This is a genomic window from Aurantimonas sp. C2-5-R2 (assembly GCF_036549495.1).
GTDB lineage: Bacteria > Pseudomonadota > Alphaproteobacteria > Rhizobiales > Rhizobiaceae > Aurantimonas > Aurantimonas coralicida_A.
The window spans coordinates 1-115,343 of record NZ_JAZHLJ010000006.1 but is presented as its reverse complement, the minus strand read 5'-3'; the positions used below and the strand labels follow the sequence as shown (position 1 = coordinate 115,343).

The following is a 115,343-nucleotide window of genomic DNA, read 5'->3' as shown; positions in this document are numbered from 1 at the left end:
GACGCTATCGAACCAGCGCTTGAGGTTTGGATAGGCGACGAGTCCATTTTCGCCGAGCACGTTGGCGACCCGGTCGATCCAGCCCCAAGCGGCGATGTCGACGATGGTGTAGCTGTCACCGACAAAGAATTCCCGGCCGGCCAGGTGGTCGTCCAGCACCTTGTAATGGCGCTGCGCCTCGCGCGTGTAGCGGTTCTCCGCATAATCGGACTTGCCCTTGGCCGCCGTGCGGAAATGCACCGACTGACCCGAATACGGACCGAGGCCGGTGGCGACGAACATCAGCCAGGACAACAGCTCACCCCGGTCCTCCGGCTTGCCGCCGAATTGGCCATGCTTGTCGGCGAGATAGAGCAGGATGGCGTTGGAATCGAACACCCGCTTGCCGTTATCCTCGATCGCCGGCAGCTTGCCGTTGGGGTTGATCGCGCGGAAGGCCGGCTGGTGCTGTTCACCCTTCAGCGTGTCGACCGGCACCAGTTCGTAATCGAGGCCGGCCTCTTTCAGGAACAGCGCGATCTTCATCGAGTTCGGCGTCGGGTGGAAGTGGAATTTCAGCATTGGATCTCCTGTATCGCGATCTGAGCGAATATCGTGACGTGACGGCGTTTCGACACCATTCGGGGCGGTGAGGCAAGCGGATCGGCCGTGACCCCGGAGGCCGCTGAACGGTTTGACGACGGCGCGGCGCCATGTTCAGCCTTCGCCAGGCTGGGTTGGCGGAGCCCCACGACAAGGACGACGATCCGTTCACGATGATCGCGCCGCCGCGGCAGGGGTCGCTTTATCCGCGTCGCGTTCTCCTGTAACGGCTGAAACGTTGTCATTCGCAACGGCAGACCCTCTTGGAGGGCAGGGCAGCGTATCCGCCTCGACGCGGCGCGAATGAGAGGAGCCGAAGATGATTGCGACCGACATCGCGACGCGCGTCTGGAACCATACCTTCAAGCTCGACACGATCGTGCGCAGCCTGCTCGATACGGATTTCTACAAGCTGCTCATGCTGCAGATGATCCACGGGCTGCATCCGGATGTCGCGGCGACGTTCGCGCTGAACAACCGCAGCAAGCACGTGCGTCTCGCCGAGGTGATCGACGAGGGGGAACTGCGCGAGCATCTCGACCATACCCGCTCGCTCTCCTTCACCAAGCGCGAGATGATCTGGCTGGCCGGTAATACCTTCTACGGCACGCGACAGATCTTCCGCCCGAAATTTCTCGAGTGGCTGGAGGATTTCCGGCTGCCCGAATACGAACTGCGCCGGGTCGACGGCCAGTTCGAGCTGTATTTCCATGGGCCCTGGACCCACACGATGATGTGGGAGATTCCGGCGCTGGCGATCATCAACGAACTGCGCTCGCGCGCTGCGATGAAGGATTTCAAGCGCTTCGAGCTCGACGTCCTCTATGCCCGCGCCAAAGCCAAGATGTGGCAGAAGGTCGAGCAATTGCAGGCGCTCCCCGATCTGCGCATCTCCGATTTCGGTACCCGCCGCCGGCATTCCTTCCTGTGGCAGCGCTGGTGCGTGGAAGCGCTGAAGGAAGGTCTGGGCGACCGGCTGATCGGCTCCTCCAACGTGCTCTTGGCCATGGAAACCGATCTGGAAGCGATCGGCACCAACGCCCACGAGCTGCCGATGGTGCTGGCGGCGCTCGCCGACAGCGACGAGGAACTGCGCCGGGCGCCCTACGACGTCTTGAAAGAGTGGCAGAGCTATTACGGCGGCAATCTCCTGATCGTCCTGCCCGACACCTTCGGCACTCCGGCCTTTCTGAAGAACGCGCCGGCCTGGCTCGCGGAGTGGACCGGCTTGCGGCCCGACTCCGCCCCGCCGATCGAGGGCGGTGAGGAAATCATCGCCTGGTGGAAGCAAATGGGCGAGGACCCGCGCGAGAAGCTGCTGGTGTTTTCCGACGGTATGGATTCCGACACGATCGAGCGGACCTACCGGCATTTCGAGGGCCGGGTGCGCATGAGCTTCGGCTGGGGCACCAATCTGACCAACGATTTCCGCGGCACGGCGCCGGAGCCGATGAGCGGCCTCGACCCGATCTCGCTCGTCTGCAAGGTGGTCTCGGCGAATGGCCGGCCGGCGGTAAAGCTGTCGGACAACGCCGCCAAGGCCAGCGGCGAACCCTCCGCAATCGCCCGCTATCGCCGGGTGTTTGGCGAGGCCGCCTATGCGGAGCGCGCACTGGCGGTGTGAGGGCCTTGTTCGTCAATCGCCGATGGCGACACCCTCGCGGCGTGGGTCGGCGCCGCCCATCCGGCCGTCCGGGCCGATGACGATGCCGTGCAGGCCGGAGGTGAGTTCGCGCGCCTCGACCTCGAAGCCGAGATCGCGCAGCGGCTGGGCGAGGGCCTCGGCGGAAGTGCCTTCCTCCACATCGAACGTGCCGAAACGATTGACCAGATGCGGCATCGCGACCGCTTCCTGAACGTCCATGTCCCAGTCGATCAGTCCGATCAGTGCCTGGGCGACATAGCCGATGATGCGGCTGCCGCCCGGCGAGCCGATGGCGATGACCGGCTTGCCGTCCCGCATGACGATGATCGGCGCCATCGACGAGCGCGGCCGCTTGCCCGGCGCCACGGCATTGGCGATCGGCCGGCCATCCTCATCATGGGTCTCGAAGGAAAAGTCGGTGAGCTCGTTGTTGAGCAGAAACCCGCCGGTCATCAGCCGCGAGCCGAAGCCGTTCTCGATCGTCGTGGTCATCGAGACGACGTTGCCGGCGGCGTCGACGATCGAAAAGTGACTGGTCGAGGGCAGTTCGATCGCCGTGTCGTCGCCCATCAGCATCGCGTGGTCCCAGGGCGGCGAGCCGGGTTCGACTTCATCCTTCGACAACGCGCTTTCGCCCGACAGCCGCCTAGACCGGTCGTTCAGATACGCTTCGTCCAGAAGCCCCTTGAGCGGCATCGGCACGAAGTCGATGTCGGCCATGTAGCGGCCACGATCGGCGAAGGCGAGGCGCGAGGCATCGCCGATGAGGCGCCAGGCCTCGGGGCTCGTCGGGCCGAGCGCTGCGATGTCGAACGGTTCGATCAGGCCGAGGATCTGGCCGACGGTGAGTGCGCCGGAGGAGGGCGGACCCATGCCGCAGACATCGTATTGGCGATAGTCGACGCAGACTGGTGCGCGCTCGACCACCCGATAGGCGGCGAGGTCGGCCAGAGCGAGCTTGCCGGGATTGTCTGTCGCGTTCTGCACGGTCTCGACGATAGCTTGCGCGATCGGACCTTCGTAGAAGCCCTCCGCGCCCTTCTCGGCGATGGTCTCAAGAGTTTCCGCATAGGCCTCGTTTTTCAGCAGCGTGCCGACCGACAGCGGTTCGCCGTCGGTGCCGAAGAAGTAGTCGCGGGTCGCCGCAAAGCGGCCGAGGCGCTCCTTGTCCTCGGCGACGAGGTCGTTGAGGCGTTGCGAGACCTCAAAGCCGTTGCGTGCGAGGTCGATTGCCGGCTGGACGACATCCTTCCATGGCAGTTTGCCGTAGCGCTCGTGCGTGTCGAAGATCAGCTTCACCGTTCCCGGCGTGCCGACCGAGCGGCCGCCGACGACCGCGTCGTAGAATTTCAGCGGCTGGCCGGCATCGTCGAGAAACAGCTTCGGCGTCGCGGCGGCGGGCGCGGTCTCGCGGCCGTCGAAACTGGTGAGATTGCCTGCGCCGGCGTCAAAATAGACCAGGAAGGCGCCGCCGCCGAGACCCGACGATTGCGGCTCGACCAGACCGAGGACGAGCTGGACGGTGACCATCGCGTCGATGGCGCTGCCGCCCTGGCGCAGGATGTCCAGTCCGGCCTCGGCGGCGAGCGGATTGGCGGCGGCCACCATCTGCTTGTCGGCCCTGACCAGTGTCCTTGCGCCGGCCTCGGACGCGATTTCCGGCTGGATCGCGTCGGTGGCCTGCTCCTGGGCAAAGGCAAATGACGGGAAAAAGAGGCTGAGCCAGAGCAGGGCGGCAAGGGGTATCCTGGACATCGGCGCATCCTCTCCTGGCTGATCGGGGCCGAGCCTAGGCCAGTCGCGCGGCGGTGCAAAGCCCGGGCCGGACGCTTCGGTCGCGAGCCCCGCCGAACTTGCGATCATCTTCGTCGTCCGATGTTCGCACGGGGCAAGCAAACCCGGTCGGCTCGACCTGTTTCGTCTATGGTGGTATGCTGAAGGCCGTGTAGCCCCTGGCGTGGGCTATCTTGAGCTCCCATGAAGTCCCTTGATCTGGTGAATAAATGTCGCTACATAAAATGACGTGAGGATCACCTGCGATCCCGCGAAGCGCGAGACGACGTTGCGCGAACGCGGTCTCGATTTCATGCAGGCCGAGCGGGTGTTCGCGGGCCGGACGCTGACGCTCGAGGATGATCGGCGAGATTACGGCGAGACCCGGTTTCAGACCTACGGTGTTCTCGACGGCCGGGTCGTCATGGTCGTTTGGACACCGCGGGAAGACGTCCGCCACGTCATATCCATGAGGCACTGCCATGACCGTGAAGCCCAAAAAATCCGTCGCCGCCTGGGTTGATCAGGACGATGCACCGGCGTGGACGGACGCCATGTTCGACCGGGCCGAACTGGCCGAAGGCGGCAAGGTCATTCGGCCCGCAACCGGCACCGTTGCGCGGGGGCGTGGCCGGCCGCCTTCCGAAAACCCCAAGACACGGCTGACGCTCAGGCTCGACGCCGAGATCGTTCGGCATTTCCGCGCCACCGGTCCCGGCTGGCAGTCGCGGATCAACGATGCCTTGAAGGAACTGGTCCGGCGGGGATAGCGGGCGCCTCATCGGGCGCGCGACAGCCCCTACAGCGCCCGTAACCCGCCCTGTTCCGCCAACACCTCCAAATGATGATCCGCATCCCCAAAGGCGAGATCGATCATCGCCGTGCGCTTGAAGTGGTGGGCGACCTCGTATTCCATCGTCACGCCGACGCCGCCATGAAGCTGCACCGCGTTCCGGCCGATAAACGTCGCCGAGCGGCCGATCTGCACCTTCGCTGCTGAAATGGCCTCGCGCCGCGTTTCAGCGTCCGGCTCCGCGGCGTTCATGGTGGCGTAGAGCATCATCGAGCGGGCTTGTTCCAGCGCCATGTACATTTCGGCGCCGCGATGCTGGAGCACCTGGAAATCGCCGATCGCTACGCCGAACTGCTTGCGCTCCTTGAGATAGGCGATGGTCAGTTCGTGCATCCGCGCCATCGAGCCGACCGCTTCGGCCGAGAGCGCGGCGATGGTCTCGTCGACGACCCGCGCGATCGCCGGAAAGGCGCCCGCCGGATCGCCGAGGACATGAGACGCGGGAACCGACACGTTCTCGAAGCTCAGCTCCGCCGCGCGCATGCCGTCCTGGGTCGGATAGCCCCGGCGCGACAGGCCGCTCGCCCCGGCCGGAACATAGAACAGGCCGATGCCGGCCTCCTCGCCGGGCGCGCCGCTGGTGCGGGCGGTGACGATGAAGCCGTCGGCGCTGTTGCCGGAGAGCACCAGCGTCTTTTCGCCGGAGAGCTTGAAGCCGTCCCCGTCAGGCGTGGCCTTCAGCGCGATGAAGGCGGGATCATAGCGCGAATTCCGCTCGGCCCATGCGAAGGCGAGGCGGATCGAGCCGTCGGCAAGGCCCGGCACCCATTCGGCGCGCTGTTCGCTGCTGGCGGCATGGCGGATGGCGCCGCCGGCCATGACGATCGAGGCCAGATAGGGCTCGACGACGAGGCCGCGGCCGAAGGCCTCCATGACGATCATCGTCTCGACCGACCCGCCACCGAGGCCGCCGTCATCCTCGGCGAAGGGCACCGCCGTCAGGCCGAGTTCGGCGAAGGCCGCCCACATGTCGCGGCTGAAGCCGGGCTCCGCGGCTCGGTATTTGTTGCGCTGCTCGAAGCCGTAGCGATCCAGGATCAGGCGCTCGACCGAGTCCTTGATCATGGCCTGTTCGTCGGAGAGGTCGAAATCCATGCGTTTGTGTCCTGCGTGAAAGGCTGGGGCGCGGCCGGTCTTGCCGGAGCGAGTTCAGAGGCCGAGGATCGCCTTGGCGATGATGTTCTTCTGGATCTCGTTGGAGCCGCCGTAGATCGACACCTTGCGGTAGTTGAAATAGCCGGGCGCCAGCGGCGCGGCGTAGTCCGGCCCGACCGGCGGCTCGTTTCGCCCCTCGTCGCGCGACGGCTCGTAGGGCAGGGCGTAGGGGCCGATCGCCTCCATCAACAGCTCGGTGGTCGCCTGCTGCAGCTCCGAGCCCTTGATCTTGAGGATCGAGGAGGCCGGGTCCGGCTTGCCGTGGGCGCGCTTGGCCTCGGCCGACAGCACCCGCAGCTGGGTCATTTCCAGCGCCTTCAACTCGATTTCCACCGCCGCGACCTTCTCGCGGAAGCGGCGGTTCTCCCAGACCGGCACGGAGCCGGCGAACTCCAGCTTGGCGATCTCCTTGAGGCGGCGGATGCGCTCCTTGGAGGCGCCGACGCGGGCGATGCCGACGCGCTCGTGGCCGAGCAGGAATTTGGCGTAGTCCCAACCCTTGTTTTCCTCGCCGACCAGGTTTTCGACCGGCACGCGCACATCGTCGAAGAACACCTCGTTGACCTCGTGGCCGCCGTCGATGGTCTGGATCGGGCGGACGGTGACGCCCGGCGTCGTCATGTCGATCAACAGGAAGGAGATGCCCATCTGCTTCTTCGGCGCGGCCGGGTCGGTGCGCACCAGGCAGAAGATCCAGTCGGCGTATTGGCCGAGGGTCGTCCAGGTCTTCTGGCCGTTGACGACGTAGTGGTCGCCGTCCTTCTCGGCTTTTGTCGTCAGGCCGGCGAGATCGGAGCCGGCGCCCGGCTCGGAAAAGCCCTGGCACCACCAGTCGTCGAGATTGGCGATGCGCGGCAGGAATTTGGCCTTCTGCGCGTCGTTGCCGAAGGTGTAGATGACCGGGCCGACCATGTTGTGGCCGAAGGGCAGCATCTGCGGGGCCGGCGCCTGCTGGAGTTCGTCCTGGAAGATGTATTGCTGGACCGGCGACCAGCCGGTGCCGCCGAACGCTTCCGGCCAGTGCGGCACCGACCAGCCCTTGTCGTTGAGAATCCGCGTCCAGCGCACCATGCCGTCCTTGCCGACCGAGCGGCCGTCGCGCAGCGCGGCGGTGACTTCGTCGGGCACATGATCGCGGATGAAGGCGCGGACTTCGTCGCGGAAGGCCGTCTCTTCCTCGGTGAAGCGCAGGTCCATGGGCTTGATCCTTCGTTCCGGCCGCAAAGGCGTGCGGGCAGTGCGCGGATCGCGAAAACCACGGGCCGCCATTTGCCTCAGATGTGACGCCGCCCTAGCGTGGTGTCAACGCGACCGGGCCGCCCATGCGATCCGGATACCCGCCGGCCTTTTCTGCGCCGGGATCGCTTCAATTGCGAATGGACACGTCCACATGATCCTCATCAACCACGCGGCGACGCTGGACAATGACGGCGCCATCGCCCTTCTGATGCTGCACAACCCGCCGGTGAACGCGTTGTCGCAAGTGCTGCGCGAGGGCATCGCGGCGGGCATCGAAGCGGCCGCCGCTGACGATGCGGTCAAGGCCATCGTGCTGATCTGCGAGGGCCGGACCTTTATCGCCGGGGCCGACATCAAGGAGTTCGGCAAGCCGATGGAAGGCCCGTCGCTGCGCGAGCTGGAGGATATGGTCGAGAACTGCCCCAAGCCTGTGATCGCGGCGCTGCACGGCACGGCGCTGGGCGGCGGGTTGGAACTGGCGCTCGCCTGCCACTATCGCATCGCGGTGCCCTCGGCGAAGCTCGGCCTGCCGGAGATCAAGCTCGGCATCATTCCCGGCGCCGGCGGCACCCAACGGTTGCCACGGATGATCGGGTTGAAACGCGGGCTCGACATGATCCTCACCGGCACGCCGGTGGGCGCGGCGACGGCGCAAATGCTCGGTATCGTCGACGAACTGGCCGTCGGCGAATTGCGCGCCGAGGCAGTGCGGTTCGCAAACGACATCCTCCGGGAGGGACGGCCGCTGCGCAAGGTCAGCGAGGAAGACGACCGGCTGGCGCGTGAGGGCATCGACGCGGCCATCGCGGAAGCCCGCGCCGCCCATGGCCGCAAGATGAAGGGCTTCGACAGTTTCGACAAAGCGCTGGAAGCGGTCGCCAACGCGGCGCGGCTGCCCTTCGCGGAGGGCATGGCGCGCGAGAGCGACATCTTCGCCGAGCTGCTCGGCGGCATCCAATCGAAGGCGCAGCGCTATGTCTTCGGCGCAACACGGGCGGCCGCCAAGATCCCCGATATTGCTGCCGATACGCCGACCCGGCCGATCCGCACCGTCGGCATCATCGGCGCCGGCACGATGGGCGGCGGCATCGCCATGAATTTCCTCTCGGCCGGCATCCCGGTAACCATCGTCGAGGCCAAGCCGGAGGCGCTGGAGCGCGGCACCGGCATCATGCGGGCAAACTACGAGGCTTCCGCGAAAAGGGGCCGCATCCGCCCGGAAGACGTCGACAAGGCGATGGGCCTGCTCTCGCCGTCGCTGGACATGGCCGATCTCGCCGATTGCGACCTGATCATCGAGGCGGCGTTCGAGGAGATGGCGGTGAAGAAGGACATCTTCGCCAGGCTCGACGGCATCGCCAAGAAGGGCGCGATTCTCGCCTCCAACACCTCCTATCTCGATATCGACGCAATCGCCTCGAGCACCAAGCGGCCCGAGGACGTGATCGGTCTGCATTTTTTCTCGCCGGCCAATATCATGAAGCTGCTGGAGGTGGTGCGCGGCGAGAAGACCGCGACGGACGTGATCGCCGCGGCGATGAAGCTCGGCCGCGACATCGGCAAGACGGCGGTGCTGGTCGGCGTCTGCCACGGTTTCGTCGGCAACCGCATGCTCAACGCTCGCCAACGCGAGGCGAACAAGCTGATCCTGGAAGGCGCGATGCCCTGGGATGTCGACAGGGTGCTGACCGATTTCGGCCTGCCGATGGGGCCGTTCCAGATGGCCGACCTCGCCGGCCTCGACCTTGGATGGAACCGCGAGACCTCGAAGGGCGAGACCATTCGCGAGCAGCTGTGCGAGGCGGACCGACGCGGCCAGAAGACCGGCGCGGGCTTTTACGACTACGACGACAAGCGCAAAGGCTCGCCATCCAAGCTGGTGGAGAAAATTATCCGCGCCAAGTCGCGCGAGGAGGGCATCAAACGCCGGAATATCTCCGACGACGAAATCCTCCAACGGCTCGTCTACCCGATGATCAACGAGGGCGCGAAGATCCTCGACGAGGGCATCTCGTTCAGGGCATCGGACATCGATGTGGTGTGGATCAACGGCTATGGCTGGCCGGTCTATCGCGGCGGGCCGATGTTCTTCGCCGACACGATAGGGCCGGAGGTGGTTCTGGCGAAGATGCGCGAGTTGGAGGAGCGGAGGGGCGAGGATTTTACACCCGCGCCGCTGTTGGAGCGGATCGTCGAAGAGGGGCGGAGCTTTACCGGCGCGGCCTGAACGGCTCACGGTCTTTCGATCGCGGGACTTTTTCCCGTATCCGCTTGGCGGGGAGCCGAAAGTCCACGGACCCCTTCACCTGCGCCGGGTGCCGTCATACTCATGGGAAAATGGCGAGAACGGCAGGAGGGAGGACATGATGGCCAACAGCCGCTCACGCATCAGGTGGATCGCCGCGATGGTCGCGTCCGCCCTGCTTCTGCCCGCCGGATATGCCAGCGCTCAATCGGCGCTTCCGCCGGACAGGGTTGTCGGCCCCGCCGGCGCGTTCAAGATCCCGACGACCGGCAGCGTGCCGAATGCCGCCATCGCCGACTATCCGACCGACGTGACGGCCGACTACGTGTTCGGCTGCATGGCCAGCAACGGCAACACGCGCACCGCGCTGGAGCAATGCTCCTGCTCCTTCGACGTCGTCGCGTCGCTGCTTCGCTATGAGCGCTACGTCGAGGCCTCGACCTTCCTGTCGATGGGGCAGGTGACGGGGGAGAAGGGCGTTCTGTTCCGCACCAGCGCCGAGGCCAAGTCGGCCGTCGGCGACCTCAGGCGCGCCCAGGCCGAAGCGGAAATCCGCTGCTTCGATTGAGAGCGCCGCCGCCGAGTCCAGTCGCCGCTTTCAATCAAAAGCTTTAAAAGCCGTAGCTGCCCCGATCGTCAGGACTGTTCCGGGACAAAGGTCTTTTCGAAGACCTTGCCCTCGGTGTCCGTTGCCTTGGCGTGGAAGGGCACCGACGGATCGCCGGTATAGTTGAAGCGGAAGCTCGGATCCTCGGAGATCGAAATCCCGCCGGTCATCGAGAACAAGCGCTCGCCGCCGAGATCGACCGCGAGATCGGTGATGAAATGCGCCGGGATATAGAGAAGCGTCACCTGATCCTTCTGCAACCCGGAATTGTTCGGATGCCGGATCATCAGCTGCGCCTCATGCGTCGCCGTGCCGCCGATATCCGCCGCGGCGAAGGCGCGCAGTTTCATCTGGCCCATCTGCTTGGCGGCGACTTCCGCGTCCTTCGCCGCCGGGGCGGCGCAGCCGCCGGCCGCCTTGACGTATTGCTTGGTGACATAGAGCGTGCCGTCGGCCGCTTCGGCCACCGCGTGGATATCGGTGTAGGCGTTGACCCTGACGCGGGTCGACAATTCGGTGAGGCCGGAGCCTTCGGCGATCTCGAAGGTCGCGGCCACCGGCGCGGGGTTCTCGTCGATCACCAGCGTCACCTTACGAATGTTCATGGCGGAATCGAGCGTCAGCTTGATCGGCACGATCGCCGGGTCAGTGGCACGGCGTGGCGCTTCCAGCATGATCGCATCGGTGCCCTCGATCAGCGGCCGGTCGCCGAACAGGTCGTCCTTCAGGCCGGGCCAGGCGGATTCCATGGCGGCGGCCGCCGCTTCGGCGGGCGAGAGCGTCGATTGGGCAAACGCGGCAGGCGTGGAGAGCGTAAAAGCGGAAGCGGCGAGAACGGCGAGCGAAAGAACGCTGGCCAGCGAGGTCCGCCGACGGGACCCGTGCGTCGCCTGACGGTGCGGCCCGGCATGAGCGTCCAGCATGACAATCTCCCAATTTTCGTCGCGAGTGCCCGTTCGCTCGTCAGCTAATGTGACGACATTGCCAGGCGAGGACAAGGGAGGGCCGTCTCAACTCGCCTTGATCAATCCGGGAGAGCCGGACAGAAGCCGCGCCGTGCGCGGGGTCATTCCCATTCCAGCTCGGCGAAGGCGGCGGTGGCGTTGCGGGCGTTGAAGGCGTCGAAGACCCGCCATTTACCGGCCTCGCTCCGTCCGGCGGTCTTGACCGCGTCGGCTAAGGGCACGCCATCGGCGATCGCCTGGCGAAGGTCGGATGCGAGCCTTTCAAGATAGGCCGTCTGTGGCGGGATCGCCTGCGGCCATGGCGCGCTGGCCGGCCCGTGGCCGGGCACGACGCGGCTTGCCGGAAGCGCCGCGAGCTCCGGCGTCTGGTCGAGCCAGCCCTTGAGGCTGCCGTCGATCACCGGCACATGCTTCATGAAGACGAGATCGCCGGCAAACAGCGTTCCGGTCGCCGCGTCGAGGACAGTCAGGTCGTTGTCCGTATGGGCGGTGCCCCAGGCCTTCAGTGTCAGCTTGCGATTGCCGAGATCGATGATTCGCTCGTTCTCGACGGTTTCGTCCGGGAGTGTGACGGTGACTTCGTCGGCGAGCGCCGGGCCGAGCTGTTCGCGCATCGACTGCTTGTAGAAATCCGCCCGTGCGGCGAGCGCGGCGGGCAGCTTGCGATGCCCGATCAGCGTCGCGCCGGCCACCTTGAACACCTGGTTCCCGAAGATGTGATCGGGATGCATATGGGTGTTGACGAGGTAGCGGACCGGCTTGTCGGTGACCGCGCGGATCGCCTGCAAGGCCGAGCGGGCGACCGCGACGCTGCCGCCACTGTCGATCACCGCCACGGCGTCGTCGCCGATCACAACACCGATATTGGCGATGTCGCCCTGGTTTTGAGGGCTGGTCTCCTCGACCAGACCGGCGTGGACGTAGATTCCGGGGGCGATCTCCTCCAACGCCAGTGGCGCAGCGAAAGCAGCGGCGGCGCCAGCGAAGGCGGCGAGGGCAACCAGGGTCGCCGCTGCGCAGCGCCGGAGGAATGTAAGACGCGTCGACATGACTCCATCAGACATGCCCGCGCGCTGTGGGGCAAGACCACCGGCGGTTCCATGGCGCGTGACCGGTCCTGCGGCGATTCGACACCACTACGGTCGGTGCCGTCTCGCCGAAGACGCCGCAGACCGGCGACGGGAATGTGGCTTGGTGATGCGGTGCCATTGCTTGGAGAGGCGATGGACAGTTTTTCTGACGTCGGCTTGGTGGGCGCGCGCGCTGCCGCAACAGCCGCCGGGCAAGCAAACCTCCTCAACGCCGCGAAGTAACAGGAGGTTCTCGGCAAGTGTGGGGACCGGTCCTGCTCTATAGAGCGACGATATATTGCGATGCACACCAAAAATGCTGCGTCGCACATAGGAAAAGTGCCATTCGGAGCTTGCGCAGGAAAAATTCCCGAACTAGCATCGCGTCATGGTTTCCGGCTTCAAGGTCGCAGTGTTGGGAGCGCTGCGAGTCCTCGAAGGCCACGGTAGGTGTCGATCAACGGTGCCCACCAAGACCCCTATTGGCGGTCGTGACACGCTGCCGGAAACCTTCCCCCAGACTATCGTTGGCTCAACGTTCGTCGGCAATCCTGCCGTCACGCGTCACCGCTACAGTTCCTTGGGAGGACACCGATGTTCAAGACAATCACGAAGGCCGCGCTGGCATCCAGCCTGCTCATCTCGATCGGGGCGGGCGCCTCGGCGAACGAGAAACTGCAGGAGATGCAGGGCGACGCCGCGCAGTGGGTAATGCCCACGGGCAACTACGCCAATCAGCGCTACTCGACGCTGGACAAGATCAACAAGGACAACGTCGGCGACATGGTCCCGGCCTGGGGCTTTTCGACCGGCGTTCTGCGCGGCCACGAGGGCTCGCCGCTCGTCGTCGGTGACACGATGTACGTGCACACGCCGTTCCCCAACATCGTCTATGCGCTCGACGCCAAGAACGACGGCGAGATCAAGTGGAAATACGAGCCCAAGCAGGATCCGAACGTCATCCCGGTGATGTGCTGCGACACGGTCAATCGCGGCGTTGCCTACGCGCCGGCGCAAGGTGACGGCGGCAAGGACCTGGTGATCCTGCATCAGGCCGACACGACCGTCGTCGCGCTCGACGCCGCAACCGGCGAGCAGGTTTGGTCGGTGAAGAACGGTGATGCGTCGAAGGGCGAGACCGGTACCGCGGCGCCGATGGTGTTCAAGGACAAGGTGCTGATCGGTATTTCGGGCGGCGAGTTCGGCGTGCGCGGTTCCATCACCGCCTACAACGTTTCCGATGGTACGCAGGCCTGGCGGGCCTATTCTACCGGCCCGGACGACGAGATGCTGTTCGATCCCGAGAAGACCATGGAACTCGGCAAGCCGGTCGGCGCGGATTCCTCGCTCAACAGCTGGGAAGGTGACCAGTGGCAGATCGGCGGCGGCACGACCTGGGGTTGGTTTGCCTATGATCCCGAACTGAACCTGATCTATTACGGGACCGGCAACCCCTCGACCTGGAACCCGGCGCAGCGGCCCGGCGACAACAAATGGTCGATGGCGATCATGGCGCGCGATGCCGACACCGGCGTGGCGAAGTGGGTCTATCAGATGACCCCGCATGACGAGTGGGACTTCGACGGCGTCAACGAGATGATCCTCGCGGACATTGACGTCGACGGTACGCCAACCAAGGCGCTCGTCCACTTCGACCGCAACGGTTTCGCCTACACGATGAACCGTGAGACCGGCGAATTGCTGGTCGCCAAGAAGTACGATCCGGCCGTCAACTGGGCGACCGAAGTCGTCATGGACAAGGAATCCGACCAGTACGGCCGCCCGCAGGTGGTCGCGGAGTATTCGACCGAGCAGAACGGCGAGGACACCAACTCGACCGGTATCTGCCCGGCGGCGCTCGGCACCAAGGATCAGCAGCCGGCGGCCTATTCGCCGGAGACCAAGCTGTTCTACGTGCCGACCAACCACGTCTGCATGGACTACGAGCCGTTCCGCGTCGCCTATACGGCCGGACAGCCTTACGTCGGCGCGACCCTGTCGATGTACCCGGCGCCCGACAGCCATGGCGGCATGGGCAACTTCATCGCCTGGGACGCTGGCAAGGGCGAGATCGTCTGGTCGCTGCCCGAGCAGTTCTCGGTGTGGTCCGGTGCTTTGGCCACCAAGGGCGGCATCGTCTTCTACGGAACGCTCGAGGGCTATCTGAAGGCTGTCGACGCCAAGACGGGCGAGGAACTCTACAAGTACAAGACCCCGTCGGGCATCATCGGCAACGTGATGACCTACGAGAATGAAGGCAAGCAGTATGTCGGCGTTCTCTCCGGCATCGGCGGCTGGGCTGGTATCGGCCTCGCGGCGGGCCTCACCGATCCCAGTGCCGGTCTCGGCGCGGTCGGCGGCTATGCGGCGCTGTCGAAATACACCGCCCTCGGCGGCGCGCTGACGGTGTTCACGGTCCCGGACCAGACGGCCGCGAAATAAGCCACAAGACGGGGCCCCACTCTTTGCGGAGCGGGGCCCCGATGCGTGACGAGAGGGCCCGATGTCAGGCTTCGGCCTTGATGCCGGGCCATTGTTTTGGAGGGCCGTGGGCGCCCTGCCATCATCGCCGAGAAGCCGGGCCGAGGATTCGCCCGCGTGTCGATCCGTGAGGTTTGAATGAATTCCAAGTTGATTGCGTTTGCTGGCATCGTGCTTCTTTCGGCCAGTAGCCTGACCTTCGCGCAGAGCGACGGAACCACCATCGTGCCTGCGGGCCAACAGGCGCCCGACGCGGCCAAGCCGGCCGCTGATGCGCCGGTAACGGCCGATGACACGACAACGACCGCCAAGGAAGCCCCTGCCCAGGCCTCCACCGCAAGCGGCGAAAAGGCGATGGCGAGCGGCGAGACCATGAAGGTCGACGCGCATCCGTCGAAAGATACGGCGAGCGAAGGCAACCAGCCGAGCGAAGGCGAAGAGGGCAAATTCGTCGATCCTGCTGGAAACCCGACCTACAGCATGACCGAAGACGGCACCGCCGATTGGTACACCTGGCGTGGCTACAAGAAATACGGCGCCAACTGCCTGCAGTGCCACGGCCCGGATGGTCTGGGTTCGTCCTTCGCCCCGAACCTGACGGAATCGCTGCAGACTCTGAGCTATTTCGACTTCGTCGGCGTCGTCGTCAGTGGTCAGCAGAACCAGTGGAATTCGTCCGGAAATTCGATCATGCCGGCCTGGGGCGAAGACCCGAACGTGATGTGTTCGCTCGACGCGATCTATATCTATCTGCGCGCCCGCACCGACGGCGTGGTCGGCCGCGGCGAGCCAAAACGCCCGGCGAAGAACGAGGCGGGGCAGAAGGCCGAATACGACTGTCTGGGATTTTGATGCGATGATCCGCTTCGTCACAGCGGCTGTCGGCATCGCGAGCGCCCTTTCGTTGGCGATGCCGGCGGCGGCCCAGGACCGGGAGTTTGGCGGCGAGATCGAGCTCGTCGATCCGAACGTGCTGCGGGTGTGCGCGGACCCCAACAACTTGCCGTTTTCCAACGAGGCCGAAGCGGGCTTCGAGCAAGAGGTCGCCCGGTTCCTCGCCGACAAGCTGGGGCGGCAATCGGTGTCCTACACCTACTTTCCGCAGGCGACCGGCTTCGTGCGGATGACGCTCGGCTCCAATCTGTGCGACGTCATCATGAGCTATCCGCAGGGCGACGAGCTGGTTCAGAACACCAACGCCTATTACCGGACCGCCTATGCGCTGGTCTATCCGAAGGACGGCGATCTCGCCGGTGTCGAGACGATCGCGGACCCGAAGCTGAAGGACAAACGCATCGGCATCGTCGCCGGGACGCCGCCGGCCACGTATCTCGCCCGCGCCGGCCTGATCGGCAAGGCCAAACCCTACCAGTTGATGATCGACACGCGGTTCGACAATTCCGCCAAGGCGATGATCGACGATCTCGACAGTGGCGAGATCGACGCGGCGATCCTCTGGGGGCCGATGGCCGGCTATTACGCCAAGGAGTCGGGCGAGGACTACGCCGTCGTGCCGCTGACGCACGAGGGCAAAGGCCCGGCGACGACCTTTCGGATCACCATGGGCGTCCGCGCCTCCGACCAGCAATGGAAGCGCACGCTTAACCAAGCGATCCAGGATTATCAGGGCGAGATCGACGAAATCCTGTTGTCCTACGGCGTGCCGCTGCTCGACGAAGAGGATCGGCCGATCGTGTCGAAGAGCGGTGAGCCGGCGCCGGAATCGCGGGAGCCGAAGGGATGAGAGCGGCCCGCCCGCCGGCCGGCCTGTTTGGCTTGGTTCGCACGAGGGCTCTCATCTGGATACTCTTGGCGCTCGTCCTCGCGCCGTCGTCAGCGTCGGCAAAGGAAGATGCTGTGGTCCCGGCGCCCGAGATCGCCGTCGAAGAACCAACTACCGCAACCGTTCCCCAGCCCGAGCCCGAGGACTATCGGACCGAGGCCTATCGGGCGCCGGTCCCGGCCAGTCTTGCGGGCGGTACCGTCGTCGATACGGCAGCCGCCAAGACGCTGCATGACGAGGGTGCGGCCTTCGTTGACGTCCTGCCGCGCGCGCCACGGCCGAAGGGCCTGCCCGCCGATACCATCTGGCGGCCGAAGCCACGCAGCAATATTCCGGGCTCGATCTGGCTGGTCGACACCGGCTATGGCGAGCTAGCGCCGGCGATGGAGCGTTATCTCATCGACGGGCTCGTCGCGGTCACGCAAGGCGACAAGAGCCGACCCGTGGTCATCTACTGCCTGCGCGATTGCTGGATGAGTTACAACGCCGCCAAGCGCGCGATCCGCGCCGGCTTTGCGGCCGTCTACTGGTATCCGGACGGCACCGATGGCTGGGCCGAAGCCGGCTACGCGCTGGCGCCGTCCGAGCCGGAGCCGCGGCCGGACGAATAGACGCGCGTTTCGAGCCGTCCGATCACAGCGCGCTGGCAATCGCCCGGCCGAGGCCGAAGGCGCGCTGTTCGATCAGCACCGGCACTTCGCAGACATAGGTGAGGGATTGCCGGCGTTCGTCGAAGATGCGGGTGTCCCAGAGAAGCGCCTGTCGGGCCTCCTCGATCTTAGTCGGCGAGGCGTCCGACCGCTGCCGCAGATCGGCGAAGTCGGCGCTCTGCTCGCGCAGCCTCTTCGCCAGCGCCTTCTGCTTGGCGCCGTAGCGCTCGATACCTACCATCACCTCGCCGCGCTCCTTGTTCAGGCGGTCGAGGATGTCGGTAACGATCGCGGTCGCCGTCGCCCCGCGCCCGTTCTCGGGAAGCTCGGCGACGAAGTCCTTGACCATCATTGCGGCTTCATCGAGCGGCAGCCGGCGCGCGACAATTTGGTCGGCCAGCACTCGCATCGCGTCGGTCCGCTCGACATTCGCTGCATTGGCGACGTCCGGGCCATTCCAGATCTGCGCCGGGGAGATCGTCTCGACGCGGCGCTGGATGCAGGGCCAGTCGGTGGTGCCCTTTTCCGGTGTCCGGGCGAAGCTCATCGGGCTGACCGGAGTTTCGGCTGGCGACGGCGGCTTCGCCTCCTCGGCTTCCGGCGCGTTGACGGGCGGCGGACCGGGCAGCACGAAGCCTTCGGGGATGTCGCGCGGCGCCGCGCCGTCCTGGGCGGTCGCGGGAAGGACGGCCAAGTGCGATAGAAGCGCGAGCGAGCCCGCGACAAGCGCGATTCCACCCATCCGACGGTGTGCGTTCGTGGACATGAAAGCCTCTCTTCGATCGCGGCTCTGGTGGCGGGCTACTGGCGTTTGCGACTGATCAAGCCGCGCGCCGGATCGTAGGCGAGAATGGCGCCGCCGAGGAAAACGATGGTGCAACCGATGACAACGGCGAGCGCCTGCCAGTTGATCTCGCCGTAAAGCGCGAAGCGCACCAGTTCTACCGCGTGGGTGAACGGGTTGAACAGGGTGATCGTATAGAGAAGCGGGCTGGACTCCTGCACCCGCCAGAGCGGGTAGAGCGCGGAGGAGGCGAAATACATCGGGAAAATCACGAAGTTCATGACTCCGGCGAAATTCTCCAGCTGCTTGACCAGCGAGGACAGGAGCATGCCGAGCGAGCCGAGCATCAGCCCGGTGAGGATCAGCGCCGGCAGGACGGTGAGATAACCGGTCCAATGCGGCTGGACTTCCCAGAACCAGGCGATGGCGAAGAACACATAGACCTGGACGATGCCGACAGCGACACCGGCGGCGAGCTTGGAGACGAGCAGGAACCAGCGCGGCAGCGGCGAGACGAGCAGCGTCTTCATCGCGCCGGTCTCGCGGTCGTAGACCATCGACAGCGACGACTGCATGCCGTTGAATAACAGGATCATGCCGACGAGGCCGGGCGTGATGTAGACCTCGTAGAGGATGTAGGTCTGATAGGGTGGTGTGATCGAGACGCCGAGCACCTGACGAAAACCCGCCGCGAAGATGAACAGCCAGAGCAGCGGGCGTACCAGCGCCGAGACGAAGCGCTCGCGCTGATGCAGGAAGCGCAGCGCCTCGCGCCAGACGATGCCGCGAAAGCAGATGAGATAGGCAGATAGCGGAAAGCCGCTGGGGGTTGCGTCCGCCGGAACGCTTGCCGAGGTGCTCACGAGGCCATCTCCGGTTCGACGGTGCTCTTGGCCAATCCGGTGAGGCGGGTGAAGGCATCTCGGATCGAGCCGGCGCTTTCCGCCGCGACGATATCGGGGACGTTCCCCTCGGCCAGAACCTTGCCATTGTGGAGCACCACGACCCGGTCGGTCTCGTCGATCTCGTCGATGAGATGGGTGGCCCACAGAACGCTGACGCCTTCCTCCTTCACTAGCCGCCGCACTTCCGAGACGATTTCGGCGCGCGAGCGGATGTCGAGCCCAACCGTCGGCTCGTCGAGCAGGATGAGGCGCGGTCGGTGCATGAAGGCACGGACGATCTCGATGCGGCGGAGCTGGCCGCCGGAGAGATTGCGCGCCTTCTCGCCCATCCGGTCGATGAGTTCGGAGCCTTGGAGGATCTCCGCGATCCGCAGTTTGGCGTCCGCGCCGGTCATGCCGTGCAGGGCGGCGTGGTATTTGAGGTTCTGGCGGATCGACAGGTCGAGATCGAGCGTGCGGGCCTGGAAGACCACGCCGAGGCGGCGCAGCGCCTCGCCCGGCTCCTCGTTCAGGCGGCGGCCGAGAATACGGATTTCGCCATCACGGACATTGAACAGCCGGGTCACCAGCGAGAACAGCGTCGACTTGCCGGCACCGTTGGGGCCGAGGAGCGCGGTGAACGAGCCCTGCGGAACCGCGAACGAGACGTCGTCGAGGGCCTTTCGGTCGCCATAGGAATGGCTGACACGACGGACGTCGAGCGCGGGAGGGGCGTCCGGCGCCCCGGCGCTGAGGTCGGGTGTCATGGGCGCGGCATCCAAGGCCATCGTGCTCCGTTGCGGTCGGTGGGATCCGCCGGCAGCCTATCGCGGGCCCGGCCGGGAAGACAGTGGCGGCGGGCGGTCCGTGACGGCGCCAACTCCCGCGCTATGGCACGATGGTGATCGTGCCCTTCATGCCCTGTTCTTCACCGAGGCCCTCGACATACCAGTCGTAGCGGCCGGGCCGGGTGGTCTGAAACTGCACGGTGATCACGCCGGTCGCGTCGAATTCCAGCCAGGCCGGCGGGCCGGCCATATGCACCTCGAGGTCGGATATGACGATCTGGTTCATCCAGACATTGCGGAAGAAGCCGGGCGCGTGGAGCTTGTATTCGAGCCCGCCCTCGGACGCGATGTCCCAGCGATAGGCCTGGTTGGCCCTGAGATAGATGTCGGTGTGGCTGACGGTGAACGCGCTGTCGGGGCCGCCGAGGACCAGCGGTGTGACGATCTGGCTCGACAGCGAGACGGGCGGCAGGCCAATCTGGTCGCCGTTCAGGGCGCTCGCCGGCATCAGTTCGGAGCCCTTCGGGATGGTCAGCTCCTCAGCCGTTGGCACCATCGCGGCGCCGGTCGCGTCATCGTCATCGTCGTCGTCACTATCAGCGGCCGCCTCTCCGGCTGCTCCCGCGTCCTGCGCGGCAACGACCGTGATCGGCGCGAAGGCGAGGATTGCCGCCATCAGCAAGAGCCAGATTCGTTTCATCGCTCGGTTCTCTCCCAAAAAGTCCGCGTTATGCGCCTCGCTCCGTCCGCCGACTCATTCGCCAGGCGTGACGGCGACGCCCCAGGGCTGCTGCCCGACCTGGACAGACTTGATCACCTCGTCATCCGCGACGTCGATGATCGAGATGTCGTTGGAGACGCCGTTGGTGGTGAAGAGATGCGTTTCGCCCGGCGAGAAGGCGAGCTGCCAGACCCGCTGGCCGACGAGCAGATAATCGAGAACCTCATAGGTCTCGGCATCGATGACGGCGACGCGGTTGGCCGGCCCGAGCGCCACATAGGCCTTCTTGCCGTCGGCGGTGATCCGCACGCCGACCGGCTGGATCGCCTCGGAGCGGATGCCCTGGATCTGGAAGGTGATCTTCGCCTTGATCTCCTTCGTGGCCGCGTCGATCACGCTGACCGTGCCGCCGATCTCGGCCGATACCCAGACCTCCGAGCCGTCCCGCTTGTACTCGGCGAAACGGGGCCGGGAATCGACCAGGACGTTGGCGGTGATCTGGTGGCTGTCGCTGTCGATGAAATGGGCCATGTTCGTCGTTTCCGACGTGTTGGCGATGGTTGTCCCGTCGGGCGAGACCGCCATCCCCTCCGGCTCGACGCCGACCGGGATTTCCGCGAGGCGCGCCCCGGTTTGAAGATCGATGGCGGTGACGAGATTGTCGTCCTCATTGGCGACGTAGAGCCGCTTGCCGTCCGGCGACAGGATCAGCAGTTCGGGATCAGGGCCGGAGGGCAGGGTCTTGAGAAACTTGTAGGTCGCCGTGTCGTAGACCTGGATGGTGTCGTCGTCGCTGGCGCAGACGAAGATCTGGCTGCCGTCGGCGCTGACGGCGATGCCGCGCGGCCGCTGGCCCACCTTGAAGGTGTCGATGACCTCGAAATTCTCCGAGTCGAGGACGGTGATGTCGTTGCCCTTCTCGTTGGACACGAAAATCTTGTAGGCGAAAGCCGGAGTCGCGGAGAGCGCGAGCAGGCCAGCCAATGCCATCAAAGGCAGTCGTTTCATCACCCGCTGGTTCCTCCCCTGCGATGGGCCACAGATTGCGCTCTTCCGTCCGCGCGCCGACCGCTTGGGCGCTACGCTATCCCGCCGTTTCCAGGCGTTACAACGGGATAACTTCCCGTCTTCCCGAAAGTCGTGGGGGTCGGCGAAACTCATGGCCGCTCGCGATCGAGCATGCGGCCGCCTTTGCTCTCCAGCGCGAAGCGGACGAGGTCGGAGGTGCGGTCGACGCCGAGCTTCTCCTTCATGCGCGAGGAGGTGTTGGCGATGGTCTTGTAGGCGACGCCGAGCCCTTGCGCGATGTCGGTGAGGCTCTTGCCCTCGCCGAGCATGTGCAGGATCTGCAATTCGCGCCGCGACAGCTCCTTCGTTCCCCCCTCGGAGGTCTCGTGGCGGGCCATCAGCGCCGTCGTCTCGCTGTCGACATAGCTTTCGCCAACCAGCGCCTTTTCGATCGCCACCAGCAGCTCGTCGGTCGGAGCGCTCTTCGACACATAGCCGAGCGCGCCGTCGCGCCGGGCCGAGGCGGCATAGACGATGTCGGAATACATCGAGAACACGACGATCTTCGCCTTCGGGTCGTCGGCGCGCAGCCGCCGCAGGGCGTCGAGGCCGCTGCCGTTCTTCAGATTGATGTCGAGGATGGTCACGTCCGGCCGGAACTTGCGGAACTCCGCCAGCGCCTCGGACGGCGTCTCCGCCTCGGCGATCGCAGTGGCTGGCAGCGCCTCGACCAGCCGCCTGACGCCGTCGCGCACCACCGTGTGATCGTCGACGATCAGGATCTTCATGCCGCGTCTCCACCCATGCCGGAGACTACCGCGCCGGGGGGCGCGCTGTCACGGGGAAGCGGCACCCGGCCTTCCAGCCGCACGCCCGGCGGGAACGGCACCTGCGACACCGTCAGTTCGCCGCCGGCCGCCTCGACCCGCTCGCGCATGCCGAGAAGGCCGAAACCGCCGTCCGTGCCGGGCTCGGCGAGGCCGCCGCCATCGTTGACGACGCTGAAGGCGAGATGCGTCTCGCTGGACGCGACGCGGACGGTGACCCGCGTCGGCGCGCCGTGGCGCAGCGCGTTGTCAAGCCCTTCGCGCACCGCCCGGTGGACCAGCACCTCCAGCGGCCCGCCCCAGTCGCCTTCGGCCAGCTCGGCGGAAAACGCCACGTCGCCGTGGCGGCGGGACAGCTCCGCGATCAGTTCCTCGATCGCCGCCTTGAGGCCCAATCCCGGCGTCAGGCCTGGCCGAAGATCGGAGAGGATGCGCCGTACCTCCTGTCTGGCGCGATGGGCGGCGGTCTTGATCGCCTCGGCGCGGCCCGTCACCGGATCGCCGCCCTCGGCGCTCCTGGCGAGGCGGGCGATCGCCGAGGCGTCGACGTCGATGGCAAACAGCAGCGGCCCGATGTCGTCGTGGAGATCGCGGGCGAGATCGGCCCGCTCCTCGTCCTGCAGCCGCAACAGCTGTTCCGACAGGCGGCGGTTGCGGGCGGAGATTTCGACAAGCCGCGCCGCCATCTCGTTGCAGCGGGTGGCGAGCACCCGCATTTCCGGTGGGCCGGACGGCGCGATGCGGCTTGCGTAATCGCCCGTGCCGATGCGGGCGAAGGCCGCCTGGATCGCCTCGAGCGGCCGCAGCGCCCGGTCGGCGACCACCCAGATGGCCGCGAAGGCGAGCAGCACGAACAGGACGAGGCTGCCGAGGCCGAGGCCAAGATCGGTCCAGCTGGTGGCGATCTCGTTGCGCGGATCGATCGAGACGGCGACGGCGGTCATCGGCAAAGCGGCGCCCGACAGCGGCATCACCGTGGTCGAGGTATCCGGCGCGAGCAGGCGGACGAACCAGTCCGGCAGGGCGCCGTAATCCTTGGCCGGGGTGGAAAAATCGCGGACCGCGCCGGTGGAATCGATCAGCAGCACCTGCACATGCCGGTCGCCGTTGAAGGCGCGCACGAAGCTGGCAAGTTCCGCCGCCGTGTCGCGCGAGGCGGGCAGCTTGGCGACGAGCTGGGCGACCCGGTTGGCGGCGACGCTGCGCGCGGCGGAGAGCTCGGCGGCAACGTTCTTCGTCGCCTGATCGTAGGTCAACACCCCGCCGATGATCAGGATCGCGACGAACGCGGCGCTCAAGGTGGCGGCAAGGCGGGTTTTGAGGGACACGGGCGGGAGGCTGACCGGGGTTCGACGAGGTTTCACAGCCGCGCGCGAAGGCGAGGCGCTCGGCGGAGGCTATGCGGGAAGAAGGACGGGGGGAAGGGTTGGCGCGCACCGTTTTGGAGGAACAGTACTCGGGGCGGTCGCTAGCACTGATGTCTCAGGGGAATGTCGATCATGCAAGTCTTAATCAATGCATAAACTATGCTTCATATAGAATTTCTTAAGGCGTCCCTGTGATGGTGTGTCTCAAGGAGGATTGTCCCATGATACGCGCGGTGACACTAGCGCTGGCGCTCGCCTTCTCCGCGGCCTCTACGACTGCGTTTCCCGCCGAAGATTCGCCAAAGGGGTCTCCCAGCGAAGCTGTCGCGATGGTCAAGCGTGTGAAGGAGATGTTCGCGCGTCAAGGAAAGGAGGCCACGTTCGCCGCGGTCGACGATGCGACGACCCCTGCCTTTCATGACCGGGATCTCTATCCGTTCGTCTACGATCTGCAGGGCGTGAACGTCGCCCACGGGGCGCGGCCTGTTCTCGTGGGCAAGAATCTCAGTTCGTTGAAAGATCAGGACGGGAAGTATCTCATTCAAGAAATTATCCGGGTTGCGGTCGATCCTGGGTCGGGTTGGGTGGATTACAAGTGGCCGCATCCGATCACGAACAAGATCGAAGATAAATCCAGTTACGTAGAAATGATGGGCGCTTACGTGGTTGGCGTCGGGATCTATAAAGACTGATATTTGCGGCGCGGAGGACATAGCGAGATGCGAGCGCGCTGGCTCACGCGGTTGATCAACGACCTGCCGCTCAGCGTCAAGGCATTCGGCGGCTCCGCCGTTTTGCTGATTTCGCTTCTGTCGACGGGCGTGCTGGTGATCGTCGCGCTCACCGCCATCGCTGAGCGTGTCGACAAGGTTGCCACGTCAGTGGTCGGGAAGCAGACGATCGAGGAGCGCCTCGAGGAGGCCGTCTCCGAAACGCATCTCAATCTGTTTCGTTACACCGCATGGGCAAGCAATGGCGTGAATGAGGCGCGTCTCGCGCAGTTGCGTGAGGAAATCGCCCGTAACAGCGGGTCGGCTCAAAGCCAGGCATCCGATCTTTCCAAGCGTGCTGACCTGACCGTTTCCGAACGGGTCCAGCTAAAGAAATTTGTCGAAAGCTGGAGGCTATACATGGCCGCCGCCGCCGCCACCGTGGAGGTCGGCACCGTGGACCCGGCGATGGGCACCATGTTGCTGGGCGGGACCGACGACGATTTCCAGCGTGCCGCCTCGCATCTGCGAGAGTTAACCGGCGAAGCCCATCGGCTGACGCGCACGATGGTCGATGACCTCCATTCCAGCGCGGCCAGCAGCGTGCGTATCATCCGGATCGGCGGGCTTGCCGCCATTCTCGTCAGCCTGGGCATCGTTTTCTTCTTCGCGCGCTCGATCGTGCTGCCGGTCCGTGCCGTGACACGCGCCATGCGTGACATTTCCTTCGGGAATCTGAACTTCCGTCCCGATGCGACTATTAAAAATCGGGAAGACGAAATCGGGCAGATGGTGTCCGCGATCGCCGATTTCTGCGAGGGGATGCGCGGGGCGAGGGAGGTGATCGTGCGGAACGAGGCGGACCTTCGCCGTCAGAATCTGCTGTTCGACGCGGCCTTGGCCAACATGTCCCAGGGCTTGTGTATGTTCGACGGCCAGAAGAATCTGATCGTCTCGAACGCCCGCTATGCGGAGCTGTACGAACTTGATCCGGGGTCGATCAAGCCCGGCATCCACTTGCGCGACATATTGCTCCAACGGATTGCAGCGGGATGCGTCGTTGGCGAAGATCCGGAGGAGTACATCAAGGAGCGCCTGACCGGCGTCGAGGTGCGAGAGTCCTATGTCAAGATTCACCATCTCAATGACGGGCGCTCGCTCGCGATCTCCCACCGCCCTCTTGCCGATGGAGGTTGGCTCGCCACGCACGACGACATCACGAATATCCGTCGGATCGAGGCGCAAATCGCGCATATGGCCTTGCATGACGGGCTTACGGATTTGCCGAATCGTACTCTCTTCGGCCAAGAACTCGAGGCCGCTTTCAAGGCCCGGGCGGAGGGCCGACGTGTCGCCGTCGTCTGTCTGGACCTCGACAAGTTCAAAAGCGTCAATGACACGCTGGGCCATCTGGTGGGCGACCGCCTCTTGAAGGCTACGTCGACGCGACTGATCCAGGCCGTCGGCGGCAAAGGAATGGTGGCACGTCTCAGCGGCGACGAATTCGCCCTCATCATTTCTGACGTGGGCACGCAAACTGATATGGAACAAGTCGCCCAGCACATCATCGACGCGATGGCGGAGCCGTTCGATCTCGATGGTCATCATGTCGGCGTAGGCATAAGTATCGGCGTCGCGTTCAGCACCGAGGCGACTACGAATGTGGAAGAAATAGTTAGTAACGCCGACACGGCGCTTTATCGCGCAAAGGCGGAGGGGCGCGGGGTCTTCCGCTTCTTCGAGCAGGGCATGGACTCCGCTGTGAAACGCCGAAGCCAGCTTGAGATGGATTTGCGTCAGGCAATCCAGGACGAGCAGCTGACCCTGAATTTCCAGCCTATCATGGACGCCGTCTCCAGGCGTGTGGTCGCCTTCGAAGCCCTGTTGAGATGGACCCACTCGGAGCACGGCTCCATCCCGCCGAGCGAATTCATTCCGATCGCCGAGGATGTCGGCCTCATCGAGCGACTTGGAGAATGGGTGATCCGGCAAGCCTGTCTGACGGCGGTGGATTGGCCGCAGGATATCAGGGTCGCGGTCAATCTGTCGCCACTGCAATTCGGTGGGCGGGATCTCGTCGCCACGGTGGCTGGGGCTCTGACTCAGACGGGCCTCGACGCGGGCCGGCTGGAATTGGAGATCACCGAATCCGTTCTGCTGAACGACAGCGAGGCGAATTTGAAGATCCTGAGCGAGTTGCGTCACCTCGGCGCCCGCGTCGTTATGGATGATTTTGGCACCGGCTATTCCAGCTTGGGATATCTGCGCAGCTTTCCCTTCGACAAAATCAAGATCGACAAGAGCTTCATCGACGAAATTCCGACGAACCTCGGAAGTGGCGCGATCATCAGGGCGATCACCGAACTTGCGACAAATCTCGGCATGTCGACGACGGCGGAGGGCGTGGAGAGCCGTGAACAGTTCGACTATCTGAGGCTGCAGGGGTGCACGGAAGTTCAGGGCTACTATTTCAGCCCGGCCCGGCCTGCGGACGAAATTCCCGCCCTCCTTGCGAGATTGACGGCGGATGCCATGCGGCAGTCAGCCGACGGTGAAGCTTCGCCGGCCCGGCAGCGCCTGCCCCTGACCGCCTGAGACACGACCCGCCCGGCCGGGGGCGACGGTGAAACCCGGCCCCTTGGCGTCGATCGTCGCGGGGGCGACCGACCGCGTGCGCGAGGCGGCCCGGCGGCGGGAATCGCGTCAGAACCGGCTGGCGTCCTTGACGGCGACGATGAAGACCGCCGGGCCCTTTGCCGGCTGCCAATTGTGGGCGATCCTGAAGCCGTGACGCGTGAGGCTGGCTTCGAGGTCCGCCTTGCCGAAGATTTTGACGACCGGGAAGAACCCCAGACGCCGCCCAAGCGGCGCCACCAGCTTAAACCACTTCATCCCGTCCGCGAGGCACGCCGTGTTGGTGACGAAGACGCCGTCCGGCTTCAAGAGGGCCGCAATCTTGGCGATCGCGGCGTCCCTGTCCTCCAATAGATGCAGGAGATTGAGGCCGAGGACCGCGTCGAAGCTTTCGTCGGGGGCAGCGATGTCCTCCACCGCCACGCATTCGAACGCCACATTCGCGACCCCGCTCTCGGCGGCCTTGGCGCGGGCGATCTCGATCATCTTCGGCGAAATGTCGGTGGCCCGGATGTGCTTGACGTGAGGCGCGTGAGCGATCGCCGTCGAACCGGTGCCGCAACCGAGTTCCAGAATCTCCATGTCGGGCGTTAGATGGTCGCGCGTCACCCGCAGCTTCGTTTGGTAGGCGGCTTCGTCGGCGATCGGCCGCCGGGCGTAACGGACCGCGATCCTGTCCCAGAATCTGGCGGAGGGATGCGCGCTGCCGGTTGCGGAGGGGGCGGCGGTCTTTCGGGTCATCCCCCCATGTCGCATGCCGTTTCCGGCCTGTCGACGCCGAGGGTGTCGAGTTCGGAGACCCGGTGCAAAAAGCCCTCCTGCGGCGAGGCGGAGACAACCGAGGCCTCGGTGCCGAGCAGTACCGGCTGGCGCAGCTGCCAATCCCAGTCGCGAAACGTCAGCCGCTGGCCCTTGAAGGCGGCGACGGTGAAATCCGGCCCCTTGATGAAGGCGTCGATCGTCGCGGGGGCAACGGATTGCGTGCGCGAGGCGGCCTCGCCGATCACCCGGATCGCCGTCCAGACCTGCATGTCCTTTGATTCCATGCGGCGGCCGGCGACATCGACGAAGCGGTTCTGGATCTGCGCGCCGCCCCATTGCTCGCTCGCCGGATGCCAGGAGCCGGGTTTCAGCCCGGCGGTGCCGGCGACGGGGCGCGGCAGCCAGGTGCGCCAGGGCACATAGGTGCCGAACACCTCGCTCTCGTCGGCGACCAGCAGGACGTCGTGCTCGGGCAGATCCTGCAGGAACACCGGGATCTGGCGCTGCACCAGCGCCTGGCCGGAATCGGTGGCGCGGGCGCCGCCCTTGTCGGCGAAAATCTTCTCGGCGACGATCTTGCCGCCGAACTTTTTGGCGGAGCGCTTCAACGCCTCGGCGAAGAGCTGGTCGTTTTCGTGGTCGCCCTCGACCAGCGCCCAGTTCCGCCACTGCTTCCACATCAGGTATTGCGCGAGGCCGTCGGTCAGCATCGCCCGCGACGGGGCGGTGTGCAGCATGTTGGCGCGGCAACCTTCGCCGCGCAGCCGGTCGTCCGTCGCGCCGGCGTTGAGGACGAGGGCGTTCTGGGATTTGGCGAGATCGGCGACGGCGAGCGTGTCGTCGGGCGACAGATCGGTGACGATGTAGTGGATGCCGCTCGCGAGCATGTCTTGCGCCGGTGCGGCGACGTCGTCGCCGGGGGCGAGCGTCGTCACGTCGAGGGTAAAGTTCTGGCCCATGAACGAGCCGGTGGTGTTGTTGTCGGCGATCGCCACCGTCGCGCCCGCAAGGCCGATGTCGGCCGGCTGGATGTCGAGGGCGGAGAGCGCGAGGGTGCGCTCATAGGTTCTGAGGAAGCCGATCTTGACCGTCTGTGTCACGGGCTGGACTGAGGCCGGCGCGGGGGCGGTGTCCGTCTGTGCGGGGGCTCCGGTCGTCAGGAGGATGAGCACCGCGGTTCCGCAAAGCACCCGCCGCAAGCGGTCTCTGGCCGGTGTGGTCAATGCTGGTTCCTCCCATTCCGCTGCCGGCCCGGCCGGCGGTCTTTCGCAATTAGCGTCTTGCCGCGGGCCCTTCAAAGCTTATGACTCATTGCCGAGGCTGGGCGCCGGATCAGACAGACGAGAGCTTTCATGTGTTACGGACCCCGCATTCCGAGACAAGCGCGACTTTTTCCCGTTGTTCTGGCGCTGCTCCTGGCCGCTCCCGCCTTCGCGGCGGAAAAGACTGTTGCCGTGTTCGATTTCGAACTGATCGATTCCAGCCTCGAAGGCTCGATGATCGGCCAGAACCCGGACGAGCAGGCCCGGCTTGAAACCATGGCGCCGGCTCTGCGAGGGAACATCGACACGCTCGCCGGCTATGCCAGCGTCGACATCGCGCCGGTGCGCGACAAGGCGCTGGCGCAGAATCTGGAAAGCTGCGGCAACTGCGCGCTGAGCTTCGCCAAGACGCTCGGCGCCGACATCGCCGTCACCGGCACCGTCCAGAAGGTGTCGAACCTCATTCTCAACATCAACGCCTATGCCTTCGACGTGAAGACCGGCCAGCCGATCGCGCGCGGCAGCGCCGATATTCGCTCCAACACCGACGAAAGCTGGCGGCGGGGGGTCGCCTATCTGTGGAAGAACGTCCTGAAGAAGCAGTTCGAGGCCGCGCCTTGATCCGCCTGCTGGCGAGCGTCACCGGCCCCGAGGAGGCCGAGATCGTCATCGAAGGCGGCGCCGATCTCGTCGATCTGAAGGACCCGGCGCAAGGCGCGCTCGGCGCGGTGTCGCCAGCCGTCCTCGATGCGACGCTGCGGGCCGTCGCCGGCCGGCGGCCGGTCTCGGCGGTGGCCGGCGACCTGCCGATGCAGCCGGACGTCGTCCGGCGCGCGGTCGAAGCGCGGCAAACGGCCGACTATGTGAAGATCGGCCTGTTTCCGGCCAGTCGGGGGGAGCGGTTGACCGTCATCAAGGCACTGCGGGAGCCGGCCTCGCGCACCCGGCTGATAGCGGTGTTCTTCGCCGATGGCGACCCGGATTTTACGCTGCTGCCGGTGCTGGCCGAGGCGGGATTTGCCGGCGCTATGATCGACACGATCGGCAAGTCGAGCGGCGGACTGCTTCAGTATCTGTCGCTGGCCGAGCTGGGGGATTTCGTCGCCAAGGCGCGGGGGCTCGGTCTGCTGACCGGGCTCGCGGGCTCGCTGGAGCCGCCGGATGTGCCGCGGCTGGCGGTGCTGCAGCCCGATTATCTCGGCTTTCGCGGCGCCCTGACGGCTGGCCCGCGGGACGGGCCGGTTGATCTTCAGGCGGTCCGGGCGATCCGCGCGCTGATCCCGGCGGAGCAAGACGCCTCAAGGAGTGTCGCGTCGACCGCTGTCGCCGGCGACCTTATTTTCGTGCGCGACTTCACCCTGCCGATGGAAGTCGGCGCCTACGGCCATGAGCGCGGCCGCACGCAAAAGGTGCGCTTTTCCGTCGAGGCCGAGATCGAGCCGATCGTCGCAGGCGCCCGGAGCATGGCCGAGATCTATTCCTACGACGTGATCATCGACGCGATCCGCAGCCTCGCCGCGCGCGGGCATACGGACCTCGTCGAGACGCTGGCGTTGGAACTCGCCGATACCCTCTTGGGCGATGCTCGGGTGCGGGAAGTGACGGTGCGGGTCGAAAAGCTCGAACTCGGCCCCGGCGCCGTCGGGATCGCGGTGACGCGCCGCCGCGCCGGACCGACCGGGTAGGGCCATTCAAAATCAGGGCTTTACAGCGGCGGCGAAGCGTCGTTCTCTTGTCATCTTGCGGTTGAGCGCCTCGGCGTTCGCCAACGATCAGAGCGGCCAGTCAAGGCCGTCAAGGCACATGGGGTGGAATCCGATCGGCATTCCACCTGGGAGAGACGCATCCGAAGGGCAGGTGGCAAGGCATGAAGGACATTCTCGTCGTCAAGATCGGTGGTAGTTGCGCGGCGTCGCCTGATCTGGCGCGGTGGGTGGCGGCGATCGAGCAGGCGGGGTTGCCGATCGTCGTCGTGCCGGGCGGAGGGCCCTTCGCCAATGCCGTCAGGCGCTACCAGCCGCGCATGGGCTTCGGCGACGAGGCGGCGCACGAGATGGCGATCCTCGCGATGGAGCAGTTCGGCTGCGCGCTCGTCGGTCTCGGCAGGCGGATGGTGAAGGCGGCGGACGAGGCCGCGATCATGGCGGCGCTCGAACGCGGCGACATCCCGGTCTGGATGCCGCGCCAGCTGGTGCTTTCGGCGCCGGAGATCCCCAAAAACTGGAGCGTGACCTCGGATAGTCTTGCCGCCTGGCTGGCGGGACGGCTTCCCGGTGCACGGCTTTGCCTGTTCAAACAGATCGATTTGCCGGAAAACGCCACCATCGACGCTCTTGCCGGGGCACAGATCGTCGACGAGTGTTTCACCGAGTTGCTCGATCCGGCAACCGACGTCTATGTCGCCGGACCGGCGGATCTCAGTCTTGCCGGCGTACGCCTGGCCGAGGGAGAAATTCCCGGGCATCCTGTGATGCGGCGGCGCGTACTCGTGGCGGCAAACGCCGGGTGAGGCGAAGCCCCGACGATCCGGGCTTGGCGCTACGCCCGCCCGGCGGCTTTGCAACCGCGCCGGAATGGTCGACATAGCCGGGCATGGCGCGCGAAAAGCTGCTCTTTCTGACCGGACATCTGGCGCGGCCACGGCTCGAGCGCCTGCTGCGAGGGCTCGGTGCGACCGAATTCGACTGGGCGATCGCCGATATCGGGGTGAAGGTCGCGGCGCTCGCCACCGGCGAGATCATCGCGCGGCGACTGCAACAGCCGGTGGTGGCGGATCGCGTCATCCTTCCCGGCCGCTGCCGGGCGGATCTGGACCGCCTCTCCCAACACTTCAGGATCCCTTTCGTGCGCGGACCGGACGAACTCGCCGACCTGCCGGCCTTTCTCGGTCGCAAGGGCGCGCCGCCGGATCTGTCGCGGCACGACATGCGTATCTTCGCCGAAATCGTCGATGCCTCGGCGCTGTCCGTGGACGAGATCGTCCTGAGATCGGAGGCGATGCGGGCGGCCGGCGCCGACGTCATCGACCTCGGCTGCTTGCCCGATACGCCCTTCGCGCATCTCGAAGACGCGGTGCTGGCGCTGAAGGGCGAGGGCCACCGTGTCAGCGTCGATTCCGCCGATCCGGACGAGCTTGCGCGCGGCAACAGGGCGGGGGCGGACTTCCTCCTGTCCCTGACCGAGGAGACGCTGGCGATCGCCGGCGAAGGCGACGCCGTGCCGATCCTCGTGCCGGCCCGGCCCCATGACGTTGCCTCGCTGGAACGCGCGATCTCCGCGGCGCGGGACATGGGCATCGCTTTCATCGCCGACCCGATCCTCGATCCTATTCATTTCGGCTTTGCCGACTCGCTGGTCCGCTACCATCGTCTGCGTGAAGCCTATCCGGACGTCGACATCCTGATGGGCACCGGCAACCTTACCGAGCTCACCGACGCCGACACGTCGGGGATCACCGCGACGCTACTCGGCATCTGCTCGGAGCTTGAAATCCGCAACCTCCTCGTCGTCCATGTCAGTTCGCACACGCGCCAGACGATCGCAGAGCACGACGCGGCAAGGCGAATGCTCTTTGCCGCCCGCGCGGACGGGGCGTTGCCGCGCGGCTATTCCAAGGCGCTGTTGCAGGTGCATGACGTCAAGCCGTTCGCGTCGACGCCCGACGAGCTTGCCGAGCAGGCGGCGGCGATCAAGGATCGCAACTACCGGATCGAGACCGCCGAGGACGGTATCCATCTGTACAACCGCGATGGCCATTTCATCGCAACCGACGCGTTCGAGCTTTTCCCGAAGATCGCGGTCGAGGGCGACGTCGGCCACGCCTTCTATCTCGGCGCCGAGTTGCAGAAGGCGGAGATCGCCTGGCGGCTGGGCAAGCGCTACGCCCAGGACGGGCCGATCGATTTCGGCGTTGCCGCGCCGCGACCGGAGGCGGATCGGACTAAGCTCGAAGCGGCGGGGCATACGCTAAAGGCGAAAAAGACGCCATCATCGTAGCGGCCGACCGCGTCACGGTTTCCATGCAGAGAGTTCCGATGCCCTATATCCGCGAGACCATCCTGACCACCTGCTCCGCCTCGGGCGATGTCCACATCGCGCCGCTCGGGATTATCCAGGACGGCGAGGGCTGGGTGATCGCGCCGTTCCGCCCGTCGACGACGCTGGCCAATCTGGAGGCGACCGGCGTCGCCGTCGTCAACTACACCGACGAGGTGAAGATCTTCGCCGGATGCCTGACCGGTCGCAAGGACTGGCCGCTGGCGCCAATCGACGGCTGCAAGGTGCCGCGGCTCGAAGCCGCGCTCTCTCATGACGTTCTGGAAGTCGTCTCCGTCACACCGGACGAGCAGAGGCCGCGGTTTACCTGCGGGGTCGCGGCCTCCGGTCAGCACCGGCCGTTCCAGGGGATGAACCGGGCCAAGGCGGCGGTGCTGGAGGCGGCGATCCTGGTGAGCCGGCTGAAAATGCTGCCGGCCGAGAAGATCGAGGACGAGATCGCCTATCTGAAGATCGTCATCGACAAGACCGCCGGCCCCGATGAGGAACAGGCCTGGTACTGGCTGCTGGAGAAGGTGATCGATCATCTCGCTGAGGTCGAAGGTGAAAGATGATCGGCGGGCGCCCGTAGCCCCCGGGCCACGGAGATGACCGGCCGGCGGGCTCGCGAGCACGCCGGCCGAGACGTCGATCAGGTGACGAACGCTGGCCGGCTCAGCCGCGACTTTCGGCCAACAGCGCCAGTGCCGCCGCCGGAGCGGTGCGGCAGATGTCGTCGCGCATTTCGCCCGGGCAGTCGAAGAGATCGGAGAAGTCGACGACGCCGCGGTCGAGGCGGGCCGCGAGACGGCGCAACACCGGCCGCCCGGCGCCGGCGACGACCACTGGCGCGTCGTCGCTCAGGTCTTCGCGCGACAACACCTGCAACGCCGCGTCGTGGATGTGCCGCATCTGCGCCTCGGCGAAGGCGTGAGCGAGCCATTCCCAGGCGCCGTCGCCAGCATCCGCGGCATCCATGCCCACCATGCGGGCGAGGCGCCGGCGTGAGGCGTCGACCGTCTTTTCCTGATTGTCGGCGGCCGGATGCAGATCGTCCACCTCGTCGAGTATGCCGATGACGCGCTGGACGTCGGCCATCGTGGCGAAGGACTCGTTCATCACCGGGATCGACCGACCGGCGAAGGGGACACGCTTTTCCACCGCCATCAGGGGGGTGCGGGTATAGCCTTGGTAGACCAGCTCGCCGTGAACGAGGCGGTCACGGTCGGTGAAGCCGCGGGCGCGGACGTGGCCGTCGCTGACCGGCACGATGTCCGTCGTGGTCGAGCCCATGTCGAGAAACAGCGCTTCCTCGATCGAGGCGGCAGCGAGCGCCGCGCTGGCATGCCAGTTCGCCGAGGCGATCTCGGCGGCATGGGCGCCGGAATCGCCTGTCGAGATGAAGCCCGTCGCTCCGGCATAGAGCGAGATGTCGCCGGATAACCGCTCGGTGAAGACTCGGGTCAGCTGCTCGACGCCCTCCCGACGCGAGGCGAAGATATCGGACAGTTCCCCGGTCATGGTGATCGCGTGGCGCTCGACGCCGGAGACCTCGTCGAGAATGGTCGCGAGAGCCCGATCGAGATGCGCGAGGCCCTGCCAGATCGGGCTGGGCTCCTGCCAGATCTTGAGGACGCGGTCCCCCTCGGCCAGCGCCGCCTTCAGATGCGCGCCGCCAACGTCCCAACCCAGCGTTCTTGTCATGCTATTTCCGCCCGCCTCTGATACGCGCCATCCTATACCATCGAATGTTCGAACGATGCGACCCGAGGGCTTTCATGCGGATCATTCCGGTGCTCGACATCATGGGCGGTCTCGTCGTGCGCGGGGTCATGGGCGATCGCCAGGCCTACCGGCTGATCGAAACCCCGCTCAGCGACAGTGCCGATCCCGTCGCGGTGGCCAAGGGTTTGGCGGCACTGGGGAACTTTTCCGCCTTCTATGTCGCCGACCTCGACGCGATCGAGGGGCGGCCGCCGAACGCGACCGTGTTGTCCGCGCTGGGCGAGGCCTTTCCGGACACGGAATTCTGGGTCGACGCCGGCCTGCGGACCGCGGCCGGCGCCGAACGCCTGCAACGGGCGCCGCGCCAGCACGCGGTGATGGGCACCGAATCGATCGCGGACGCCGCGGCCCTTGCGGCACTCACCCGCCCGAAGCGGGTCATCCTGTCGCTGGATTTCAGGGGTGACGCGTTCCTGGGGCCGCCGGAGATTCTCCAAGATACGACGCTTTGGCCGGACCGGGTGATCGTCATGACGCTGGCGCGGGTCGGCAGCGGCGCGGGGCCGGACCTTGCTCGCCTCGGCCCGATCATCGCTCGCGCTGAGGGACGGGCAGTCTACGCGGCCGGCGGCATCAGGGGGCCGGAGGATATCGAAGCGCTGGAACAAGCCGGGATCGCCGGCGCGCTGGTGTCGACGGCGCTGCACGACGGACGGTTGTCGCCGGAGGCGCTGCGGCGCTTTTACCGCTGAGGGCAGCGAAAAGGGGCCGCATGGGCCCCTTTTCCTGTTGTTCGCTTCCTTGGAAGGTCGGTCTCTACTGGAAACCGAATTTGGCGGCCAATCGCCGGAGAAGGCCGGCGGGCATCGCCGGCTTGTCGTCTTTTCCGGGATGGTCTCTTGTCTAAGCCCCGGCGAACGGATGCGACGCCGTACCCTTCTTGGCAACGACTTCTTGGGCCGTCGGCGTGCCTTTGATGGCGCGCTCGATGGATTCCATCGTGGCCTGATAGTTATAATCGCGAATTTTCGCGTCGTCCTCGGCTTCCCAGTGGATGAAGACGCCGACGCAGATGAACAAATCGTCGGCCTCGGCCGCCGGGATGATGCCCTTTTCGACCGAGTCGGCTACGGCGCGCGCAACGGCGGTCTGGGCCGGGCCGAACATCTGGACGGCCTGCTTGGCGCCCTTGATGGTCACCTTGTTGAACATCACCGTGTTCGGCTTGCACGGAAGGTTCGGGGCCACGACCGCGAGCAGCGTGGTGAAGCCGTCCTTGTTGTTGGTCAGCGAGTTGCAGAACGCCGACTCCGCCGCGCTGCCGCGCGGTCCGATGATGAGGTCGATATGGGCGACTTCGTTGCCTTCGCCGACGAGCGATTCGCCGACCATGACCTTGTTGATGGTTGCCATGAGCTATTCCTCCACAAATAGGCTGCTAACTGGTCCGGCGTCGCCGCCGGCCCGGTTAAAGAACTTCCGATTCCCGAAAAGGCGAACTTATCCACGCGCCTGGATTAGGCCGCACGACCGTTCCTCCTCCCGGTCGCCGGACACGACAGGTCCGGCATACGGCTATCCTTGTTGGCGGCGTCCCGCACGGGACCGGTTAGCCAGATAGCAAAAGGGTCAAATGGCCCCCTATGAACGACAGTCAATCACCACCGCCCGGCTTCCGCAAGGCTCCTCGCGAAAAGGCTGGCGACGGTCAGGTCGGCCGAAGTGCCGGGGTTGATGCCTTCGCGCTTCAGTTCTGCGTCGAAGCCCAGAAGGAGGGCGGAGGCCGCATCCGGATTTGTCTCTTGGCTCAATCGCTTGGCGAATTCGTCCATTCGTATCCGTATGGATTCGGCCACGTCTGGCCCGAATTTGCGCAGGATATGGCTGTCGGGAAATCGGGTAGAGAAGGCAATAAAACAATCGAGGGCTGGGCTGCGTCCCGGAGATGTTTCTCCGGTTCGGCCGGAAGCGGCGATCGCGGCAACTCCGATGTCGAAAATCTCGCGAAATCGGTTGGCATATTGCCGGGCGACGAGATCGTCCGCCTCTGCGAGGCGCATGGCGTCTATCAAACCAATCGACGGTGGTGAGCGGACGTCGTGGGTACCCCGGTTGCCAAGGCCGCCGGGAGAGGCGCGCGCGATCGCCGTGAAGACGTCTCGCGCGTCCTGCGGCCCGAGATCAGCAAGGACGGCTTCCAGTGCTCGGCGAAGCGCGCCGAGGCTTGAACCAGACATTGCGGAGACATCGTCAGCGATCTCGGCTGCCGCGGCGAGCGGGGCGGCGAGGAGCAGAATGCCGAGATTGGTGTTCATGCCGGTCGCCGCCCAGCTTGCCTCGGTGGCACCGAGCGCGCGGGCGCCCACGCTGGCGCCGGCCATCGCGATGAAGGGGGCCGCCGCGAGGGCTGCGGCCTCGAAGGTGGTGGCGCTCATGCCATGGCCGGGGGCGAAGCGGTGGACGTTGCCCGGTTTCACTGCGTCCAGCTCGGCCCGGCATGCGGCAAGGAAGGCCGCCTCGATCATGACCGGTTTGATGCTCATTCTGCTGCCGACAGAGGCCTAAAGGCGCTCGCCGCACGCCGCGCTTCAACCTGCGCCAGCAGATCGCGCGCGCGGATCGCGGCGAGATCGCAGCCGGTGGCTTTTTTTAACCCAGTCCAGGCGGGCATCGAATTGACCTCGATGATCTGAGCGCGTCCAGCCGCGTCGCGCAGGAGATCGACGCCGCAGAAATCGCCGCCGACGGCCTCGGTGGCGGCGACCGCGAGGGCCTCGAGGTCACCGTCGGGCGGCATCGGCATCGGCTCGGCGCCCTGCTTGACGTTGGTGATCCAGCTGGCGGCCTGACGCCGCATCGATGCGGCGGCGCGGCCGGCCGAGACGAGGATGCGCACGTCGCTCCAGCGCCCGGCCGTTTCGACCCCGGCGAAGCGCTGCAGGTAGTAGACGCCGCCGGCAATTTCCTCGGCCCCCGGCAGATCGTCGGCGGTGTGGATCAGCTTCAGCCCATTGCCCTGCGCGCCGAACAGCGGCTTCAGCACCAGCGGGTCGGCCTCGGCCGCCATGATCCGCAAGGCTTCGGCGCGGGTCTCGACAGCGAAGCTGCGCGGGCTCGGCAATCCGGCGCGGGCGATGAGGAAGCTGGTCATCGACTTGTCGACGCAGTTCTCGATCGCCCGCGCGTCGTTCGACACGAGGACTCCCAGCCGGGTGAGGGCGTGCAGCACCCCAAGCCGACGCGTCACCTGCTCGAAGCTGCCGGCATCCATGGTGCGCACACAGACCGCGTCGGGAAGGCTTCCGCCGAAATGCGGGATGGCGAGGCCGCTGGCCGAGCCGGTGTCGAAGCCGATCTCGGCGAGACCCGTCGTGTTGACCTGCGCTCCAAGATTACCGAATGCTTGGATCAACTCGCGGGCATGGCGGTCAACCTGCGCGGTGACGAGCAGGATCCGCACCGGTCCCAGGGAGGGTGCATCAATCAAAGGACGCATCGACGAGCTTGGGATCGACCGCGCCGCCTCTGAATGTCTCGCCGGTCTCCAATGCCACGACCGCGACTTCGGCCGGCGAAAACAGCATCGGGTCGATCTGGTAGAAGTCGCCCTTGTATTGGCGGAAGATCTCCGCAAAGGGCGTGCCGTAGTCCTTGGATGTGCTGCTCGGAAGCTGCTCGGCGAGGGCCTTGGCGTCGTCGGCGGGACCGGTGACGTGGAGGAGGATGCGGCCGCCATAGATTACCGCGTCGTTGGTGCGGCCCATCGCTGTCACGAAATCCGGATGTGGAGGGCTGAGCGGGGCGGTGCCCATGCCCTCGACGATGCGCGACAGGTCGAATTTCAGCTCATGCGCCTTGTGCAGGGCGACTTCGACGACGCGGCCGACGATCTGCACCGAGCCTGCGAGGCTCTGGGTCGGCGCGAAAATGATAACGAGATTGTCCGGCGCGACGTCGCAATCCGCGGCGATCTGGCGGACCAGCTTCTCCGGCGGCGGGCTTGACGCTTCGAGCACCAATGTCGCAATGTCGCCGCGGTCGGCATAGGCGATGTGCTTGAACAATTCCTCCTTGCCGGCGAGCGCCCGCGCCGGACCCGAGCCCATCGAGAAATAGGAATCCTCGCCGGCGCCGCTGGTCAGCTGCCAGCCGGCATATTGGCTGCCGAGGCAGGCCACAACCGGTTGCGAGGAGCGGACCGTCAAGGTGAACGGCCAGCGCGCAAGATGGGGTGAGGCCTCGAAGCTGACGGTGCCGAGGCCGCCGAGACAGATCTCGGTGATCAGTCGGCCGGCCTCCAGGCTGCCGGGAACCGACGCGCCGGCGTCGATCAGGGTCTCGCCGGCCGCGCCGATCGCGATGGCGAGCCTGAGTTCGGCGGCCTGCGTCTTCATCGCCGCAACCATTGGGACCACCCCCTGGTTCACCGATAGCCTCTGCGCGCCGCTCATGCCGCTCTCCTCCGCACTCGTTCTTGCATGTCGGCGACGCGACTGTCGAACAGCGCCCGCGCCGCGGCCGGGTTCGCCGCCTCGGCGACGATCGTGCAAAGCGGCTGGCCGGCATGGAACACGACCGGCAGGGCGGACCGGTCGCGCGTCCAGTCCGGCCAGACGAAGTGCTCCGGCAGCGTCACATCCGCGTCCGCCCAGGCAAGGCCGGTGGCGCGCACCTGACGCGGGCCGGCGAAGCGCTCCGGCAATCGGCCCCGGCAGGCGCCGAGATGCAGGCCGAACAGCGGTTCGCTGTCGGTGTCGAAGACGTCGATGGTGGCGCCGCCGCGCGGATTGATCTCGAGCAGTACAGGCCCGTCGGGCGCGAGCACGAAGTCGACGCTGCAGAGCCCGGTGAGAGGGACGCGCGCGACGAGGCGTTGCATCTGGGCCAGCATGTCTTGACCGGACGGTTCTGGAGGCTGCAGGGGGCCGACCGCGCCGCCATAGCGGTACGGCTCGGCGATCGACGGCGCCGCCCATTGCCGGGTGAAGCCGAGCAGAGCGAGTTTGTTGCCGGCTGCGACGATGCCGGCTGACCACCGCTCGCCGGCGACGAAGCGCTGGAAATAGCGGTTTGCCGCCGGCGGCGCGCTAGCGGCCGGTTGCACATGGCTGCCGCCGGCACCGCCGATCTGCTTCGACAGCCAATGGGACGCGTCCTCAGGCGGCTCCCGGCGAATTTCGGGATGGCGAATGTCGGCCTCGGCGCAGAGCGCGGCGAAGCGCTCGGGATCCTTCAGCGTCCGCACGGTGGCGGCGTCATTGCCGAGCAGCGGCCAGCGCGCCGCGATCGCCTCGATCAGCTCCGGCCGGTCCTCGAAGCCGGCGCCGTAGACGAAGCCGACCGGCGACTGGCCTTTCGCCAACCGGTCCAGCGCATCCAGAAGATCGCCGCCGTCGAAGCCGTCCGGGTAATGGCCGCGCAGAACCTCGCCACGAAGGGCGCTTTCCTTCAGATCGAGATCGCCGAAAAAATCGACAGCCAGCGCGTCGTAGCCGGCGCGCCGCGCGCTCGCGGCGATCTGCCGGGCCGAGAAGGCGGCGACCAGGACGGTCGGGCGGGTCATGTCGATTACTTGACCAGCGTTCGGGCAAGGGTGAAGGCGTCGCGGAAATCGAGGATCTGCGGCTCGTCGGCCTCGATCATGCGTTTGAACAGGCCGGATTCGGTCTGATATTTGACGTTGCCGATCGCTAGCGCCCCGACGCCGAGCGCCTGTGTGCCGCTGATCGGCTTGCCGTTGTCCATGACGTCGATCCCCTCGATGCCGGAGGGCGGAACGGCGTTGACATCGGCGGCGACGAGGAGCCCTGACGCCTGCTTCAACTGGGCAGCGTCGAGCACGCGAACCCCGGCCTTGGCGGCGGAAAGGACCACCTCGACGTCTTTCACGATGGCGTTCTGCTTCGCCGTGTCGGAGCCGTCTGCGGCGTTCACCGCGACGCCGAAACGATCCTTCATTTCCTGGGCGCGATCCTCGACGCGTTTGAGGCCGCTATAGCCGACGATCGTCACCTTGGCGCCTTCGAGGGCGGCGATGACGGCGGCCGAGTAGCCGACGACGCCGGTGGCGCCGAAGACGGCGATCGAAGTGTCCTTCAACGACCGATCCTTCTTGTCCTTCAGCAGCTTCTCGACGCAGGCGACCATCGCCGCCGCCGTGGTGAAGGAGCCGGCGGGATCCGCGAAGAGGTTGGCGCCAAAGGGCGGCACCAGCGCCTTCTTGGCCGCGTCGATCATGTCGAGGGCGAGGATCGCGTCGTTGCCGCCGAAGAAAAGGCCCGACGCCGCTCCCCATTTCGGCGGGCGCGAAAAGATGACGTCCTGGACGAGATCGGCGATCTCGGCGAGTTCGACGTTTTCGTAAGGCACGACCGCGTCATAGCCGGCGTCGAGCGCCATGTTCACGTCGAACGGGCTGACATGCTTGTGCGGGGTGAGCATGTGAAGAATGTTCTTCTCGGTCATTCCCGTTCCTCCAGAAATTCGTTGTCGTTCGCCCGGTCGAATGGCCGGGCGGATCTCGCCGCTTCGCCGCGGCCTAGCCGGTGCCCGCCAGTTGGTGGCGCGAAGCGCGTTCGACGCTGGCGCCGTGATTGCGTCCCGCGACGATGCGGGTGTCGAGGTCATGCGCGGCGCCTTCGGCCCGCGCCGCTGCAACGAGCCGCTCGGCCTCTTGCGACGATGCCGAAAATGCGAAGCCGGTCGGCCCCCAGGAACTCTGGCCGATCCCGTGAGCCCCGGCGGCGGCCAAAAAGGTGCAGGCGCGGGCGACGCGCGGGCTGGTGAAGACGCCGCCCTGGGCTGGCGCGAAGTGGCCGCCGACCATTTCCTGAATGGTCGCGACGGAGGCGCCGAAGGCAGCGATGTCCTGTTCGGCGAGGCCCGGAAGCGTCTCCATCAGCACCAGCCGGCAGATTTCCGCCGTTTCGCTTTCCGGGAACGGCGGCAGGGCGTCGAAGGCAGCGATTTCATCGGCGCCGTGAAATCCTTGACTGTTCGGGTCGAGAACGAGGATGACCCGCCAGTCCGTCGGGAAGGCAAAGCGCGAGACGATCGGTGGTGGCCGGTCTTGCCTGCCCTTGCCGCCGTCGACGGCAAGCCCGCCCTGGTTGAAGAACGCCGCCCCCAGGCCAGAGCGATTGCCGCGTCCCAACCGGGTGGCATCGCCGGTAAAATCGGTCGGAAAGCCCTCGAGTGCCCTGACGCCGGCGGCGACGGCGAGCGCCAGCTGCGTCCCGGAACCGAGTCCGGCATGGGCGGGAATGGTTTCGTCGATCGTTATCTCGTGAGTCTGGTCGAGGCTGAGATGACGGCGCATGGCGCCGAGATGCTCCGCCGCTCGTTCGGCGTCAGCGCCTTCGACACGATCGTGCCCGGCGCGGCGGATCGACAGGCGCGTCGATGGGGCGTCGAGGGCGAGGCCGATGCCGCCGAACCGACGGCCCGACTGGCCACCCGGGTCGAGGAAACCCAGGTGCAGGCGTGCGGGCGCTGAGACGCTGACGACGTCTTCTGTCACGATGTCCCCTGCTTTCGAGGTGCCCGCACCCTATTATTGCGACTGGAGCCCATCGGGCAAGTCGGAGCGAGGGAGAAAACCATGGCAGCCAAGACCTATTCGGACGCGGAAGTCGAGGAACGGTTGAAGGCGGAGCTGCCCAGCTGGCGGTTGGAGGGGGGCTGGATTCGCCGCACCTACAAGACCGCTGGCTGGAAGGGAACGCTGATGGTGATCAATACGGTCGGCCATTTGGCCGAGGCCGCCTTTCATCATCCGGACCTTACCGCATCCTATGCCTGGGTGGAGATCCGGCTGATGAACCACGCCGCCAAGGGCATTACCGATTCGGACTTCGCCCTCGCCAAAAAGATCGAGGAGGTGGTGATGTGGCAGCCGGGCAAGGAGGACGGCCCGCTGCAAGGCACGCCCGACGATCCGCGCTTCGCCTACATCAAATACGACAAGAAATAAGCCGGAGCGGGCGATCGGCTTTGACCTTCTCCCGCAAGCCTGTAGATTTGGGCGACGGGCACAGAAAGCGAAGCGTCTTGCGCAAGGCATGGATCGATGGACGGCCGGTGTCCATGGAGGAGGCGGTCCGGGCGACGGCTGATCGCATCGGCCGGAGCCGGTTTCCCGTCGTTACCGGACTGGCTACCGATCTCGCCGGTATCAATGCGGCGATCACGCTTTGCCGGGTCGCCGGCGGCGCGATCGATCACGCGACGTCGAAAGAGATTTATCCGCTGATTTCAGCGCTTCGTGACGGCGGCATGATGCTTGGCGCGCCCGCGGAAATCCGGCGTCGCGCCGACCGCGTGCTGATCGTCGGACCGGACGCTTTCGCCCCGGCGCCGGACCTGCCGCAATTCCTGTTCTCGAACGGGCCGGATCTCGGCGGTCGCACAAAGGGCGGAGGGCGGCAGGCGCTGTGGCTGGGTGCGCCGTCCGATGCCCCGCCCTTGCCGAAAGCGATCACGGTTGAACGGGTCGGTTGTCCCGGGGAGGGGATCGTCGACGCCCTCGCGATGATCAGGGCCGCGCTTGCCGGGCATCGGTTCGGCGACGGGCCGTTGCCCGAGAAGCGGATAGGCGAGATCGCGGCATGGCTGAAGGGCGCTGCCTTCGGCTGCGCCATCTTCTCACCCGCGGCGATGGATGGTCTCGGAGTCGAGATGCTCGCCGGCCTTGTCTTCGACCTCAATGCCGAGACCCGCTTCACCAGCCTGCCGGTTTTCGGTCCGGAGCAGGCCTATGCGGCGGCGCTCGCCACGACTTGGTCGACCGGCTTTCCCCTGCGCACGAGCTTCGCGCGCGGGTTTCCCGATCACGATCCGCAGATGTTCGAGGCCGGACGGCTGGTTGCCTCGGGCGAGGCGGATCTCGCCATCCATGTCGCGGCTCTGGCCGGCGCGAACGCCGCCGAGCCGGAATGGGCGGGACGGGTGCCGGTAATCGCGGTCACCGCGCCCGGCGATGCCTGGACCCATACGCCCGAGATCGGTTTCGAGGTCGCCCTGGCCGGCCGCGATCATGATGGCGCTCTTTTCGACGGGACGTTCGGCGGCTTCGTACCGGTTCCTGCAAGCGCGGAAAGCGATGCCCCTCCCTCGGCCGAGATCCTGTCGGCGATCGCGGCGGCGCTCGGCGAGGCGGCGCCATGCTGATGCGGCTCAAGGACGGACATATCGTCGATCCGGCGAACGGCCGTGATGTGGTCGCCGATCTCTTCATCGAGGACGGCCATATCGTCGATCCGCCCGCCGACGGCAGGGTGCCCGGCGAAACTATCGACTGCAAGGGCCTGATCGTCATGGCCGGAGCGATCGACATCCACTCCCACATCGCCGGCGGGCATGTGAACACGGCGCGGCTGCTGCTGCCGGAATTTCACCGTGCGTTCCAGTCGCGGCCGGGTGCGACGGCGCTGTCAAAGGTCGGCTGGACGACCGAGGAAACCGGCCTGCGCTACGCCGAAATGGGTTTCACCACGGTGGTCGAGCCGGCGATGGCGCCGTCGTCGGCTCTGCATGCCCATCTCGAACTCGCCGACATCCCGATCATCGACACTGCGACCCTCGTCGTTCTTGGTAACGACGATTTCCTGATGGGGATGATCCGAGACGGCGAGAGCGAGAGCGCCATCGCGGACTATGTCGCCTGGACCGTCTCGGCGTCCCGCGCGCTTGGCGTCAAATGCATCAATGCCGGCGGATCGGCCGCTTTCAAGGAGAATGTCCGCCAGTTTGGCTTCGACGATGAGGTGCCCGACTACGGCGTCTCCTCGCGCAAGATCGTCAAGACGCTGCAGACGGCGGTGACCGGCCTCGGCATTCCGCACCCGCTGCACGTCCACTGCAACAATCTCGGCGTTCCCGGGGATTCGGCCGCAGCGGCCGAGGCGACCATCGCTGCGGCCGAGGGTCTGCCGCTGCATCTGGCGCATCTGCAATTCTACGGCTATGGCGCCGAGGGAACTCGCCGGTTCTCCTCGGAAGGTCAGCGGCTCGCCGAACTGGTCAACGCGACGAAGGAAATTACCGTCGATATCGGCCAGGTGATGTTCGGACAGACGGTAACGGTCTCCGCCGACGAGTTGCGACAGTTCGCCGGTCGCGGCCAGGCGAAGCCGCGCAAATCGGTGATCTTCGATCATGAGGCGAATGGCGGCGGCGTCGTGCCGATGGACTACAAGCAGTCGAGCTATTTCAACGCGCTGCAATGGGCGATCGGGCTGGAGCTGTTTCTCCTGATCAAGGATCCGAGCCGGGTGTTCTTCACCACCGACCATCCGAACGGCGCCCCGTTCACCGCCTATCCGGACATCTTCGCGCTGCTGATGGACCGGGGCGTGCGCCAGCGCTGGCTGGAAGCCCTGCCGAAATCTGTGCTGGAAATGACGATCCTGCCGGAGATCACCCGCGAATATACGCTGAAGGAAATCGCGACCATGACCCGCGCGGCGCCGGCGCGGCTGCTCGGCACCGCCGATCGCGGCCATCTCGGCAAAGGCGCTATCGCCGATATCGCCGTCTACCGACCCGGTGACGACAAGGCGGCGATGTTCGGCCGGGCCGCCTATGTCTTCAAGGATGGGACCCTCGTCGTGCAGGACGGACGGGTGGTCAATCGTGTCTCCGGGCGGACCCTGTCGCTGCGTCCGGAGGCCGACAAGGCGATGGCGAAGCGTCTGGAGACCTATTTCGACGAGCGCTACGGCCTGCCGGCGCGGTGGTTCGAAGTGCCGGACTACGCGATCGGGCGCGAGGATCCGTTCAAGGTGGTGCCATGCCGGAGATGATCTTCAACGGCGTAGCGATCGACGACAGTTTCGCAGAAGCCTTTCCGATGCGCGCCACAGCGATCCAAGTGACCGCCGACAGCGAAAAATGGGCGCTGGAAGCCGCCCGCTCGTTCACCGGCTTTGCCACCTCGGTCATCGCCTGCGGCTGCGAGGCGGGGATCGACCGGCTGCTGACGCCACAGGAGACCCGCGACGGGCGGCCGGGCGTGCGTATCCTGATCTTCGCGATGGATACGAAAGGCCTGGCCAAGCAACTCGGCACCCGGCTCGGCCAATGCATTCTCACCAGCCCGACGTCGGCTTGCTACGCCGATCTGAAAGGCGAGACGCAGATCGATCTCGGCTCGGCGATCCGCTATTTCGCCGACGGCTGGCAAATATCCAAGAAATTCGGCGACAAGCATTTCTGGCGCATGCCGGTGATGGAGGGCGAATTCGTCTGCGAGGCGAAGACCGGCGTTACCAGGGAGGGCGTCGGCGGCGGCAATCTCCTGTTCATGGCGCGCGGCAGTCGGCAGGCGCTCGCCGCCGCGGAAGCGGCCGTCGCGGCGATGCGGGCTGTGCCCGACGTGATCATGCCATTTCCGGGCGGCGTCGTGCGCTCCGGCTCCAAGGTCGGCGGTAAATACAAGGGCATGATGGCCTCGACCAACGAGGCCTATTGCCCGACGCTGAAGGGCGTGACCCAATCCGCGCTCGGGCCGGAGATCGGCTCGGTTCTGGAAATCGTCATCGACGGCCTGTCGGCCGAGGCGGTGGCCGACGCCATGCGGGCCGGGCTGCAAGCCGCCATCGACCTCGGGACGGAGGAGGGGGCGCTCAGGATCGGCGCCGGCAATTACGGCGGCAATCTCGGCCCGCATCACTTCCACCTCAAGGATCTCGTGCCATGAGCGGCCTGACCTTCCGCAAGACGGCGGAACCGGACCAGCGTCTCGATCTGTCGATCCTGACGCCGGCCCATCTGGCGAATCTTAGCCTGTCCGAAATCACCGCGCTGCCGATCGGCACGACCAAGCAGCTGGTGACCGTCGGCGATATCTTTGCGTTGTCCGGCAATGACGCGGCGACGATCCGCTTCGAGGGCGGGTCCGAGCGCTTCGACCGGATCGGCGAGGCGATGGACGACGGCGCGATCCATGTCGAGGGTGGCGCCGGCTGGCGCGTCGGCCGGCTGATGGCCGGAGGGCGGCTGACCGTCACAGGTTTAGTCGGCGGCCTCGCCGGGTCTGGCATGAGCGGCGGCTTTCTGTCGGTCGGTGGCGACGCGGGCGATTTTCTTGGCGGTCCGATGGCGGGCGAGATGGCCGGCATGCGCGGCGGCGCGATCCGGGTCGGCGGCAGCGCCGGGGCGCGGGCGGCCGACCGGATGCGCCGCGGCACCATCGTCGTCGATGGCGCGGTGGGCGACAATGCCGGCAGCCGGATGATCGCCGGAACCCTCGTCGTCGGCGGTCTGGCGCGCGGCGCGCCGGGGCGCTTGATGAAGCGCGGCACGCTGATCCTCTGCGGCGGCGCCGAACGGCTGGCCCCGACCTTTCTCGACAACGGCCCGGCGGATCTGTTGATCCTCAAGCTGATGGCGCAGGAATTCGCAGCCGGCGAGCTGGGACCTGTACCCTTCGACGGCGCGCCGATGCGGCGTATCGGCGGCGACACCGCGGTTCTCGGCAAGGGCGAAATCTTCCTGCCGCTCGGTTAGGATAACCGCCACCCTCCCGTTCACGATCGCGGCATAGCGCCTGTTTCGACAGTGGAATTCTGGGAGATCACCAGTTCCCGCGCTAATCTTTGCATCCGAGCGCCGACGGGCGCCGTAACTCGTCATATGGCAATGGCGGCTGGGTACCGACGCATCGATTTCGGGAGAAACGACGAACATGATGATCGACCTGATCCTGACAGTCTGCATGGTATCCAACCCCGCGAGCTGCAAGGAAGAGCGGCTCGCCTACCAAAGCCGGGGCTCGCTCGCCCAATGCATGATGCTGTCGACGCCGTACGTCGCGGCCTGGGCCGGCGATCACCCGCAATGGACGATCACGAGCTGGCGCTGCGGCTGGCCGGATGAGCGCAAACAGCCGATCTGAGCGGCTCTGGCGAACGGCCCGCCGCTTGTATGGTCGCTCTGACGGNGCAATGGACGATCACGAGCTGGCGCTGCGGCTGGCCGGATGAGCGCAAACAGCCGATCTGAGCGGCTCTGGCGAACGGCCCGCCGCTTGTATGGTCGCTCTGACGGACCGGCGAAGGATGGACGGATGCAACTGACCCCGCGCGAAAAGGACAAGCTGCTCATCTCCATGGCCGCCATCGTGGCGCGGAAGCGGCTGGAGCGGGGCGTCAAGCTGAACCATCCGGAGGCGATCGCGCTGATCAGCGACTTCGTCGTCGAGGGTGCGCGCGACGGTCGCTCGGTAGTCGATCTGATGGAGGCGGGTGCGCATGTGATCACCCGCGATCAGGTGATGGAAGGCATTGCCGAGATGATCCATGACGTGCAGGTCGAGGCGACATTCCCTGACGGCACCAAGCTGGTGACGGTTCACGAACCGATCCGCTGAGGATCGGCGCGGAGGGCGGTCGAACGTCCAGCCATACAGGCGATCGATCAGCTGCCCTGTTGTACGTCCTCGTCGTTCCCGCCGGCCTGACCTGGGTCCGAGGCGCTGGTCTTCGGCATTGTCATGCTCGAAGGGTCGCTCGCGGCCGCATTCTCGGCTTCATCGAGCGATGAGACCGCGATCGTCGCATCAGCGGCGGCGAGGCCGTTCCGCGGCGATCCGCCGATGAAGCGATAGCCCTGCTCGACCGTTGAATAGTACGCGGTCCCGACGATTCCGTTCATGGTCACGGTGCGAATCATGACCGGGTCGCCTGACCCCGCCGATCCGGTCCATGCAAGAAGTACCGCCGCGATCACGAATGATCTCAGCATGAAGTCGACTCCCTTCTGTTGCCGGCCGTCTGGCTTCGATCGTTGCGCGTCGAAACTCTGGAACGGCCTGGCCTCGATCCTCCAGAGCCAATGTGCGGCGTCGAAAATCGGGCTTGCCGAGACAATAACGAAAGGTGGTTGCCAGAGTTGCTCGCTTGTCGCGCCGGCTTTGGTTTATCGTTTCCAAAACCCTTCCGACAACCGGCGATTGGTGGTGCCTTGACGCGAGGCGGGAAAGGCGATGAGAAACCCTTTGACACCTGCTTTCCGGCCTTCCATGCTCCGCACAGCAACCCGGCCGAATGCCGGGCGGGACGCGACCCAATTCGGGGCGACCGTCGACCAAACGAGGGACAATCATGCTCAAGCGCCTTTCTCTTATCGCCGCCTCGCTTTTCGCCGCGACGGCCCCCGCCTTTGCCCACATCAATCCGGCCGAGCACGGCTCGCTGCTCACCGGCTTCGTCCATCCGCTGCTGGGCTGGGATCATGTGCTGGTCATGGTCGCCGTCGGAATCTGGGCGGCGATGATCGGTGGCCGCGCGTTGTGGGCGGTGCCACTCGCCTTCGTCACGGTGATGAGCGCCGGCTTCGCCCTGGCGGTGGCCGGAATTGCGCTGCCCTTCGTCGAGCCGGTGGTGCTTGCCTCGGTCGTCGCGCTCGGCCTGCTGATTGCGATGGCGGTGAAGCTGCCGGATTCGCTCGCCGCGACCATCGTCGGCGCTTTCGCGCTGTTTCACGGGGCGGCGCATGGTGCTGAACTCGGCGCATCGGGGGCCGCAGTCTTTGGCCTTGGCTTCGCGATGGCGACGGCACTGCTGCATGGTGGCGGATTGTTGCTCGGCAACGCTCTGGTCCGGACGGCGAACCCTATCCTCCTGCGGGCGATTGGTGCGCTGTCCGCCGGCGCCGGCCTCTATCTGATGGCCGGCTGATCGTCCGCGACCGTCGGGCGGCGGGGAGATGTCATGCCGGAATTCATGCGGGCACCGCAACCGGTCGGGGAGTATGATCTGATGGCGATCGGCCCTGTTCTCCTGGCCGTGCTCGTCATAATCGGTATCCGCAAGCTTTGGAGTCACTGGTCATGATCCCTGGCGAAATCATCACCGCGGCGGGCGACATCGTCCTCAACGAACGGGCGGTTCCCGTCACGATCGAGGTCGCCAATACGGGCGACCGGCCGATCCAGATCGGCAGCCACTACCACTTCGCCGAGACCAACCCGGCGCTCGCCTTCGACCGCGAGGTGACGCGCGGCATGCGCCTCGACATCGCCGCCGGCACGGCCGTGCGCTTCGAGCCGGGGCAGACGCGCGAGGTGACGCTGGTGCCGCTCGGCGGGGTGCGCAAGGTCCATGGCTTCAACGGCAAGGTGATGGGCGCGTTCTAACGCGTCGGTTTCGGCGATCTCCGGATGATCGCGCGGTGTGAGCCCGGCGAGCGTCCGCGCGTCACCGCGCTGCGGCCAATAGCGCCCGGACCGCCGCGAGCAAAAGCACCGGCATTGACGCTGTTGAGGTCGGAGCGGCCCTCCATGGCTCGCAGCTCGTTCGGCATGTCCGCACCGCCTCCGAAGCGGGGAACGACTGGCCGCAGATAGCTGTCATCGAAGTCGCGGCCATAGGCGCGCTCCTCGACCGTGTCGCCGAACACTCGGGCGCCGGGAATGCGCGGACCGGCTGGCGGTTGCGGCGCGCCGACGATCGGCAAGCCGGACATCGACATGCCCGGCACGTCTCCCATCGGGCCCGGATCGAAGGCCTGGGCGAAGGCCGCCGCCGGCAGGAGAAGTGTTGCGAGCAGTGCGAAACGAAACACGGAAAACTCCTTTCCGGCGAACGGGCGATGGGGGGCCGGCGACAGGCGCGAGCGCTGATGACGGGCGGACCATCCAGGAACGCGCCAGCAGTCTGCGCGATCCCGACAGATCGGGCAAGCCAGGCTTTCGCGACCGAATTATGGTCTGGAATGGTGCGAGGCAGCGATGGACGATGCGGAGCGCTGACCCTCGACCACACCGGCATCTACCAGGCCCCATGTCGGCCTGAGATGGAGGTCGATCCCAGACCTACGAAGTGCGGGCCGATGGCGCGCTTTTGACCTGCGAGCCGGCGAGCGAGCTGCCAATGGCGTAGCGGTATTTTCTGTTTTAGATCGGGTCCATGGCCGAATCTGCCCCGACGCTCAGGTGCAGTGCAGAGCATCGGCGCTGTCATGCACGGCGACGCGGTAGCCAGCGGCAAGGGCGTCGACGCTGGGTTTCGGCGTAACCACGGTCAGCGGGCCGCCGGGCAGTTCGCCGACGCGGTCGTAGCCGCTGGCGCTCCAGCGCAGCAGGCGGCGCTTCCAGACCAGCCAGGCGTCGCCGTCGACCAGCACGAAGGCGCCGTCAGGGATATCTGCGGCCGCCCTCGTATGATGCACTTGATCGCGCAGTCGCGGTTTGACCCGATGGGCATGGAGCGCGTCGTCCATGGCTTTGGCCGAAGGCGGTGCGGCGAGATGATGCGTCTTTCTCCACGCCTCGCGGTAGGCGTTGAAGTCGGCGCGCCGGCATTCGGCGCAAGGGCGGTGGCCGGCCGCCAGTGCCGTCGCTTCGTCGAGAAAGAACAGCTCGGTATAGCGGCCCGACGTCATCGGCGTGCGCCGCCTGCCGCGAAAGGCGAGAACGCAGGCAATCCAGGCCTTGTGCTTCCAGCGGCTCCGGCCGAGTTTTCGGTCGCGATCGTGCAGAATGCCGCGATTGCCCATCAGCGCGCCCCGCGCCGGATCGGCGATGATCTCTCCCAGCGGGGTTACCCGGTTTTGCAGCGGCATGACGGCTCCTCATGCCTGGTGCGCGGCTTGGGGGTGGCGGCTTGCTTGTCGCCGCCGTATCGTCGCCGCGAAGGGGACAGGGCGCGCTAGCGTGCGGAAGTAGGAAGATTGAATGATCGTTGGCACTTCGGTCAAGCGCGCGGGCGAATGGACGGACGCCGCCGACACGATCACGCTCGACGAGACGGCGCGGCATCGCCGACGCATGGCGATGGTCTCGGACGACGACGGCATCGCATTTCTGCTCGATCTGCCCGAGGCAGTGCTGCTGAGGGACGGCGACGCGATCGGCCTCGACGACGGCCGGTTGATCGCGGTGCGGGCCAAGCCCGAAGAGCTCTACGAGGTTCGTGGCAAGGACGCCCGGCATCTCCTCGTTCTGGCCTGGCAGATCGGCAATCGTCATCTGCCGGCGCAGCTTCTCGGCGAGTGTATCCTGATCCGCCGCGACCCGGTCATTTACGAGATGCTGTCCGGCCTCGGCGCGACGATCACCGAAGTGGCGGCTGGGTTCGATCCGGAGGGCGGAGCCTATGAGGCGCACGGCCATGACCACGAGCCTTCGCCCGAGACCGCAATCCGGTGAGGGACGCTGAAACCTCGACGACGCCAGAGGCGGGCGGTGTGGCCGGCGAAGCCGCCGCGCATCTGCCGCAACTGCTGACGCTGTTTTCGCCGCCTTTCCGATCGGCGCTGGACGACCTCGGTTCGGTGGCGCTAGGGTCCGACATCGCCGCGATGCGGCACGAGGCGCTGCGAACGAGGCTCTTCCGGTCATGATCCACATAAACGGCCTGCCGATGGTCGAGTCCGCGGCGTGACACGGCTGTGGCTGAAGCAGCCGCTCGCCATTCTTGCCGACGGCGCGGATGGCGGCATGGTGATCGAGGATGGGCGGATCGTCGAACTGGTGCCCGCAGGCGGCGCGCCTTCGGGGCCGGTCGACGCGGTCTTCGATGCGTCGCGGCACGTGGTCCTGCCGGGTCTCGTCAACACCCATCATCATTTCTACCAGACGCTGACTAGGGCGCATCCGGCGGCGATCGACAAGGCGCTGTTTCCCTGGCTAACCAGCCTCTATCCGATCTGGGCGCGGCTCGATCCGGACAGTTTCCGCCTGTCGGTCAGGCTGGCGCTGACCGAACTTCTCATGTCGGGCTGCACCACCGCAGCGGACCACCATTACCTGTTTCCAAAGGGTCTGGAGAACGCCATCGACATCGAGGCCGAGGAGGCGGCGAGCCTCGGCATTCGCGTCACATTGAGCCGTGGTTCGATGGACCTGTCGGAGAAGGACGGCGGCCTGCCGCCCGATAGCGTCGTCCAGGACAAGGACGACATCCTCGCGGACAGCGAACGGCTGATCGGGCGCTATCACGACCGGTCCGACGGGGCGATGATTCAGATCGCGCTGGCGCCCTGTTCGCCCTTCTCGGCGACCAAAAGCCTGATGATCGAGAGCGCCGCGCTGGCCGACAAGCATGATTGCCGGCTGCACACCCATCTTGGCGAAACCGAGGATGAGAACGCCTTTTGCGAAGCGACATTCGGTTGCCGGCCGCTCGACTATCTGGAAGACGTCGGCTGGCTCGGGCCGCGCACCTGGCTCGCCCACGGCATTCATTTTACCACCGAGGAATGCCGGCGCCTCGGCGCGCACAAGGTCGGCGTCTGCCATTGCCCGACGTCGAATGCGGTGCTGGCCTCGGGCTTTTGTCCGGTCAACGAATTGCGGGATGCCGGGGCGCCGGTCGGGCTGGGTGTCGACGGTTCGGCCTCGAACGACGCCTCGAACCTGATCGAGGCGGCTCGCCACGCGCTGATGGTCGGGCGCCTGAACTACCGCTCGGCCGCAGCGATCACCGCGCGAGACGTGCTGGCCATGGCAACCGAAGGTTCGGCGGCCTGTCTCGGCCGCACCGACATCGGCCGTATCGACATCGGGCGGCAGGCCGATCTTGCGCTGTTCACCCTCGACGAATTGCGCTTTTCCGGCGCGCATGATCCGATTGCGGCGCTGGTCCTGTGCGGCGCGACGCGCGCCGACCGGGTGATGGTGAAGGGCGAATGGCGCGTCCTCGACGGCCATCCGGTCGGGGTCGACCTGGCCCGTCTCAGGGCCGAACATAGCGCAGCGGCCCGGCGTTTCGGCTGAATTCGCGCTCCTGGTCTACCGATGCCCGGCGAAACGAGGTGCGTGGGGCAAGGAACGCGTCACGCTTTTCATCTTGCACGGGCTTGGAAGCAGCCGGATGCTTTCCGCTTTACGCCGCCGCTCCCGACGTTGCAGAATGCTTGACCGAATGGTCAAAAACGACGGAAAGAGCCTGAATGTCCGAACTGACCGCCGCCCGGCTGACGACCCATGTGCTCGACACCAGTCTCGGCCGGCCGGCCTCTGGTATCGCGGTGACGCTGTGGCGGCTCGAGGCGGACGGTGGCAGGGAAAAGGTCGTGGAAACCGTCACCAATTCGGACGGGCGCTGTGACGCGCCGCTGATGGCCGGCGAGACTTTCGTGGTCGGCGAATACGAACTCGTTTTCGCGGCCGGCGCTTATTTCGACGCGACGGGCCGGGATCTGCCGGAGCCGAAATTCCTCAGCGACGTCGTCATCCGCTTCGGCATCGCCGACGAGACGCATTATCATGTGCCGCTGCTCATTTCGCCCTTCGGCTATTCCACCTACAGGGGCAGCTGATGACCGGTCATGACGCCCCTCGGCCGATCCGCTTCGTCCTCAATGGCGAGGAGCGTGCCGTCGCGGGGCTGAAGCCGACGACGACGATTCTCGAGTATCTGCGCCGGACGGAACGGCTGACCGGCACCAAGGAGGGCTGCGCGGAGGGTGACTGCGGCGCCTGCACGGTGCTGATCGCGGAGCCGGATGGCGGCGGCGGCCTCTCGCGCCGGGCGGTCAATGCCTGCATCCAATTCCTTCCTTCGCTGAATGGCCGGGCGATCGAGACGGTGGAATACATCGGCCGCGATGGAGCCCACCCGATCCAGACGGCGATGGTGGAAAAACACGGCAGCCAGTGCGGCTTCTGCACGCCGGGTTTCGTCATGCAGCTTTACGCCGGCTGGCTCACAGGCGCGATCTCGGACCGCCAATCGGTCAAGGATCTGATCGCCGGTAATCTCTGCCGCTGCACCGGCTACGGGCCGATCGTCGAGGCGGGGTTGGAGCTCGGCGCGGTGCCGGTGCCCGATACTGCGAAAGAGGACGCGGCGCTCGGCGCTCGGCTGGCGGAATTCGAAGGTGACGGCGTCTTCGCCTATGAGGCCGGCGGCGATCACTGGTTCGCGCCGACCAATGTCGACGACCTCGCCGATACCTATGCCGCGCATCCGGATGCCGTGCTGGTCGCGGGCGCGACCGACGTCGGGCTGTGGGTGACCAAGCAGCACCGCGAGTTGCCGATGATCATCGACGTCAGCCATGTCCGCGATCTCCAGGTGATCGAGGAAGCGGCCGGCCGGGTCTTTATCGGGGCCGGCGTCACTCATCGCCGGGCTTTCGACATACTGACGGGTATGCACGCCGATCTCGGCGAGATGCTGCGCCGCTTCGCGGGCTGCCAGATCCGCAATGCCGGCACGGTCGGCGGCAACATTGCCAACGGCTCGCCGATCGGCGATCTGCCGCCCTGCCTGATCGCGCTGGGCGTGCGGCTGCATCTGCGCCAGGGCGACACGGCCCGCGCCATCGACCTTGAGGATTTCTTCATCGCCTACGGCCGCCAGGACCGGGCGAAGGGCGAGTTCGTCGCCGCCGTCGAGGTGCCGCGGCTGGGGACGAACCAGCGCTTCTTCGCGCACAAGATCTCCAAGCGCTTCGATTCCGACATTTCCGCTGTCATGGCCGCGTTCCGCCTCACCTTCGACGGCGACAGAGTGAGCGAAGCACGGCTTGCCTTTGGTGGCATGGCGGAAACGCCCAAGCGCGCGGCGAAGGCGGAAGCCGCGCTTGTCGGCCGGCGCTTCGACGAAGCGGCGGTGAAAGCGGCGACTGCGGCGATGGCCGAGGACTTCACCCCGCTAACCGACATGCGCGCCTCGGCTGCGTACCGGCTAAAGACGGCGCAAAACCTGTTGCGGCGGTTCTACCTCGAACAGCAGGGCGGCGTGCGGACCCGCATCGAGGATGTCGCGGTAGATGCGGCCACTCTCGGCGAGGTTGCGTGATGGACGAAACGCGCATCCAGGATCGCGGCGGCGCCGGCGAGCCCCCGCTCGAAACGCTCGGCGAGAAGCCGCCAGCCGGCGAGCGCGCGATCCGGGGCGGCGTCAGGACGGCGCTCGCCCACGACAGCGGCGCCAAGCACGTCTGCGGCGCTGCGCGCTATGTCGACGATGAGCCGGAACTGCCGGGGACGCTGCAGATCTACATCGCCATGTCGGAGCGGGCCCATGCGCGCCTTGCCGGCATGGATCTCGACGCCGTGCGGTCGGCGCCCGGCGTCGCCGCCGTGCTGACGGCCGCGGACATTCCCGGCCAGAACGACTATTCGCCGGTGTTCGGCGACGATCCGATCTTCCCGGTCGACACGGTCGACTATGTCGGGCAGCCGCTGTTCGCTGTCGCCGCCGAGACGGAAGCGGCGGCACGGGCGGCGGCGAAACTGGCGCGGATCGAATATGAGGATTTGCCGGCGGCGATCGGCATCGATGACGCGATCGCCCTTGCCGACAAGACCGGCGAAGACCTGCTTCCCGCCCACGAGATGAATCTCGGCGATGCCGGCGCCGCGCTCGATGCCGCGCCGCGCCGGGTCAAGGGCCGCGTCGAAGTCGGCGGGCAGGACCATTTCTACCTGGAAGGCCAGATCGCCTATGCGATCCCGCAGGAGGACGGCGACGTGCTGGTGCGCTCCTCCACCCAGCATCCCGCCGAGGTCCAGCACAATGTCGCCAAGATGCTCGGCGTGCCGGATCATGCGGTGACGGTCGAGGTACGGCGGATGGGCGGCGGTTTTGGCGGCAAGGAAAGCCAGCCGGCGCTGTTCGCTTCGATCGCGGCGCTTGCCGCGACGAAGACGGGCCGCCCGGCGAAGTGCCGGCTCGACCGCGACGACGACATGGTGATGACCGGCAAGCGCCACGAAGTGCGTATCGACTACGATCTCGGTTTCGACGCGGATGGGCGGATCGCCGCCGTCGACTTCCAGCATTTCGTGCGCTGCGGCTATTCGAAAGATCTGTCGGCGGCGATCGCCGATCGGGCGATGTTTCACGCCGACAACGCCTATGCGCTGCCGGCCGCGCGCATCCATTCGCGGCGGCTGAAGACGCACACGGTATCGAATACCGCGTTTCGCGGCTTCGGCGGGCCGCAGGGCATGGTCGGGATCGAGCGCGCCATCGACCACATCGCTTTCGAGACGGGGCTCGACCCGCTCGACGTCAGGAAGCGCAATTTCTACCCGGCCCCCGAGGGCGGGGAAAAGCCGGCGCTGACGCCCTATCATATGCCGGTAACCGACTCGGTGATCGATGAGATTGTCGCGGAACTGGAAGCCTCGTCTGACTACCGCGCCCGGCGGGAGCGGGCGAAGGCGTTCAATGCCGACAACCCGATTCTTAAAAAGGGTCTGGCGCTGACGCCGGTAAAGTTCGGCATCTCCTTCACCACAGCCCATCTCAACCAGGCCGGCGCGCTCGTCCATGTCTACAAGGATGGCTCGGTGCATCTCAACCATGGCGGTACGGAGATGGGGCAGGGCCTGTTCATCAAGGTCGCGCAGGTGGTCGCCGAGGAATTCCAGATCGACATCGACAAGGTGAAGATCACCGGCACGACGACGGCGAAGGTGCCGAACACGTCGGCGACGGCGGCCTCCTCGGGCTCCGACCTCAACGGCATGGCGGCGCAGGCCGCCGCCCGGACAATCAAGGACCGGCTGATCGACTATGCCGCCGAGCGGTACAAGGTGCCGAAGGACCAAATCGTCTTCGCGGCCAACCGGGTGCGGATCGGCAATGACGAGAAGCGCTTTTCCGATCTCGTCGGCGAAGCCTATCTCGCGCGCATCTCGCTGTCCTCGACCGGATTCTATGCGACGCCCGGCATCAGCTACGACCGTGAGAGCGCGCGCGGCACGCCATTTTACTATTTCGCCTATGGCGCGGCCTGTTCGGAGGTCGTCATCGACACCTTGACCGGCGAATACCGGCTGCTGCGCGCCGACATCCTGCACGATGTGGGGCAGTCGCTGAACCCGGCGATCGATCTCGGCCAGATCGAGGGCGGCTTCATCCAGGGCATGGGCTGGCTGACCATGGAAGAGCTGTGGTGGGACGACAAGGGCCGGCTCAAGACCCATGCGCCGTCGACCTACAAGATCCCGACCGCCAACGACCGCCCGGACGATTTCCGCGTGGCGATCTGGGAGAAGGGCGAAAATCGCGCGCCGACGATCTATCGCTCCAAGGCGGTCGGGGAGCCGCCGCTGATGCTGGCGATCTCGGTGTTCTCGGCGCTGACCGACGCGGTGTGTGCGGCGGGTGACGGCACGATCTTCCCCGATCTCGACGCACCGGCGACGCCAGAGCGGGTGCTCGCCGCCGTTGAGCGGGTGCGGGGCCTCGGATGAGCATCGTCGCTGCCCTTCGCGCTGCATTCGCCGCAGAAGAGCCATCGGTGTTCGTCACGATCACCCGCGCGCTCGGCTCGACGCCACGCGAGACGGGCGCGGCGATGCTGGTGACGCCGTCGCAACTCGCCGGCACGATCGGCGGCGGACGGCTCGAATTCGATGCGATCGAGCGGGCGCGGGCGATGCTGGTTTCCGGCGAGACCGAGGCGGCGATGGACGTCCCACTCGGACCGGCGATCGGCCAGTGCTGCGGCGGGCGGGTGGAATTGTCGCTGCGCCGGGCGGACGAAGCCCTGCTCTCGGAACTGGAGACGCTCGAAGCGCGCGAGAAGGCGGCGCGGCCGCTGGCGCTGATCTTCGGCGCTGGGCATACGGGCCGGGCGCTCGCCGCAGCCCTGGCGCTATTGCCGGTTCGCGTGCGCCTCGTCGACAGCCGGCCGGAGACCCTGGTCGGCCTGCCCGAGGCGGTCGAGACCGCCGCCGCCGCGCTGCCGGAGGCCGAGGTCGCGGCCGCTCCCGCCGGCACGGCCTTCGTCGTGATGACCCACGCGCATTCGCTGGATTTTCTGATTGCTGCAGCGGCCTTGGCGCGGGGCGACGCCGCCTATGTCGGCATGATCGGCTCGGCGACGAAGCGCGAACGGTTTCGCCGCTATCTGGCGGATGAGGGGCGAGATGCCGACATCGCCCGCCTGACGCTGCCGATCGGCGGGGCGGCGCTGCATGACAAGCGCCCCGAGGTGATTGCCGCCCTGACGGCTGCGGAGTTGGCCGTCTGCCTGCTGTCCGATCAACAGGAAAAGCGGATCGATCGCTTTGCGACGCGCAACGGGCGATGGCATAGTGCCGGGGTCAGATCAACGGGATGACCCACATCGACATGGCGCCGCGCCTGCAGCTCTCCGGCATCACCAAGCGCTTCCCGGGCGTCGTCGCGAACGATCAGGTGTCGTTCTCAGTGGCGCCCGGCGAAATCCACGCGCTGCTGGGCGAGAACGGCGCCGGCAAGTCGACGCTGGTGAAGATCATCTACGGCGTGCAGAAGGCGGACGAGGGCACGATCGCCTTCGACGGGACGCCGGTGACGATCCACTCGCCACGCGAGGCCCGCGCGCTCGGTGTCGGCATGGTGTTCCAGCACTTCTCGCTGTTCGAGGCGATGACCGTCCTGGAGAATATCGCGCTTGGGATGGACAACCCGCCGCCGCGCCGGGAATTGGAAGCCGCGATCCGGGAGGTGCTCGCCTCCTACGATCTGACGCTCGATCCCCATCGCGTCGTCCACACGCTCTCGGTCGGCGAACGGCAGCGGATCGAGATCGTGAGGGCGCTGCTGCAGCGGCCGAAGCTGTTGATCATGGACGAGCCGACCTCGGTCCTGACCCCGCAGGAAGTCGGGCAATTGTTCGAGACGCTGCGCCGCCTCGCCCGCGAGGGCTGCTCCATCCTCTACATTTCCCACAAGCTGCACGAGATCAAGGAACTCTGCGAGACGGCGACGATCCTCAGAGGCGGCAAGGTTGTGGCCACCTGCGATCCCCGCGAAGAGTCGGCGCGGTCGATGGCCGAGCTGATGATCGGCGGGGATTTGAAGGATCTGTCCGGCAAGGAGGCCGGCGTCAGCGGCGAGGTCCGCTTTGCCGTGAGTGATCTGTCTGCGCCGGGCGAGCCGCCCTTCGGCACCAGCCTCAAGGATATCTCCTTCAACGTGCGCTCCGGCGAACTGCTGGGCATCGCGGGCGTTGCCGGCAACGGCCAGAACGAACTGCTTCAGGTGCTGTCGGGCGAGCGAATGGCCGGCGTGACCGGCAAGATCATGATCGACGGCGGCACGATCTCGAATCGTTCGGTCGACGGGCGGCGGGCCTTCGGGCTGGCGACCGTGCCGGAAGAGCGCAACGGCCATGCTGCCGTGCCGGGCCTGTCGCTTACCGAGAATGCGGTCCTGTCGGCGCGAAAGCGCATGGGGCTTGCCGCCGGCGGCATCATCAAGGCGGGCGCCGCGCGTGACTATGCGGCCTCCGTCATCGATGCCTTCTCGGTCAAGGCGACGGGGCCGGGCGCCTTGGCGGGAAGTCTGTCCGGCGGCAATCTGCAGAAATTCGTGATGGGCCGCGAGATCATGCAGGACCCCGCCGTGCTCGTTGTCTCGCAGCCGACCTGGGGCGTCGACGCGGGCGCGGCCTCGTTCATCCGCCAGGCGATGATCGACCTCGCCGCCAAGGGCGCGGCGATCGTCGTCGTCAGCCAGGACCTCGACGAGCTTCTCGAACTTTGCGACCGGATCGCCGTCATCAACGAGGGGCGGCTGTCGGAGCCGATGGACGTCCAGGGGATTTCCATCGAGCGGGTCGGACTTCTGATGGGCGGCATCCACGGCGCTCACGGGGACGAGAAGGCCGGCGCCGAGAGGGCCGCCTGATGGCCCTCGTTTTCGAGCCCCGCCGGGAGCCGAGCCGCGCCATGATGCTGACGGCCCCCGTCATCGCCGTCGTCGCGACCCTCGTCGCGGGCGCGATCGTCTTCACGTTGCTCGGCCATGACGGTCTCAAGGCGGTCTACCAGATTTTCGTCGTGCCGCTGTTCAATCCCTATCGCTGGCAGGATCTTCTGGTGAAAGCCGCGCCGCTGGCGATCATCGCGACGGGCCTGGCCATCGGCTTTCGCGCCAACATCTGGAATATCGGCGCCGAGGGACAGTACATCCTGGGCGGGCTCGCCGGCACCGGCGTCGCCTTGCTGACTCTTGACGTCGAAGGCTTCTGGGTCCTGCCCGTCATGATCGCGGCCGGCATCCTCGGCGGCATGGTCTGGGCCGGCGTACCGGCCTTCCTCAAGACGCGGCTCAACGTCAACGAGATCCTGTCGAGCCTGATGCTCAACTATGTGGCGATCCAGCTGCTCTATTATCTGATGCGCGGTCCCTGGAAAGACCCGATGGGCTTCAACTTTCCCCAGACCGCGATGTTCACCGCCGCCCAGACGCTGCCGATCGCTGTTCCGGGCACGCTGATCCATCTCGGCATACCGATCGCGGCGGCACTGGCGCTGACCGCCTGGTTCCTGATGACGCGGTCGATCACCGGGTTTCAGATCCGCGTCGTCGGGCTGGCGCCGAACGCGGCCCGCTACGGCGGCTTCCGCCAATCCTCGACGGTCTGGTTGGCGCTGCTGGTCGGCGGCGGCCTCGCCGGCCTTGCCGGAATTCTCGAGGCGTCCGGCCCTTTCGGCCAGATGGTGCCGCAATTTCCCACCGGCTACGGCTATACGGCGATCATCGTCGCCTTTCTCGGACGGCTCAATCCGCTCGGCATCCTCGTCGCCGCGCTGGTGCTGGCGCTCACCTATGTCGGGGGCGAGAGCGCCCAGACGACGATCGGCCTGCCGTCGGCCGCGGCCGGCGTGTTCCAGGCGATGATGCTGTTCTTCCTGCTCGCGACCGATCTTCTGGTGCGCTACCGGCTTGTCGTGCGACGCAAGGCCGGAGGCCCGTCTCCGGAGACCCGCCGTATCGAGGTGGAGCCGGCGACATGACCACAGCACTGTTCATCTCCATCCTGATGACGATCGCGGCGGCGGCGACGCCGCTCTTGATCGCCGCGCTCGGCGAACTGGTGGTGGAGAAATCCGGCGTCCTCAATCTCGGCGTCGAGGGCATGATGCTGATCGGCGCCGTTACCGGCTTTGCCATCGCCTATACCACCGGCGTGCCATCGCTCGGCGCGTTGGCGGCAATGGTCGCGGGCGCCACGGCATCGCTGATCTTCGCGGTCTTGACGCTCAGCCTGATGGCCAACCAGGTGGCGACGGGTCTCGCCCTGACTATCTTCGGCACCGGCGTCTCCGCGCTCCTGGGCGCGCCCTATGTCGGCATCACCACCGCGACCCTCGGGCCGATCTTCCCCGCCGCGCTCGCGAGCGATCCGATCGGGCAGGTGATCTTCGGCCACTCGCCGCTGGTCTATACCGGGCTCGCTCTCGCTCTCGCGATCTGGTGGTTCCTGAAGCACAGCCGCGCCGGGCTGATCCTGCGCGCGGTCGGAGAGAGCGACAGCGCCGCCCACGCGATCGGCTATCCCGTTCTCAAGGTGCGCTATCTCGCGGTCCTGTTCGGCGGCGCCATGGCCGGGCTCGCAGGCTCCTATTATTCGCTGGTTCTGACGCCGATGTGGGCAGAGCGGCTGACCGCCGGGCGCGGCTGGATCGCCATCGCGCTCGTCGTCTTCGCCTCGTGGCGGCCGGCGCGGCTGGTGCTCGGCGCCTATCTCTTCGGTGCGGTCATCACGCTGGAGTTGCAGGCAAAGGCCGCTGGCTTCAATCTGTTCGCGCCGGAATTCCTTGCCAGCCTGCCCTATCTGGCAACCATCCTCGTCCTTGCCATCATTTCGGCCGGCAAGGGAAGCGTCCGAACCGCGGCGCCGGCCTGCCTCGGCCAACCGTTCCGGGCGAGCGCCTGACATCAACCCCAACCACCCCAAGGAGTCCCGCGATGTTCAACACCACTCGACGCCGACTGATGGCAGGAGCCGTCACGCTCGTTGCCGCAGTCTCGTTCGGCCTGCCGGCGACCGCGCAGGACGGCGAGAAAAAGGACAAGGTGAAGGCCGCCTTCGTCTATGTCGGCCCGGTCGGCGATTTCGGCTGGACCTATGCTCACGACCAGGGGCGCAAATATCTGGAGGAGAAGCTCGGCGACAAGGTCGAGACCACCTTTGTCGAAAATGTCGCGGAAGGGCCTGACGCCGAGCGGGTCATCCGCCAGCTCGCCCAGGACGGCAACGACATCGTCTTCACGACTTCCTTCGGCTTCATGAACCCGACCATCAAGGTCGCCAAGCAATTTCCGGACGTGAAGTTCGAGCACGCGACCGGCTACCAGACCGGCTCCGACAATATGGGCCTTTACAATTCCCGCTTCTACGAGGGTCGCGCGGTGCTCGGCACGATCGCCGGGAAGATGTCGAAGAGCGGCAAGGCCGGCTACATCGCCTCCTTCCCGATCCCGGAAGTGGTGATGGGCATCAACGCCTTCACGCTGGCGGCGCGGGCGGTGAATCCGGATTTCGAGACTCAGGTGGTCTGGGTCAACTCCTGGTACGATCCCGCCAAGGAGGCCGATGCGACCAAGGCGCTGCTCAGCCAGGGCGCCGACGTCATCACCCAGCACACCGATTCCCCTGCACCGCTGCAGGCCGCTGAGCAGGGCGGGGCCATCGCCTTCGGCCAGGCCTGGGACATGACCAGCTTCGCGCCCAACGCCCACATGACCGCCATCGTCGACAAATGGGGACCCTATTATGTCGACCGGGTGCAGGCGATGCTCGACGGCACCTGGACGGCCGACAATGTCTGGCTCGGCATGAAGGAGGGCGAGGTCGAGATGGCGCCCTTCAACGACAAGATGCCGGCCGACGTGAAGGAAGCCGCCCAGAAGATTGTCGACGACACCAAGGCCGGCACCTACGAGGTGTTCACCGGGCCGATCAAGGATCAAGCGGGCGAGGTCAAGGTCCCGGAAGGCGAGACCATGTCGGACGAGGACCTTCTGAAGATGGACTGGTACGTCGAAGGCGTGAAGAGCTGAGGCACGGCGCTCTCAAGCGCCCGACGACACGGCAAGGGGCGCTTCGCCGCCCCTTGCCGATACCGAACCCAACAGGCTCGCGCCTTCCCCGTCTCCTGAACGGCGGGCGCATGACAGCCTTATTCGAGACCTATCAGGAGGCACCGCGACAAGGGGGCGGCGCTTCGAGGCAACTCGCGAATGTGGACCTATTTCTCCGAATGGCTGGGCTTCGCCGTGCGCTGGCTGCACGTCGTCACCGCCATCGCCTGGGTCGGCTCGTCCTTCTATTTCATCGCGCTCGACCTCGGCCTACGCAAGCCGCGCGAACTGCCAGACGGCGTCGGCGGCGAAGCCTGGCAGGTGCATGGCGGCGGCTTCTACCATCTGCGGAAATACATGGTCGCGCCGCCAGCGATGCCGGAGGACCTGACCTGGTTCAAATGGGAGAGCTATTCCACCTGGCTGTCCGGTTTCGTGCTGCTTGTCCTGATTTATTACCTCGGCGCCGATCTCTATCTGATCGATCCGGAAAAGGCCGATCTGCCGGTCTGGGGCGCGAGCGCGCTCGGCATTGGCGGGCTGGCGCTAGGCTGGCTGGTCTATGACCGGCTGTGCAAGTCGCCACTGAAGAAGAACGACACGGCCTTGCTCGCCGTCCTGTTCGTTTACGTGGTCGCGGCGAGTTTCCTGTTCTCGGAGGTTTTCTCGGGCCGTGGCGCGATGCTCCACACCGGCGCGATGATCGCCACGCTGATGACCGCCAACGTGTTCCTCATCATCATCCCGAACCAGACAATCGTTGTCGCCGACCTCAAGGCGGGCCGCACGCCCGAGCCACGGCTCGGCCAGGAGGCCAAGCAGCGCTCGCTGCACAACAATTACCTGACGTTGCCGGTTATCTTCCTGATGCTGTCGAACCACTATCCGCTGGCCTTCGCGACGGAGTGGAACTGGGCGATCGCCGGGTTGGTGCTTTTGATCGGCGCGGTCATCCGGCACTACTTCAACACGATGCACGCGACCGGTCGGCAGCTCTGGTGGTGCTGGGCGGTCGCCGGTCTGCTCTTCGCCGCAGTTATCACCCTGTCGGGTGCGCCGGGCTGGCGGGCCGAGGCGAAGTCCGGTGAGGGTGCGGAAGCGTCGCGCCGGTGGGACGGCGACCCGGCCGTCGCGCTGGCCGCCTCGCCGCATTTCGCCGAGGCGGAGGCGATCATCCTGTCGCGCTGCTCCATGTGCCACGCCAGCGAGCCGCTGTGGCCGGGGCTCGCGACGGCGCCGAAGGATATCCGCCTGGAAACGGGAGACGACATCATCCATTACGCATCGCTGATCGAGCGTCAGGCCGTGCGCAGCCACGCCATGCCGCCGGGCAACGTCACTGGCCTCGAACCGGCCGAACGCGAGATCCTTGCCGCGTGGATCGCATCCGGCTCCGGCCGCTATGTCGCCGAAGGCGGGCAACCGTGACACGCCTCGGCGGCAGCATCGCAATCCGGGGGCGCTTGCTCTGGTTCGACGCCGATCCGGCCGAGGAGGGCGAGGGGGCGGCGGTCCGTTACATCGCGGACGGGCTGGTCGTCGTCGACAACGGTATCATCCGCCAAGTCGGCGAGGCTTCGGCGCTGTCACCCCGACTGCGACCCGAAACGCCGGTCGTCGATCATCGCCCGCATCTGGTGATGCCGGGCTTCATCGATCCGCATCTGCACATGCCGCAGACCCAGGTGATCGCCTCCTACGGCACCGAGCTGATGGAATGGCTGGCCAAATACACTTTTCCCGAGGAGAGCCGCTACGGCGACCCGGCGGTGGCGGCCGACGGCGCGCGATTCCTCCTCGACGAGCTTTTGGCGAGCGGCACGACGACGGCCGGCGTCTATTGCACCACGCATCCGGAAAGCGTCGACGCGTTCTTCGCCGAGGCCGCACGGCGGAGCCTGCGCATGGTCGCCGGCAAGGTGATGATGGATCGCGGCGCGCCGCCGGCACTGCTCGACACGGCGGAAACCGGCTATCAGCAGTCCAAGGCGCTGATCCGCCAATGGCATGGCACGGGCCGGCTCGACTATGCCATCACGCCGCGCTTCGCACCGACCTCGAGCGCCGCGCAGCTAGAAGCGTGCGAGGCGCTGGCGGTCGAGCATCCCGATCTCCACATCCAGACCCATCTGTCCGAGAACGCCGCCGAGATCGCCTTCGTCCGGGAGGCGTTCCCCTGGTCGAAGGACTATACGGAAGTCTACGAACGCTTCGGCCTCGTCCGGCCCAAGGCGCTGTTCGGCCACTGCATCCATTTGTCGCAGCGCGAGCGCGAGGCGCTCGCCAAAAAGGGCGCGACGGCAGTGTTCTGTCCGACCTCGAACTTGTTCCTCGGCTCGGGCCTCTTCGACCTCGCCGCTGCGCGCGCCGCCGGCATCAAGGTGGGGCTCGCGACCGACATCGGCGGCGGCACCAGCTATTTGATGCTGCGGACGGCGGCGGAAGCCTACAAGGTGCTGGCGCTGCAGGGGCAGAAACTGCCTGCCTTCGACACCTTCCACATGCTGACCGCCGGCAACGCGGCGGCGATGGGGCTCGACAACCGGATCGGGCGCATCGCGCCGGGGCTCGAGGCCGACCTCGTCGTCCTCGATACCGCGTCGACCTCGGCGCTGCGCCGGCGCATGGCGCGGGTCGAGACGCTGGAGGAAGAGCTGTTCGCGCTGATGATCCTCGGCGACGAACGCACTACTGTCGCGACCTATGCGCACGGCCACCGCGTCTACGACCGCGGGGCGGCGGGTTCGAAGCCATTGCCGCCGCGTCCCGACCATGCGCCTGTGACAGGACCAAAGCAGGCTGGGGAAGCGGCGCAGTAGCAGATCGCATCCGGTAAATATCGCCCACCCACCGCGACAAATGCGTGTTCGCGGCTATCTCCCCTGCAGACAAGGCGACGGCGCCAAATGGTGCTGGCCTGGGGCCGACAAGCAAGGGAGAAGCGGATGCGACTGGTGCGATATGGCGAGAGCGGCGCGGAAAAGCCGGGACTGATCGACGACGAAAACGTTCTTCGCGATCTCTCCAACGAGGTCGACGACATCGCCGGCACGACGCTGTCGAAGGCGGGACTTAAGGCGATCCGCAAGCTCGACCCGAAGAGCCTGCCGAAGGCGGACCCTTCGAACCGCATCGGTCCGCCGGTCGGCCGGGTCGGGAACTTCATCGCGGTGGGGCTTAACTATGCCGACCACGCCAAGGAGTCCGGGATGGACATTCCGGCGGAGCCGATCCTGTTCAACAAGGCGCCGTCTTCGATCGTCGGGCCGCATGACGACGTGATCGTCCCGAAGGGCTCGGACCGGCTCGACTGGGAGGTCGAGATCGCCATCGTGATCGGCGAAGAGGCGCTCTATGTGTCGGAAGAGCAGGCGATGGACCACGTCGCCGGCTTTTGCCTGTGCAACGATGTCTCGGAGCGCACCTTCCAGACGCAGCGCGGTGGGCAGTGGATGAAGGGCAAGAGCGCGCCCAGCTTCGGTCCGCTCGGCCCCTGGCTGGTCACGCCCGATGCGCTCGGCGACCCGCAGGCCGTCGATCTCTGGCTGGACGTCAATGGCGAGCGCATGCAGACCGGCTCGACCGCGACGATGATCTTCCCGATCACCAAGCTGGTCTCCTACATCTCGCAATTCATGCGCCTGATGCCGGGCGACGTGATCACCACCGGGACCCCGCCCGGCGTCGGCATGGGGATGAAGCCGGAGCGTTATCTCAAGCCCGGCGACATCATCACGGTGGGAGGTCGGGGCTTGGGCGAGCAACGCCAGACGGTACAGGCCTTCGCGGGGTGAGCGACGCCAAGGCCGGTTGGACTTTCATCGGATTTGCCGGAACAACCTGCCCGTTTCGACCCTTAATCTGATCGAGCGGGTCATTTCGCATTCCGTACCGGTAGCCGAGACTGGACATGGGACAAAGGTTTCCTATCCCTTAAGGTTCGGAGTTTTTTGCGCGGGAGCGTTACCTCCGCGCATCGTCTTTCCTGACTGTTGAACCTGAAGGCCGTCCATGGACAAACCCGTTGCTGCAGCCCGTCATCCGAAAAAAGCCCCGACAGCCGAGGCCGCCGAGAGCGAAGCGCGTCTGCTGGCGCTGGCCGAAAACCGCATCGCGATCGAGGGCGTCACGCCGGAGATCGATGGCGGACGCTTCGCGGTCAAGCGCGCCGAGGGCGAATCGCTAACTGTCTTAGCCGATGTGTTTTCCGACGGGCACGACGAAATCGCCGCGGCGGTCGTCTATGGTCCGGCGGATGCCGAGGCCTGGAGCGAGACGCCGCTGGCGTTCGTCGCGAACGACCGCTGGTCGGCGGACATCGTCTTCGAGGTTCCAGGCCCCTATCGCTTTTCGATCATCGCCTGGCGCGACCTCTACGCGACCTGGCGGGACGAGGCGACGAAGAAGCGCGACGCGGGCAAGCTGAGCGACCTGGAACTGACCGAAGCGCGTGAACTCGTCAAAAACGCGGCGACGTCAGGGCGTGGCTCCAAGGCCGATCAGAAGGCGGTGGCGAAACTTCACGAGAAGCTGGAAAAGCTCAGCGCCAAGGGTGACGCCGACGGCCAATACGCGCTGATGCAGGCCGCCGACACGATCGCGCTGCTCGACGCCGCTGGCCACCGCACGCATCTGTCGCGCTACCCGATCGACGTGCCCGTCTGGGTCGACCGGACGGCGGCGGCGTTCTCGGCCTGGTACGAACTGATGCCGCGCTCGCAGTCCGGTGACGCGAGCCGGCACGGAACCTTCGACGACGTTATCAAGCGCCTGCCCGACATTCAGGAGATGGGCTTCGACGTTCTGTATTTTCCGCCGATCCACCCGATCGGAAGCACCAACCGCAAGGGCAAGAACAATTCGCTGACGCCGGGGCCTGACGATCCCGGTAGCCCCTATGCGATCGGGTCCGACGAGGGCGGTCACGACGCCATCCATCCCGAGCTCGGCAGCTTCGAGGATTTCGCGCGGCTGGTCGAGGCGGCCAAGCAGCATGGACTGGAAATCGCCATTGACTTCGCCATCCAGTGCTCGCCGGACCATCCATGGATCAAACAGCACCCGGAATGGTTCGACTGGCGTCCCGACGGGACCATCAAATTCGCCGAGAACCCGCCGAAGAAATACGAGGACATCGTCAACGTCCATTTCTATCGCGGCGCGCTGCCGTCGATCTGGTACGAATTGCGGGACATCGTCCTGTTCTGGCTCGACAAGGGCGTCAGGATCTTCCGCGTCGACAATCCCCACACCAAGCCGTTTCCGTTCTGGGAATGGATGATCGCGGAGGTGCGCAAGGTCGATCCCGGCGTGGTGTTCCTCGCCGAGGCCTTCACCCGGCCGAAGGTGATGAAGCGGCTCGGCAAGGTCGGCTACAACCAGTCCTATTCCTATTTCACCTGGCGCAACGCCAAGGCGGAGCTGACCGAGTATCTGACCGAGCTGACGCGCACGGAAGCGGCCGAATACATGCGGCCGAACTTCTTCGTGAATACGCCGGACATCAACCCGATCTATCTCCAGGTCAGCGGTCGGCCGGGGTTTCGCACCCGCCTCGCCCTCGCCGCGACGCTTGCCGGCAATTACGGCGTCTATTCGGGTTTCGAGCTCTGCGAGTTCCTGCCGGTTCCGGACAAGGAAGAATATCTCAACTCCGAGAAATACGAGATTCGCGCCTTCGACTGGAAGGCCGAGGGCAATATTCGCGACGACATCACCTTCTTCAACCGGCTGCGCCGCTCGGAAAAGGCGATGCAGGATTTCCGGAGCCTCGCCTTCTACAATTTCCACAACGACCACATCCTCTATTACGGCAAGCGGACGGCCGATCTTTCCTCCTTCCTGCTCTTCGCCGTCACCCTTGATCCGCATGCGCCGCAGGGCGGCCATTTCGAGGTGCCCTTATGGGAGTTCGGGCTGCCGGACGACGGGTCGGTGATGGTCGAGGACCTGGTCACCGGTCAGAGCTTCGCCTGGAAGGGCAAGGTCCAGCACTGGTGGATGAACCCGCACGACCGGCCCTACGCCGTCTTCAAGATATCCCGCTGACACCCCAACGCCGGAAGCTGCAACCAACATGAACGAGCAAGTCTCCATCGCTCCGAATGAGCCGACCCCGGGCCCCGATCCCGAGGCCATGGACTGGTACAAGGACGCGATCATCTACCAGCTCCACGTCAAGACCTTCGCCGATTCGAACGGCGATGGGATCGGAGACTTCGCCGGGCTTCTCGACCGGCTGGACTATGTCCAGGAGCTCGGGGTCACGGCCATCTGGCTGTTGCCGTTCTATCCCTCGCCGCTCCGCGACGACGGCTACGACATCGCCGACTATCGCTCGGTCAATCCGTCCTACGGCAATCTGGAAGACATCGAGCGATTGATCGAGGAAGCGCATAAGCGCGGCCTGCGGGTGATCACCGAGTTGGTCATCAACCACACCTCCGACCAGCATCCTTGGTTCAAGGCGGCGCGCAACGCGCCGAAGGGCTCGCCCGAGCGCGATTTCTACGTCTGGGCCGATGACGACAAGGGCTACGACCAGACCCGCATCATCTTCCTCGATACGGAGACATCGAACTGGACCCGGGACCCGGTGGCGGGTCAATATTTCTGGCACCGCTTCTATTCGCACCAGCCGGATCTGAACTTCGACAATCCGAAGGTCATGGAGGAAGTGCTGTCGGTCATGCACTTCTGGCTGGATAAGGGCGTCGACGGTCTGCGGCTCGACGCGATTCCTTATCTGGTCGAGCGGGAAGGCACCAACAACGAGAACCTACCCGAGACCCACGTCGTCCTGAAGGCCATCCGCACGGATCTCGACAAACACTATCCCGACCGGATGCTGTTGGCCGAGGCCAATCAGTGGCCGGAGGACACGCACCCCTATTTCGGCGACGGCGACGAATGCCACATGGCGTTCCACTTCCCGCTGATGCCGCGCATGTACATGGCGCTGGCCCAGGAGGACCGGCACCCGATCACCGACATCATGCGGCAGACGCCGGAAATCCCGGAAAACTGCCAATGGGCGATCTTCCTGCGCAATCATGACGAGCTGACGCTGGAAATGGTCACCGAGGAAGAGCGGGACTATCTGTGGTCGACCTATGCCAGCGATACGCGGGCGCGGATCAATCTCGGTATTCGCCGGCGCTTGGCGCCGCTGATGGGCAACGACCGGCGAAAGGTGGAACTCCTCAACGCCCTGTTGATGTCGATGCCGGGCACGCCGACCATCTATTACGGCGACGAGATCGGGATGGGCGACAACTATTATCTCGGCGATCGCGACGGCGTGCGCACCCCGATGCAATGGTCCGCCGACCGCAATGGCGGCTTTTCCCGCGCCGACCCGCAACGGCTCTATCTTCCGGTGATCCAGGACCCGGTCTACGGCTATCAGGCGGTCAACGTCGAGGCGCAGTCCAACAATCCGTCCTCGCAGCTCAACTGGATGCGGCGCCTGATTCAGGTCCGGCGTACCAAGGAGGCCTTTGGCCGTGGGGAGATAACCTTCCTTTATCCCTCCAACCGCAAGATTCTCGCCTATCTGCGCGAATATGGCGGTGAGCGCATCCTGTGCGTCGCCAATTTGTCGAGTTCGGCCCAGGCGGTGGAATTGGATCTCTCCGCCCACGCCGGCGCGACGCCGGTGGAAATGCTCGGGCTTTCGGTTTTTCCGACAGTGGGGTCGGGAAGCTACGTTCTGACGCTGCCGGCCTACGGTTTCTTCTGGTTCGACCTGGCTTCCTCGGGGCGTGAATCCCCCGAACCGGCGCCGCTTCCGGCCTTCTCGACGATTGTCGCCGCCAACGACCTTCACGGCACGATCAACACGCGCAACCAGCAAGAGATGGAATCCGTTCTGCCGGAGTTCATCGCGGGGCAGCGTTGGTTCGCCGGCAAATCCGAGCGGCCGGGCAGGGTGCGGGTGGACGTGCTCGGTCCTCCGCCGATGGGTTCGCGGCGGCATCTCTTCACCGAATTGACCGTGACCACGGCCGAGGGCGAGCACCGTTATCTGCTGCCGCTCAGCGCCAGGTGGGGAGAAGACAATCTCCATCATCAGGCGCCGATGCTTCCCTACACCTTGATGAAGATCCGCCAGGGGCCGCGGATCGGCGCGGTCGTCGACGGGGCACGCGATCCCGATCTCGCCAAACTCGTGGTGGCCATGATCGCCGACGGCAAGACGATCGATCTCGCCGGCGGCGCCTTCGAGATCGCGACATCGCAATCGGCGCATGAGGCGCTGACGCGGGCGGCCGAGGTCGAGGCCGACGACATCCATGCGCTGAGTGGCGAGCAGTCGAACACCTCGTTGCAAATCGGCCAGGAGGCGATCCTGAAATTCTATCGTCGTTTGCGCGACGGCATCCAGCCGGAGCTGGAGGTCACGCGCTTCCTGACCGAGAAGACTAATTTCGAAGCAGCCCCCGCTCTGCTCGGCTCGATCGAACTGGTTCGCCAGGACGGCAGCCGGACGGCGGTCGCCGCCTTGTTCGAGCAAGTGTTGAATCAAGGCGACGCCTGGACGGTGGTTACCGATGCGCTGTCCCGATATCTGCGCGATAACGCCTATGGCCAGCAGCCGACCGGCGATGAAAGCGCAGACCTCGGAGCCCTCGGCGGAGAGCCGCAACTGGCCATCCAGATCGACCCCGGCGCGGTCATCGGCACACGAACCGGCGAGATGCACGCCGCGTTGGCGACGAAGACCGGCGACGCCGCTTTCGATCCCGAGCCGATCGACGCGGCAGCGCTTGCCGAGATCGTCGCGGAAGCCAAGCGCGAGGTGAGCGATACGCTCGTTGCGCTGTCGCGCATGCGGCACGCGGTCGGTGATTCCGCGGCTGACGGGGTGGAGCGGTTGCTCGGCGCGGAAAAGGACATCCTGACCTGGTTCGACGGTTTTTCGCGTCTGGCGGTATCGACGCATCGGACCCGTATCCACGGCGACTACCATCTCGGCCAGGTGCTGGTCGCCAAGAACGACGTGGTCATCCTCGACTTCGAGGGAGAGCCGGGTCGGCCGCTGGAGGAGCGACGGCGCAAATCGTCGCCGCTGCGGGACGTTGCTGGCATGCTGCGGTCCTTCGATTACGCCGCCTTCGCGGCCCGTGACAAGGCGGGACCGGCGGACGACGCCACGGTGGAGCGTCTGCGCGAGATGGCGGAAAGCTGGCGCGACGAGGTGGCCGAGAGCTTCCTCGTCCATTGGAGTGCGGCCTCGGGCATCGCGCTGGACGATCCGGCCACGGCGCAACTGCTCGATCTCTTCGTGCTGCAGAAGGCTTTCTACGAACTTCGCTACGAGGCGGCGATGCGGCCGGCTTGGCTGTCGATCCCGCTGCGCGGGATCGTCGCGCTCCTCGAGAAACGACAGGTTTTGAAATGAACAAGACAGCACAAAAGAGCGGTGGAGGGGCCATGGTCGACCACCGCCCGAATGAGCACGAAGCGCATGAGATCGGTCGCGGCGTGCATGGAGATCCCTTCGCCGTGCTCGGGCCGCGGCCGGTCCAAGGCGGCTCGATTGTGCGGGTTTTTCGGCCTGGCGCCGAAGCGGCGGCCGTCGTCGATGGCAAGGGCAAGGTCCTTGGCGAGCTCGAACGCTTCGGTCCCGCAGGGTTTCATTCCGGTTTCGTCCCAGGCCTCAAGCCCGGCGACGTCTATCGGCTGCAATACGTCCATGGCGGCGACCATTGGCAGGAGGAGGACGTCTATCGCTTCGGAACCATTTTGGGCGAACAGGACGTCTATCTTCTCAACGAAGGCAATCACTACCGCCTTTACGAAAAGCTCGGTGCCCATCCGACCACGATGGACGGCATCCAGGGAACGGCCTTTGCCGTGCTTGCGCCGAGCGCGCGCCGTGTGTCGGTGGTGGGCAATTTCAATTCCTGGGACGGCCGCCGTCACGTCATGCGCAAGCGCCACGAATGTGGCGTCTGGGAGCTGTTCGTTCCCGCCGTCGGAAGGGGTGAGGTCTACAAATACGAACTGACCGGGCCAGACGGCAATATCATGCCGCTAAAGGCCGATCCCGTCGGTTTCCTGCAAGAAGCGGCACCGTCGACGGCCTCCGTCGTGGAAGGGCTGGTCGAGCACGACTGGCAGGACGGCGAATTCCAGAAGCATGGCGCCGACTGGCAGGATCGCGAAAAGCCCATCTCGATCTACGAGGTGCATCTGGGCTCCTGGCGCCGGGGCGACGACAGCAGCTTCCTCACCTACGACGCGCTGGCCGATGAACTCGTGTCCTATGTCACGGACATGGGCTTTACCCATGTGGAGTTCCTGCCGGTCTCCGAACATCCGTTCTATGGCTCATGGGGCTACCAGCCGATCGGGCTTTACGCCCCAACCTCCCGCTACGGCTCGCCCGAGGCCTTCGCCCGCCTCGTCGACGCGCTGCACCAGGCCGACATCGGCGTCCTGCTCGACTGGGTGCCGGGGCATTTCCCGACCGATATTCACGGGCTCGGCCAGTTCGACGGGACCGCACTCTACGAACATCCCGACCCACGCCGCGGCTTCCACAAGGACTGGGACACGCTGATCTACAATTACGGACGGCCGGAGATCGACAACTATCTGGTCGCCAACGGGCTCTACTGGCTCGACCGTTTCCACATCGACGGGCTGCGTGTCGATGCCGTCGCCTCGATGCTTTATCTCGACTATTCGCGCGAGCATGGCGAGTGGGAGCCCAACATTCATGGCGGGCGCGAGAACCTCGAGGCGATGGCGTTCCTGAAGGACACCAACGAGCGCGTCGGCGAGTACTATCCGAAGGCGACCACCCATGCCGAGGAGTCGACCGCCTTCCCCGACGTCTCCAAGCCGACCTTCGCCGGCGGCCTCGGTTTCCACTTCAAATGGAACATGGGCTGGATGCACGACACGCTCGAATTCATGTCGAAGGAGCCGGTGCATCGGCGCTATCACCATCACCAGATGACCTTCGGCATGGTCTATGCCTATTCGGAAAATTTCGTGCTGCCGCTCAGCCATGACGAGGTGGTCTACGGAAAGGGCTCGCTGCTCGGCAAGATGCCGGGCGACCAATGGCAGAAATTCGCCAATCTCAGGGCCTATTTCGGCTTCATGTGGACGCATCCGGGCAAGAAGCTCATCTTCATGGGGGGCGAGTTCGGCCAGTCGCGCGAGTGGAACCACGATTTGTCCCTCGACTGGCATCTGCTCGAATACGCCGAGCACAAGGGCGTGCAGCGCCTCGTGCGCGATCTCAACACCATGTACCGGGAGATCCCCGCGCTCCACCAACTCGACTGCGATCCCGCCGGTTTCGAGTGGGTCGACACATCGAATGTCGAGCAGAGCGTGATTGCCTTTCTGCGCAAGGACCGCGACGACAAGCCGGTGCTCGTCGTCTCCAACTTCACGCCGATGCCACGACACGACTACCGGATTGGCGTTCCGTCAGGCGGCAAGTGGGTGGAGCGGCTGAACACCGACGCGGAGATCTACGGCGGCTCGAATGTCGGCAATCTCGGCGGCAAGGAAGCCGAGGAACACTCGGTCCATGGCCGCCCCTATTCGGTGTCGCTGACCCTGCCGCCTCTGGCGACGATCGTGCTCGTCCAGGAAGGCTGACGCTGTCGGCAAGACGGACTTATACCAACCTGCGGTGATAGGGACCTATTCGATGGCGCTGGACGGGCTTGTCCGGCCAGGAGCGCCGCGCGGTTCGATGCGGCGCATCGGGCAAGCGGTGCAACGCCGTCCGGCAAGCCCGTACAGCCCACCGAAGGCCGGGTGCTCGCCGCGCCTGCATTCGTCGCGGGCCTCGCCCGATGCGCCGCATCGCGCGTCGTCCCGCTCCTCGCCACGCATCGGCGATCGTCCCGGTCGAAGGGGTTCCTATCACCGCAGGTTGGTATTAGACCTCGGACGGGGGTGACATTCCGTCCGGACTGCCCTGAACATCGCGGAGCGTGGTGAGGGGCGAACCGTGCGGGGCGACCACGACGCTGAACGAGCCGTCTGTCTCCAGCACGACGGCCCGTACATTGGCGAGGTCGGCGGTCCCTTGCGAACGGATCGCCGCCAGGACCTCCTGCTCGGTGACCCGCTCCTTCGAGAGCATGGCCGATAGAAAGCGGCCGTCGAAGAACAGCAGTGTCGGCTCCGCCTTGACGAGGTTTTGAACCGGCTTCCATCGCAGCGACGTCCATGCGACTGCGTATTGCAGGCCGCAAAGGAGGACGAAGGCGAAAAGGCCCTCAGACAGCGAGGTGTCCTCGTTCAAAATCACCGACGCCAGGATCGAGCCCAACGCGACAGTGACGACAAGGTCGAAGGCGTTCATCTTCGACAGTGTGCGCTTGCCGGTGGTTCGCAGGAGCAAAACCAGCCCGGCGTAAGCGAGAATGCCGGTCACCAGGATTTGCCACAAGTCGTACCAGCTATCGAATATCACGAGCCACTCCGATCGATTATTTTAAGGGCGGCGCCAAACGCCTCTCAGCGCTCGGCTGACATGATCAAGCCAGTCCTTGGGGGCGGCGCAGATCCAGCGTCATCGGGAACGTCGGGTTCGGTGCCTCGGCGGCCGGCTCGAAGCTGCCGGGCGTATGGCCGATGTCCTCGAACCGCGCGAGCCGGCGCGCCTCGGCCTCGTAGGAATTGACCGGGAAGACGTCGTAGTTCAGCCCGCCCGGATGCGCGACATGGTAGATGCATCCCCCCAGGGAGCGCTTCGACCAGCGATCGTAGATGTCGAAGGTCAGCGGTGCGTCGACGGGGATCGTCGGGTGGAGGCCCGAGGCCGGCTGCCACGCCTTGTAGCGGACGCCGGCGACGGCATCCTTGCCGCTGCCCGTTGCGGTCATCGGCACTTCGCGGCCGTTGCAGGTGACCAGGTGCCGGGCCGGATCGAAATTCGTCATCTTGACCTGCAGACGCTCGACCGAGGAGTCGACGAAGCGGACCGTGCCGCCGATCGCGCCGGTCTCGCCCATCACATGCCATGGCTCCAACGCCTGACGCAGTTCGAGCGTGACGCCGCCGCGCTCGATCTTGCCGCAGAACGGAAAGCGGAACTCGGCCTGCGCCTCGAACCATTCGGGCCGCATCGGATAGCCGGCGTCGCCGAGATCGGCGAGGACGTCCAGAAAGTCCTGCCAGACGAATTCCGGCAGCATGAAGCGATCGTGCAGCGTGGTGCCCCAGCGGACGAACTTGCCGGTTTGCGGCGACTTCCAGAATTTTGCGATCAGCGCCCGGATCAGCAGTTGCTGGGCAAGGCTCATGCGGGCTTCTGGCGGCATCTCGAAGCCGCGAAACTCGACGAGCCCGAGGCGGCCGGTCGGACCATCCGGCGAAAACAGCTTGTCGATACAGATCTCGGCCCGGTGGGTGTTGCCGGTGACGTCGATCAACAGGTTGCGAAACAGCCGGTCGGTCATCCACGGCGGCACCAGCGACGACTCGGCCGGGATCTGCGCCATGGCGATTTCGAGCTCGTAGAGCTGGTCGTGCCTGGCCTCGTCGATGCGCGGCGCCTGGCTGGTCGGTCCGATGAACAGGCCGGAGAACAGATAGGACAGGGACGGGTGGCGCTGCCAGTAGAGGACCAGCGACTTCAACAGATCGGGCCGGCGCAGGAACGGCGAATCCAGCGGCGTCGCGCCGCCGACGACCACATGGTTGCCGCCGCCCGTACCGGCGTGCTTGCCGTCGATCATGAACTTGTTGGTACCGAGGCGCGACAGCCGCGCCTCCTCGTAGACCGCCGTGGTGATGTCGACGCTGTCCCGCCAGGAGGCCGACGGGTGGACATTCACCTCGATGACGCCAGGGTCCGGCGCGACCCGAATGACGTTGAGGCGGGGATCTTCAGGCGGCGGGTAGCCCTCGACCTGCAGCGGGAGGCCTTCGGCTTCGGCCACATCCTCGACCGCGCCGAGAAGGTCGAGATAGGATTCGACCGTCTCCAGCGGCGGCATGAACACGCAGAGCTTGCCGTCGCGGGGTTCGATCGCCAACGCGGTGCGCACTGAGCCTTCGATCTCGGTCGGCGACGGGTCGGGCGTGCCGGCGCCGGCTGACGGGCGACCGGTGGGAGACGTATCGTTGGCGGTGACGGGATCCGCCATCGTCCGGCGCTCGCCGCCACTGCCACGCCGTGGCTGCATTTCGACACGCCCGTATTGGGTGCGGTTCTGCGGCGGCAGCGACGGGAAGGGCTGCATCGGATCGGCCGGGTGGGTGTAGGGATAATCCTCGTCATCCAGATGCGGGATGGCGCCGAGCGGCAGGCGGTAGCCGAGGGCGCTGTCGCCGGGTGCGAGGAACAGATGCCCGCGCCGCGTCGTCCAGCGTTCGGACTGCCAGCGGATATTGCCTCTCGCCTGCCAGGCCTGGACCGGCAACACGTAGCCGGCCGGTTGCGACAGGCCGCGATCGAACACCTTGGCGAGACGCGCGCGCTCCTCGCGGTCTTCCAGCTTGGAATCGGTCGGTTCGACGTTTTCGGGAAGCTGGGCCTCGCGGGCCAACCAATAGGCCGAATCCTCGAAGGCCGGGGCGGCATAATCCGGATCGATGCCGAGAACTTCGGCGACCTTGCGCGAGAGGCGTTCCGCCTCCTTGACTCCGACCGGCTGCGCGTCGGTCTCGCGGGCGACGAGGTCGACGTTTTTCCAGATCGGCACGCCGTCCTTGCGCCAGTAGAGCGAGAAGGTCCAGCGCGGCAGGGTCTCGCCGGGATACCACTTGCCCTGGCCGTAATGCAGGAACCCGCCGGGGGCGAAACGGTCGCGCAGGCGCCGGATGAGGTCGTCGGCGAGGCCGCGCTTCATCGGTCCGGTCGCGTCGGCATTCCACTCGGCCGATTCGAAATCATCGATAGAAACGAAGGTCGGCTCGCCGCCCATGGTCAGCCGGACGTCGCCGGCGACGAGATCGGCATCGACCCGCTCACCCAGCGCGTTGAGAGCCTGCCAACTCTCCTCGGAAAACGGATGGGAGATGCGCGGCCGCTCGGCGATGCGCTCGACCGTCATTTCGAAGTCGAATTCGACCTCGGCGAAACTGACGGCGCCGGTGATCGGTGCGGCCGAGCGAAAATGCGGGGTCGCGGCGAGCGGAACGTGGCTTTCGCCGGTCATCAGCCCGGATGTCGGGTCGAGCCCGATCCAGCCGGCGCCCGGCAGATACACCTCCGCCCAGGCGTGCAGGTCGGTGAAATCGACGTCGGTGCCGGTCGGCCCGTCGAGCGCCACCGTGTCGGGCTTCAACTGGATGAGGTAGCCGGAGACGAACCTGGCCGCGAAGCCGAGATGGCGCATGATCTGCACCAGCAGCCAGGAGGTGTCCCGGCAGGAGCCGGATCCGCGTTCGAGCGTCTCCTCGGGCGTCTGGACGCCCGGCTCCATCCGCACCAGATAGTCGATCTTCTGTTCGAGCGAGCGGTTGAGCCCAACCAGAAAATCGACCGTGTGCGTCTCGCTGCGGTCAAGTTCTTCCAGATATCGGGCCAGCAGCGGCCCGGCGGGCTCGGCGTCGAGATAAGCGGCCAGATCGGTTTTCAGTGGCTCTTCATAGGCGAACGGCCAAGCCTCGGCGGCCTCCTCGACGAAGAAGTCGAAGGGATTGTAGACGGTCATGTCGGCGACGAGGTCGACCTCGATGCGAAATTCCGTCGCCGGTTCAGGGAACACGAACCGCGCCAGATAGTTGCCGAAGGGGTCCTGCTGCCAGTTGACGAAATGCGGCTCGGGCAGGACCTTCAGCGAATAGGAAGGGACCTTCGTCCGCGAATGGGGCGCGGGCCGCAACCGCACAACCTGCGGACCGAGGCGCACGGGCCGATCGTAGCGGTAGTGGGTGACGTGGTGAAGGGCTGCGAGGATTGACATCGGGGCTTTCGTTGGATCGGTTCCGGCGGGACGGCCATTGGACAATAGGGCTTTGGCGCCGCCCGGCAAACCGCCCGGCCCCGCCAAACGGGCGGGAAGGCGCTTCCATTCGACGGCATGCGGCCGGAACCACGGGGCCGTTCGCCTGTTCATGGGCGCGGCGCGGCTGGCGCAAGAAGCATTTTGGGATTCGACATCATGAAGCTGTTTTCCTGCCCGTCCTGCTCCCAAGTGGTGTTCTTCGAGAACGTCGTCTGCGAACGCTGCAACCACGCGCTCGGCTACGAGCCACGCTCGAACCGGATGCTCGCTCTGGAGCCTGCCGATGGATTGTGGGTGGAGGCGGGGCGCCATTCGCAGGGACGACGCTGGAAATATTGCCAGAACCATCAATACGGGGTCTGCAACTGGCTGATCGCCGCGGACAGCGGAGACGGGCTTTGCGCCGCCTGTCGGCACAATGTCACCGTGCCCGACCTTGCCGACGCCGAGAACATCTCGCTTTGGCGCCGCATGGAGGGCGCCAAGCACCGGATGATCTATACCGCGATGCGGCTCGGCCTGCCGCTGCAAACCCGCGACGAGCATCCCGAGGGGCTTGGCTTCGAATTCCTCTCCAGCGATACCGCGACCGGCGAGGCGGTGATGACCGGCCACGACGATGGTTTGATCACCATTGCCTTGGCCGAGGCCGACGACGCCGAGCGGGAGAATCGGCGCACCGCCATGGGCGAGCCCTATCGCACGCTGCTCGGCCACTTCCGGCATGAGGTTGGTCACTGGTACTGGGACCGCCTGGTGCGCGACGGTGGCGCGCTGGAGGCCTGCCGCGTGGTCTTCGGAAACGATGAACAGGATTACAGCGACGCGCTGCAGGCGCATTACGCCAACGGGCCGAGGCCCGACTGGCAGAATTTCTTCGTCTCATCCTATGCCGGCTCGCACGCCTGGGAGGATTTCGCCGAGACCTGGGCGCATTATTTCCACATCGTCGATACGCTGGAGACCGGCAATAGCTGGGGGGTGACGGTCGATCCGCGGGTCGACGGCCAGGGTCTTCTGACGACGACGATCAATTTCGACGTCTTCGCCCATGAGATCACGATCCAGGAAGTCGCGGAGGCTTGGCTGGCGCTCTCGGCAGCGCTGAATTCCTTCAATCGCTCGATGGGTCATTCCGACCTCTATCCGTTCGTCCTCAACGAGGTCGTCATTGGCAAGCTGGGCTTCATCCACGATCTGGTTCACGGCCGGATTGGTCACGGCAGGCAGACGTGGCAGGCGGAATGACGCGACATCCCCTGAGGCGCGCGCGCCTCACGCGGCCCCGAGGCGCCGGATTCGCCAGCAATAGAAAAAATAGACGGCGCCTGAGGGTGGAACGTTCCGTTGCCGCTCCAATTAGCCTTCATGGGACGGGTAATGGAAGCGAGTCCGTGCGATGGCCGAGGCGCTATCGCGCGCCGCTGACTTTTTTCCCGCGAATTTTTGATCGACCCTCAGATCGCCGCCCGCGTGTCGGACGCCTGCGGTCAGGGGCTCGAAACGAGACAGGTAGCAGGCTCGTGGACATGGCAAGCAGCGACAGATCTTCCTTCGAAACCTCCTGGGGTACTGCCCGGCGCGGTGATCTGACCGACTTCCGGCTGTGGGCTCCCAGCGCGCAATCGATCGAGCTGGCCACCGCGACGGGAGACGGTTTGCTCGAATTTCTCGCCATGGACAAGGACGCAGACGGCTGGTGGCGCGTCACCACGGATCGCGTCGCGGTGGGTGGCGGCTATGGTTTTCGCGTGAATGGCGACAATGTGGTGCCGGACCCGGCGGCGCGGGCGCAGGTCGGCGACGTTCACGCACTGTCGAAGCTGGTCGATCCCGCCGACTTCGCGTGGAAATCGGCCGACTGGGCCGGTCGGCCGTGGCGGGAAGCGGTGTTCTACGAACTCCACACCGGCACCTTCACCCCCGAGGGCACATTCGAAGCGATCATCGACAAGCTCGACTATCTGCGCGAGGTCGGGGTGACCGCGATCGAACTCCTGCCGGTCGCCCAGTTCGGCGGTCGCCGGGGCTGGGGCTACGACGGGGTGCTGCTCTATTGTCCGCACGAGGCGTATGGCGGGGTCGATGGCTTGAAGCGGCTCGTCGACGCCGCGCATGCGCGCGGACTGATGGTCTTCCTCGATGTCGTCTACAATCACTTCGGCCCGGATGGGAACTATATCAGCTCTTACGCCCCCGAGTTCTTCCACGAGGAGATTCATACGCCTTGGGGGGCTGCGATCGCCTATGACGAGGCGCCGGTGCGGGCCTTCATGATCGAAAATGCGCTCTACTGGATGGAGGAATATCGCATCGACGGGCTTCGCCTCGACGCGATCGACTCAATCGAGGACACGACGGAGACGCCGTTGGTAGAGGAACTGGCGACGCGGGTACGGGCGGCGTTCCCGGACCGGCACGTCCATCTCACCAGCGAGGACGACCGCAACATCACCTGGCATATCGAACGCGGGGCATCGGGCGAGCCCAAGCTCATCTCCGGCGAGTGGAACGACGATTTTCATCATTGCGCTCATGTGCTCGCCACCCATGAAGAGGAGAGCTACTACGCCGATTATGTGCGCCACAGTGTCGAGCAGATGGCCAAGTGTCTCGCTACCGGCTTCGTGTACCAGGGTCAGCATTCGCAAACGCGGGACCGTAAGGTGGGTCAGCCGTCCGGCCATCTGCCGCCGACGGCCTTCGTCAATTTCCTGCAGAACCACGACCAGATCGGCAATCGCGCCTTCGGGGACCGGCTGACGGATCTCGCGTCGCGCCGGGTCAACGAATGCCTCCAGGCTATCCTGCTGTTGTCCCCGCAGATCCCTCTGATGTTCATGGGCGAGGAATATGGCGACACCCATCCGTTCAGCTTCTTTACGGATTTCGACGGCGAACTCGGTGATGTCGTGCGGGAAGGCCGCCGTAGCGAGTTCAAGAGGTTCGGCGCGTTTCGGGACGAGGAGGCGCGCAAGCTGATCCCCGATCCGAATGCCGAGACCACCTTCCGTGATTCCCGGCTGGATTGGTCGGTGATGTCGCGGCCGACTTATGCCCGCCGTCTCGCCATGACGAAGGTGCTGCTGGCCAAGCGCCGGCAAAACATTGTCCCGCTTCTCGAAGCCATTCCGCCCCATTGCGGCAGCTATCACGTCTCGGATAATTCCAAGGCGTTCGTCGTTGCCTGGGTGCTGAAGGGCGGCGCGGTCCTGCATCTCTTCGCCAATCTGGATGACGAGCCCTGGGCGATCCCCGACGATGTCATGAAGGGCGACCTGACCTGCGGGACGCTGGTCCACGCCCACCCGAAGGGCGCCGACGCGGATCTGAAAACCGGCATCTTGCCCGGACCGTCAGTGGTTTTCCGGCTTGAAGAGCAGCGCCTGATTGTCGGGCCAGCCCAGTGAGCGAGCAACTCGACAGGCTGGCAGCGAGCCACGGCATCCAACTCGCCTATATCTCGGAACTCGGAGAGCGCCAGGTCATATCCGACGAAGCCAAGCGGGCGCTGCTCGCCATTCTGAGCGTCGATCCCGATCATGGCAAGGCCGGCGACTTCGACGAAGCGCAGGATGCGCCGACGCGGCGCTGCGCGTTGCCCGAGGCGATCGCGGCAAATCGCGCCTGGGGCGTCGCGTGCCAGCTTTACAGCCTTCGCTCGCATCGCAATCTCGGCATGGGCGATTTCGAGGATCTGGCCGATCTGGCGCAAGTAGCCGCCGCCGAAGGGGCGGCCTTCATCGGCGTCAATCCGCTGCATGCGCTGTTCATGGCCGATCCTGGCCGCTACAGCCCCTATTCGCCGTCCAGCCGCCGCTTCCTCAATCCGCTCTACATCGCCGTCGACCAACTGGCGGGCGGGCCGGAGGCGATCGCGCGGCTGAGGGATGCCGAGCCAAGTCTTTTCGCGGGTCTCGATGGGACGCTTGTCGACTATCCGGCGGCCGGAAAGGTGAAGCGCGGGCTTTTAAAGCAGATCTTCGCCGATCGGATCGACGCCATCCGCGAGGATCAGGCGTTCGAGCGTTTTTGCGCCGGCGGTGACGAGGCCCTCGCGGGCTTTGCTCTGTTCGAGGCGATCTCCGAGTTGCAGGTCGACGCCGGAGCCTATGTGGGCTGGCACTCCTGGCCGAAACCCCTGCAGTCACGGGACAGTCCGCAGGTCGCCCGCTTCGCCGAGGACCATGCCGACCTCGTCCTGTTCCACTGCTGGCTGCAATACGTCGCAGAGGAGCAATTGGCCGAGGCTCAGGCGCGCGCGCTCGCCGCAGGGATGCCCATCGGCCTCTATCTCGATCTCGCCGTGGGCGTTGCGCCCGACGGGGCGGAGACCTGGGCCGATCCTTCCCTCACGGTCGGCGCGGCGCGGGTCGGCTCGCCGCCGGACATGTTCAACAGCCAGGGACAGGATTGGGGGCTGGCGCCGCTGTCGCCCAAAGCCCTCGCCGAACGCGGCTATCAGCCACTGCGCGATTCCTTCGAGGCGCTGACCCGCAACGCCGGGGCGATCCGGATCGACCATGTGATGGGGCTCGCGCGGTTGTGGTGGATTCCCGAGGGCATTCCCTCCTCGGGCGGCGGCTATGTCCGCTATCCGCTCGGCGCGATGGTCGACGCGGTCGCGGCGGCGTCCGAGGCGAACGCCTGCCTGGTCATTGGCGAGGACCTCGGCACCGTGCCGCCGGGCTTCCGGCACAAGATGGAAGCGGCGCGAATCCTGTCCTACCGGGTGCTGTATTTCGAGCGCCACCGCGAGACCGAATTCCTGCCGCCGAGCGCCTATCCGAAGCTCGCGCTCGCCTGCGTCTCAACCCATGATCTCGCCACCCTCGCAGGATGGTGGCAGGGTGCCGACATCGCGTTGCGGGCCGAGATGGGCACCCAGGACGCCGCCGCGACCGAGCGCGACCGCGACAGCCGCCGTCATGATCGCCGTGCGCTGGCGGTGGCATTGGCGGAGGAGGGGATCCTCCCCGACGATTTGCGCCCAGCGGTGGCCGGGACGGACGACCTGCCGGCGGAATTGCCCGCCGAGTTGGCCGTCGCGATCCACCGCTTCGTCGCCCGCACGCCATCCGTGCTAGTGACGGTGCAACTCGACGACATGGTCGGAACCGAGCGCCAGCCGAATCTACCCGGCACGACCGACCAATATCCGAACTGGCGCATCCGGTCGGATGTCCCGATCGAGGACCTGCCAGGGAACGAGCGTTTCCGTGCGCTTGCCGCCGCCATGCGTGAAGAAAGACCCATCGCCTCATGAGCCGCCCTCTCGTTGCCACCTACCGCCTGCAATTTCGCGAGGGCACGACGTTCGAAACGGCCGGGGATCTCGCCCCCTATATGGCGCGGCTCGGCGTCAGCCATCTCTATGCCTCGCCGATCTTCGCGGCTTCTTCCGGTTCGACACACGGCTACGACGTCACCGATTACAACGCCTTCGAGGACGATCTCGGCGGGCTGAGCGGCTTCACCGCCATGAGCGATGCCCTGGTCGCTTCGGATCTGGCGCTGATCGTCGACTTCGTTCCCAACCACATGGGAGTCTCGCCGAAGAACCATTGGTGGGAAGACGTTTTGCGCTGGGGCGCCGAAAGCCGCTACGCCCAGACCTTCGATATTTCCTGGGAAGCGGAAAAGATCCTCGTCCCGGTGCTCGGCAAGCCCTATGGCGAGGCGCTGGCCGAGGGCGATCTTTCGGTCGAGCTCGACGCGGCGAACGCGCAGTTGCGCTTCGATGCCTCCGGCTATGGATTGCCGATCGATCCCAGAACCTACGGCCATGTCTTCGGCTTGATGGATCATCCGGAAAAGGACCGGATGGTGCGGCGCTTTTCCGTCTCGACTCCGGCCGAAGCGGAGGAACTGGCGGAACGCTTTTCGGAACATCTGACCGAGAAGGGGTTCAGCAAGGCCCTTAAGCACGCGCTTGAGACGATCAATGGCGACCAACCCGCCCTGCACGAACTGCACGAAGCGCAGGCCTGGCGGCTCGCCTGGTGGCGGACGGCCCGCGAGAAACTCACCTATCGGCGGTTCTTCGAGATCGCCGACCTGATCGGTGTCCGGCAGGAATCGCGGCGTGTCTTCCGCGAATCCCATCAACTGGTCATCCGGCTCGCCCGCGAGCGCCGGCTGGACGGAATCCGGATCGATCACGTCGATGGTCTGGCCGACCCGAAGGGCTACCTAGAACAACTGAAGCAGGCGTTCCACTCGGTTCGCCGTTCGCCGACGATCCACGTCGAGAAAATCCTGACCGGCCCCGAACGGTTGCGCCGATCCTGGGAGATCGAGGGGACCACCGGCTACGAGTTCATCACGGCCCTGTCCGGCCTCTACGTTGATGCCGGGCAGGAAGAGGCGATGACGGCGGCCTATCACGATTTCCTCGGCGAGGACGAGGATTTGCGGGGCATGATCACCCGGCAAAAACGCTCGATCTTCCAGCGCAACCTCGCCGGCGAACTGTCGCACCTGACCGGTCTCGCCTTGGCGGTGGCGGGCAGGGGCCTCGCCACCCGCGACCTCGGCCAGGACACCATAGCGCGGGCCATCGTCGAGGTTGCAACGGCGCTGCCGGTCTATCGCACCTATGTCTCGGTGGACGGTGTGCCGCGGCGCGATATCGCGATCATCGACGATGCCGTCGATCTCGCCATGACCTGGCGCGAGGTCGAGGCCGACGAGCCGATCCAGTTCATCGGCCGCCTGCTCAAGCTGGATTTCGAGGACGGCGCCGATGTCGCCGCTTCGCTGGACTTCACCCGGCGGTTCCAGCAGACCACCGGCGCGGTCATGGCCAAGGCCGTCGAGGATACCGCATTCTACCGCTATAACCGGCTCATCGCCCTCAACGAGGTGGGCGGCGAACCGGATCATTACGGCGCCGACCTGGATGCGTTCCACACGGCAATGCAAATCCGGGTAGAGGACCAGCCCGAAGGCCTGCTCGCCACCTCGACCCACGACACCAAGCGCGGCGAGGACGCCCGCGCCCGGCTTTACACGCTGTCGGAGGCGCCGGAGCACTGGCGCGATCTCATCACGGAATTTGCCGAACGGATGGCGCCGTGGCGCAAGGACATCGACGGTGGTGTCGAGGCCCCGGAACCCGCTACGGAATGGGGGCTCTACCAATCGCTGCTCGGCGTATTGCCCGCCGATTTCGACCCCACCGACGGGGCGCAGAGGGAGGCGATCGCCGGTCGTCTGGCGGCCTACGCGGAAAAGGCCGTGCGCGAGGCCAAGCGCTGGACCAGTTGGACCTCTCCCGCCGAGCCCTACGAGCGCGCGCTGCGCGGCTTCGTCGATGCGGCGCTCGATCCGAAAAAATCGGGCTCGTTCCTGGCCGACTTTTGGGCTGCGGCGCAGCCCTTCGTCGCTGCCGGAGCCCTGACATCGCTGTCGCAGACGGTGATCAAGCTCGCCGCCCCCGGCGTTCCCGACATCTACCAGGGCACGGAATTCTACGATTTCTCCCTCGTCGATCCGGACAACCGGCGGGACGTCGATTTCGCCGCGCGCAGCGAGGCGATTGCCGGCGGTGTGACGTGCGAGGAGGCTCTGGCCGATTGGCGCACGGGCCGCATTAAGGCGATGCTCACGGCCGCGGGGCTGGCGATGCGGGGCCGGGCGCCGGCACTGTTCACCGCCGGCAGCTATGTGCCGCTGGCGGTCGAGGGCGACATGGCGCGGCACGTCGTCGCCTTCGCGCGGACGGACGAGACCGGCGGCGCGGCGATCGCCGTGGCACCGCGGCTTTGCCTGACGCTTCTCGATGGGCGCGAGGCCATCGACGTTCAGGCCGAGCGCTGGGGCGACACCCGGATCAGCCTGCCGGAGGCGCTGGCCGCTCGATCTTGGCGCAACATCCTCTCTGGCGAGACCATCGAGGCATCCGGTGAACTTGCGCTCGCCGCGATTTTGGCCAAGCTGCCCTTCGCAATTCTCGAGGCGAGCTGACGAAACGGGGTGTACCGCCTGCCTCAATGACGCATTTTCCGCGGGCGGAGATCGAGATCTGAGCGGGAGGAAGCCATGACCATCCGGACCGTCGTGTGGAACGAGTTCATCCACGAACGGGAAAACCCGGTCGTCAAGGAGATCTATCCGGACGGAATCCACGGCACGATCGCCGCATTCCTGTCGACCGATCAGGACTTCGCGGTCTCGACCGCGACCCTCGATGAGCCGGAACACGGTCTGCCGCAAGCGCGCCTCGACGAGACCGACGTGCTCGTCTGGTGGGGACACAAGGCGCATGGCCAGGTTTCGGACGAGATCGCGGACCGCGTCGCGTCCCGCGTCCACGAGGGCATGGGGCTGATCGTCCTCCATTCGGGTCATTTCGCCAAGGTATTCAAGCGGCTGATGGGCACGCCCTGTTCGCTGCGCTGGCGCGAGGCGGGCGAACGGGAGCGACTATGGGCGGTGAACCGCTCACACCCGATCGTCCAGGGCATCGGTCCTGCGATCGAACTGCCGAACGCGGAAATGTATGGCGAGCCGTTTCTGGTGCCCGAGCCGATGGAAACGGTCTTCATCTCCTGGTTCGAGGGCGGCGAAGTGTTCCGGTCCGGCCTGACCTATCAGCGCGGGGCAGGGAAGATCTTCTATTTCCGGCCGGGCCACGAGACCTATCCGATCTACCACAATGCGGAGATCCAGACGGTCGTCAAGAATGCCGTGCGCTGGGCCTACAACCCGGTGCCCGCCTGGAAGGATGTTGCGGCGGCGCCGAACGTGCCGGCCGACAAGGCGCCGGAGACACTCGAGGTCAAGGGCCCGAGGCTGCACAAGGCCGGTGAGGCCGGCTACCGATGAGCGGCGGAGGAGACGGCGAGACCGGGGCCGCCGCCGGCGAAAAGCGCATCATGATCCTTGGCACCGGTGGCATCTCGCATCGCCATGCCGAACATTTCCTGTCGATTCCCGGTTGCCGGATTGTGGCGGCCTGCGACACCAATGGCGAAAGAGCCCGCGCCTTCGCGGACATGCATGCCATTCAAAAGTCCTTCGACAGCCTCGGCGCCGCGCTCCAATGGGGTGAGTTCGATGCCGTAGTCAACTCGACGCCCGATAACGTCCACAAGCCGACGACGCTGGAAATTCTGGCGGCGGGCAAGGCGGTCTTTTGCGAAAAGCCGCTGGCCGTCAACGCCGACGACGCTTTCGAGATGGCCGAGGCGGCCGAGCGGGCGGGACTAATCAACATGGTCAACCTCACCTACCGCAATGCCCACGGTATCCAGATGGCGCGGCGGATGATCGAAGCGGGCGAAATCGGCACGGTCCGCCACGTCGAGGCGAGTTATCTGCAGAGCTGGCTGACCGGTCAGCATTGGGGGGACTGGCGCATCGACGAGCGATGGCTGTGGCGCCTGTCGACCGCGCACGGTTCGAAGGGCGTGCTTGGCGATATCGGCATTCACATCCTCGACTTCGCCACCTATGGCACCGGCCTCGACATCGTCGCCCTGCAGGCACGGCTGAAGACCTTCGACAAGGCGGAGGGCGGGGCCATCGGCGCCTACAAGCTCGACGCCAACGATTCCTGCGCCATGACGGTGGAGTTTTCGAACGGCGCGCTCGGAGTCGTCCATATGAGCCGCTACGCCACCGGTCGGGCCAACGATCTCGATCTGACCATCCACGGCGACAAGGGCGCCCTGAAGATCTGGGCGAACCAGACCGATTCGATGCTGCGGGTCTGTCTCGGGTCGGATATCGAGACCCAGACCTGGAAGCCGCTCGAGTGTCCGCCGACACCACGCAACGCCGACCGGTTCGTCATCGCGCTCTTGTCGGGGGTCAATGGCGAACCGGATTTCCGCCACGCCGCCGAGGTCCAGAAGTTGCTCGACCTGTGCTTCGTGTCGGATGCTGAGCGACGGATGCTGCCTGTCGGCTGACGGGGAGCGGGGCGGCGCGACGATCGGCCGCCCCGAACCGAACTCAATCCATATACTGGCCGCCATTGGCCGACAGGGTCGAGCCGGTGATGAAGCCGGCGTCGTCGGAGGCGAGGAAGACCACGCAGCGGGCGATTTCGTCCGCCTCGCCCAGCCGGCCGACCGGAATCTGCGGCAGGATGTGCTTTTGCATGACGTCGTCGGAGATCGTCGCCATCATGTCGGTGTTGATGTAGCCGGGGCAGATCGCGTTGACGGTGATGCCCTTCTTGGCGCCTTCCAGCGCCAGCGCCTTGGTGAAGCCGATGTCACCGGCCTTGGCGGCGGAGTAGTTGGCCTGGCCGGCCTGACCCTTCTGGCCGTTGATCGACGAGATGTTGATGATCCGGCCGAAATTGCGCTCGCGCATGCCCTCCCAGACCGGGCGCGTCATGTTGAACAGGCCGGATAGATTGGTGCCGATGACCGCCTGCCACTGCTCCGGCGTCATCTTGTGGAACATGGCGTCCTTGGTGATGCCGGCATTGTTGACCAGGATCTCGACCGGGCCATGTTCGGCCTCGACCTTGGCGATCCCTTCAGAGCACGCCTCGAAGGACGACACGTCCCATTTATAGACCGGGATGCCGGTGTCGTCCTTGAAGGCGTTCGCCTTCTCGTCATTGCCGGCATAGGTGGCCACCACCGTATGACCCGCCGCCTTCAACGCCTTGGAGATCGCCGCGCCGATGCCGCGCGAGCCTCCCGTCACGATCGCTACTTTGCCCATGTATTTCCTCCCGTTGCGTGTCCATGCCGGCATCAAACGGGCGGACCTCCATCCGCCCGTCGGCTGTTGCTATCGTCGTCCTACATTCGCTCGAAGCACATGGCGACGCCCATGCCGCCGCCGATGCACAGCGTCGCGAGGCCCTTCTTGGCGTCGCGGCGCATCATCTCGTGGATCAGCGTGTTGAGGACCCGGTTGCCCGACGCGCCGATCGGATGGCCGATGGCGATCGCTCCACCGTTCACATTGACGATGTCCGGGTTCCAGCCGAGATCCTTGTTGACCGCGCAGGCCTGCGCCGCGAAGGCCTCGTTGGCCTCGACGAGGTCGAGATCCTCGACGCTCCAGCCGGCCTTTTCCAGCGCCTTGCGCGAGGCCGGGATCGGGCCGGTGCCCATGATCGACGGGTCGACGCCAGCGGTCGCCCAAGAGACGATCCGCACCAGCGGGCTGAGCCCGCGCCGCGCGGCCTCGGCCTCGCTCATCAGCACCGTCACCGCGGCGCCGTCATTGATGCCGGAGGCATTGGCCGCCGTGACCGAACCCTCCTTGTCGAAGGCGGGTCGCAGCTTCTGCACCTTGTCGAGCGTGGTGCCATGCTTGATGTACTCGTCGTCCTCGACGATGGTGTCGCCCTTGCGGCCCTTGACCGTAAAGGGGGCGATCTCGTCCTTGAACCGACCGGCCTTCTGGGCGGCCTCGGCCTTGTTCTGCGACTTCACCGCGAATTCGTCCTGCATCTCGCGGGTGATCTGCCACTGGCGCGAAACATTCTCGGCGGTGGTGCCCATGTGATAGCCGTTGAAGGCGTCGAGCAGCCCGTCCTTCAGCATGGTGTCGATCAGCTTCAGGTCGCCCATCTTCTGGCCGGAGCGCAGATGCGCGGCGTGCGGCGCCATCGACATCGACTCCTGGCCGCCGGCGACGATCACCTTGGCGTCGCCGCAAGCGATCTGCTGCATACCGATGGCGACGGTGCGCAGTCCGGAGCCGCAGAGCTGGTTGAGCGCCCAGGCGGTCGTCTCCTTCGGGCAGCCTGCCAGCATCGCCGCCTGGCGGGCCGGGTTCTGACCCTCGCCGGCGGTCAGGATCTGCCCCATGATGACCTCGTCCACCTCGCCTGCGTCAACCTTGGCCCGCGAGAGCGCCTCGCGGATCACGGCGGCGCCCAGCTCATGGGCGGGCACGGTCGCGAAGGCGCCGTTGAACGAGCCGACCGGCGTGCGCGCGGCCCCGACGATGACGACCGATTGTCCGTTATTCATGGCATGTCCTTCTCTGGAGATGAGCGCCGCGCCGAATCCGGTGCCGTTGGTTCAGATGCAGATAGGGCGCCGTGGCACTTTTCTCAGTTGTCGCAGAGGCGGTTCGCGGCTGTCAAACCCGCTTTGCCGGTTCCCCTCGCTGCCCCCAATAGCCGAAAGGTTTGGAAAGCGCCCGGTTTTGTGCCTATCATTTAGGCGGCGCAACGAAGCAGTTGCACAAAGCGTCCTCGGGGCGCCGACGGTATCGTGGACAAGGGGTGAGGCATGGCCAAGAATTCGGACGTAACGGTCATCAAGAAATACGCCAACCGTCGGCTCTACAATACCGGCACCAGCACGTATGTGACGCTGGAAAACCTGGCGGCGATGGTCAAGAGTAACGAGGAATTCGTCGTCCAGGATGCCAAGTCCGGCGAGGACATCACCCATTCGGTGCTGACCCAGATCATCTTCGAGCAGGAAAACAAGGGCGGGCAGAACCTGATGCCGATCGCCTTCCTGCGCCAGCTTATCAGCTTCTATGGCGACCAGATGCAGATGGTCATTCCCGGCTATCTCGAGCAGACGATGAGCGCGTTTACCCGCGAACAGGAAGGGTTTCGCGACAAGATGGCCGGGCCCATGGCCCAGTCGCCGATCAAGATGATGGAGGCGCAGGTCGTCCGCAACACCGAGATGTTCCGGAAGGCCATGGCGGTGTTCAACCCTTTCGTCGCGGGGGCGATGGGCGAGGCCGGGAAAGGCGAGGGCGCGCCGGCGCAAGGCTCGGACAGCGACGCGGCGTCCGGCCAGGAGGACCTGAAAGCGATGCGCCAGCAACTCGCCGAAATGCAGAAGCGCATCGAGGCCATCGACGGCAAGAAGAAGGGCTGAGGCCTCGCGTTCCGAGACCGGAAACGCTTCACGCCAGCTTCCTTGATTCCCAAACGCGAAAAAGGCCGGTTGCTGAAACCGGCCCTTTTTCGATTCTGCTTCAGGATCTGGCTGCGCCATTCCGGCGCAGGAGCCGACATCCGCAATGTATTGCGGCCGCCCTCACGCCATCATGCCCAGACACTGATTTGCCGCGTGCGCCCGATGACGCATGGCGCCAGCTTCGGTGTCAGGCTTTTTCCTTGATCGTCAGGATCTGACGACCGCGATACATGCCGGTCTTCAGGTCAACGTGGTGCGGCCGGCGCAGCTCGCCCGAATCCTTGTCCTCGATGTAGGTCGGCGCCTTCAGCGCATCCATCGAACGGCGCATGCCGCGCTTCGACGGGGATGTTTTGCGTTTGGGTACGGCCATGTTCTGCTCCGTTCGGGCTGTCGGGCGATGGCCCGCGAGGCGCATCGGCGACGTCAGTCTGGTCTGTTGCGCGCCAATGCCAGGAAACGTCCCGCTTCTTCGCGCCGCGCTTTCACGTCCGAAGCCACTGCGATCACGCTGCGATCGCGGCAAGGCTTCACCATGACGGGAATTCGAGGGTGCCCATAGCAAAGCCAAGCGTCTTTGGAAAGGGGGCGAGGTGAAAACCGTCAGCTCACCTTCGCCGGTTTCAGGCAGCCGATATAGTCGCCGGACCGGCTTGCGAGGCGTTCGACGCGGCGGGCCAGGCGATCGAGGCTCTTGCTCGGGTTGGCCGGGCTGCGTGCTCCCGGAGCCGGCAGAGTGACGGCGAGGAGCGCGGCCTGGCGGGCGTTGAGTTCGGCGGCGGAGCGGCCGAAATAGTGCTGGCTCGCCGCGCCGACACCGTAGACGCCAGTGTCCCACTCGACGATGTTGAGATAGATTTCCATCATCCGCCGTTTCGACAGGATCGCGTCGGCGTAAAGTGCCAGCGGCGCTTCCAGTCCCTTGCGCAGATAGGACCGCCCGTTCCACAGAAACAGGTTCTTCACCATCTGCATCGGGATGGTCGAGGCCCCGCGCGTTTCCTCGCCCGCCAAGGCCTCCTCGACGACGGCGCGCATTTCGCCCCAATCGATGCCGCGATGCCGGCAGAACTGCCCGTCCTCCGACATCATCACCGAATAGACGATCACGGGAGCGACATCGTCGATCGAAACCCACTCGCGGAGCATCGGCCGAAAGGTGAAATGATCGGCCAACATGAGCGTCGAGATCGGATGCACTGCGCGGATGGAATAGACCGGTGTCAGGACGAGCGGAATCGTCCCAAGCAGCAGAACAATCAGGAAAGCGCCGGCAAAAATACGGCGCATCAGAGCGGACCGCCGCAACAGGCGCCCGGACTATCCACGATGCGGAGGCGACGGCGAAGGCTCATGAAGAGCGTTCTAGCCGGGTCGCCGCGGAGCCGCAACGCCACTTTGCTTGACCGGCGGCGCGACATGGGCAAAGCCGGGCCGCGACGTTGGGGAGCAGGGATACGCGAATGAGCGCGAGTGATTTCGAAACGCGGCTGGCCGCGTCGGCAAAGGCGATCGAGGCCTCTTTGACGCGCCGCCTCGGCGGCTCGGACCGGCTGCTGGCGGCGGCGCCCGAGCGGCTTCTCAGGGCGATGCGCCACGGCGCACTCGACGGCGGTAAGCGGCTGCGGCCGTTTCTGCTTGTGGAGAGTGCTCGCCTGTTCGGCGCCGATCCGGACGAGGCGCTCGGTGCGGCGACCGCGCTCGAATGCGTCCACTGCTATTCGCTGGTCCATGACGATCTGCCGGCCATGGACGACGATGCCATGCGGCGCGGTAAGCCGACCGTTCACAAGGCGTTCGACGAGGCGACCGCGATACTTGCCGGCGACAGCCTGTTGACGCTTGCCTTCGGTTTGATCGCCGATGAGGACGGCCTGTCGGCTTCGGCACGTCTCGGCCTCGTCGCGCTGCTCTCGCGCGACGCTGGGGCGGCGGGCATGGCAGGTGGCCAGGCGCTCGATCTGGAGGCCGAGGGGCGCACTTTATCGGAGGATGAGATAGCGACGATGCAGGCGATGAAGACCGGCGCGCTGATCGCCTGCGCCTGTGAGGCCGGGCCGGTAATCGCCGATGCGGCAGCGCCCGATCGTGCCCGGTTGCGGCGCTTCGGCGAGATCGTCGGGCTCGCCTTCCAACTTTCCGACGATCTCCTCGACGAGACGGCGGACGCCGCGACGCTCGGCAAGGCGGCGGGCAAGGACCGGAGCCGTGGCAAGAAGACGCTGCCCGCGCTGAACGGCATCGCCTGGACGCAAGATCGCCTCGCCGAACTCGTGGCGCAGGCCGAAGCGGAACTGGCGCCCTATGGCGACAAAGCGACGACGTTGGTCGAGGCGGCGCGGTTCGTGGCGGAGCGGACGCGTTAGCGGAGCGGTTGGCCCGGACTATATTCAATCGCGAATCCGCTTGACGGCCTGAGATTCTGGGAGGCTACTAGCTCTGTTTTCACCTGTGGAGGTCGCGATGAAGATCGTGGTCATTGGCGTGTTGGGAAGCGCTATCCTGTTTTCGTCGGCGGCTCAGGCGCAGAGCTGCTTTGACCTTTGGTACGAGAGAAACCTGATCTATGCCGAAAACGGCTACTGTTTCTCGACGAGTCTCGGCCGGCGTACCTTCGCAAGCTTCGACTGCTGGACCTCCAACCCCCGGCTGACGGCGGCCGAGCAACGGCGGGTTGCCGCCCTCAAGGCCGAAGAAAAGCGGCGTGGTTGCAAGGTCAATTGACGCGGGGCGCGACGCCTCGAATGCCGTACGATCCGGGTTCCCGAACGAACGGTTTCAGTTCTTCATTACCACGCAGGAGCCGCCGGCGCCGCGCAGTCGCTGGCAGAGCTGGTCGGCCTCGCCCCGCGTCTCGGCGCCGATCCGCACCGCGTAGATCCGAGCCCGCCCACCGGCGCGATCGCGCAGGACGAGCGGCGCCTTGCCGCCGAGGATCCCCGGATGGGCCGATTGTACGCGGCGAAACATCTGCATCGCGACCGACTGCTTCACATGGCCGGCGACCTGCACGCCCCAGGGTCGCATCGGGGCGCTTTCGACAGTGGCGAAGATCGCCCGCGTCTTCATGATGGGCAACCGGGCGCAGCTTTGCAGGAATTCGCGTTCGGCTTCGAGCGGTTTCGGCTCCAGTTCGTTGCCGTCTTCCTTGAACCAGTCGGCCGGACGAAAGGTGATGGCGTTGACGTATTCCTCGGTCTCCGACGGAAGCGATCCGCCATTCGCGACCCAGCCTTTCACCCTGTTGATGCCGCCATTGTAGGCGGCCGCGGCAAGCCCCCAATTGCCGAGTTCTGCCTTCAGGTCGCTGAGATAGAGCGCCGAGTGACGGATGGCTGAGACAACGTCGTAAGGGTCGGTGAGGCCGCGTTCGTCGGCCGTATAGGGCATGAACTGGGCAATGCCCTGGGCGCCGACGGGAGAGATCGCGCCGACGTCGAAGCGGCTTTCCTTCCAGATCAGCCGCGCGAAAAAATCCCGCGACATGCCGACGGCATCGGCGTTCGCGGCGATCAACTGGCAGATATCGGCGGAGACCGGCTTTGACGTCTGCAGCGCTGCGGCCTTTGCAAGGCTTTCACCGGGCGTGCGGCCCGGGTCGGCGACGATGCCCGGCGGTGTGGTCGGATAGGCGAGGGCGGGCAAGGTCAGCGATGAGCCGGCATCCTCACCGACCGGGGCGGCCCGAGTCGGCGTGATGGCGAGGATCCCGGCGGCGACGCTGAGGCAGGCAAGCCGAAATGGGAAAAGGTCGTCTTGCATCGGATTTATCCGCATCGGGTCGGCCGGCGCGCGGACGAACCGGCCCCGGCTACCCGTCACTATGACGAAGCGGCGGTCCGGCGGAAAGGCCGACGGAAGAACGCGACAGGATCCTGGCGGGGCGGCCGCCCGGTGGCGACTATTCCGCCGCCTGCTTTTCTCCGAAGCGGCGTTCGATATAGGCGGCGACCATCGCCTGGAACTCGGTCGCGATGTTCGGTCCGCGCAACGTCACGGTCTTCTTGCCGTCGACGAAGACGGGCGCGGCCGGCGTCTCGCCGGTTCCCGGCAGCGAAATGCCGATATCGGCGTGCTTGGATTCGCCCGGCCCGTTGACGATGCAGCCCATCACCGCGACGTTGAGCGCCTCGACGCCGGGATATTTCTCCCGCCAGGCCGGCATGTTGACACGCAGGTCCGTCTGAATCTTTTCGGCGAGTTCCTGGAAGACGGTCGAGGTGGTTCGGCCGCAGCCGGGACAGGCGGCGACGATCGGCACGAACTGGCGAAACCCCATCGTCTGGAGGAGTTCCTGGGCGACCTGCACCTCGCGGGTGCGGTCGCCGCCGGGTTCCGGCGTCAACGACACGCGGATGGTGTCGCCGATTCCCTCCTGGAGCAGGATGCCCATCGCCGCCGAGGACGCGACGATGCCCTTCGAGCCCATGCCGGCCTCGGTCAGGCCGAGGTGCAGTGCATGGTCGGTGCGGCGTGACAGATCGCGGTAGACAGCGATCAGATCCTGCACCTGGCTGACCTTGGCCGACAGAATGATGCGATCGCGCGCAAGTCCGGTTTCCTCGGCGAGCGCCGCCGAAAGCAGCGCCGACTGGATGATCGCCTCGCGGGTCACGGCGCGGGCCGAACGCGGCTGAGGCAAGTCGTTGTTGGCGTCCATCAGCCGGGTTAAAAGTGCCTGGTCGAGCGAGCCCCAATTGACGCCGATCCGCACCGGCTTGTCGTAGCGGATCGCCGTTTCGACGATCGCGACGAACTGCCGGTCCTTCTTCTCCTTGAAGCCGACATTGCCGGGATTGATGCGGTATTTGGCGAGCGCCTCGGCGCAGGCCGGATGGTCGGCCAAAAGCTTGTGGCCGATATAGTGGAAGTCGCCGACCAGCGGCACCGAGACACCCAGCCGGTCGAGACGTTCGCGTACTTTCGGCACCGCCGCGGCGGATTCGTCGCGATCCACCGTGATCCGCACGATCTCGGAGCCCGCCTCGGCAAGGGCGGCGACCTGCGCCACCGTCGCGTCGATGTCGGCGGTGTCGGTGTTCGTCATCGACTGCACCACGACCGGCGCGTCGCCGCCGACCACCACACCTGCAACATCGACCCCGACGGTGCGGCGGCGCGGTGAAGGATCGGCGTCGACGGTGACGATAGAAGGCTGAACGGTCATGGCGAACCCTGAGGACATGTGCTTTCCACCTGCGAGGTGGCGTCTTGGCGCCGGCTTGTCAATTCGGTCGGCCACCGATTGCGGAACGCGAAGGCCCTGCCGGTTTCACCCTGCTGGCAATGTTCGTCGCGACCGGCGGATTTGCTCCGGCTTAACCAACAGCATCATTTGCTTTCTTCGACGGGAACCCAAACGGCGTTCAACGGTTTGTGATGGTGACTGTTGTCAAAAAAACGATCGGACCTCACCATGAGCATCGGTACTATCCTTCTCGTCATCCTCATTCTCCTCCTCATCGGCGCGCTGCCGTCGTGGGGCTATTCGCGCGGCTGGGGCTATGGCCCGTCGGGCATTCTCGGCCTGATCGTCGTCGTGATCCTGGTCCTGCTTTTGCTCGGACGGATCTGACGGCCATAGCCTGACTGGTCACGAATATCAGGGGACCGGCTTCGTGCCGGTCCCCGTCCGTCGTTGCGCGTTGCCATGGTCGGCGCCGGCCATCAGGGCCGACATCGCGAGAATGACCACCAGTAGAGTCGACATCCCCAGGAATACGGCCGGGAAGCCGAAGCGATCCGCCAGCGCGCCGATCGCGGCGGGGGCGATCAAGATGCCGGAATACCCAAAGGTCGTCGCGATCGCGATGCCGATGCCCGGCTTCAGCCCATCGATATTGCCGGCTGCCGAAAAGGCGATCGGCACGATGTTGGACAGGCCGACGCCCAGCAGGGCGAAACCGGCGAGGACGGCGGGAAGATTGCTTACAGCGCCGATCAGCACCAGACCCGATACCGCAATGATGAGGGATAGGCGCACAGTGCCGACAGCGCCGATCCGGTTGCGAATCCTGTCGCCGGCGAAGCGGAACAGGGCCATCGCGGCCGAAAAAGCCGCGAAGCCGAACCCCGACGCGGCGATGTCGACGTTCAGATCCTGGCGCAGATAGATCGCGCTCCAGTCGATCGCCGCGCCCTCCGGCACCATTGCGAACAACGAAAAAATACCGATCGCCAGGGCCGTGGCGAGAGCCGTGCGATCCCGCCTCGCGGCCGCGATCAGGCCGGCCAGCCCAGCCGCCTTCTGGTCGTCGTCGATCGGGGCGGCTTGCCTGTCTTCCAGCATGTGCCGCCATACGGGCCAGAGCATCGCGAGGGCAAAGCCGCCGACGAGGAGCGTGTGTCCGACCGGCCCGATCGCTGCGATGACGGCGCCGCCAGCGCCGGCTCCGACAAATCCGCCGATCGACCAGAAGCCATGAAAGGACGACATGATCGCCTTGCCGGCACCGCGCTCGACGGTGACGGCGTTGGCGTTCATCGCCACATCCATGCCGCCCAGCATCATGCCGTAGAAGAAGATCGCCAGAGCGGCGAGTGGCACTGTCGGCGCCAGCGCCAGCAACGGCAGGGCGAATGCCAGCAGCATTTGCGTTATGAGCACGGGTCGCCGCGAGCCGCCCTTGGCGATTGTCATGCCGATCAGCGGCATCGCGGTCATGGCGCCGAGCCCGAGCACCAGAACGAACAGGCCGAGCGTCGACTGGGAGATGGCGAGCCGGTCGGCCAGCACCGGCACCTGCGGCGCCCAACTGCCGAGCACGAAGCCGTTGACGAAAAAAGCGATGGCGGCGGCGATGCGCACACTCGGCATCGTGAAGAACAGCCTGTTGACCCAGCCGACCGCGATCCGCCGCCCATGATTCAAAGTGACAATCCCCGGAAGACCCGCACGACGCTTATTCCCCGCGCAGATAGGCATGCCAATAAGACAAACCGATGAGACCACCGCCGATCATATTGCCGATCGTCACGAACAGAAGGTTCCAAAGGAACCAGCCGACGGTAAGCCCGGCAAACGCATCCGGTGTGGACGCCGTCGTCGTCCAGAACTGTTCGCCGGCGAACCACTTCGTCATCAGGCCGATCGGTATGATGGACATGTTGGCGATCGAATGCTCGAAGCCCGCGGCGACGAAGGTCGAGATCGGCCCGACGATCGCGAGGATCTTGCCCTGCACCGTTCGCGCGGCGAGCGCCAGCCAGATGGCCAGACAGACCAGCATGTTGGCAAGAATTCCCGCGGCGAAATTGGCGTAGAAGGTGTCGCCGGTCTTTCCCGAGGCGACCTTGAGCGCGTTGAGACCCACGGCACCATCGCCGATCATGTAGCCACCGGCAACGACGAACAAAATCGCAATGATCAGCGATCCGACGAAATTCCCGGCATAGACCATGCCCCAGAACCGCCACATCGTGGCGCGGTCGAGCGTGTGGCGTACCCGTTGAATCACCAGCATCGTGTCACCAGTGAAAAGCTCCGCCCCGGCGACGACCACGAGGACCAGGCCGACCGAGAAGGCGACACCGCTGAACAGACGCGATAGCCCGAACAGGCCATCATTGCCCGCGCCGGTTACAAGGTAGAAGATCGAGCCGAAGGCAATGTAGAAGCCCGCCAATATCGATAGGACGGCGACGTCGATCGCCGGCTTCTTCACCTTCCCAGACAGATAAACGACCGCGTTGGCCGCCGTTTCCTCCGGCGAGCGATCGCCCACGCCGGAGAATGTCGATCTGGTATCCGTCTTCTGATCCTGCATCGAGACCATCGTTGTCGTCCCCGTTGGAGCGCATCAGGCCCAACATGAACACTGCGGTTCCCAGGGCAATGACGATGGGCGAGATCGGCTACTATTGCCCGTAGACCACCAGCAGGTCCTTGGCGTCGATCTGGGCGCCGGCGGTGACATGCACAGCCTCCACCGTGCCGTCCCGCTCGGCGTGCAGCGCCGTTTCCATCTTCATCGCCTCGATCGACAACAGGACGTCGCCGGCCTTGACCGCCTGGCCCGGCGCAACGGCCAGCGTCGAGACGACGCCTGGCATCGGCGCGCCGACATGATTGGCGTTGCCAATCTCGGCTTTCGGCCGGACCGCTGCGCCAGACGCGCCGTGGGCGCGATCGGGCACCTTGACCCGCCGCGGCTGGCCATTGAGCTCGAAGAACACCGTCCGCATGCCCTTCTCGTCGGTCTCGCCGAAGCCGAGGCAGCGGATGACCAGGGTCTTGCCGCGCTCGATGTCGACGAGAACCTCCTCCTCCTGGTCCATGCCGTAGAAATAGGAGGGCGTCGGCAGCATCGAGACCGGGCCGTAGAGTTCCTGGATCGCGGCAAAATCAGCGAAGACCTTAGGATACATCAAATAGGAGGCGAATTCCGGGTCGCTCACCGGCCGCTCGAGCTTCGTCTCGATGGTGGCGCGCTCGGCATCGAGATCGGCCTCGCCGAGCAGCGAGCCGGGCCGCACGGTGATCGGCGTCTCGCCTTTCAGCACCTTCGCCTGGATATCCGCCGGCCAGCCGGACGGCGGCTGACCGAGGTCGCCACGCATCATCGCCACTACCGAATCGGGGAAGGCGAGATCCTTGGCCGGGTCCAGCACGTCGGCGACGGCGAGATCCTGACTGACCATCATCAGCGCCATGTCGCCGACGACCTTGGACGAGGGCGTCACCTTGACGATGTCACCGAACATCCTGTTCACGTCGGCATAGGTCTGGGCGACCTGGTGCCAGCGCGCCTCGAGGCCGAGCGAGCGGGCCTGCTCCTTCAAATTGGTGAACTGCCCGCCGGGCATCTCATGCAAATAGACTTCGGAAGCGGGACCCTTCAGGTCGCTCTCGAAGGCCGCGTACTGGGCCCGCACCGCCTCCCAGTAGAAGGAAATGCGCCGGATCGCGTCCGCCGACAGGCCCGGATCGCGATCCGTCCCCTTCAACGCCTCGACGATGGAGCCGAGGCAGGGCTGCGAGGTGTTGCCGGAGAAGGCGTCCATCGCCGCGTCCACCGCATCGACGCCGGCCTCGATTGCGGCGAGCACGGTGGCCGCGGAAATGCCGGAGGTGTCGTGGGTGTGGAAGTGGATCGGCAGGTCGGTCTCCTCGCGCAGCGTCTTGAACAGGACGCGCGCTGCGGCGGGCTTCAACAGTCCCGCCATGTCCTTGACGCCGAGGATGTGGGCGCCGGCGGCCTCCATCTCCTTGGCGAGAGCGACATAGTATTTGAGGTCGTATTTAGCCCGGTTCGGATCGAACAGGTCGCCGGTGTAGCAGATCGCGCCCTCGCAGAGCTTGCCGGCCTCGCACACGGCATCCATCGAGACCCGCATGTTCTCGACCCAGTTGAGGCAGTCGAACACGCGGAACAGATCAACGCCGCCCTTCGCCGCCTCGGAAACGAAGCGCTTGACGACATTGTCGGGGTAGTTGGTGTAGCCGACGCCGTTGGAGCCGCGCAGCAGCATCTGGAGAAGGATGTTCGGCGCCCTTTCGCGGATCAGCGCGAGCCGCTCCCATGGATCTTCGGTGAGGAAGCGCATGGCCACGTCGAAGGTCGCGCCGCCCCAGCATTCGAGGCTGAGAAGCTGCGGCAGGGCGCGCGCATAGGCGTCGGCGATGGCGACGATGTCGTGGGTCCTGACGCGGGTCGCCAGCAGGGATTGCGGCCCGTCGCGCATCGTCGTGTCGGTGATCAGGACCTGCGGCTCGGCGCGCATCCATTCGGCGAAACCTACCGGGCCGAGGGCCTCGAATTTCTGGCGGGTTCCATCGACGATCGGTGCCTTGAACAACGGCGGCACCGGGACGACCTGCCCTTCGACGGGGCGAGGCCGGTGTTTCGTCTCCGGATGGCCGTTGACCGAGACGTCGGCGAGATAGGTCAAGAGCTTGGTGGCGCGGTCGCGGCGCTTGACCTGGCTGAACAGCGCCGGCGTGTCGTCGATGAACTTGGTCGTGTAGGTGTTGTCGCGGAACTTCTCGTGGCCGATGATCGCCTCGAGAAAGGTCAGGTTCGTCGCCACGCCGCGAATGCGGAACTCGCGCAACGCCCGGTCCATGCGGGCGATCGCCTCCTGCGGCGTCGGCGCCCAAGCCGTCACCTTTTCCAGCAGCGGATCGTAAAAACGCGTGATGACGGCGCCCGAATAGGCGGTGCCGCCGTCGAGGCGGATGCCGAAGCCGGTCGCGCCGCGATAGGCGGTGATGCGCCCATAGTCGGGAATGAAGTTCTGTTCCGGATCCTCGGTGGTGATGCGGCACTGCAGGGCATGGCCGTTGAGCTTGATGTCCTCCTGGCGCGGCACGCCCGATTCCGGCGTGCCGATCGCGGCGCCGTCGAGGATGTGGATCTGCGCCTTGACGATGTCGATGCCGGTCACCTCCTCGGTGACCGTGTGCTCGACCTGGACGCGCGGATTGACCTCGATGAAATAGAAGGCGTCGGTGTCGGCATCCATCAGGAACTCGACGGTGCCGGCGCCGACATAGCTGGTGGCGTCGGCGAGCTGGCGGGCGTATCCGGCGATCTCGCGCCGCTGGGCGTCGTTCAGATACGGCGCGGGCGCGCGCTCGACGACCTTCTGGTTGCGGCGCTGGATCGAGCAATCGCGCTCGAACAGATCGACAACGTTGCCGTGGGTATCGCCGAGAATCTGCACCTCGACATGACGGGCGCGCTCGACGAGTTTTTCGAGATAGACCTCGTCCTTGCCGAACGCCGTCATGGCCTCGCGCTTGCCCTCGATCACCTCGCGCTCGAGGTCCTTTTCGGCGCGGATCGCGCGCATGCCGCGCCCGCCGCCGCCCCAGGACGCCTTGAGCATGACCGGATAGCCGATTTCCGCGGCCATCTCGCGGACCTTTGCCATGTCGTCGGGCAGCGGCTGGGTCGCCGGCACGACGGGCACGCCGACCTCGACGGCCAGATTGCGCGCGGCGACCTTGTTGCCGAGCCGGCGCATGGTGTCGGCGGTCGGGCCTATGAAGACGATGCCGGCCTCGTGGCAGGCATCGACGAATTCCGGACTTTCCGACAATAACCCGTAGCCCGGATGGATGGCGTCGGCGCCGGACAGCCTGGCGACGCGGATCACCTCCTCGATCGACAGATAGCTCTCGATCGGTCCCATATCCTTGGCCAGATGCGGGCCACGCCCGACCTGATAGCTCTCGTCCGCCTTGAAGCGGTGGAGCGCCAGCTTGTCCTCCTCCGCCCAGATCGCAACGGTTTTCAGACCGAGTTCGTTGGCGGCACGAAAGACGCGGATGGCGATTTCGGATCGGTTGGCGACAAGGATCTTGCGGATAGCCAAGGACTGCTCCTCCTACTAAAGTCGCGCGACTTATAATCGCTTTCGCCGATCGCTCAAGATTGCGGTGGCGCAGCATGTTTCGCAAGTGCGAAGCGCCGCGATGCCCTCGTGTCAGCGGTTGCGAATCAGCGGAATGCGGCTCGGCCAGCCGAAGCGCTGCTCCTCGCGCACCAGGGTGAAGAGACCGGAGACGCCAACCAGCGCCATGCCGACCATCGCGAGACCGTCCGGATATTCGCCGAAGAAGGTGGCGCCGATGACGGCGGCCCAGACGATCTGGCTGTATTGGGTGGGGGCCACCCGGGCGGCGGGCGCGAGCCGGGTGGCGAAAACGATGAGCAGATGGCCCATGCCGGCGAACACGCCGCCGAGCAGGAGAACCGGCCACAGGGCGGGTCCGGGCGTTTCGAAATTCGGGATCATCAACACCCCATTGACGACGATCCCGGCGACGAGAACGGCGCCGATCAGGGTGATCCGCCGCTCGGATGGGCCGAGGACGCGCAGGATGATGACGGTCGCCGCGCCGCAGATCGCGACGAGGATGGCGGCGAAATGGCCGGGCAGGATTTCCCGGAAGCCGGGCCTGACGACGAGCAGGACCCCGATGAGGCCGCCGAAGACGGCGAGCCAACGCCGCCAGCCCACGGGCTCCTTCAGCACGACACGGGAAAACACCGTCACGAAGATCGGCAGAAGAAAGATCAGGGCGTAGGCCTCGGCCAGCGGCAGAGTGGTGAAGGCGATGACACCGCCGATGCCGCCGAGCGTGCCGCTCAGCATCCGCAGCGCCAGCAGGCCGGGACGTTTGGGCACGAAGACGTTGCCCCAATTGTCTTCCGGGCGCTTGGTGAACAGCGCGGGCAGCAGGGCGAACAGCGATACGAAAAAGCCGATCTCGAAGATCGGCAGGTCGGAGCCAATCCACTTCAGGCTGGCGTCGGCGCCGGCAAAGGAAAAATAGGCGGCGAAGGCCAGGAGGATTCCGGCTTGCATGACTGACGATCCGAGAGGGCGGCGGGAGCCTGTCGCTATGTTAATCCCGTCTTATGATGCAACCGAATTCGCCGCGTTCGGAACGCGACCCAAATTTTTTCGCAGCCTGTGTCGCGATACCCACCTCCAGACGCGAAAAAAGGCAGCGAGGGGGAGCTGCCTTTTTCCGTCTGCATAGAGCGATCGAGGGGGGATGATCGCTTGGGGTGTCTGAATAATGCGGGGGCGTGAAAGAGGTTCCAAAAAAAATCGCGCCAGACAAAACTTTTTTCGCGCCCGCCAATCGGGAAGCCGGCGAGGCGGTTCGTTGGCCCCCCCCCCCGCGGGGCCGGCGGGGGGGGGTGTTGGGGGCCCCCCCGCCCCCCGGCCGAAGTCGTTGCAAATCAATGCAGAACCTTTTCCAAACGATGCGTGATCCCACATAGCGATACGCATGGCTGAATTTCCCCCTGTCCAAGAAACCGTCCGCTACGATGGGACCAATGTCACCGCCGTGCTCGGGCCGACCAACACCGGCAAGACGTTCCTGGCGATCGAGCGGATGGTCGCCCATTCGTCCGGGACGATCGGCCTGCCGCTGCGGCTGCTGGCGCGCGAAGTCTATCAGAAGGTCTGCGACCGGGTGGGGCCGGCGGCGGTCTCGCTGATTACCGGCGAAGAGAAGATCAAGCCGCCGAACGCGCGCTATGCCGTCTGCACCGTCGAGGCGATGCCGCGCGCGCCGAATACCGCGTTCGTCGCGATCGACGAGGTGCAACTGGCCGGGGACCTCGAACGTGGCCACGTCTTTACCGATCGCATCCTGCATGCGCGCGGGCGAGAGGAGACCCTGCTGCTCGGGGCGTCGACGATGCAGGGCGTCTTGCAGCGCCTGCTGAAGGGCGTCCAGACGGTGACGCGGCCGCGTCTGTCGAACCTCGTCTATGCGGGTTCCAAGAAGATCACCCGCCTGCCGCGCCGCACCGCCATCGTCGCCTTCTCCGCCGACGAGGTCTACGCCATCGCCGAACTGATTCGCCGTCAGCGCGGCGGCGCGGCGGTGGTCCTCGGCGCGCTCAGCCCACGCACCCGCAACGCGCAGGTCGCGCTCTATCAGTCGGGCGACGTCGATTTTCTGGTCGCGACCGACGCGATCGGCATGGGGCTGAACCTCGACGTCGATCACGTCGCCTTCGCCCAGGACTGGAAGTTCGACGGCTTCCAGTACCGCCAACTCACCGCTGCCGAATTCGGCCAGATCGCCGGTCGCGCCGGCCGGCATCTGCGCGACGGGACCTTCGGCGTTACCGGCCGGGTCGATCCGCTGCCGGGCGAACTCGCCGAGGCGCTCGAAGCCCACGTGTTTCAGCCGGTGCGGGTGCTGCAGTGGCGCAGCCGCGACTTCGATTTCGCATCCATCGCGGCGTTGAAGGACAGTCTCGAGCGGCCGCCGCCCTGTCCGGAACTGACGAAATCCCTGCCCTCGGTCGATCAGAGGGCGCTGGAGTACCTATCGCGCGATGCCAATGTTGCCGATCTCGCGCGGGGCCGGGAGCGGGTGGAGCTCCTCTGGGAAGCGTGCAAGCTTCCCGATTATCGCCGCATTGCTCCGGCGCAGCACGCCGAGATCATCGCAGCGATCTATGTCGATCTCGCCGTCCGCGGCCATGTCGCCGAAGACTATATGGCCAGCCAGGTCAATCGTGCCGATCGCACCGACGGCGACATCGACACCCTGTCCCAGCGCATCGCCGAAATCCGGACATGGACCTATATTTCCCACCGCCCGGAATGGTTGGCCGATCCGACACACTGGCAGGAAAAGACACGCGCCATCGAAGACCGTCTTTCCGACGCGCTTCACGACAGGTTGACGAAACGCTTCGTAGACCGCAGGACAAGCGTCTTGATGAAGCGGCTGAGAGAGAACGCGTTCATGGAAGCTGAGATCAGCGGCGACGGCACGGTCGTGGTCGAGGGCCACACTGTCGGGGAGCTGCAGGGGTTCAGGTTCACGCTTGACGGCAAGGCCGAGGGCCAGGACGGCAAGGCGGTGCGCGCGGCCTCGCAAAAAGCCTTGGCTGGCGAGTTCGAAAAGCGGGCCGAGCGCTTCGCCAACGCGCCGAACGGTGACATCGCCCTGGGCTCGGACGGATTGATCCGCTGGCTCGGCGCGCCGGTGGCCAGCCTTGCCGCGAGCGACGACCCGCTGAAGCCGAAAGTCGTCCTGTTCGCCGACGAACAACTGAGCGGTCCGGAGCGCGACAAGGTGGCGGCGCGGGCCGAGCGCTCCGTCACCTATCAGGTCTCGACGGTGCTGAAGCCGCTGGTCGACCTGAAATCGGCCGAGGGCCTTGAGGGCACCGCGAAGGGGCTCGCCTTTCGCCTGTCCGAGAATCTCGGCATGGTGCAACGCCGCGACGTCGCCGAGGAAGTCCGTTCGCTCGATCAGGACGCGCGGGCAGCGCTGCGGCGCTGCGGCGTGCGCTTCGGCGCTTATCACATCTTCATCCCGGCGCTGATCAAGCCGGCGCCGGCGGCCTTGCTGACGCTGCTGTGGGCGGTGAACAAGGATGGGCGCGAGCGGCCCGGCTATGGCGAGGTCACGCATCTATTGGCGACCGGCCGCACGTCGGCGGTTGCCGATCCGGCCATCGATCCGGTGTTCTTCGGCCTTGCCGGCTATCGGCTGCTCGGCCGTCGGGCGGTGCGGGTCGACATTCTGGAACGTCTCGCCGATCTGATCCGGCCGGCGCTGGCCTGGAAGCCGGGAACCGGAAAACGTCCCGAGGGCGGTTACAACGGCGCGCAATTCCTGGTGACGCCGGCGATGATGTCGATTCTCGGCGCAACCGCCGAGGACATGGAAGAGGTGCTGAAGGGCCTCGGCTATCGCCCCGACGGCATCGAGGCGGGCACGGTCGAAGCCGAGATCCAGCGTCTCGACGCCGAGACCAAAGCGGCCGAAGTGGCAAGCCGGGCCGAAGCCGAGCGCAAGGCGGCGGAGGCCGTCGCGACGCTCGAAACGCCGCAGCCGCAAGACGAATCCGGCGACGCCCCGGCCACGAGCGAAGCCGCGGGCGAACCGGCGGAGGAGCAACCGTCCGCCGAATCGAGCGATGGTTCTACCGCCGACGCAGTTGTGCCGGTGGCGGCGGTCGCTTCCGAGGAAGGCGCCGAGGGAGAGCCGACCGCCAGTGCGGCCGACCCGGTCGCAGCGGCCGGCGACACACCTGCCGCGACAAGTCCGGTGGAGTCGCCCGTGGCGGAAACGGCGCCGGACGAAACGGTGGTAGGCGAGCCGGCCTCCGAGTCCGATGGCGAGCCGGCCGCGCCGAAGCTCGTGCAGGTCTGGCGGCCGCAGCGGGCCGGCGGGCGGGCGGGCCATCGCCAGGGTCAGCGTGGCAAGGGCCGCGAGACCGGCGGCGGGGCGACCGCCCCGGAGCGCGGCCAGCGCATCGGCAAGGGCGACCAGAAAAGCGACGGCGGAACCGAGAACGAGCGCCAGGCCAAGGGGCGGCCGAATCGTGACTGGAAGGAGCGCGGCGAGCGCAAGGAGGGTGGCGGTGGCCGCCGCTTCGACAAGCCGCAGACCTCATACAACAAGCCGGTGCAGGCAAGGCCGCAGCGCGTCGACCCCGATTCGCCCTTCGCCAAGCTCGCGGCGCTCAAGGACAAGCTTGGCAAATAGTCCCGAAAGCGGTTCCGATGGCTGACGGAGCGGGGCAGCGCATCGACAAATGGCTCTTCTTCGCGAGAGTCGTTAAGTCGCGCAGCCTTGCCCAGAAGCTCGTCCAATCGGGCGGCGTGCGGATCAACCGCGACAAGACGACCAATGCGGCGCGTTTGGTGCGCGCGGACGACACGTTGACCGTGTCGATCCACGATACGGTTCGCATCTTGAAGATTCGCGACTGCGGCACCCGCCGCGGGCCGGCGAGCGAAGCGGCGGAATTGTACGAGGATCTGTCGCCGCCGGAGGAGACAACCAGGCGCAAGGATGCCGAGCTGCCCAAGGGCGGCTACATGCCGCCGAAACGGCCACCGAACAAGAAAGAGCGCCGCGCGCATGAGCGCCTGCGCTGGGGCTGAGCGGCCCCGGGGTTGATCGCGCCCGGCTGGTTCCGGCCAGGCGTCACCCGATGGCGACGGCTCAGTCGCCTTCGCCGGGCTCGGGCGAGAAGTATTTCTCGAACTTGCCTTCCTCGCCGTCGAACTTTTCGCCGTCGGCTGGACCTTCCCGCTTGATCGTGATGTTCGGCCATTTCTCGGCGTATTCGGTGTTGATCGTCAACCATTTGTCGAGGCCCGGCTCGGTGTCCGGCTTGATCGCCTCGGCCGGGCATTCCGGCTCGCACACGCCGCAGTCGATGCACTCGTCGGGATGGATGACGAGCATGTTGTCGCCCTCGTAGAAACAGTCGACCGGACAAACCTCCACACAGTCCATGTATTTGCACTTGATGCAGTTGTCGGTCACCAAATAGGTCATGACGGAACCTCGGTCTTGTCGGACCCCGTTCGGAAGGGGCCGGTCCTTGCGCGAGCGACAGTGCCGGCTCGAACGCCGGCGCATCCTCGTTTCGCCCGGACGTAACCGCTCGCTCGAAGGCTGACAAGGGCAAAGCATGTCGCGGCATGGGCACTTCGGCGGAATGGATTTCTACGCGCCGGGCAAACGCCGCCCGCGTCGCAGACGCCCCCCAGTTGTCGACGTCGCAGCGCGGGTATAAAAGCGCGCGCACGCCGTCCGGCTGGCCGGATCGCGGCGACCCTTTCGGGAGCTTCCCATTCTCCGAACCACCTTCCATACGGCGTCGATCTTCGGACTGGCCTTGGCCGGAGCCATGCTGGTTCCGGCGTTGACGGATTTCGCCAAGGCCAATGACGACTGGCGAATTTTCGTGTTTTCCGCCGTCCTCGTCGCGATCATCTGCATCCTCGTCGCCGCCGCCACTCGGGGCGAACGCGTTCCGTTCACGCCCCGCCTCGGCTTCCTGCTGGTAACGTCGGTATGGTTGGTTACCGCCGGCATCGGCGCCCTGCCGCTATATTTCGGCTCGGTCAACGTCAGCTTCGCCGGTGCCTTCTTCGAATCCATGTCCGGCCTGACGACGACTGGATCGACCGTGATTTCCGGTCTCGACGCACTCCCGCCGGGCCTTCTTTTGTGGCGCTCGCTGCTGCAATGGCTCGGCGGCATCGGCATCATCGGCATGGCGATTCTGATCCTGCCGTCGATCCGGGGCGGCGGTCTCTCCCTGTTCCACATGGAGAGTTCGGACAAATCCGAGAAGATCCTGCCGCGCGTCAACCAGTTGGCGGCCGGCCTGATGGCCGCCTATGCGGTGCTGACGGTGCTCTGCGTCATGGCTTATGCGGCCCTCGGCATGAGCTTCTTCGATGCCGTGAACCATGCGATGACGACGTTGGCGACCGGCGGGTTTTCGACCCACGACTCCTCGATGGGCTATTTCGACGACAACCGCATCCTGGCTGTATCCAGCCTGTTCATGGTGCTCGCCTCGCTTCCCTTCGTGATCTACATCCGGGCGCTGCTGCCGCTCCGGTTCCAGCGCTGGAACGATCCGCAGATTCCGGTTTTCCTGGCGACCTGCCTCGTGCTGAGCGTCGCTTTGACCGCTACCCGCCATGCTCTCAACGCGACGCCCTTCAACGAGGCGTTCGTCAGTTCGGCGTTCAACCTCATTTCGGTGATCACCACCACCGGGTTTGCGTCAGAGGACTATACGCTCTGGTCGAACGCCGCGACGGGCGTCTTCTTCCTCGCCATGTTCCTGGGCGGTTGCGCCGGGTCTACGGCCGGCGGGATCAAGGCCAACCGGCTGGTCATCCTCTTCCTCCTCGTCAAGGCCAGCGCCCGGGGGCTGTTCCGCCCGCACGCGATTCGACGCCTGCGCTACGGCAATCAGGAGGTGACGCCGGAATTGCTGCAGACCGTGACGCTGTTCGTCTTGTTGTTTTTCGGTGTCCTGCTGACCGGCACCGTCGTGCTGACCTCGCTCGGGCTCGACTTTCTGACAGCCTTTTCCGGGGCGCTGACGGCGCTCGCCAATGTCGGTCCGGGATTTGGCCAGATCATCGGCCCGGCCGGCAATTTCGGCAAATTCTCCGATTCGACGCTCTGGGTGCTCTCGGCAATCATGCTGCTCGGGCGGCTCGAGATCGTGACGGTTCTCGTTCTCCTCTTCCCCGCGACCTGGATCGATTGAACGTCGCGGAGCTTCTTTGACGCCGCGACGTTCGACGTCGCCGCACGAGGGTGGAGCCGCCGGTCGCAACGCCTCGCCTACCAGGGTGCCGAGAGTTCGAGACGAATGGTGATCCCGACTGGATTCGAACCAGTGACCCTCAGATTAGGAATCTGACACACGGTCATTGCAGCATAGGGGATAAAGCGAGCCGTGCGCCTATCATGCGCCTTAGGCGAAGATTGATGATGCGATCTTATCCATCGTACGCCGGTGGTCCTCACTAGGGAATAGATGTCCATATCGGTCCATCGTCACGGCCAAGGATGAATGCCCGGCGAATGTCTGAACGGTCTTCGGCTGTAGTCCGGCTTCGATCCATGTCGAAACAGCAAAATGTCGAAGAGAATGCCATCCGAACGGCGTAAGCTTCTTTTTCTTCTCACGGAATTTCGCCGCAGCCCTCTCCAACGTCGGCTTGAATCGGCGTTTCAGCATATTGTTGTGGCTTTCAAAATCCCCGCGGCTGTTGGGAAAGACAAGATCGTCGTCCTTCGCGAACTTAGACCGCAGGCGCCATTCTTTCATCGCAGTGACGACCGAAGAGCCAAGCGGCACGGCCCGCAGACCGGCCGCGCTCTTTGTCGTGTCCTCATTCCGCTTCGCGTCGACTCGCGTCTCAACAGTGACCTCGCCCTTGTTGAGATCTATGCGGCTCCAGCGGAGGGCGTGCAGTTCGGACGCACGCAAACCCGATGCGGCGGCGAAGACAATCCGCACCCTGAAGTCCTGGTCGGCCGCCCCCAGGATAGATGCCATTTCCTCCTTAGACGGTGGCACGATCTTCTTCGCACCCTCGTTCCTCTTGCCAATGACGCGAACGCCCCCCGCAACATTCACGGCCACCAAATCATTCGCGACGGCATGCAGAAGAACGCGGGAGAGCGTCCCGAGAATCTGCCTTGTGGTGGCTATGCCAACGCCGGAGTCTCGCAAGCGGTCACGGAACTCGCCTACGCCACGCGCAGTCAGTTGCGCTAGCTTAACGTCGCCGATGCCGCCGTCGAACTGGATCTTGTTTTTCCGGCCCGCCTTCGGGGCGATATAGTTCCACATGTGGGCGGTGGCATTGGTATAGTAGAGGGGCGTTACCCGCTCCCCGCGGTTCATGCGCCCTTCGAGGTGTCGGTCAAAGTCTTCGCATGCCTTGCGCACGGTGGTGTTTGCAGCCTCGGCGCGATAAGTGCCTTTTCCGATCTGGCCCTCGACCTCGACGCGCCTCGCCTCTGCATCACGCTTCTTCGCAAATTGCTCGCGGTGCCGAACGCCGTTCGCATCGATGTAATCGAGCTTCCAAGCTTCGTGCGTGCCACCCTTGTTCGTCCAGATGCGCTTCTTAATGACTGCCATGACTGACCCTCAGAAAAACGAGGCTCACATAACCATGGCGCACGATGACACGCAAGGAACAACCTTGACAAAATGCGTAGAATGTGCAATGGAGCAGACACATCTGTCCAAAACCATTTTTACCATTGTTCACAAACCCTGTCAAGCCACTTGGAGAAAAAAATGCAAGCTGCGAATGAGAACATCATTGAAGGCGATCTTTTGATCGGTGCAGGCGGGATAGCCAAGTTCCTCGGCGTGACTGCTAGGCAGGTCTACAAAATGACCTATGCCGGCGAGCTGCCGCACTTCAAAATCGGTGGAAGCGTCGCGGCTCGCCGGTCCTCGCTCACGCGCTGGATGGGCGAACAAGAGACAGACGGCCGCGCGGTGGCGTCGTGAGCCTCACCAATTATCAGCGCCGGCGCCTTCACATAGAAGACATTCACATTGGATCCACACGGCGCCCGTGCGACATGGACCGTGTCGCCGAGATCGCGGAGAGCATTCGCGATCTTGGCCTGATGAATGCGCCGGCGGTCTGCATTCGTGACAACGTGACATTGGACGACGGCGAGATGTCCGACCGGGTTCCAGTCCTGATTTATGGCAGACACCGCCTGCTTGCTTTGGAAGCCAACGGTGAGGCATCGGTCGAATGCGTTGTCTACGATGTTGACGATCTGCACGCCGAGTTGATGGAAATCGCCGAGAATCTCCACCGGTCGGAGCTAACTGCCCTTCAGCGCGACGAACAGGTCGCACGATGGATCGAACTGACGAGCGCGCGTCGGTCGCTTGCGGAAGGTGACGTACTTTCGCGTCAGGCTGACGCAAAACCTGGTCGACCAGAAGGCGGCGTCAGGGCCGCCTCTCGCGAGCTTGGCTTGTCAGAGGCCGACGCCCGACGTGCCGTGAAAGTCGCGTCCCTTTCTGGCGAGGCGAAGCAAGCTGCCGCAGATGCCGGCCTTGCCGATAACCGGACTGCCCTGCTCGCGGCGGCCCGAGAGGAGGGGCCGGATAAGCAGGTCGCGGCGATCAAGGGATGGGATGCGCGCCGCGAGATGGAGGCGGCGAAGGCCAGCCTTGCCCGCAAGAAGATGGCAGTACCTTCGGATTCCGAGTTCGGCGCTTTCGACGGAATCCGCGAGGAGGTGCACGCGGAATATGAATACCTGATTTTTGAGCTTCACGCCGAGGTTGAAGTTCTCAAGAAGAAGCTTGCCAAGGCCAAGGGCGAGATCTCCGCCCTACGCCGAAAGCCCGTTACGTAACAGACCCGCCAACCCCCGCCAACCACCACACCTCCCGAATCTCTCCTGAAAGGATAGCAGATGGACACCCCAGAAATCACAGAAGAGCAGGCCGAGGCGCTGCTTAATTGGTCCTATGCGATCGAGCGCGTGATCCGCCGCAGCACCGCCCTGGCAATCGCCATGAACGTCGGCCGCAATACACTGGCCCTTGGCCAATCCAGCGTGTCGCACAAGGAATATCAGCGCCGTTGCGGCGTCTGCCGGCGCACGGTGGATACGGCGGTAAAGTTGCTGAAAAAGCATCGCATCATCGCTCGCGTCGGCACTTCCGAGCATGGCTCGGCAATCTACCGGGCGAACTTCCAGAGCAGCGGCGCCAATGCGTTGGTATAGAGTCCGCGTCAGCGATAAAAACGCATGGCGGGAAGACCTACAGGAAGACCCGACGCTAACCGACCTTCAGAAACGGATGATCTCGATCGTTGCCCGGAATTGGGACAATTCCACCATGCGCGCCGAATGCAGCGGATCGTTCATCGCGGTAGGCGCCGGCACCACCGAAAAGATGGTGAAGAGGTATAAGCAGTCACTTATCGACAGCGGGCGCGTCGCCGTCAAACGCGCCGCCACCTACACCACGTCCACCCTTTGGAATGTGAATTGGTGGTTCAGAGGCAGCGCCTATATCCGGCATACCAACGGCGGGGAGCCCATTCTGGACTGCCGAAAGGTGGTCCCCAGCGATGCGCAAGAGGTGGTCCCCAGCGATGCGCAAGGGGGGTCCCCAGGGCTGCGTGGGGGGCAGCCCTGGGGTGGTCCCCAAGTAGGGACCCAATTCCATACTGAAGTATGTGATAAGCGCCCCTTGGTAGCGCACCCTTATACGGGTGCGCAGGGGACGCCAGAAGACGAAAAGAAAAACAAACCGAGCGCAACGCCCGCCGGCTTCGCGAAATGGAAAATCGTGCACGCGGAATGGCTGGACGAAAAAGGCAAGCCCGACGAGGACGGCGATAAATTCGTGGCCCACCTTCGCAGCGGGGCAAGCCGGAAATTCGTCATCCGCTGCGACATTGACAGCGACGATTACGCAAGCCTCGACCGGGCACTGACGATCGACGGCGAGGCCGGCCGGGTTATCGGCGCAATGGTGATGATGTCGACCAACCGGAGCGGCCCGAAGGAGTTCAGGCGGGCGGGTCCGATGGCGTGGGTAGGTGCCACCATCCTTTCAGGCGAGACCAGCGACGACGGTGGCGCTGTCGTCCGGCTTTCCTTCCACGACGAAGGCGGCGGGGATTCGGACCTGCATCTCTCCCCCGAGCAATCGGGCGCGCTCGCAGAGGCGTGCGGCGGCGAGGCGCAGGCTATCGGCCGGCGTATCCGCTATCGATGCCACCCCGACGACTCATTGGAGTTCCGGGCAGTTGCCACTGAAACGGTGGACGCATGAAAGCTGATTTATCAAAGGGGACCCAGCAATGATTGTCACCCTACAACCCCGGCCAGTCGATCAGTTTTTCCGCCACACCGTCAGCACGCCAACCGCCCGGCTTGCCTTCCTCACGGCTGCGGCCCGCAAGGCTATCGGCGAGGCCGAGGACGGCATGACGCTCGACGCGCTCGCCCGCGCCATGGACGCCACAGAAGCAGAGGCGCGGGACGCGGCGCAGGCCATTGGCAGCGCGGCCGTGTGGTATTGCTCGAGTCGAGGGTGGAGGATACGGATTCGCTCGCCGCAGGAACGGCGGCTGGTCGCGGCGAATGACAACCGTGCGGCGGCGTGATGGCCTGCCGCTTCGCGCACCCCAGGGGGTATCTCACATCTCTACAGCGTCGCCGGCCCGTACCCGCGTCCCCACAGGGAATTTTATATTTCCAAAATAGGAAATCGGGATTGGTGTGATTTAGCGGCGAGCGTGGCACGCGGCTGCAATGAATATAGGCCGGGACGCGGGAGATTGCAACAGCACCACGTTGCCGGGAACCAGATCGGTCGCCGGCAAGGTCACCCGCGTGCCGTCGCGCAGTACCGAGGCGTGCGCCGAGAGCATCGAGCGCACGGCGGCG

101 protein-coding genes (1 of these 101 running past the window's edge) are annotated in these 115,343 nt (G+C 65.5%); 61 read left to right on the top strand and 40 right to left on the bottom strand.

Features of this window, described 5'->3' with window-relative positions; genetic code table 11:
* Positions 1-561: the 5' portion of a glutathione S-transferase family protein gene (locus VQ044_RS04975; protein WP_327625519.1), read on the bottom strand. 120 nt of this gene lie to the left of the window's left edge; only the first 561 of its 681 coding nucleotides appear in the window; it begins with the start codon at positions 559-561; its stop codon lies beyond the left edge, outside the window.
* 340 nt (positions 562-901) lie between these two features.
* On the opposite strand from VQ044_RS04975, the gene pncB reads away from it, so the two are divergent.
* Complete coding sequence (pncB, locus tag VQ044_RS04970) at positions 902-2,206, top strand: nicotinate phosphoribosyltransferase (RefSeq protein ID WP_327625520.1); 1,305 nt, start codon at positions 902-904, stop codon at positions 2,204-2,206.
* A gap of 12 nt (positions 2,207-2,218) precedes the next feature.
* Here the strand turns inward: pncB and ggt are convergent, their stop codons facing one another.
* Positions 2,219-3,982, bottom strand: coding sequence for a gamma-glutamyltransferase (gene ggt, locus VQ044_RS04965; protein ID WP_327625521.1), 1,764 nt, complete (start codon positions 3,980-3,982; stop codon positions 2,219-2,221).
* 331 nt (positions 3,983-4,313) lie between these two features.
* Here ggt and VQ044_RS04960 point away from each other — a divergent pair, with 331 nt between their 5' ends.
* A complete protein-coding gene (locus VQ044_RS04960) occupies positions 4,314-4,523 on the top strand; it encodes a BrnT family toxin (RefSeq protein ID WP_327645697.1) in 210 nt (69 codons plus the stop codon).
* Positions 4,483-4,770 (top strand): BrnA antitoxin family protein, encoded by a 288-nt coding sequence (locus VQ044_RS04955; RefSeq protein ID WP_327645657.1) that lies wholly within the window; start codon positions 4,483-4,485, stop codon positions 4,768-4,770. The genes VQ044_RS04960 and VQ044_RS04955 overlap by 41 nt, the downstream gene beginning before the upstream one ends.
* A 29-nt stretch (positions 4,771-4,799) precedes the next feature.
* Here VQ044_RS04955 and VQ044_RS04950 read toward each other — a convergent pair whose 3' ends face one another.
* Both VQ044_RS04950 and pimC read right to left on the bottom strand, forming a co-directional pair.
* Positions 4,800-5,948 (bottom strand): acyl-CoA dehydrogenase family protein, encoded by a 1,149-nt coding sequence (locus tag VQ044_RS04950; RefSeq protein ID WP_327645656.1) that lies wholly within the window; start codon positions 5,946-5,948, stop codon positions 4,800-4,802.
* Between the two features lie 54 nt (positions 5,949-6,002).
* Positions 6,003-7,205, bottom strand: a complete 1,203-nt coding sequence (gene pimC / locus VQ044_RS04945) for a pimeloyl-CoA dehydrogenase large subunit (protein WP_327645655.1) — start codon at positions 7,203-7,205, stop codon at positions 6,003-6,005.
* A gap of 193 nt (positions 7,206-7,398) precedes the next feature.
* Here pimC and VQ044_RS04940 point away from each other — a divergent pair, with 193 nt between their 5' ends.
* Positions 7,399-9,474, top strand: coding sequence for a 3-hydroxyacyl-CoA dehydrogenase NAD-binding domain-containing protein (locus VQ044_RS04940; protein WP_327645654.1), 2,076 nt, complete (start codon positions 7,399-7,401; stop codon positions 9,472-9,474).
* Positions 9,475-9,748: 274 nt separating this feature from the next.
* A complete protein-coding gene (locus VQ044_RS04935; RefSeq protein ID WP_442872929.1) occupies positions 9,749-10,060 on the top strand; it encodes a hypothetical protein in 312 nt (103 codons plus the stop codon).
* A gap of 68 nt (positions 10,061-10,128) precedes the next feature.
* Here the strand turns inward: VQ044_RS04935 and VQ044_RS04930 are convergent, their stop codons facing one another.
* Positions 10,129-11,022 carry a quinoprotein dehydrogenase-associated SoxYZ-like carrier gene (locus VQ044_RS04930; RefSeq protein WP_327645651.1) on the bottom strand — a complete coding sequence of 298 codons (894 nt, stop codon included), beginning with the start codon at positions 11,020-11,022 and terminating at the stop codon, positions 10,129-10,131.
* A gap of 143 nt (positions 11,023-11,165) precedes the next feature.
* Complete coding sequence (locus VQ044_RS04925; protein ID WP_327645649.1) at positions 11,166-12,113, bottom strand: quinoprotein relay system zinc metallohydrolase 2; 948 nt, start codon at positions 12,111-12,113, stop codon at positions 11,166-11,168.
* Positions 12,114-12,728: 615 nt separating this feature from the next.
* On the opposite strand from VQ044_RS04925, the gene VQ044_RS04920 reads away from it, so the two are divergent.
* From VQ044_RS04920 to VQ044_RS04905, 4 genes are all read left to right on the top strand, one after another.
* Positions 12,729-14,576 carry a methanol/ethanol family PQQ-dependent dehydrogenase gene (locus tag VQ044_RS04920; protein WP_327645647.1) on the top strand — a complete coding sequence of 616 codons (1,848 nt, stop codon included), beginning with the start codon at positions 12,729-12,731 and terminating at the stop codon, positions 14,574-14,576.
* Between the two features lie 177 nt (positions 14,577-14,753).
* Positions 14,754-15,467, top strand: a complete 714-nt coding sequence (locus VQ044_RS04915; RefSeq protein WP_327645645.1) for a c-type cytochrome, methanol metabolism-related — start codon at positions 14,754-14,756, stop codon at positions 15,465-15,467.
* 4 nt (positions 15,468-15,471) lie between these two features.
* Positions 15,472-16,359: a substrate-binding domain-containing protein gene (locus VQ044_RS04910; RefSeq protein ID WP_442872928.1), complete on the top strand. Its 888-nt coding sequence runs from the start codon at positions 15,472-15,474 to the stop codon at positions 16,357-16,359.
* A complete protein-coding gene (locus tag VQ044_RS04905; RefSeq protein ID WP_327645643.1) occupies positions 16,356-17,009 on the top strand; it encodes a PQQ-dependent catabolism-associated CXXCW motif protein in 654 nt (217 codons plus the stop codon). Before VQ044_RS04910 ends, VQ044_RS04905 begins: the two co-directional genes overlap by 4 nt.
* A gap of 22 nt (positions 17,010-17,031) precedes the next feature.
* On the opposite strand, the gene VQ044_RS04900 is transcribed toward VQ044_RS04905, so the two are convergent.
* The 7 genes from VQ044_RS04900 to VQ044_RS04870 all read right to left on the bottom strand — a co-directional run bounded on the left by VQ044_RS04900 (position 17,032) and on the right by VQ044_RS04870 (position 23,388).
* Entirely contained in the window at positions 17,032-17,814 is a 783-nt protein-coding gene (locus tag VQ044_RS04900) for a hypothetical protein (RefSeq protein ID WP_327645641.1), read from the bottom strand.
* A gap of 35 nt (positions 17,815-17,849) precedes the next feature.
* A complete protein-coding gene (locus VQ044_RS04895) occupies positions 17,850-18,629 on the bottom strand; it encodes an ABC transporter permease (protein ID WP_327645694.1) in 780 nt (259 codons plus the stop codon).
* 62 nt (positions 18,630-18,691) lie between these two features.
* Positions 18,692-19,483, bottom strand: a complete 792-nt coding sequence (locus VQ044_RS04890; RefSeq protein WP_327645639.1) for an ABC transporter ATP-binding protein — start codon at positions 19,481-19,483, stop codon at positions 18,692-18,694.
* Between the two features lie 121 nt (positions 19,484-19,604).
* Positions 19,605-20,204: a hypothetical protein gene (locus tag VQ044_RS04885; protein ID WP_327645636.1), complete on the bottom strand. Its 600-nt coding sequence runs from the start codon at positions 20,202-20,204 to the stop codon at positions 19,605-19,607.
* A 54-nt stretch (positions 20,205-20,258) separates the two neighbouring features.
* Positions 20,259-21,233 (bottom strand): YVTN family beta-propeller repeat protein, encoded by a 975-nt coding sequence (locus tag VQ044_RS04880; RefSeq protein WP_327645634.1) that lies wholly within the window; start codon positions 21,231-21,233, stop codon positions 20,259-20,261.
* 149 nt (positions 21,234-21,382) lie between these two features.
* A complete protein-coding gene (locus VQ044_RS04875) occupies positions 21,383-22,021 on the bottom strand; it encodes a response regulator transcription factor (protein WP_327645632.1) in 639 nt (212 codons plus the stop codon).
* Positions 22,018-23,388, bottom strand: coding sequence for a sensor histidine kinase (locus tag VQ044_RS04870; RefSeq protein ID WP_327645631.1), 1,371 nt, complete (start codon positions 23,386-23,388; stop codon positions 22,018-22,020). The genes VQ044_RS04875 and VQ044_RS04870 overlap by 4 nt, the downstream gene beginning before the upstream one ends.
* Positions 23,389-23,648: 260 nt before the next feature.
* Between VQ044_RS04870 and VQ044_RS04865 the strand changes: the two genes are divergently transcribed.
* Together VQ044_RS04865 and VQ044_RS04860 are read left to right on the top strand one after the other, a co-directional pair.
* The gene (locus VQ044_RS04865; RefSeq protein WP_327645629.1) at positions 23,649-24,119 is read left to right on the top strand and encodes a cache domain-containing protein; all 471 of its coding nucleotides are present in this window, start codon (positions 23,649-23,651) and stop codon (positions 24,117-24,119) included.
* Between the two features lie 27 nt (positions 24,120-24,146).
* The gene (locus VQ044_RS04860) at positions 24,147-26,732 is read left to right on the top strand and encodes an EAL domain-containing protein (RefSeq protein ID WP_327645627.1); all 2,586 of its coding nucleotides are present in this window, start codon (positions 24,147-24,149) and stop codon (positions 26,730-26,732) included.
* Positions 26,733-26,840: 108 nt separating this feature from the next.
* Here the strand turns inward: VQ044_RS04860 and VQ044_RS04855 are convergent, their stop codons facing one another.
* Together VQ044_RS04855 and VQ044_RS04850 are read right to left on the bottom strand one after the other, a co-directional pair.
* Positions 26,841-27,512, bottom strand: coding sequence for a class I SAM-dependent methyltransferase (locus VQ044_RS04855; protein WP_327645625.1), 672 nt, complete (start codon positions 27,510-27,512; stop codon positions 26,841-26,843).
* Positions 27,509-28,756 carry an ABC transporter substrate-binding protein gene (locus VQ044_RS04850; RefSeq protein ID WP_327645623.1) on the bottom strand — a complete coding sequence of 416 codons (1,248 nt, stop codon included), beginning with the start codon at positions 28,754-28,756 and terminating at the stop codon, positions 27,509-27,511. The genes VQ044_RS04855 and VQ044_RS04850 overlap by 4 nt, the downstream gene beginning before the upstream one ends.
* A 129-nt stretch (positions 28,757-28,885) precedes the next feature.
* On the opposite strand from VQ044_RS04850, the gene VQ044_RS04845 reads away from it, so the two are divergent.
* The 5 genes from VQ044_RS04845 to VQ044_RS04825 all read left to right on the top strand — a co-directional run bounded on the left by VQ044_RS04845 (position 28,886) and on the right by VQ044_RS04825 (position 33,405).
* Entirely contained in the window at positions 28,886-29,416 is a 531-nt protein-coding gene (locus VQ044_RS04845) for a DUF3280 domain-containing protein (protein ID WP_327645621.1), read from the top strand.
* Entirely contained in the window at positions 29,413-30,480 is a 1,068-nt protein-coding gene (locus VQ044_RS04840; RefSeq protein WP_327645619.1) for a (5-formylfuran-3-yl)methyl phosphate synthase, read from the top strand. Before VQ044_RS04845 ends, VQ044_RS04840 begins: the two co-directional genes overlap by 4 nt.
* A 182-nt stretch (positions 30,481-30,662) precedes the next feature.
* On the top strand, positions 30,663-31,304 hold the full coding sequence (locus tag VQ044_RS04835) for an amino acid kinase family protein (protein ID WP_327645617.1): 642 nt from the start codon (positions 30,663-30,665) through the stop codon (positions 31,302-31,304).
* An 83-nt stretch (positions 31,305-31,387) separates the two neighbouring features.
* Entirely contained in the window at positions 31,388-32,791 is a 1,404-nt protein-coding gene (locus VQ044_RS04830) for a DUF6513 domain-containing protein (protein WP_327645615.1), read from the top strand.
* Between the two features lie 38 nt (positions 32,792-32,829).
* A complete protein-coding gene (locus VQ044_RS04825) occupies positions 32,830-33,405 on the top strand; it encodes a DUF447 domain-containing protein (protein ID WP_327645693.1) in 576 nt (191 codons plus the stop codon).
* Between the two features lie 100 nt (positions 33,406-33,505).
* Here the strand turns inward: VQ044_RS04825 and VQ044_RS04820 are convergent, their stop codons facing one another.
* The gene (locus VQ044_RS04820) at positions 33,506-34,534 is read right to left on the bottom strand and encodes a hydantoinase/oxoprolinase family protein (RefSeq protein WP_327645613.1); all 1,029 of its coding nucleotides are present in this window, start codon (positions 34,532-34,534) and stop codon (positions 33,506-33,508) included.
* A 74-nt stretch (positions 34,535-34,608) separates the two neighbouring features.
* Here VQ044_RS04820 and VQ044_RS04815 point away from each other — a divergent pair, with 74 nt between their 5' ends.
* A complete protein-coding gene (locus VQ044_RS04815; RefSeq protein WP_327645611.1) occupies positions 34,609-35,307 on the top strand; it encodes a HisA/HisF-related TIM barrel protein in 699 nt (232 codons plus the stop codon).
* Positions 35,308-35,458: 151 nt separating this feature from the next.
* Here the strand turns inward: VQ044_RS04815 and fae are convergent, their stop codons facing one another.
* The 7 genes from fae to VQ044_RS04780 form a co-directional block, all read right to left on the bottom strand.
* Positions 35,459-35,968 carry a formaldehyde-activating enzyme gene (gene fae / locus VQ044_RS04810; protein ID WP_327623147.1) on the bottom strand — a complete coding sequence of 170 codons (510 nt, stop codon included), beginning with the start codon at positions 35,966-35,968 and terminating at the stop codon, positions 35,459-35,461.
* A gap of 245 nt (positions 35,969-36,213) precedes the next feature.
* The gene (locus VQ044_RS04805) at positions 36,214-37,098 is read right to left on the bottom strand and encodes a triphosphoribosyl-dephospho-CoA synthase (RefSeq protein ID WP_327645609.1); all 885 of its coding nucleotides are present in this window, start codon (positions 37,096-37,098) and stop codon (positions 36,214-36,216) included.
* Positions 37,095-38,042, bottom strand: coding sequence for a RimK family alpha-L-glutamate ligase (locus VQ044_RS04800; protein WP_327645608.1), 948 nt, complete (start codon positions 38,040-38,042; stop codon positions 37,095-37,097). The genes VQ044_RS04805 and VQ044_RS04800 overlap by 4 nt, the downstream gene beginning before the upstream one ends.
* Positions 38,035-39,006 (bottom strand): methenyltetrahydromethanopterin cyclohydrolase, encoded by a 972-nt coding sequence (mch, locus tag VQ044_RS04795; protein ID WP_327645606.1) that lies wholly within the window; start codon positions 39,004-39,006, stop codon positions 38,035-38,037. Before mch ends, VQ044_RS04800 begins: the two co-directional genes overlap by 8 nt.
* On the bottom strand, positions 39,003-40,118 hold the full coding sequence (locus VQ044_RS04790; protein WP_327645605.1) for an ATP-grasp domain-containing protein: 1,116 nt from the start codon (positions 40,116-40,118) through the stop codon (positions 39,003-39,005). The genes mch and VQ044_RS04790 overlap by 4 nt, the downstream gene beginning before the upstream one ends.
* A 5-nt stretch (positions 40,119-40,123) precedes the next feature.
* A complete protein-coding gene (locus VQ044_RS04785) occupies positions 40,124-41,020 on the bottom strand; it encodes an NAD(P)-dependent methylenetetrahydromethanopterin dehydrogenase (protein ID WP_327623152.1) in 897 nt (298 codons plus the stop codon).
* Between the two features lie 73 nt (positions 41,021-41,093).
* The gene (locus tag VQ044_RS04780; protein ID WP_327623153.1) at positions 41,094-42,074 is read right to left on the bottom strand and encodes a beta-ribofuranosylaminobenzene 5'-phosphate synthase family protein; all 981 of its coding nucleotides are present in this window, start codon (positions 42,072-42,074) and stop codon (positions 41,094-41,096) included.
* A gap of 81 nt (positions 42,075-42,155) precedes the next feature.
* Here VQ044_RS04780 and VQ044_RS04775 point away from each other — a divergent pair, with 81 nt between their 5' ends.
* The 7 genes from VQ044_RS04775 to VQ044_RS04745 all read left to right on the top strand — a co-directional run bounded on the left by VQ044_RS04775 (position 42,156) and on the right by VQ044_RS04745 (position 47,924).
* Positions 42,156-42,527 (top strand): 4a-hydroxytetrahydrobiopterin dehydratase, encoded by a 372-nt coding sequence (locus VQ044_RS04775; RefSeq protein ID WP_327623154.1) that lies wholly within the window; start codon positions 42,156-42,158, stop codon positions 42,525-42,527.
* 77 nt (positions 42,528-42,604) lie between these two features.
* Positions 42,605-43,723, top strand: a complete 1,119-nt coding sequence (locus VQ044_RS04770) for a hypothetical protein (protein WP_327645603.1) — start codon at positions 42,605-42,607, stop codon at positions 43,721-43,723.
* Entirely contained in the window at positions 43,717-45,357 is a 1,641-nt protein-coding gene (locus tag VQ044_RS04765; RefSeq protein ID WP_327623156.1) for a formylmethanofuran dehydrogenase subunit A, read from the top strand. Before VQ044_RS04770 ends, VQ044_RS04765 begins: the two co-directional genes overlap by 7 nt.
* Entirely contained in the window at positions 45,345-46,253 is a 909-nt protein-coding gene (fhcD, locus tag VQ044_RS04760) for a formylmethanofuran--tetrahydromethanopterin N-formyltransferase (protein WP_327645601.1), read from the top strand. Before VQ044_RS04765 ends, fhcD begins: the two co-directional genes overlap by 13 nt.
* Entirely contained in the window at positions 46,250-47,062 is an 813-nt protein-coding gene (locus VQ044_RS04755; RefSeq protein WP_327645599.1) for a formylmethanofuran dehydrogenase subunit C, read from the top strand. Before fhcD ends, VQ044_RS04755 begins: the two co-directional genes overlap by 4 nt.
* Before the next feature lie 181 nt (positions 47,063-47,243).
* Complete coding sequence (locus VQ044_RS04750; RefSeq protein WP_327650883.1) at positions 47,244-47,450, top strand: hypothetical protein; 207 nt, start codon at positions 47,244-47,246, stop codon at positions 47,448-47,450.
* A gap of 171 nt (positions 47,451-47,621) precedes the next feature.
* Positions 47,622-47,924: an urease subunit gamma gene (locus tag VQ044_RS04745; RefSeq protein ID WP_327645596.1), complete on the top strand. Its 303-nt coding sequence runs from the start codon at positions 47,622-47,624 to the stop codon at positions 47,922-47,924.
* A 47-nt stretch (positions 47,925-47,971) separates the two neighbouring features.
* Here VQ044_RS04745 and VQ044_RS04740 read toward each other — a convergent pair whose 3' ends face one another.
* A complete protein-coding gene (locus VQ044_RS04740) occupies positions 47,972-48,298 on the bottom strand; it encodes a hypothetical protein (protein WP_331827645.1) in 327 nt (108 codons plus the stop codon).
* A gap of 359 nt (positions 48,299-48,657) precedes the next feature.
* On the opposite strand from VQ044_RS04740, the gene VQ044_RS04735 reads away from it, so the two are divergent.
* Both VQ044_RS04735 and VQ044_RS04730 read left to right on the top strand, forming a co-directional pair.
* Positions 48,658-49,233, top strand: a complete 576-nt coding sequence (locus VQ044_RS04735) for a HupE/UreJ family protein (protein ID WP_327645592.1) — start codon at positions 48,658-48,660, stop codon at positions 49,231-49,233.
* Between the two features lie 152 nt (positions 49,234-49,385).
* Positions 49,386-49,691, top strand: a complete 306-nt coding sequence (locus VQ044_RS04730) for an urease subunit beta (protein ID WP_327645590.1) — start codon at positions 49,386-49,388, stop codon at positions 49,689-49,691.
* On the opposite strand, the gene VQ044_RS04725 is transcribed toward VQ044_RS04730, so the two are convergent.
* On the bottom strand, positions 49,688-50,119 hold the full coding sequence (locus VQ044_RS04725) for a hypothetical protein (protein WP_327623161.1): 432 nt from the start codon (positions 50,117-50,119) through the stop codon (positions 49,688-49,690). The genes VQ044_RS04730 and VQ044_RS04725 overlap by 4 nt on opposite strands.
* 366 nt (positions 50,120-50,485) lie before the next feature.
* On the bottom strand, positions 50,486-51,118 hold the full coding sequence (locus VQ044_RS04720) for a hypothetical protein (RefSeq protein ID WP_327645588.1): 633 nt from the start codon (positions 51,116-51,118) through the stop codon (positions 50,486-50,488).
* Positions 51,119-51,230: 112 nt separating this feature from the next.
* Between VQ044_RS04720 and VQ044_RS04715 the strand changes: the two genes are divergently transcribed.
* From VQ044_RS04715 to glgB, 17 genes are all read left to right on the top strand, one after another.
* Positions 51,231-51,704, top strand: a complete 474-nt coding sequence (locus tag VQ044_RS04715; protein ID WP_327623163.1) for an urease accessory protein UreE — start codon at positions 51,231-51,233, stop codon at positions 51,702-51,704.
* On the top strand, positions 51,701-51,898 hold the full coding sequence (locus tag VQ044_RS25620) for a hypothetical protein (protein WP_442872873.1): 198 nt from the start codon (positions 51,701-51,703) through the stop codon (positions 51,896-51,898). Before VQ044_RS04715 ends, VQ044_RS25620 begins: the two co-directional genes overlap by 4 nt.
* A gap of 37 nt (positions 51,899-51,935) precedes the next feature.
* The gene (locus VQ044_RS04705) at positions 51,936-53,273 is read left to right on the top strand and encodes an 8-oxoguanine deaminase (protein WP_327623164.1); all 1,338 of its coding nucleotides are present in this window, start codon (positions 51,936-51,938) and stop codon (positions 53,271-53,273) included.
* Between the two features lie 176 nt (positions 53,274-53,449).
* Positions 53,450-53,818 carry a hydroxyisourate hydrolase gene (gene uraH, locus VQ044_RS04700; RefSeq protein WP_327645586.1) on the top strand — a complete coding sequence of 123 codons (369 nt, stop codon included), beginning with the start codon at positions 53,450-53,452 and terminating at the stop codon, positions 53,816-53,818.
* Positions 53,818-55,305, top strand: coding sequence for a xanthine dehydrogenase small subunit (gene xdhA / locus VQ044_RS04695; RefSeq protein ID WP_327645584.1), 1,488 nt, complete (start codon positions 53,818-53,820; stop codon positions 55,303-55,305). The genes uraH and xdhA overlap by 1 nt, the downstream gene beginning before the upstream one ends.
* The gene (xdhB, locus tag VQ044_RS04690) at positions 55,305-57,713 is read left to right on the top strand and encodes a xanthine dehydrogenase molybdopterin binding subunit (protein ID WP_327645582.1); all 2,409 of its coding nucleotides are present in this window, start codon (positions 55,305-55,307) and stop codon (positions 57,711-57,713) included. Before xdhA ends, xdhB begins: the two co-directional genes overlap by 1 nt.
* The gene (xdhC, locus tag VQ044_RS04685) at positions 57,710-58,585 is read left to right on the top strand and encodes a xanthine dehydrogenase accessory protein XdhC (protein WP_327645580.1); all 876 of its coding nucleotides are present in this window, start codon (positions 57,710-57,712) and stop codon (positions 58,583-58,585) included. Before xdhB ends, xdhC begins: the two co-directional genes overlap by 4 nt.
* A gap of 11 nt (positions 58,586-58,596) precedes the next feature.
* Entirely contained in the window at positions 58,597-60,138 is a 1,542-nt protein-coding gene (locus VQ044_RS04680) for an ABC transporter ATP-binding protein (protein ID WP_327645692.1), read from the top strand.
* On the top strand, positions 60,138-61,250 hold the full coding sequence (locus VQ044_RS04675; protein WP_327623169.1) for an ABC transporter permease: 1,113 nt from the start codon (positions 60,138-60,140) through the stop codon (positions 61,248-61,250). The genes VQ044_RS04680 and VQ044_RS04675 overlap by 1 nt, the downstream gene beginning before the upstream one ends.
* Positions 61,247-62,173 carry an ABC transporter permease gene (locus tag VQ044_RS04670; protein WP_327645578.1) on the top strand — a complete coding sequence of 309 codons (927 nt, stop codon included), beginning with the start codon at positions 61,247-61,249 and terminating at the stop codon, positions 62,171-62,173. The genes VQ044_RS04675 and VQ044_RS04670 overlap by 4 nt, the downstream gene beginning before the upstream one ends.
* A 32-nt stretch (positions 62,174-62,205) precedes the next feature.
* A complete protein-coding gene (locus VQ044_RS04665) occupies positions 62,206-63,300 on the top strand; it encodes a BMP family ABC transporter substrate-binding protein (RefSeq protein ID WP_327645576.1) in 1,095 nt (364 codons plus the stop codon).
* A gap of 180 nt (positions 63,301-63,480) precedes the next feature.
* Positions 63,481-64,749: a urate hydroxylase PuuD gene (locus tag VQ044_RS04660; protein WP_327645574.1), complete on the top strand. Its 1,269-nt coding sequence runs from the start codon at positions 63,481-63,483 to the stop codon at positions 64,747-64,749.
* Complete coding sequence (guaD, locus tag VQ044_RS04655; protein WP_327645572.1) at positions 64,746-66,140, top strand: guanine deaminase; 1,395 nt, start codon at positions 64,746-64,748, stop codon at positions 66,138-66,140. Before VQ044_RS04660 ends, guaD begins: the two co-directional genes overlap by 4 nt.
* A 126-nt stretch (positions 66,141-66,266) precedes the next feature.
* Positions 66,267-67,115: a fumarylacetoacetate hydrolase family protein gene (locus tag VQ044_RS04650; protein WP_327645570.1), complete on the top strand. Its 849-nt coding sequence runs from the start codon at positions 66,267-66,269 to the stop codon at positions 67,113-67,115.
* Positions 67,116-67,332: 217 nt separating this feature from the next.
* The gene (locus tag VQ044_RS04645) at positions 67,333-69,369 is read left to right on the top strand and encodes an alpha-1,4-glucan--maltose-1-phosphate maltosyltransferase (RefSeq protein ID WP_327645568.1); all 2,037 of its coding nucleotides are present in this window, start codon (positions 67,333-67,335) and stop codon (positions 69,367-69,369) included.
* Between the two features lie 28 nt (positions 69,370-69,397).
* A complete protein-coding gene (gene treS / locus VQ044_RS04640) occupies positions 69,398-72,724 on the top strand; it encodes a maltose alpha-D-glucosyltransferase (RefSeq protein WP_327645566.1) in 3,327 nt (1,108 codons plus the stop codon).
* Between the two features lie 32 nt (positions 72,725-72,756).
* The gene (gene glgB, locus VQ044_RS04635; RefSeq protein ID WP_327645564.1) at positions 72,757-74,946 is read left to right on the top strand and encodes a 1,4-alpha-glucan branching protein GlgB; all 2,190 of its coding nucleotides are present in this window, start codon (positions 72,757-72,759) and stop codon (positions 74,944-74,946) included.
* A gap of 286 nt (positions 74,947-75,232) precedes the next feature.
* Here the strand turns inward: glgB and VQ044_RS04630 are convergent, their stop codons facing one another.
* Positions 75,233-75,772, bottom strand: coding sequence for a DUF421 domain-containing protein (locus tag VQ044_RS04630; RefSeq protein WP_327645562.1), 540 nt, complete (start codon positions 75,770-75,772; stop codon positions 75,233-75,235).
* A 64-nt stretch (positions 75,773-75,836) separates the two neighbouring features.
* Positions 75,837-79,214 carry a transglutaminase family protein gene (locus VQ044_RS04625; RefSeq protein ID WP_327645560.1) on the bottom strand — a complete coding sequence of 1,126 codons (3,378 nt, stop codon included), beginning with the start codon at positions 79,212-79,214 and terminating at the stop codon, positions 75,837-75,839.
* Between the two features lie 198 nt (positions 79,215-79,412).
* On the opposite strand from VQ044_RS04625, the gene VQ044_RS04620 reads away from it, so the two are divergent.
* From VQ044_RS04620 to VQ044_RS04595, 6 genes are all read left to right on the top strand, one after another.
* On the top strand, positions 79,413-80,504 hold the full coding sequence (locus tag VQ044_RS04620; protein WP_327645558.1) for a zinc-binding metallopeptidase family protein: 1,092 nt from the start codon (positions 79,413-79,415) through the stop codon (positions 80,502-80,504).
* 281 nt (positions 80,505-80,785) lie between these two features.
* Positions 80,786-82,666 carry a malto-oligosyltrehalose trehalohydrolase gene (gene treZ / locus VQ044_RS04615; protein WP_327645556.1) on the top strand — a complete coding sequence of 627 codons (1,881 nt, stop codon included), beginning with the start codon at positions 80,786-80,788 and terminating at the stop codon, positions 82,664-82,666.
* Entirely contained in the window at positions 82,663-84,522 is a 1,860-nt protein-coding gene (gene malQ / locus VQ044_RS04610; protein WP_327645554.1) for a 4-alpha-glucanotransferase, read from the top strand. Before treZ ends, malQ begins: the two co-directional genes overlap by 4 nt.
* The gene (gene treY, locus VQ044_RS04605; RefSeq protein WP_327645552.1) at positions 84,519-87,224 is read left to right on the top strand and encodes a malto-oligosyltrehalose synthase; all 2,706 of its coding nucleotides are present in this window, start codon (positions 84,519-84,521) and stop codon (positions 87,222-87,224) included. Before malQ ends, treY begins: the two co-directional genes overlap by 4 nt.
* Positions 87,225-87,299: 75 nt before the next feature.
* Positions 87,300-88,085: a ThuA domain-containing protein gene (locus VQ044_RS04600; protein ID WP_327645550.1), complete on the top strand. Its 786-nt coding sequence runs from the start codon at positions 87,300-87,302 to the stop codon at positions 88,083-88,085.
* A complete protein-coding gene (locus VQ044_RS04595) occupies positions 88,082-89,173 on the top strand; it encodes a Gfo/Idh/MocA family protein (protein WP_327645548.1) in 1,092 nt (363 codons plus the stop codon). Before VQ044_RS04600 ends, VQ044_RS04595 begins: the two co-directional genes overlap by 4 nt.
* Before the next feature lie 43 nt (positions 89,174-89,216).
* Here VQ044_RS04595 and phbB read toward each other — a convergent pair whose 3' ends face one another.
* Positions 89,217-89,942: an acetoacetyl-CoA reductase gene (phbB, locus tag VQ044_RS04590; RefSeq protein WP_327645546.1), complete on the bottom strand. Its 726-nt coding sequence runs from the start codon at positions 89,940-89,942 to the stop codon at positions 89,217-89,219.
* Positions 89,943-90,022: 80 nt separating this feature from the next.
* On the bottom strand, positions 90,023-91,207 hold the full coding sequence (locus VQ044_RS04585) for an acetyl-CoA C-acetyltransferase (protein WP_327645544.1): 1,185 nt from the start codon (positions 91,205-91,207) through the stop codon (positions 90,023-90,025).
* A gap of 264 nt (positions 91,208-91,471) precedes the next feature.
* Between VQ044_RS04585 and phaR the strand changes: the two genes are divergently transcribed.
* A complete protein-coding gene (phaR, locus tag VQ044_RS04580; RefSeq protein WP_327645542.1) occupies positions 91,472-92,080 on the top strand; it encodes a polyhydroxyalkanoate synthesis repressor PhaR in 609 nt (202 codons plus the stop codon).
* Between the two features lie 229 nt (positions 92,081-92,309).
* Here phaR and rpmF read toward each other — a convergent pair whose 3' ends face one another.
* Together rpmF and VQ044_RS04570 are read right to left on the bottom strand one after the other, a co-directional pair.
* Positions 92,310-92,495: a 50S ribosomal protein L32 gene (gene rpmF, locus VQ044_RS04575; protein WP_327623189.1), complete on the bottom strand. Its 186-nt coding sequence runs from the start codon at positions 92,493-92,495 to the stop codon at positions 92,310-92,312.
* A 230-nt stretch (positions 92,496-92,725) separates the two neighbouring features.
* Positions 92,726-93,412 (bottom strand): biosynthetic peptidoglycan transglycosylase, encoded by a 687-nt coding sequence (locus tag VQ044_RS04570; RefSeq protein WP_327645540.1) that lies wholly within the window; start codon positions 93,410-93,412, stop codon positions 92,726-92,728.
* A 173-nt stretch (positions 93,413-93,585) separates the two neighbouring features.
* Between VQ044_RS04570 and VQ044_RS04565 the strand changes: the two genes are divergently transcribed.
* Both VQ044_RS04565 and VQ044_RS04560 read left to right on the top strand, forming a co-directional pair.
* The gene (locus VQ044_RS04565; protein WP_327645538.1) at positions 93,586-94,488 is read left to right on the top strand and encodes a polyprenyl synthetase family protein; all 903 of its coding nucleotides are present in this window, start codon (positions 93,586-93,588) and stop codon (positions 94,486-94,488) included.
* 97 nt (positions 94,489-94,585) lie between these two features.
* Complete coding sequence (locus VQ044_RS04560) at positions 94,586-94,846, top strand: YARHG domain-containing protein (protein ID WP_327623192.1); 261 nt, start codon at positions 94,586-94,588, stop codon at positions 94,844-94,846.
* Positions 94,847-94,900: 54 nt separating this feature from the next.
* On the opposite strand, the gene VQ044_RS04555 is transcribed toward VQ044_RS04560, so the two are convergent.
* Positions 94,901-95,884 carry a lytic transglycosylase domain-containing protein gene (locus VQ044_RS04555; RefSeq protein WP_327645536.1) on the bottom strand — a complete coding sequence of 328 codons (984 nt, stop codon included), beginning with the start codon at positions 95,882-95,884 and terminating at the stop codon, positions 94,901-94,903.
* A gap of 139 nt (positions 95,885-96,023) precedes the next feature.
* The gene (ispG, locus tag VQ044_RS04550; RefSeq protein WP_327645690.1) at positions 96,024-97,289 is read right to left on the bottom strand and encodes a flavodoxin-dependent (E)-4-hydroxy-3-methylbut-2-enyl-diphosphate synthase; all 1,266 of its coding nucleotides are present in this window, start codon (positions 97,287-97,289) and stop codon (positions 96,024-96,026) included.
* Between the two features lie 249 nt (positions 97,290-97,538).
* On the opposite strand from ispG, the gene VQ044_RS04545 reads away from it, so the two are divergent.
* Positions 97,539-97,697, top strand: a complete 159-nt coding sequence (locus tag VQ044_RS04545; RefSeq protein WP_327623195.1) for a DUF3309 family protein — start codon at positions 97,539-97,541, stop codon at positions 97,695-97,697.
* Positions 97,698-97,724: 27 nt separating this feature from the next.
* On the opposite strand, the gene VQ044_RS04540 is transcribed toward VQ044_RS04545, so the two are convergent.
* The 4 genes from VQ044_RS04540 to VQ044_RS04525 form a co-directional block, all read right to left on the bottom strand.
* On the bottom strand, positions 97,725-98,993 hold the full coding sequence (locus VQ044_RS04540) for an MFS transporter (RefSeq protein WP_327645535.1): 1,269 nt from the start codon (positions 98,991-98,993) through the stop codon (positions 97,725-97,727).
* A 31-nt stretch (positions 98,994-99,024) separates the two neighbouring features.
* A complete protein-coding gene (locus VQ044_RS04535; RefSeq protein ID WP_327645533.1) occupies positions 99,025-99,888 on the bottom strand; it encodes a formate/nitrite transporter family protein in 864 nt (287 codons plus the stop codon).
* Between the two features lie 91 nt (positions 99,889-99,979).
* Positions 99,980-103,441: a pyruvate carboxylase gene (gene pyc / locus VQ044_RS04530; protein WP_327645531.1), complete on the bottom strand. Its 3,462-nt coding sequence runs from the start codon at positions 103,439-103,441 to the stop codon at positions 99,980-99,982.
* A 111-nt stretch (positions 103,442-103,552) separates the two neighbouring features.
* A complete protein-coding gene (locus VQ044_RS04525; RefSeq protein WP_327645529.1) occupies positions 103,553-104,437 on the bottom strand; it encodes a DMT family transporter in 885 nt (294 codons plus the stop codon).
* Between the two features lie 433 nt (positions 104,438-104,870).
* Between VQ044_RS04525 and VQ044_RS04520 the strand changes: the two genes are divergently transcribed.
* Together VQ044_RS04520 and VQ044_RS04515 are read left to right on the top strand one after the other, a co-directional pair.
* Positions 104,871-108,107 (top strand): helicase-related protein, encoded by a 3,237-nt coding sequence (locus VQ044_RS04520; RefSeq protein ID WP_327645527.1) that lies wholly within the window; start codon positions 104,871-104,873, stop codon positions 108,105-108,107.
* A 17-nt stretch (positions 108,108-108,124) separates the two neighbouring features.
* Positions 108,125-108,508, top strand: a complete 384-nt coding sequence (locus VQ044_RS04515) for an RNA-binding S4 domain-containing protein (RefSeq protein WP_327645525.1) — start codon at positions 108,125-108,127, stop codon at positions 108,506-108,508.
* A gap of 61 nt (positions 108,509-108,569) precedes the next feature.
* Here VQ044_RS04515 and fdxA read toward each other — a convergent pair whose 3' ends face one another.
* The gene (fdxA, locus tag VQ044_RS04510) at positions 108,570-108,908 is read right to left on the bottom strand and encodes a ferredoxin FdxA (RefSeq protein ID WP_327623201.1); all 339 of its coding nucleotides are present in this window, start codon (positions 108,906-108,908) and stop codon (positions 108,570-108,572) included.
* A gap of 343 nt (positions 108,909-109,251) precedes the next feature.
* On the opposite strand from fdxA, the gene VQ044_RS04505 reads away from it, so the two are divergent.
* Entirely contained in the window at positions 109,252-110,649 is a 1,398-nt protein-coding gene (locus tag VQ044_RS04505; RefSeq protein WP_327645523.1) for a TrkH family potassium uptake protein, read from the top strand.
* A gap of 210 nt (positions 110,650-110,859) precedes the next feature.
* Here VQ044_RS04505 and VQ044_RS04500 read toward each other — a convergent pair whose 3' ends face one another.
* Positions 110,860-112,038: a tyrosine-type recombinase/integrase gene (locus tag VQ044_RS04500; protein WP_331827642.1), complete on the bottom strand. Its 1,179-nt coding sequence runs from the start codon at positions 112,036-112,038 to the stop codon at positions 110,860-110,862.
* Positions 112,039-112,200: 162 nt separating this feature from the next.
* Here VQ044_RS04500 and VQ044_RS04495 point away from each other — a divergent pair, with 162 nt between their 5' ends.
* The 5 genes from VQ044_RS04495 (at position 112,201) to VQ044_RS04475 (ending at position 115,060) form a co-directional block, all read left to right on the top strand.
* Positions 112,201-112,419, top strand: coding sequence for a helix-turn-helix domain-containing protein (locus VQ044_RS04495; RefSeq protein ID WP_331827640.1), 219 nt, complete (start codon positions 112,201-112,203; stop codon positions 112,417-112,419).
* Between the two features lie 74 nt (positions 112,420-112,493).
* Complete coding sequence (locus VQ044_RS04490) at positions 112,494-113,291, top strand: ParB/RepB/Spo0J family partition protein (protein WP_442880600.1); 798 nt, start codon at positions 112,494-112,496, stop codon at positions 113,289-113,291.
* Between the two features lie 60 nt (positions 113,292-113,351).
* Positions 113,352-113,666 (top strand): hypothetical protein, encoded by a 315-nt coding sequence (locus tag VQ044_RS04485; RefSeq protein WP_331827638.1) that lies wholly within the window; start codon positions 113,352-113,354, stop codon positions 113,664-113,666.
* Complete coding sequence (locus VQ044_RS04480; RefSeq protein WP_331827637.1) at positions 113,653-114,726, top strand: hypothetical protein; 1,074 nt, start codon at positions 113,653-113,655, stop codon at positions 114,724-114,726. The genes VQ044_RS04485 and VQ044_RS04480 overlap by 14 nt, the downstream gene beginning before the upstream one ends.
* Positions 114,727-114,754: 28 nt before the next feature.
* On the top strand, positions 114,755-115,060 hold the full coding sequence (locus VQ044_RS04475) for a hypothetical protein (RefSeq protein WP_331827636.1): 306 nt from the start codon (positions 114,755-114,757) through the stop codon (positions 115,058-115,060).
* The last annotated feature ends 283 nt before the right edge of the window (positions 115,061-115,343 follow it).

Excerpts from the sequence above, each read along its gene's own strand:
- VQ044_RS04960 (WP_327645697.1), top strand. The coding sequence starts at position 4,314 with ATGCAGGCCGAGCGGGTGTTCGCGGGCCGGACGCTGACGCTCGAGGAT.
- VQ044_RS04910 (WP_442872928.1), top strand. The coding sequence starts at position 15,472 with ATGATCCGCTTCGTCACAGCGGCTGTCGGCATCGCGAGCGCCCTTTCG.
- xdhC (WP_327645580.1), top strand. The coding sequence starts at position 57,710 with ATGAGCATCGTCGCTGCCCTTCGCGCTGCATTCGCCGCAGAAGAGCCA.
- rpmF (WP_327623189.1), bottom strand. The coding sequence starts at position 92,495 with ATGGCCGTACCCAAACGCAAAACATCCCCGTCGAAGCGCGGCATGCGC.
- fdxA (WP_327623201.1), bottom strand. The coding sequence starts at position 108,908 with ATGACCTATTTGGTGACCGACAACTGCATCAAGTGCAAATACATGGAC.
- VQ044_RS04720 (WP_327645588.1), bottom strand. The coding sequence starts at position 51,118 with ATGCCGCTGCAAAACCGGGTAACCCCGCTGGGAGAGATCATCGCCGAT.
- VQ044_RS04645 (WP_327645568.1), top strand. The coding sequence starts at position 67,333 with ATGGACAAACCCGTTGCTGCAGCCCGTCATCCGAAAAAAGCCCCGACA.
- VQ044_RS04495 (WP_331827640.1), top strand. The coding sequence starts at position 112,201 with ATGCAAGCTGCGAATGAGAACATCATTGAAGGCGATCTTTTGATCGGT.
- VQ044_RS04890 (WP_327645639.1), bottom strand. The coding sequence starts at position 19,483 with ATGACACCCGACCTCAGCGCCGGGGCGCCGGACGCCCCTCCCGCGCTC.
- fae (WP_327623147.1), bottom strand. The coding sequence starts at position 35,968 with ATGGCAACCATCAACAAGGTCATGGTCGGCGAATCGCTCGTCGGCGAA.
- VQ044_RS04520 (WP_327645527.1), top strand. The coding sequence starts at position 104,871 with ATGGCTGAATTTCCCCCTGTCCAAGAAACCGTCCGCTACGATGGGACC.
- VQ044_RS04955 (WP_327645657.1), top strand. The coding sequence starts at position 4,483 with ATGACCGTGAAGCCCAAAAAATCCGTCGCCGCCTGGGTTGATCAGGAC.
- VQ044_RS04930 (WP_327645651.1), bottom strand. The coding sequence starts at position 11,022 with ATGCTGGACGCTCATGCCGGGCCGCACCGTCAGGCGACGCACGGGTCC.
- pimC (WP_327645655.1), bottom strand. The coding sequence starts at position 7,205 with ATGGACCTGCGCTTCACCGAGGAAGAGACGGCCTTCCGCGACGAAGTC.
- VQ044_RS04845 (WP_327645621.1), top strand. The coding sequence starts at position 28,886 with ATGTGTTACGGACCCCGCATTCCGAGACAAGCGCGACTTTTTCCCGTT.
- VQ044_RS04585 (WP_327645544.1), bottom strand. The coding sequence starts at position 91,207 with ATGAATAACGGACAATCGGTCGTCATCGTCGGGGCCGCGCGCACGCCG.
- VQ044_RS04600 (WP_327645550.1), top strand. The coding sequence starts at position 87,300 with ATGACCATCCGGACCGTCGTGTGGAACGAGTTCATCCACGAACGGGAA.
- phaR (WP_327645542.1), top strand. The coding sequence starts at position 91,472 with ATGGCCAAGAATTCGGACGTAACGGTCATCAAGAAATACGCCAACCGT.
- VQ044_RS04905 (WP_327645643.1), top strand. The coding sequence starts at position 16,356 with ATGAGAGCGGCCCGCCCGCCGGCCGGCCTGTTTGGCTTGGTTCGCACG.
- VQ044_RS04940 (WP_327645654.1), top strand. The coding sequence starts at position 7,399 with ATGATCCTCATCAACCACGCGGCGACGCTGGACAATGACGGCGCCATC.
- VQ044_RS04485 (WP_331827638.1), top strand. The coding sequence starts at position 113,352 with ATGGACACCCCAGAAATCACAGAAGAGCAGGCCGAGGCGCTGCTTAAT.
- VQ044_RS04885 (WP_327645636.1), bottom strand. The coding sequence starts at position 20,204 with ATGAAACGAATCTGGCTCTTGCTGATGGCGGCAATCCTCGCCTTCGCG.
- VQ044_RS04860 (WP_327645627.1), top strand. The coding sequence starts at position 24,147 with ATGCGAGCGCGCTGGCTCACGCGGTTGATCAACGACCTGCCGCTCAGC.
- VQ044_RS04480 (WP_331827637.1), top strand. The coding sequence starts at position 113,653 with ATGCGTTGGTATAGAGTCCGCGTCAGCGATAAAAACGCATGGCGGGAA.
- VQ044_RS04475 (WP_331827636.1), top strand. The coding sequence starts at position 114,755 with ATGATTGTCACCCTACAACCCCGGCCAGTCGATCAGTTTTTCCGCCAC.
- VQ044_RS04830 (WP_327645615.1), top strand. The coding sequence starts at position 31,388 with ATGGCGCGCGAAAAGCTGCTCTTTCTGACCGGACATCTGGCGCGGCCA.
- VQ044_RS04815 (WP_327645611.1), top strand. The coding sequence starts at position 34,609 with ATGCGGATCATTCCGGTGCTCGACATCATGGGCGGTCTCGTCGTGCGC.
- VQ044_RS04745 (WP_327645596.1), top strand. The coding sequence starts at position 47,622 with ATGCAACTGACCCCGCGCGAAAAGGACAAGCTGCTCATCTCCATGGCC.
- VQ044_RS04825 (WP_327645693.1), top strand. The coding sequence starts at position 32,830 with ATGCCCTATATCCGCGAGACCATCCTGACCACCTGCTCCGCCTCGGGC.
- ggt (WP_327625521.1), bottom strand. The coding sequence starts at position 3,982 with ATGTCCAGGATACCCCTTGCCGCCCTGCTCTGGCTCAGCCTCTTTTTC.
- VQ044_RS04735 (WP_327645592.1), top strand. The coding sequence starts at position 48,658 with ATGCTCAAGCGCCTTTCTCTTATCGCCGCCTCGCTTTTCGCCGCGACG.
- VQ044_RS04680 (WP_327645692.1), top strand. The coding sequence starts at position 58,597 with ATGGCGCCGCGCCTGCAGCTCTCCGGCATCACCAAGCGCTTCCCGGGC.
- VQ044_RS04775 (WP_327623154.1), top strand. The coding sequence starts at position 42,156 with ATGGCAGCCAAGACCTATTCGGACGCGGAAGTCGAGGAACGGTTGAAG.
- VQ044_RS04820 (WP_327645613.1), bottom strand. The coding sequence starts at position 34,534 with ATGACAAGAACGCTGGGTTGGGACGTTGGCGGCGCGCATCTGAAGGCG.
- VQ044_RS04855 (WP_327645625.1), bottom strand. The coding sequence starts at position 27,512 with ATGACCCGAAAGACCGCCGCCCCCTCCGCAACCGGCAGCGCGCATCCC.
- VQ044_RS04875 (WP_327645632.1), bottom strand. The coding sequence starts at position 22,021 with ATGAAGATCCTGATCGTCGACGATCACACGGTGGTGCGCGACGGCGTC.
- pncB (WP_327625520.1), top strand. The coding sequence starts at position 902 with ATGATTGCGACCGACATCGCGACGCGCGTCTGGAACCATACCTTCAAG.
- glgB (WP_327645564.1), top strand. The coding sequence starts at position 72,757 with ATGGTCGACCACCGCCCGAATGAGCACGAAGCGCATGAGATCGGTCGC.
- treY (WP_327645552.1), top strand. The coding sequence starts at position 84,519 with ATGAGCCGCCCTCTCGTTGCCACCTACCGCCTGCAATTTCGCGAGGGC.
- xdhA (WP_327645584.1), top strand. The coding sequence starts at position 53,818 with ATGACCGGTCATGACGCCCCTCGGCCGATCCGCTTCGTCCTCAATGGC.
- VQ044_RS04785 (WP_327623152.1), bottom strand. The coding sequence starts at position 41,020 with ATGACCGAGAAGAACATTCTTCACATGCTCACCCCGCACAAGCATGTC.
- VQ044_RS04915 (WP_327645645.1), top strand. The coding sequence starts at position 14,754 with ATGAATTCCAAGTTGATTGCGTTTGCTGGCATCGTGCTTCTTTCGGCC.
- VQ044_RS04560 (WP_327623192.1), top strand. The coding sequence starts at position 94,586 with ATGAAGATCGTGGTCATTGGCGTGTTGGGAAGCGCTATCCTGTTTTCG.
- VQ044_RS04670 (WP_327645578.1), top strand. The coding sequence starts at position 61,247 with ATGACCACAGCACTGTTCATCTCCATCCTGATGACGATCGCGGCGGCG.
- VQ044_RS04765 (WP_327623156.1), top strand. The coding sequence starts at position 43,717 with ATGCTGATGCGGCTCAAGGACGGACATATCGTCGATCCGGCGAACGGC.
- VQ044_RS04665 (WP_327645576.1), top strand. The coding sequence starts at position 62,206 with ATGTTCAACACCACTCGACGCCGACTGATGGCAGGAGCCGTCACGCTC.
- VQ044_RS04500 (WP_331827642.1), bottom strand. The coding sequence starts at position 112,038 with ATGGCAGTCATTAAGAAGCGCATCTGGACGAACAAGGGTGGCACGCAC.
- VQ044_RS04535 (WP_327645533.1), bottom strand. The coding sequence starts at position 99,888 with ATGCAGGATCAGAAGACGGATACCAGATCGACATTCTCCGGCGTGGGC.
- treS (WP_327645566.1), top strand. The coding sequence starts at position 69,398 with ATGAACGAGCAAGTCTCCATCGCTCCGAATGAGCCGACCCCGGGCCCC.
- mch (WP_327645606.1), bottom strand. The coding sequence starts at position 39,006 with ATGAGCGGCGCGCAGAGGCTATCGGTGAACCAGGGGGTGGTCCCAATG.
- ispG (WP_327645690.1), bottom strand. The coding sequence starts at position 97,289 with ATGACCGTTCAGCCTTCTATCGTCACCGTCGACGCCGATCCTTCACCG.
- VQ044_RS04790 (WP_327645605.1), bottom strand. The coding sequence starts at position 40,118 with ATGACCCGCCCGACCGTCCTGGTCGCCGCCTTCTCGGCCCGGCAGATC.
- VQ044_RS04565 (WP_327645538.1), top strand. The coding sequence starts at position 93,586 with ATGAGCGCGAGTGATTTCGAAACGCGGCTGGCCGCGTCGGCAAAGGCG.
- VQ044_RS04650 (WP_327645570.1), top strand. The coding sequence starts at position 66,267 with ATGCGACTGGTGCGATATGGCGAGAGCGGCGCGGAAAAGCCGGGACTG.
- VQ044_RS04545 (WP_327623195.1), top strand. The coding sequence starts at position 97,539 with ATGAGCATCGGTACTATCCTTCTCGTCATCCTCATTCTCCTCCTCATC.
- VQ044_RS04950 (WP_327645656.1), bottom strand. The coding sequence starts at position 5,948 with ATGGATTTCGACCTCTCCGACGAACAGGCCATGATCAAGGACTCGGTC.
- fhcD (WP_327645601.1), top strand. The coding sequence starts at position 45,345 with ATGCCGGAGATGATCTTCAACGGCGTAGCGATCGACGACAGTTTCGCA.
- treZ (WP_327645556.1), top strand. The coding sequence starts at position 80,786 with ATGGCAAGCAGCGACAGATCTTCCTTCGAAACCTCCTGGGGTACTGCC.
- xdhB (WP_327645582.1), top strand. The coding sequence starts at position 55,305 with ATGGACGAAACGCGCATCCAGGATCGCGGCGGCGCCGGCGAGCCCCCG.
- VQ044_RS04660 (WP_327645574.1), top strand. The coding sequence starts at position 63,481 with ATGTGGACCTATTTCTCCGAATGGCTGGGCTTCGCCGTGCGCTGGCTG.
- VQ044_RS04750 (WP_327650883.1), top strand. The coding sequence starts at position 47,244 with ATGATCGACCTGATCCTGACAGTCTGCATGGTATCCAACCCCGCGAGC.
- VQ044_RS04925 (WP_327645649.1), bottom strand. The coding sequence starts at position 12,113 with ATGTCGACGCGTCTTACATTCCTCCGGCGCTGCGCAGCGGCGACCCTG.
- VQ044_RS04835 (WP_327645617.1), top strand. The coding sequence starts at position 30,663 with ATGAAGGACATTCTCGTCGTCAAGATCGGTGGTAGTTGCGCGGCGTCG.
- VQ044_RS04730 (WP_327645590.1), top strand. The coding sequence starts at position 49,386 with ATGATCCCTGGCGAAATCATCACCGCGGCGGGCGACATCGTCCTCAAC.
- phbB (WP_327645546.1), bottom strand. The coding sequence starts at position 89,942 with ATGGGCAAAGTAGCGATCGTGACGGGAGGCTCGCGCGGCATCGGCGCG.
- VQ044_RS04715 (WP_327623163.1), top strand. The coding sequence starts at position 51,231 with ATGATCGTTGGCACTTCGGTCAAGCGCGCGGGCGAATGGACGGACGCC.
- VQ044_RS04920 (WP_327645647.1), top strand. The coding sequence starts at position 12,729 with ATGTTCAAGACAATCACGAAGGCCGCGCTGGCATCCAGCCTGCTCATC.
- VQ044_RS04490 (WP_442880600.1), top strand. The coding sequence starts at position 112,494 with ATGGACCGTGTCGCCGAGATCGCGGAGAGCATTCGCGATCTTGGCCTG.
- VQ044_RS04740 (WP_331827645.1), bottom strand. The coding sequence starts at position 48,298 with ATGCTGAGATCATTCGTGATCGCGGCGGTACTTCTTGCATGGACCGGA.
- VQ044_RS04555 (WP_327645536.1), bottom strand. The coding sequence starts at position 95,884 with ATGCAAGACGACCTTTTCCCATTTCGGCTTGCCTGCCTCAGCGTCGCC.
- VQ044_RS04805 (WP_327645609.1), bottom strand. The coding sequence starts at position 37,098 with ATGAGCATCAAACCGGTCATGATCGAGGCGGCCTTCCTTGCCGCATGC.
- VQ044_RS04900 (WP_327645641.1), bottom strand. The coding sequence starts at position 17,814 with ATGTCCACGAACGCACACCGTCGGATGGGTGGAATCGCGCTTGTCGCG.
- uraH (WP_327645586.1), top strand. The coding sequence starts at position 53,450 with ATGTCCGAACTGACCGCCGCCCGGCTGACGACCCATGTGCTCGACACC.
- VQ044_RS04880 (WP_327645634.1), bottom strand. The coding sequence starts at position 21,233 with ATGAAACGACTGCCTTTGATGGCATTGGCTGGCCTGCTCGCGCTCTCC.
- VQ044_RS04620 (WP_327645558.1), top strand. The coding sequence starts at position 79,413 with ATGAAGCTGTTTTCCTGCCCGTCCTGCTCCCAAGTGGTGTTCTTCGAG.
- VQ044_RS04755 (WP_327645599.1), top strand. The coding sequence starts at position 46,250 with ATGAGCGGCCTGACCTTCCGCAAGACGGCGGAACCGGACCAGCGTCTC.
- VQ044_RS04525 (WP_327645529.1), bottom strand. The coding sequence starts at position 104,437 with ATGCAAGCCGGAATCCTCCTGGCCTTCGCCGCCTATTTTTCCTTTGCC.
- VQ044_RS04625 (WP_327645560.1), bottom strand. The coding sequence starts at position 79,214 with ATGTCAATCCTCGCAGCCCTTCACCACGTCACCCACTACCGCTACGAT.
- VQ044_RS04570 (WP_327645540.1), bottom strand. The coding sequence starts at position 93,412 with ATGCGCCGTATTTTTGCCGGCGCTTTCCTGATTGTTCTGCTGCTTGGG.
- VQ044_RS04595 (WP_327645548.1), top strand. The coding sequence starts at position 88,082 with ATGAGCGGCGGAGGAGACGGCGAGACCGGGGCCGCCGCCGGCGAAAAG.
- VQ044_RS04865 (WP_327645629.1), top strand. The coding sequence starts at position 23,649 with ATGATACGCGCGGTGACACTAGCGCTGGCGCTCGCCTTCTCCGCGGCC.
- VQ044_RS04675 (WP_327623169.1), top strand. The coding sequence starts at position 60,138 with ATGGCCCTCGTTTTCGAGCCCCGCCGGGAGCCGAGCCGCGCCATGATG.
- VQ044_RS04515 (WP_327645525.1), top strand. The coding sequence starts at position 108,125 with ATGGCTGACGGAGCGGGGCAGCGCATCGACAAATGGCTCTTCTTCGCG.